Source organism: Sphingobium fuliginis (genome assembly GCF_015074805.1).
Taxonomy (GTDB): domain Bacteria; phylum Pseudomonadota; class Alphaproteobacteria; order Sphingomonadales; family Sphingomonadaceae; genus Sphingobium; species Sphingobium fuliginis.
In genome coordinates, this window is the sequence record NZ_CP060035.1 from 1,866,941 (window position 1) to 1,978,735 (window position 111,795).

A 111,795-nucleotide genomic window follows, 5' to 3' on the forward strand; every position below is an offset into this window, starting at 1 on the left:
CCGGGGTCCTGCTTGCGGGCCGGGGCGACATCGCTATGCCCGACGATGTTGCCGCGGGTGATCCTGTGCCGCTGCACGATCTGGTGGATCAGCGGGATCAGCGATCCCATCTGCGCGTCCGGAAAGGGTCGATAGCCCCATTCATGCCCCGGATTGACGATCTCGATCCCGATGCTGGCCGAATTGATGTCGTCGATGCCGCGCCAATGGGCACGGCCGGCATGCCAGGCGCGCTTTTCCTCATCCACCATGCGGATGACCTGCCCATCCTCCGTCACGACATAATGAGCGGATACCTTGGATTCCGGGCTGGCGAGCCAGTTGATCGCGGTCGCGGCATCGGCCATCCCGGTATAGTGCAGCACCAGCATGGAAATCGGCAGGCTGCGCTCGTCAAAATTGGGCGACGGCGTGTCGATCATCGGGAAGTCGTTCATCGCCAAGGGCCAGTCACTCGCATTCGTCCGTCAGCGCCTTCGGGCGCGCGGACAGACCATGGCCGACAGCGGCAGACCAATCAAGCAGGGCGCGGTATTTTCCCGCCGGGACGATCAGACCGCCCGGCGCATGGCTCCGCCCGATTGCGCCGCGGCGTCGGCGCGGCGTCCATAGCCGCCGCGGAATTCGGCATGGGGGACGAAATCCTCGCTATGGCCGATCACCGTCTCGCCCGCGCCCAGCAGCAGGACAGAGCCCGCATGGCTGTGCCGGGCGAGAAGACGCAGCACGCTCTGGCGGCGTTCGGGCGTGAAGTAGAGAAGCACGTTGCGGCAGAGCAAAAGGTCATATTCGCCCTGGGGCGCATGCGCGTCGAACAGATTGTCGGTGCGGAAATCGATCATCTGGCGCAGGGCCGAATTGGCGCGCCAATCGTCGCCCGAAGGGTCGAACCATTTGAGCAGGTCCCCCACCGGCAGGCCCCGCTGCACATCCATCTGCGTGAAGATGCCCGTCTTCGCCTGCGCTATGGCGGCGGTGGAAATATCGGTCGCCAATATCTCGATCCGCCAGCCGCGCCAGCGCGCCATGTCGTTGCAAAGCTGGATCGCCAGCGAATAGACCTCCTGCCCAGTCGAACAGCCCGCGCTCCAGATGCGCAGCGTCCGGTCCGATCGCTGCGCATGGATGCGTGGCAGGATATGGCGGTGGATCATGTCGAATATCTGGAGATCGCGGAAGAAGCTGCTCTCATTGTTGAGCAGCGCGTTGACCACGTCATTTTCCAGCATAGCATCCTTGTGCCCCATCAGCCGGGAGGCAAGCGCATCCATGTCGCTCAGCCCATGCGCCCGCAGCACAGGCTTCAGCGCCGTCTCCATCCGCCAGGCCCGGCTTTCGGACAGGATCTGACCGGTGCGCGCTTCCAGCAGGCCGGAAAAGATGCGCGCCGCCCCGCGCATGGGATCGCCGGAGGAAACGGAGCCGGACAGGAGGGGGTCGGCCGAAGGGGGCAATGCCATCAGTTTCTGTTCTTTCCTCTTCGCGCCACGAAATCCATGATCGCATGGGGTTCCAGCAGGGCGCAGTTCAATCCTTCTCCGGCGACCGATCCGGGCATGCCCCAGACCACGCTGCTCGCTTCGTCCTGCGCCACGATCCATCCGCCGGCCGCCACTATGTCCCGCGCACCCGCGGTGCCGTCCCGCCCCATGCCCGTCAGCACCACGCCGGCCGCGCCAGCGCCATAGGCCTGGGCCATGCTGGCGAACATCGGGTCGACGCCGGGCAGATTGCCGGTCGGCGTGCGCTGCGGATTGAGCACGACGGACACCCGAGCATAGAGCCCCCGCCGAAGCTGGAGATTGGCGTCGCCCGGCGCGACATAGACGATGTCCGGGGCCAGCAACTCGCCCTGCTCCGCCACCTTGACGCGCAGGGATGTCATCCGCCCCAGTTGCTGGACGAAATAATGGGTGAAGCTGGCGGGCAGATGCTGGGTCAGCAGGATCGGCACGCCCAGCGGCGCGGCCAGACCCGCGAAAAGCTGTCCCAGGGCATGGATGCCGCCGGTCGATGCGCCGATGCCCAGGCAGGCGAGCGGCTGGGCCGCCTGCTCCGGATCGGCCCGCAGCGGCGGCCGGACCGCCACAGGCATGGCTTCGCCGCTGAACAGGCGCGACAGGCGGTCGATCAGGGCCTGGGGGAAGTGCTCACCGAAGCTGCCGCTTCCCGGCTTCGCCAATATGTCGCTCGCGCCCAGCGCCAGCGCTTCGACCGCCGCGGCGCTCCCCTCCTCGCAATTGCCCGACAGGATCACGACCTTGGCGCGCGGATTGGTCCGCAGGATCGCCGGCAGCGCCGTAAGGCCGCTCTGTCCCGGCAATTCTATGTCGAGCAGGATCAGGTCGACCTCATGGTCCCGCAAATAGCCCAGCGCATGTTCGGCGCTGTTGGTCTTGTGCGTGACGGAAAACCGTCGGTCGGCGTTCAATATCCGTTCGATGACCGTCCTGACCACGACCGAATCGTCGACGATCAGGGTACGCAGCGCCCTGTCCTCGTCGCGGCTGCTGGCCATGATCGGCACGTGAACGGTCATCGAGGGAAATCTTTCTGAACAAAATCGGGGAGGTCGGTCGAAGAGCGCTCGATCCGAAGCGCTACGCCTAGATGACGCCGACGATCGTCAGCTTGCTTTCCAGCGTTTCGCGGTCGAACGGCTTCATCACATATTCGTCCGCGCCGGCTTCGACGGCGGCCTTGATATGGCTGATGCCGTTTTCCGTGGTGCAGAAGATGATCTTGGGCCGCGCGGACAGATTGGCGTCCGGCAACGCCTGGAGGAATTCCATGCCGCTCATCACCGGCATGTTCCAGTCCAGCAGGACCACGTCCGGCACGGACGTTTCGCATTGCGTAAGGGCGTCACGCCCGTCGACCGCCTCGCTCACCGAAAGATCGAGCGATTCCAATATATGGCGGGCAACTTTGCGGATGACCTTCGAATCATCCACGACCAGGCAGTTTTTCATAGAGCGTCCCTTGTTTTGCGTCCCATCGTCACAAGCCTTAACGGGCAAAGGCGAGGATTTGGTAAACGCCGGTACGAGATCGTGCGATCTGGCGTCATGCCGCCTGGGCGACGGTGCCGGCCTCGATGAAGCCGCTCAACGACACCAGCAGATAGGGCTGGCCCTCATGCTCCACCAGGCCGCGGGCATAGGGCGCCCAGGCGGCATCGAGCTGGCCGCGCAGCGGCAGTTCGCCCTCCGGCACCTGGCAGATGTCGTGCACGGCATCGACCATCAGCCCATAGCTGTGGCCGCTGATGTCCGCGATGATCGCGAAGACCCGCCGCTCCATGGGTGTCGGCCGCCCCCGGACCAGCGCGGCGACGTCGATGACGGTCAGCACCCGGCTGCGCAGCGCGGACAGCCCGGCGACATGCGCGCCCATGCCCGGCACCGGCGAGATGTCGGTCAGCTTGACCACCGCCTCCACCTCCCGGGTTTCGACGGCGATCCTCGTGCCCGCCAGCGTGGCGAAGAGGTAAAGCTGGTTCATGCGGCTATTTCTCCGTTCCTATCGCCGCGATCCGGCGAGCGCGGCCATCAGCGCGTCCTGATCATAGCGATAGATGCTGCTGTCCTGGGGTCCGGCGGGTCGCGGCGTGGCGCGCAGATGGACGATGCGGCAGCCCAGCAATTCGCTCGCCTGGGAGGCGTCCGATCCGGTGAACAGCACCACATCCTGCGGGTCGACCGCTTCGTCGGCGGGCAGGCCCATCACCACATCATGCCCGGCCTGGCGGAGCAGCGGCGCCAATATCTCGCGCGTCCAGCCATCCTCGCTGTCGGCCAGCAGGCAGCGACCGCCGCTCCGTTCCGCGACCGGCTCCTCCGGCAGGGCGGCGAACAGGGCGAAGGGATTGATCACCTCCAGATGCTCGCCATCGATCACGGCAACCCCGCTCAACAGCCCATGCATCGCGATCATGTCCGGCACGGCGGGCATTTCCACGATGTCGAGCACCGCGGCAACCGGATAGCAGGCCTCCCTCGCGCCGTCGCGCAGGCGGAGCGCGGCGACCTTCTCCTCGGAAAAGGCATGATGGCCGTTGGCGACCGGCACCAGCCGCCCGTCCAGACGCACGAAGCCGCGTCCGCCCGACCGACCGAACAGCCGGGCGTCGATGTCCTCGACCCTCTCGATCAGCGACAGCTTCAGCAAGCGCCGCTCGCCCGAATATTCCTCGAACCGCAAGGCAGGCACCATCTCGACACCGCCCTGCGCCTCCTCATCCTCCCCGGCCCGGCGGGCCGCATGATCGTCGATGATGTTGGGCAGACGCGCCGCATTGGCGAGGCCCGCCGCGTCCAGCAGCAGCATCGGCTTGCCATTGTCGGGCAGGGTCATGCCGGCATAGACGCCCGACGCCATCACCAGCGGCGATGCGGGACGGATCACCAGTTCCTCATGATTCTCCACCGCCGACACGCCCATGGCGAAGGGCACGCCGGTCGCGGAACGCACGACCATGACGGCACGCGGCCCGGACTGCGCGACCCGCTCCATGCCCAGCACGTCTTCCAGATCGATCATCGAATGGCGGATGGAGCGGATCGTCGCGATCTTGGCCCCGCCGACCTGCGCGATGTTCAGCGTCTCATTGTTGTCTTGCAGGATTTCCACGACCGCAGCGCGGGGAATCGCGAAATGCAGGTCGCCGGCCCGCACGATCAATCCCGGAATGATGGTCAGTGTCAGCGGCACCCGCAAGGTGATGGTCAATCCGCAGCAGGGCCGGTTGTCGAGCGCGATGACGCCGCCGATCCGCTCCACATTGGCGCGGACCACATCCATGCCGACGCCGCGCCCGGAAATGGCCGTGACCTGACTGGCGGTCGAAAGGCCAGGATGGAAGATCAGGTCGAGCTTCTCCGCCTCACTCATCCGCGCGGCTGCTTCCGGCGTCAGGCGGCCCGCCGCCATCGCCTTGTCGACCAGCCGGCCGGTATCGATGCCTTGCCCGTCATCGGAAATCTCGATGACGATCTGGTTGCCCGACTGGCGCGCCTCCAGCTTCAGCCGCCCCGCTTCGGGCTTGCCCAGCGCCCGGCGCCTTTCCGGCGTTTCTATGCCATGGTCGATGCTGTTGCGGACGATATGGGTGAGCGGGTCGACCACCATCTCCACCATTTCGCGGTCCATTTCGACATCGCCCCCCTCAAGGCTGAGGTCGATGCGCTTGCCCAGGTCCCGGCCGAGATCGCGCACCATGCGCGGGATGGCCGTGAACAGGCGGTCGACGCGCTGCATCCTGGTCTTGGAAATGGCGTCGCGCATGTCCGCGACGCAGGTCGACAGTCTTTCGAAGGCGCTTTCCAGTTCCGGATCGCCCGACCGCTCGCGCAGCTTGCGCGACAGCTCGTTGCGGGCCAGCACCATGTCGGACACGCCGTTCATCAACTGGTCGATCAGCGACAGGGGCAGGCGGATCGTGCGCGGCGCCGATTGCCCGCCGGAAGCGCGCGCGACGGCGACGGACGCCGCCGGCGCCTCGCCCTCATCCGGTGCGGACGCTTCCTTCTCCGTCAGGGCGGCGATCAGATAATCGTCATTCTCCTGCGGCAGCGCAGCGCCGATGGCGACCGCCTCGGCCAGTTCCGCGATCCTGTCCATGATGCCCAGAACGGCGCTGACGGTGGCAGGATCGGCAAGGCGCTTGTCCGCCCGGATTTCCGACAACACATCCTCAGCCGCATGGCTCAGCCGTTCGAACCGCGGCAGGTTGAGGAAGCCGCAGCTCCCTTTCACCGTATGGAAAAAGCGGAAAATGGCGTCCAGCCGGTCGCGGTCCGTAGGGTCGGCTTCCCAGGCGACGACCTCCCCCGCCAGCGCCTCCAGCGTTTCCTGCGTTTCCGATATGAATTCCTGGAGTAGCTCGTCCATTCCACCGCCTCATGGGATAGGCGGCGGACCATGGCGCGGCTGTGGTTAAATCCCCGTTAAAGAGGGGTGGCGCGGCAACCATGAAAGGAAAAGGGGCGCCACGACCGGCAGTCGCGGCGCCCCTTTCGGCTCGGTAACAGCCTTGAACTTAATGCGCCTCGGTCTTCTCGACCGAGTCAGCCGCCTTCTCACCGGCTTCGCGGGTGGCGTCCGCCTTGTTCTCCAGCGCGTCCGCGGCGTTTTCAGCGGCGCTTTCGGCATTGCCGCTCAGATTATCGGCCATCGCTTCCATATTGTCGGCCTGGTTGTCGATGGCGTCCGCCTGATTCTCATACGCGTTCTCGACCTTGTTCTCCTGCTTGGAATCGCATGCAGCAAGCGCGATCAGGCTGGCAAGGCCAAGGACTGATACGAAGGTTTTCACGGCGTTTTCTCCTGTTGCGCCCCCATGGGCTGACGTCATTCGGCAAGGGGACCGGATGCCCGGAACCCTGACGCCCATCAACTGGTCGCGCGAAGGATGGTTCCCGCCGCACGCTCCTTTCGTCGCGGAAACGACTTATTTTTTCAGGGAATCGCGAATTTCGCGCAGCAGCAGCACGTCCTCCGGCGTCGCGGCCGGCGCGTCCTCGGGCTTGGGCATCAGCTTGTTCACCGCCTTCACCAGCAGGAAGATGATGAAGGCCAGGATCAGGAAATTGACGAACACGGTCAGGAATTCGCCCCAGCCGAACATGGCGACATTGGCCGCCTTCAGGTCGGCATAGCTGTCCGGGTTCCCCTTGAACCCGGCGGGAATCTCGCCCAGCCGGATGAAATAGCCCGAAAAGTCGGCCCCGCCGAAGATATAGCCGACGACCGGCATGATCAGGTCGTCCGTCAACGACTTGGTGATGGTGGCGAAAGCCCCGCCGATGATCACGCCGACGGCCAGGTCCATGACATTGCCGCGATTGATGAACGTCTTGAATTCGGAAATCAGCCCCATGGCGAACCCCTTGTCCCGATTGCGATATTGACAGCATGAGCCGTTGCGAAGGCTTCGACAACCGCCTATTTCCTCACACGAAACAAGCCTGAGGATGTTCCATGACGATCCTGCGCCAGTTCCGCCTGTTCCTTCTGCCGCTGCTGGGCGCCTTTGCGCTCAGCGCCTGCGGCATCAACAGCGTCCCCGCCGCCGAGGAGGTCGCAAAGGCCAAATGGGCCGATGTGCAGGCGCAATATCAGCGCCGCGCGAACCTTGTCGGCAATCTCGTGGCCACGGTGAAAGCCGCCGGCAAGCAGGAGCAGGACACGCTGGTCAAGGTGACGGAGGCCCGCGCCAGGGCCACCTCCGTCCAGGTCAATGCCGAGGATCTGTCCGATCCCGCCAAGGTGCAGCAGTTCCAGCAGGCGCAGGCGCAACTGAGCCAGGGCCTTGGCCGCCTTCTCGCCTCTGTAGAGGCTTATCCGGAGCTCAAGACCAACCAGAATTTCCTCGACCTGCAATCGCAGCTCGAGGGTACGGAGAACCGCATCGCCGTCGCGATTCGCGACTATAACGAAGCGGTGCGCGCCTATAACACCCGCATCCGCACCTTCCCCGACGCGATCGGCGCCAAGATCATCCATGGCGCGAAGCCCATGACTCCGTTCCAGGCCACCACGCCCGGTGCGGAAGAAGCGCCGAAGGTCGATTTCGGCAACTGAGCCGGTGATGCTACGCCGCCTGCTCCTGATCTTCGCGCTGCTGGTTTTCATGCCCGTGGCGGGAGGGACGGGAATCGCGCCTTCCGCTCAGGCCCAGACCTTTCCCAAGCTGACCGGCCGGGTGGTGGATGACGCCGCCCTGCTCTCCCCTCAGCAGAAGCAGGCGTTGACCGACAAGCTGGCGGCGCTGGAGCAGCAGAGCGGGCGACAACTGGTGGTGGCGACCCTGCCCGACCTCCAGGGATATGACATATCCGATTATGGCTATCGGCTGGGCCGCGCCTGGGGAATCGGGTCCAAGGACAAGAATGACGGCGCGCTGCTGATCATCGCCCCCAATGAGCGCAAGGTCCGGATCGAGGTCGGCTACGGCCTGGAAGGCATCATGACCGATGCGCTGTCGTCCCAGATCATCCGCAACGCCATCACGCCCCGGTTCAAGGCCGGGGACATGCCCGGCGGGATCGATGCGGGCGTGGACGCCATCGGCAAGCTGCTGACCCTGCCCCCCGAAGAAGCCAAGGCGCTGGCGGCGCAGGCCGAAGCCAGGGCGCGCGACGCAGCGGACGATGGCGGGGCATTCATGGCGATATTCTGGCTCGTCGTCGTCGCGATCATCGTGATCGCCATGCTTTCCGGGCGGGGCAAGGGACGGCGCTATCGGGGCGGATCGGGACCGATCATCCTGTGGGGGCCGGGCGATTCCGGATGGAGCGGCGGTGGATCAGGCTGGGGCGGTGGCGGCTGGGGCAGCGGCGGCGGCGGCTTTTCGGGCGGCGGCGGCAGCTTCGGCGGCGGCGGCGCGTCGGGGGACTGGTGATGCGCCTGATCATGAACGAAGCCGATCACGACCGCGTGACCGCTGCGGTGGCCGAAGCGGAGAAGGCGACGGATGGCGAGATCGTCACCATCGTCGCGCGCCGGTCGGACGCCTATCATGATGCAGGGCTGCACTGGGCCATCGGCGCGGTGTTCCTGGCCCTGTCGGCGGCGGCGGCCTTTCCCCTGCATTTCCGGCGCTTATGCTCCTGGCTGCTGCAAAGCTGGGAGCATGAGGTGGAGGACTGGAAGCTCTTGACGGTCCTGCTCAGCCTGCTCATCCTCAAATTCCTGATCGTCCGCTATGCACTCGCCTGGATGCCGCTGCGCATGGCGTTGACGCCCAAGGCCACCAAGGCCCGCCGCGTGCGCCGCCGTGCCATCACCCTGTTTCGCGCGGTAGCCCAGGGGCGCACGCGCGGACGGACCGGCGTGCTCATCTACCTCTCGCTGGATGAGCATCGGGCGGAACTCGTCGCGGATGCGGCGATCAACGAAAAGGTCGCTCCGGAAATCTGGGGCGAGGCCATGGCCGCGCTGATCGACGGCGTGCGCGCAGGCCGCGCCGCCGAAGGCATGGCGGAAGCGGTGCGGCAGGTCGGCGGCGTGCTGGCCGAATATTTTCCGGCGACCGGCGACAATCCCAATGAATTGCCCGACAGGTTGATCGAATTATGAGCGAACAGGACGGAGCTTCCCCCGAAGAGATCATGTGGGAAGGCCGCTTCATCACCGCCAAGCGCCGGGGCAGGTGGGAATATGTCGGCCGGGCGCGGGGCATCCATGCCGCCGTCATTCTGGCCGTGGACGAGGCGGCGGACGGGCGGCATGTGTTGCTGGTCGATCAATATCGCGTGCCGCTGGGCCGCCGGTGCATCGAATTGCCCGCCGGCCTTGTGGGCGACCATGACGAGGGCGAGGAAGCCGTGCTGGCCGCCACTCGCGAACTGGAGGAGGAAACCGGCTACCTGTCCGGCCGGATGGAGGCTTTGGGTGAATTCTTCAGTTCGCCCGGCATGGTGTCGGAGAGCTTCACGCTGTTCCGTGCGCATGACCTCATGAAAACCGGCGATGGCGGCGGCGTGGAAGGCGAGGATATCCGCGTGCACCGCGTGCCGCTCGACAGAATTCAAGACCGGATCGCGGCATGGCGGACGGAAGGCTTCGCAATCGACGTGAAGCTGCTGTTGCTGCTGGGTGCGGGCATCGTGGGCTGAGGCCTTTTGCAGGGCGAGGCGCTCCACGCAGTCCCGCCCTGTAAATGCATCACCTCCGCCAACGTGCGGTCACCTCAACCGTCCGCTGTCGAAATGGTCCCCAAGTCGATCCGGGCGATGATCACGCTCAGCAAAAGGTCACAGACTGCCGAAACCAGGGGCTTCGCCACGGGCATTGCCGTCGATGCGGGTCGGCCGTCTCCAGCCGATCCGCGGGCGCTTGCGCAGGCGGAGGGTCGGCCAGTCGCCGCGGTCCGTCCGTTCCGCCAGGCGCATTCCCTGGGCGCGATAGGCAGCCAGCACCGCACCGGCCTGTTCATTGAGCAGCCCCGCAAGGACGATGGTGCCGCCTTCCTCCACCAGCGCGCAGAGCGAGGGAGCAAGTTCGATCAGCGGACCGGCCAGGATATTGGCGATCAGCAGGTCATAGGGCGCGCGCGTCGCAATAGCCGGGTGATCCACGCCGGCAGCCGTGTAGAGCGCGAGCTGCCCCTGTCCCTTGCCCGTCGCAATCCCGTTGGCCGCCGCGTTGGCAGCGCTGATCTCCACCGCGACGGGATCGATGTCCGACGCCGTCGCATAAGCCCGCGGCCAAAGGTGGAGCGCCGCGAAGGCAAGCAGGCCAGTGCCCGTTCCGATGTCCGCGACATTGCCGAAGCGCATGCCGACCCGCCGCATGCGGTCGAGCATGATCAGGCAGCCCGCCGTGGTTTCATGCTGGCCCGTGCCGAAGGCGCGGCTCGCCTCGATCAGGAAATTGACGTGGCCGGGCGCCGCCGGGTCGCTGGCGAGATTGCGGACGTGGAAACGCCCCGCAGTGACGGGTTCCAGCCCCTGCTGGCTCAACGTCACCCAATCCTCGTCGGGCAGTTGCTCGACCAGCGGCTTGACGCCGGCGGCGCTGGGGACGAGCGAACGGAGCAGCCGGATCGCGGCGGGGCTCGGCTGGCCTTCGAAATAGGCGTCGAGCCGCCAGCTTTGTTCATTATCGGCCTCCGCCTCGCTGGTCATCAGCACAGGCGGACGATCCATCAGCGCGAAGGCGGCAATGTCGCCATCCAGCGCTTCGGCCTCCGCACGGGTGCATGGGAAGGTGACTTTCCAGCTTTGCGCCTTCTCTTCGGCCAGCGCGGATGGGGTGGCAAGGTCGTTCATGTCGCGGCCTTTAGACCTTTGGCGGATGGAGGGGAAGCAGGCACATCTGCCGGGGATGCAAGCCTTGGGTGATCGAGGACATCAAACCCCTTCCCTGAAGCAGGGGGGAAGCGCTGGTGTCCGCAATTTCCCAGAACGAAGCATATATAAGAAAAGGGCGAGCTTCGCAGCCCGCCCTTCCTGTTTCCCGCCGTTCGCGCGGCTTAGTAAACGCGCGCCTTGGGCTTGATATATTCCGCCTCGTCCGTGAGCGTGTAATCGTGCACCGGACGGTAGTCGAGCGTCACCTTGCCGCCCTTGCCGCCCCAGCCCTCGAACCAGCTTACGGTGTGCTTCATCCATTCGGCGTCGTCGCGGTTCGGGAAGTCCTCATGCGCATGGGCGCCGCGGCTTTCCTTGCGGTTTTCCGCGCTGACCATGGTGCAGACCGCCTGGGACATCAGATTGTCCAGTTCCAGCGTCTCGATCAGGTCGGTGTTCCAGATCAGCGAGCGGTCCGAAACCGCGACGTCCTGCAAGCGGCCATTGACCTCTGCCATCTTCGCGACGCCCTCCGCCAGCAGCGCGCTGTCGCGGAACACGGCGGCGTGCTTCTGCATGGTGTGCTGCATTTCCAGGCGGATCTTCGCCGTAGGGGAACCGCCCTTTGCATTGCGATAATGATCGAGGCGGCCCAGCGCCAGGTCGGCCGCGTCCTTGGGCAGCGGACGATGCGAGCCGTTGGGCTTGATCGTTTCCTTGAGGTGCAAGCCGGTCGCGCGGCCGAAGACGACGAGATCGATCAACGAGTTGGAACCCAGCCGGTTCGCGCCATGGACCGAAACGCAGGCCGCTTCACCCACGGCATAGAGGCCCGGCACCACGACTTCGGGATCGTCACCGACCTTCGTCACCACCTGCCCATGATAATTGCAGGGAATGCCGCCCATATTATAGTGGACGGTCGGCGTCACCGGCAGCGGCTGGCGGGTCAGGTCGACACCGGCGAAGATCTTGCCGCTTTCGGTGATGCCCGGCAAGCGTTCCGCCAGCACCTTGGGATCGATATGATCGAGGTGCAGGTAGATATGGTCCTTGTTCGGACCCACGCCGCGCCCTTCGCGCATTTCCATCGCCATCGAACGCGACACGACGTCGCGCGACGCCAGATCCTTCGCGGAAGGCGCATAGCGCTCCATGAAGCGCTCGCCCTCGGAATTGGTGAGGTAGCCGCCCTCGCCCCGCGCGCCTTCCGTGATGAGCACGCCCGCGCCGTAGATGCCGGTCGGGTGGAACTGCACGAATTCCAGATCCTGCAAAGGCAGGCCCGCGCGCAGCACCATGCCGCCGCCGTCGCCGGTGCAGCTATGCGCCGAAGTGGCGGAGAAGTAAGCGCGGCCGTAACCGCCCGTCGCCAGCACGACCGCCTTGCTGCGGAAGCGATGGATCGAACCGTCTTCCATGCAGATGGCGATGACGCCCCGGCATTCCTTGCCGTTCGGGCCGTCTTCCATGATCAGGTCGATGGCGAAATATTCGATGTAGAAGTCCGCGTCATACTTCAGGCTCTGCTGATAGAGCGCGTGCAGCATGGCGTGGCCGGTACGGTCGGCGGCGGCGCAGGTGCGCTGCACCGGCGGGCCGGCGCCCATATTCTGCATGTGGCCGCCGAACGGACGCTGGTAGATGGTGCCGTTGTCGTTACGGCTGAACGGAACGCCCGCATGCTCCAGCTCGATCACGGCGGCCGGCGCCTCGCGCACCATATATTCGATCGCGTCCTGGTCGCCCAGCCAGTCCGACCCCTTGACGGTGTCGTACATGTGCCAGGTCCAGTGGTCGGGCGAGTTGTTGCCAAGGCTCGCCGCGATGCCGCCCTGCGCCGCCACCGTATGGCTGCGGGTCGGGAACAGCTTGGTGATGCAGGCGGTCTTCAGGCCCGCTTCCGCACTGCCCATGGTGGCGCGCAGGCCGGAGCCGCCGGCACCCACGACGACCGTGTCATAGGTGTGGTCGATGATCTTATAGGCTTCGCTCATTATTTGACGATCCCCGTGAAGGCGATCTTGGCGATCGCGAAGATGCCCGCGGCCGTGCCGCCAATGGCATAGAAGTTCAGCAGCAGGATGCAGAAGAAGTTGAGGCCCTTGTCGTGGACATAGTCCTCCAGCATGATCTGCATGCCCAGGCGCAGGTGATAGAAGATGCTGACCAGCATCAGCATCAGCGGCACCGCCACCAGGGGCTGCGCGATCCAGTTATGGACGCTCTGATAATCGAGGCCCGGCAGGGCGATCAGGCTGAACAGCAGCCACAGCACCAGCAACAGGTTGCCGACGGCGGTATAGCGCTGCGCCAGCCAGTGATGCGCGCCATGCCTGGCCGATCCAAGACCGCGGACGCGGCCGATTCCGGTTCCGGTTCCCATCAGAATTTCCCCGTGCAGATGGCGGCCCAGAAGGCGATGGTGAGGAGCGTCGAGAAGACGAAGGTCAGCAGCGACCAGATCTTGTTATTCTTGAGCTCATAGCCCGCGCCCAGATCGAGCACGAAGTGGCGAAGACCGGAGCAGAGATGCTGGAAGAAGAACCAGCTAAGGCCGGCCATCACCAGATAGCCGATGGGCGAAGTCGCGCATTTGACGAAGGTTGCATAGGCATCCGGCCCCATGGCGGCGGCCATCAGCCACCAGACCAGTCCCATCGCACCGACCGTCGCAAGACCGTTGCCGGTCACGCGGTGCATGATGGAGACGGCCATGGCTGGCCCCCATTTCCAGATCGTCAAATGCGGCGAGAGCGGCCGGCTCGTGGTTCGCGCCATATCTTCCCTACGTCCCTGATGTTTGTCCCTCGAGTCCCGTCCCCTTAGGAGCGATACGCCAAGAGGGCAAGCCGCCCTGACCACGCGACGGGGCGATCCCCGCCAGGCCGGCGGAACATTTCCGGGATGAGGAACCATGCAGGCCGGTTTTCGGCGGGTCGATGACGGGTAAAGCGCCAAAGGATCGGATCGGGGGCCGAATGTCCGCCGATCCTAAGAAGTGATTAACCAAATGGCGCTATCACCCGACGGGACAATGAGACCAATCTGGGGTTTTGCCGCACATGAATTCCGCCGCCACGCCCAAAAGCACCGTCCTTGCGATGATGAGGGAGGTCGACCCGCATGGCGAGCTGGCGCAGGGGTTGCGCCAGATTCGCGACCTGCTGGGCGAACAGGTGACCCTGGCGGCGCGCACTTTCTACGATGCCTATGTCGAGCAGACGGGGCTGCGGTCGAAGCTCAACCCCTCCACGCTCGCCAAGATCGAGACGGAAGCGCATGAATATGTGCGCCAGAAACTGGGCTATTACGATGCGGGCGAATGGGCGATTTCCTCCATCGCCTGCGTACGCCACGCCCGCAAGCACGGCTCCCCGCTGCGTGCGGTGCTGATGCCGGTGGCCGCGGCCAACGAGAAGCTGATCGACCTTATCTGGCATCGGATGGAGGATGAAACGGGGCGCCGCCGTCTGGTGCATGTCATGATGCAGGTCGGCATGGTCGACGCCGGGCTGATGGCGAACGTCATCGCAGGCGACGAGGCGGAGGCGCAGCGCAACGAGCGCCAACGCTTCGGCACGATGTTCGAACAGCGGATCATGGGAGAGATCGACGGCGCGTCGCAACTGGGCGAATCGCTGCGCGAACAGGCGAAGGACGCATCGGCCGCGACACGCGGCATGCTGGGCAAGGCGTCGGAAGTCGCCGCCGCCGCCGAACAGTCCGCCCTTGCGATGCGCGAAGCCGCCCGCACCTCCGCCGGCCTCATTCGCGCTATCGAGGATGCGCGGACGGAGGTGGAGAGCGCGGCCGACGTCGCCCAGCGGGCGGCCCGCCAGTCGGGCGACGCGGTGGCCATGTCGACCACCCTGTCCGACCATGCGAAATCCATCGAATCGATCCTGGGCCTGATCCGCGACATTGCCGGCCAGACCAACCTGCTTGCGCTCAACGCCACGATCGAGGCGGCCCGCGCGGGCGATGCCGGCCGCGGCTTCGCGGTGGTCGCGCAGGAGGTGAAGAGCCTCGCCAACCAGACCGCCCGCGCCACCGATGAGATCGCGGGCAAGATCGCGGACATCCAGGCATCCACCCGCCAGTCTGTGGAGACCAACGAGCGCATTCGCGACACGGTGGGCGAGGTCCAGGCCAGCGCCGAACGCATCCGCCACGCCATGGATGCCCAGGCGCAGACGGTGACGATGATCACCGCCGCTGTCGACGAAACCGCGCTGGCCGCCGACTCCATGTCGTCGACCATCAGCGCCATCCGCCAGGATACCGAGGTGGTCGCATCCGAAATCGACCAGCTCGAACGCGGCTTCATGAGCGTGGAAGGGAAGCTTTCCAGCCTGCGCGCGGCGTCATCGGACTTCGGACGCCAGGTGGCCTGAGGAAGAGCGGCGGCCGGCGGGGCGGAACTGCCCGCCCCGCCCCCCCTTACCGCCAGTCGAAGGTCAGCGGCGCTTCCCTGAAGGCGAAGCGGTCGAGATGGTCCGCCACCACCTGCTTGAAGCGTTCGACATCGGTCCCCTCCCCCGGTTCGATCGTGACGGTCAGGGCGTCAGCCCCGGCCGCCATCCGGATCGGCCCCATGGGAAAGGCGATGCTTCCCTGCCGCGCGTCGAAATCGGTTTCGAACTTGTGCCCCCAATGCTTGCACAGCTGCTGGAGATAGCGGCTGGCGTTGGCGGTCGGCACATGCGCTGTCAAAGCCATGGTCAAAGCCTTTCGATCCTGCTGGCCGCCTCGTCGATCAGCGCGGCGACGTCGAACATGGTCTGCGCATCCGCCCCCTCCTTTTCAAGCCGCGCCCGGACCGCCATGCCCAGATTGTGCATGGCCCGCCGGATCGGCGCGCCGTCGGTGCGCTCCGCCTTGCGCGCCAGCGAGCCCAGCCGGTCCATGACCAGCGCCACGCCTTGTTCATGGTCGGCCAAATAGGCCGTGCCCGCCTCCGTGATCGCGAACAGCTTGCGGCTGCTTTCGCCCGGCTGCTCCGCGATCAGATCCATGTCCGCAAGCAAGGTCAGCGTCGGATAGACGACGCCCGGACTTGGCACATAAACCTCGCCCGACAGGGTTTCGATCTCGCGGATCAGATCATAGCCATGGCGGGGCGCGTCGGAGATGAGCTTGAGCAGGATGAGCCTGAGCGCGTCATTGCCGAACAGGCGGCGACGGCCGCCGCCCCGCCCACCGCCAAAATGCCCGCCCCGGCCGCCGCCGAACGGACCATCCCCGAAGCGACCGCCAAAGCCGCCGGGTTCGCGGCCGTCCGGTCCGAACATGCGGTCATGGCCAAAACCGTGGTGCCCGCGAGCGCGATGATGAAAATGCATGGATGATTCTCTCAACTGTTTCTTGATAGTTTGAGATATATCTTAAAAAGATCGAACGTCAAGAGTTGCGATATATCTTTATCGCGGATCAGGGCTATGGCGGGAACTCCCCCAAAAATCTGGGCCGGCCTCCCGTCCCACCAGTGCCTGAATCCGGCTCAAGCATGACCCCGCCATCCCGGCGCGGCTCCGCCGGCGGACCGCGCGGGCCCGTGAACGAAAAAGGCCCGCCGGACGGTGGTCCAGCGAGCCCTTGCATGCTTCAGGTGCAACCGATCAGTCCGGTTTCTTCGCCACGCTGACCAGCGCCGGGCGCAGCAACCGGTCCTTGATCGTATAGCCTGCCTGCATCTCCACCAGCACCGTACCCGGCTCGGCGTCGGCGGAGGGTACTTCCATCATCGCCTGATGCTTGTTGGGGTCAAGCGGCTGGCCGACCGACACCAGCTTCTCAATGCCGTTGCGGCCGAACACCGCCTCCAGTTCCCGCCCGGTGGCTTCAAGCCCGGCGACCAGGCCCTTGAACTTCTCATCCTCGCGCAGGTCGGCGGGGATCGCCTGAAGCGCGCGGCCCAGATTGTCCGCCACCGACAGCATGTCGCGGGCAAAGGCCGTCGCGGCATAGGCGCGTGCGTCGGCCAGTTCCTTTTCCAGCCGCCGCCGCACATTCTGCGCTTCGGCATGGGCGTAGAGCACCTCCTGCTTCGCGGTCGCCAGCTCGTTTTCAAGGCTCGCGATCCGTTCCGCCGCCGCGTCGCCGGCGGGCGACGCATCCTCGGGCAGTTCGTCCACGACTTCGGTATTTTCGATATTCTGCTTGTCTTCGCTCATCTCATCAATCTCGACAGCGTCTGTGCGGTGAAGTCCACCATGGGGATCACCCGCGCATAGTTCAAGCGCGTGGGGCCGATTACCCCGACCACGCCCACCACCCGGCCGTCACCGCTGCGGTAAGGCGCGGCTATGACCGAAGAACCCGACAGGGAAAAGAGCTTGTTTTCCGAACCGATGAAGATTTTGGTCGCGCTGCCCGCCAGCGCACTTTCCAGCAGCCGGGAAATCTCCTGCTTGCCTTCAAGCTGTTCCAGCAATTGCCTCACCCGTTCCAGATCGGCGGCGGTGCCGTCATCCAGCAGATGCGCCTGACCGCGCACGATCAGCACCGGGCGGTCGTCGGCATCCTGCGACCACAGGGCGATACCCCTCGCCACCAGTTCCCCCGCCGCGCCCTGAAGCGCGTTCCGGTCCCCCTCTACCTCGCGCCGGAGGGCCTCGCGCGCCTGCGCCAGCGTCATGCCGCCGAAGCGCGCCGACATGAAGTTGGCAGCCTCGTTCAGCATCATCGGCGTCACGCCCACCGGAAGGTCCACGACGCGATTCTCGATGGAACCGTCCTGCCCCACCAGCACAGCCAGCGCCTGCCGTTCATTCAGGGGCACGAAGCCGAACTGCCGCAGCACCGGCTCCCGCTTGGGCACCATCACGATGCCGGCGCAGGCCGAGAGGCCGGACAGCGCAGCGGTCGCGGCCGACAGCGCCTCCTCTATCGGGCCGCCTTCGCTGATCCCGGCCTCGATCGCGCGCCGTTCCTCGACCGAAGGTTCCGCGGCCTGCATCATGCCGTCGACGAACAGCCTGAGGCCGGTTTCCGTCGGCATCCGTCCAGCGGAGGTGTGCGGCGCGGCAAGCAGGCCCAGTTCCTCCAGATCCTGCATCACATTGCGGATGGAGGCGGGCGACAGGCTGAGCGACGCCATCTTGCTGATCGTGCGCGAGCCAACGGGCAGCCCGGTGCCGAGATAGCTCTCGACCACCAGACGGAAAACGTCACGCGCACGCTCGTTAAGTTCGGTGATCGGGGTGACCGCCATGGCCTTTATCTAGGCAAGCATCGGTCCCGGCTCAAGCCCGTCGTCATCGGCCCTTCGCCGTCGTCGGCTTCACCATGGCGGCGACGTCGAGCATGCTGGGGATCGACGCGATGGTGGCGCGCAGCTTGCCATAGCCCGCATCCATGCAGCCCGACTGGAACTCCAGCCGGGTGGGTGGCGCTTCGCCCCGGGTCCATTCTATCACATAGCCGGGCATGTCCGTGGCGAAGCGGACGCAATTTTCCCCCTGGCCGATTCGCCTGACCGTGCCCTGCGCGGGCCGAAACTGCGCCAGCGCGGCGCGGAAGCGGCGATATTGCGCCGGCGTCACCGTGAAACGGGTCGGGCCGGGAATGGCGGTGAAACGCTGCGGCTCGATCAGCCCGGACCCGTCCGGCGTCACGCGCAGGCTGTAGCTGGGGCAGGCGCCGAAACAGGGACCGGCGGAAAATCTGATGGTATCGCCGGCCAGGGTCGGCTTTTCCAGCTCCGCCTGTTCCATGGCACAGCCGCCCAGCAGGACAGTGGCCGCCAAAATCGATAGCGCTTTCGTCACCATAGGCCGCTCTCTAGCATCTTTCGGGTTCATCGCCACTGGCATGATGGGCCGCCCGACGCTAAGCCCGCCCGACACAACGCTTCGGAGTAGAATATTTATGCGTCCTTCCGGCCGTGCGCCCGACCAGATGCGCGACATCACCATGGAACCCGGCTTCACCATCCATGCCGAGGGGAGCTGCCTGGTCAGCTTCGGTGACACGCGGGTCCTCTGCACCGCCTCGATCGAGGAGAAGGTGCCCCCCTTCCTGCGCGGCAAGGGGTCGGGCTGGGTCACGGCGGAATATGGCATGCTGCCCCGCGCCACCCACACCCGCGGCAGCCGCGAGGCCGCCAAGGGCAAGCAGTCGGGCCGCACCCAGGAAATCCAGCGCCTCATCGGCCGGTCGCTGCGCGCCGTGGTCGACCTCCAGAAGCTGGGCGAGCGGCAGATCGTCGTTGACTGCGACGTGATCCAGGCCGATGGCGGCACCCGCACCGCCGCCATTTCGGGAAGCTGGGTGGCGCTGCGCATCGCCATCGACAAGCTGCTGGCATCGGGCGCCCTCACCGAAGACCCCATCGTGCAGAAAGTCGCGGCGATAAGCTGCGGCATCTATAACGGCACCCCGGTGCTGGATCTGGACTATGCCGAGGACAGCAATGCGGAGGCGGACGCCAACCTGATCCTGACGGGCGACGGCAAGTTCGCGGAGGTGCAGGCGACCGCCGAGGGCGCGACCTATGACGAGGAGGAACTGCTGCGCCTGCTGCGCCTTGCCCGCATAGGCTGCGCGCGGATTTTCGCGGCACAGGACAAGGCGACCGGGAGATAATTCTTCCTTCCGTTCGTTTTCGGGGCGCGTGGGATATGGGATGACGGAATGAGCGATGAATTCGGGCAGGAACAGGCGATCCGCAAGCTGGGTCCGGGACGACTGGTGATCGCCAGCCATAATCCCGGCAAAGTGCGGGAAATCGGCGAATTGCTGGCGCCCTATGGCATAGAGACGGTGTCCGCAGCGGCGCTGGACCTGCCCGAGCCGGAGGAGACCGGCACGACCTTCATCGCCAATGCGGAACTGAAGGCGATGCAGGCGGCGGATCTTTCCGGCCTGCCCGCGCTGGCCGACGACAGCGGCCTGTGCGTGGAGGCGCTGAACGGCGATCCGGGCATCTTCTCCGCCCGCTGGGCCGGCCCGACCAAGGATTTCGGCCTCGCCATGCAGCTCGTCTGGGACAATATCCAGGCGAAGGGGCCGGAAGCGGGTCATGACGCGCATTTCGTCTGCGCCCTGGCGCTGGCCTGGCCCGACGGCCATGTGGAGGCGTTCGAAGGCCGCGTCGACGGCACGATCACCTGGCCGCCCCGAGGCGACAGGGGCTTCGGCTATGATCCGATCTTCCAGCCGCATGGTCATGGCATCAGCTTCGGCGAGATGGACCCGGAGAAGAAGCATGGCATGAGCCACCGCGCCGATGCGTTCGCGCAATTGGTGGCGGCGGTTTTTTAAGGAGCGCCTTCCGCCCGATTCGGCGGCCATGCTGCCGCGAAGGCTGCTGGACGAGACGGGCGGCTCTTGAAAGCCCGGGGCCGGGCCTTGTGGATGATCTCATCGCCTTGACCGGGCTCCCGCCATCGCAGGAGCACGGCGGGCATGATGCCGGCGATCGGCCGGTAGCGGCCGATCCCGGCTTGTCCCTCATCCCGCATAAAGGTTCGTCGGCAATCCCCGGACGCCGGGGAAGACTTCGAAAAACGCACCGTCATAGTCGCTTTCCGGCAGACCGGTCGCCGCGGAACTGACGAACATCCGGTCCAGCTCGTCCCCGGCGAAGCAGATGTTCGTCACCTGCCTGGCGGGCAGCGCGATCGAGCGGTCGAGCTTGCCCCCGGGCGTGAAGCGGCTGATCCGCCCGCCGCCCCAATGGGCTACCCAGAGATGCCCGTCCGCATCGACGGTCATGCCGTCGGGATAGCCATCCTCCTCGGCAAGGCGGATGAAGGGCTGGCGATCCGCCAGGCCGCCTTCGGCCGTGCGGGCGAAGCGATATATCTGCCGCCTGGCCGTATCGCTGTGATAAAGCCAGTGCCCGCAGGAGGAAAAGGCCGGGCCGTTGGGCACGCGATAGCCCCCGTCCATCGCCGCCCAGCGTCCATCGGGATCGAGCCGGTAGAGCGCGCCCACATCCTGCTCCTCCGCCATGTCCATCGTGCCGCACCAGATGGCGCCGCTCGCATCGGCCTTGCCATCGTTCATGCGGCTGCCGGGCAGATGCGGTTCGGGATCGCCCATCGGCTCGATGACCAGCGGATCGAGCGAGAACCGGGCGAAGCCGCTCTGGAAGCCGCCGATGAAGCCCCCGCCCGCCCGCTCGGCCACCCAGCCGATCGGCTCGGGCATGGCCCAGCGCTGGATGGCGCCGTCGTCCAGCGACAGGCGGTTGAGCGCGGGCGCGAGTATGTCGGTTCAATAGACCGCATTCTCACGGGCGGACCATAGCGTCCCCTCCCCCAGCGCATCGCTTATGTCGCGGTCGACCTTGCGCCATTCACCCATGCCGGATGTTCCTTCAGCGCTTGACGGACAGGCGGTAGATCATCTGGTGATGATAGGGCTTGCCGGGGTCCACCCGCGCCGACAGGAATTTCGGCTGGTTGGGCGAGTCGGGGAATTTCTGCGGCTCCAGCGCGATGCCGTCGCCCATGCGGTAGAGATGTCCCTGCTTGCCGATCAGCGTCCCGTCCAGGAAATTGCCGGTGTAGAATTGCACGCCGGGCTCCGTCGTCAGCACGTCGAGCACGCGGCCCGACGCCGGGTCCTCCAGGCGCGCGGCCAGTTCGGGGCCCCTGGTCGCACCCTTGTCCAGCGCGAAATTATGGTCGTAGCCGCGCCCGGCGACGATCTGCGCGTCGCGGCCGTCGCGAATGCCATCCGCCACGCGGCGCGGCATGCGGAAATCGAACACCGTGCCTTCCACCGGCTTGAGTTCGCCGGTCGGGATCAGATTGGCGTCCACGGGCGTGAAGGCCCTGGCCGGAATGGTCAGCAGATGCCCCAGCGCGCTGTCGGCCGCTCCCTCGCCCGCCAGGTTGAAGATCGCATGGTTGGTCATGTTGACGATGGTCGGCCTGCTGGTCTTCGCGTCGAAGGCAATGCCCAGATTGCCTGCCTCGTCCAGCGTATAGGTGACGGTGGTGTCGAGCTTGCCGGGATAACCGGCGTCACCGTCCGGGCTGGTGAGGGACAGGACCAGCGTGGCGGTCGGCCCGCTCTTCAGCGAAACGACGTTCCACGCCTGCTTGTCGAAGCCCTTGCCCCCGCCATGCAGCGAATTGACCTTGTCATTGAGCGGCAATTGATAGCTCTTGCCGTCCAGCGTGAATTTGCCGCCCGCGATCCTGTTGGCGTAGCGGCCCACGGTCACGCCGAAATAATTGGGACGGTCGACATAGCCGGCAAGATCGTCATAGCCGAGCAGCACGTCCGCGATCTTGCCGTTGCGGTCCGGCCCCTCCAGCTTCTGCAAGGTCGCGCCATAGGTCAGGATGGTGGCCGACACGCCTTGTGCGTTCTTCAGCGTGATCGCCTCGATCGCCGTGCCGTCGGCCAGCGTGCCGGCGGGGGCGCGACTGGCCTCCGCCGCCAGTGCTACCGTGCTTGTCATCATCAGGACGGCACCGTATGACAACGTTGCCAAAACCGTTCTGTTCATAAAGGCCTTTCGCATGCAGTTCCTCCCGGACGCCATTGACGCGTCGTTGGAGGGGATATACTCCTACAAAATAATCGGGCGCAACCCTGTTCCGGCGGCGCTCCTTTTCGACTCTTCCGGAGAAGGATGAATGGCAGGACCCATTTCCTCAACCGCGGCGCCCGCCGCGGCCCATAATCCGGGCACGCGCTACGGCCCTGCCCTGACATTGCTGGCCAGCCTCTTTTTCATGTGGGGCTTCATCACCGTCATCAACAATACGCTGCTGCCGCATCTGCGCAGCGTGTTCGAGCTGAGCTACACCCAGACGACGCTGATCGAATCGGTTTGGTTCATCGCCTATTTCGTCGCTTCCATCCCCTCGGCCAAGCTGATCGAACGCATCGGCTACCAGAAGTCGCTGGTGACGGGGCTGCTGATCATGGCGGCGGGCGCGCTGGGCATGATGCTGGCGGCGTCCATCCCCTCCTATGGCGTGACGCTGCTCATGCTGTTCGTGATCGCCAGCGGCATCACCCTGCTCCAGGTCGCGGCCAATCCCTATGTCGCGGTGGTCGGCAAGCCGGAAACCGCCTCCTCGCGCCTGAACCTGGTGCAGGCGATGAACTCGGCGGGCACGATGCTGGCGCCGATGTTCGGGGCCTATCTGATCCTCGGCCGGTCGAAGGGCGGCACCGCCCAGGGCGATGTCGTGCTGACGCAGGCGGAACGGCTGGCCGATGCCCAGTCGGTGGTCCTGCCCTATGGCCTGGTGGCCGTGGTGCTGGTGGTGCTGGCCGTCGTGATCGCGCGCTTCCCGCTGCCCGCCATGGGCGCGTCGGCCACCCGCCTCGCCAAGGAGGAGCGGAAGAAGCATTCGCTCTGGGCGCATCGCAACCTGGTGTTCGGCGTTCCGGCGATCTTCATCTACCTGATCGCGGAAATCGGCGTCGCCAACCTGTTCGTGAACTTCGTCAGCCAGCCCCACATCGCCAACCTCACCCATGAACAGGCGGGCCGTTACCTGACCTTCCTCTGGGGCGGCATGATGGTCGGCCGGTTCGCCGGCTCCGCGATCATGCAGCGGTTCGACGCGGGCAAGGTGCTGGCCGCCTTCTCCATCGGCGCCTTCATCGTGATGATGATCACCGTCTTCGCCCATGGGGAGGTGGCGATGTGGTCGCTGATCCTGGTGGGCCTGTTCCACTCGATCATGTTCCCGACCATCTTCACCCTCGGCATCAAGGGGCTGGGGCCGCTGACCGAAGAAGGATCGGGCCTGCTGATCATGGCGATCGCGGGTGGCGCGCTGGTGGTGGTGCAGGGCTATCTGGCCGACCGTTTCGGTTTGCAGACCAGCTTCCTGCTGACCGCGGTCTGCGAACTTTACATCCTGTTCTATGCGCTATGGGGATCAAAGCCGACCCATGCGCTGCCCGATCAGCAGATCGGGTGACGGAGCCGAGGGTCGCAAGCCTCGAAACCGGAAAAGGCCGGAGCGGGACGTCCCGTTCCGGCCTTTTTTTCATCCTCGCCATCGGGATTGGAAGGAAAGCCGGCCAAAGGCTGGCGCAAGCGAAAATGGCACGACCTGCGCGTGCTTCCCGTCCACCGCGCTTCGCGCAGGTGAGGATGCGAATCACCGCGTCATCGCGCTCGCCGTATCCTCCAGCGCCAGATCGACCAGCACGCCCATCGCCTCCGCCGCCGCGGCCGCATCGCCTGCCGCAATGGCGTCGAACACCCGCACATGGTCCGGAATCGGGTTGCGCGGCAAGGCGCGCGCCCGCTGCTTGAACTGGGTGGTCCAGTTGACCGCCGCGCCGATGCTGGCAGACAGCGTCTGCAGCGCATCGTTGCGCGTCGAATTCAGGATCGCATTATGGAAATCGCGATCCGCCGCGCGCCCGGCCTCTGTCGCCAGCGTGTGGCGGCGCATCGCGGCCAGCGCGTCCTTCATCAGCTTGATGTCCTCCCTGGTCCGCCGCTGCGCCGCCAGCCGCGCCGCCGCGGGCTCGACGATAGCGCGCAGTTCGAACAGGTCGCGCACGAACTGAACGTCGGGCTCCCCGGCGAAGGCCCAGGCCAGCACCTCGGGATCGAGCAGGTTCCAGCGATTGCGCGGCAGCACGCGCGTCCCCGCCTTGGGCCGGCTTTCCACCAGCCCCTTAGCGGTCAGCACCTGTATCGCCTCGCGATAGGCGCTGCGCGACACTTCCAGTTCCTCGGCAAAGGCGACTTCGCCGGACAGGACGTCGCCCGGCGCATATTGGCCGGACAAGATCGCCGTTCCCAGCTTGTGCGCGATGGCGCCATGCAGACGCCTTCCGGGACCCCGCGCCTCTTTCGATGCGCCCCCTTCGCCCTCTTCAGCCCCCTTCAAGAGCCGCTTTTCTTCAGCCATTCATGCTCCTCCGGCTCCTTCCTTAGCAGTCCATCAGCCAAGGCGAAACACAATCATTGCCTTCTACGACTAGCTGTAATATGTCGGAGTAATAAGGAGATTCACATGGCGGATAAAGCCCCGACTTTCGAACTTCAGGGCAGCTAGGCCGCCACGCGCCAGTCTCGCGCCGATGAAATGACTGACAATTCGACCTTTAGATGACGTTTACGAGCGCCGGGAAAGGCGCGCGGGAGGAGATCGTTCATGAATTTGCGCCTGTTGCAACACCGTTCGGGCAATGGGGGGCGTTCGGTTATCGCCGCGCAGGACGGCGAGGCGCATTTCCTCCTCGGGGTGGGGAGCATTCGCGCGCTGGCGCTGGACGCCATCGCCAAGGGTCTTTCGCTGGCGCAGATCGTCGCCGCGGCGCCGAAGGGCGATGCCGTCGACATCGCCGTCGAGTTCGAGGCCGGCCGCCTGATCGCGCCGATCGACCATGAGGACGCGGCCCATGTGCAACTGACCGGCACGGGCCTCACCCATCTCGGTTCCGCCGAAGGCCGCGACAAGATGCACCGCGAAGCCGCCGCCGCCGAAAAGCAGACGGACAGCATGCGCATGTTCCTGGAAGGGCTGGAAGGCGGGAAGCCCGCCCCCGGCGCGGTCGGACAGCAGCCTGAATGGTTCTACAAGGGCGACGGGTCCCAACTGGTGGGGCCGACCGATCCGCTGACCATGCCCGCCTTCGCACGGGATGGCGGCGAGGAGCCGGAGATCGCCGGCATCTACATCATCGGCCCCGACGGCCGGCCCTATCGCCTCGGCCTCGCGCTCGCCAACGAGTTCAGCGACCATGTGACCGAGCGGCACAATTATCTCTGGCTCGCCCATAGCAAGCTGCGCCAGGCGTCGCTCGGCCCGGAACTGCTGGTCGGCCCCGCGCCGGAACATATCGAAGGCAGCAGCCGCATCCTGCGGAACGGCGAGGTGCTGTGGGAAAAGCCTTTCCTCTCGGGCGAAGGCAATATGTCGCACAGTCTGGCCAATCTCGAACATCATCATTTCAAATATGACCTGTTCCGTCGCCCCGGCGACGTGCATGTCCACTTTTTCGGCACGGCCACGCTTTCCTTCGCCGACGGCGTGCAGACGCAGGAAGGCGATGTGTTCGAGATCATCGCCGCGCCCTTCACCCTGCCCGTGCGCAACCCGCTGAAGCGCGCGGCACCGGTCGAGGTGACGGTGAAGGTCCTTTAGGCCCATGGACCCCATTCGCATCGCCATCGTCGGCATCGGCAAGATCGCGCGGGACCAGCATGTCCCCGCGATCCGGGGCAATGGCGCCTTCAGCCTGGCCGCGACGGTCAGCCCGCAGGATGCGGGACTTGAGGGCGTGCCGCATCATGCCAGCCTCGACGCCCTGCTGGCGGAGGGGCCGGCGGTCGATGCGATTGCCCTCTGCACCCCGCCGCAGGTCCGCCATGCGCTGGCGTCGCAGGCGATCGGCAGGGGCATCCATCTGTTCCTTGAGAAGCCGCCCGGCGCGACATTGGCCGAAGTCGCCGCGCTCGAAGCGGAGGCGGACAAGGCCGGCGTCAGCCTGTTCGCGGCCTGGCATTCGCGCTTTGCCGCCGGGGTGGCTCCGGCGCGGGCATGGCTGGCCGAGCGGCGGATCGACAAGGTGTCCATCGTCTGGCGCGAAGATGTGCGCGTCTGGCATCCGGGTCAGGCGTGGATCTGGGAACCGGGCGGGCTTGGCGTGTTCGATCCGGGGATCAACGCGCTCTCCATCGTCACCCATATCCTGCCGCGCCCCTTCTTCCTGAAGGACGCCACGCTGGTGCTGCCGGAAAACCGCGCCGCGCCGATTGCCGCCGACATCGCCTTTCGGGACACCGGCGGCGCGGCGATCCACATGGACCTCGACTGGCGCCAGACCGGCCCGCAAAGCTGGGACATCATGGTCGAAACCGACGCGGGCATGCTGAAGCTCAGCCAGGGCGGCGCCGTGCTGCACCTGCCCGGCGGTACGGAGCATGGCGAGGACATCGAATATGCGGGCCTCTACCGCCGCTTCGCCGCGCTGATCCGGGGCGGACGCAGCGATGTGGACACCGCGCCCTTGCGGCTGGTTGCCGACGCCTTCCTGCGCGGCAAGCGCCAGACCACCGCAGCATTTCACGACTGAACACATGCCTGGACATAGGGAGAGAGGAATGATCAAGGCCCTGCGCCGCACCACTGCCGCGCTTCTGCTCTGCGCCACAGCGCTCACCGGCGCGCATGCGCAGACCGGCGGCAGGCCGACCATGGCGACCATCCATGCCGACAAGCCCGGCGCGACCTATGACAAGGCGATCTTCACCCAGTTCGCGGAGCATCTGGGCAATGGCATCTATGGCGGCCTGTGGGTCGGCAACGACAGGTCCATCCCCAACACCAACGGCTTCCGCAACGATGTGGTGGCCGCGCTGCGCAACCTGTCGGTGCCGATCATCCGCTGGCCCGGCGGCTGCTTTGCCGACGAATATCATTGGCGTGAGGGGATCGGGCCGAAGAAGGACCGCCCGGTCAAGGTCAATACCCATTGGGGCGGCGTGACCGAGCCCAATTCGGTCGGCACGCATGAATTTTTCGAACTGCTGCGGCAGGTCGGCGCACAGGCCTATATCGCCGGCAATGTCGGCAATGGCAGCCCGCAGGAAATGGCCGAGTGGGTGGAATATATGACCGCACCCGCCGGCAGCCTGGCCGATCTGCGCGCGAAGAACGGGCATAAGGAGCCATGGTCGGTCCCCTATTTCGGCGTGGGCAACGAACTGTGGGGCTGCGGCGGCAATATGCGGCCGGAATTCGCGGCGGACGAGACGCGCCGCTACGCCACCTTCATCAAGGCGCCGGCGGGCACCCGGATCCTGAAGGTCGCGGCCGGGGCCAATGTCGACGATTACAACTGGACCGAGACGATGATGCGGGTGGCGGCCGATCGTCTGGACGGCCTTTCGCTGCATTATTATGTCCACCCGGCGGGCGGCTGGCCGCCCCGCGCTCCCGCCGTCGACTTCGACGAGACCGGCTGGGCCGACGCGCTGGCCGGCGCGATGCGCATGGACGAGCTGATCACGAAGCACAGCGCGATCATGGACAAATATGATCCGCAGAAGCGGATATTCCTGGCGGTAGACGAATGGGGCGCATGGTACGCGCAGGACCCCGGCACGCATCCCGGTTTCCTGCGGCAACAGAATACGCTGCGCGATGCGCTGATCGCGTCGATCCATCTCGACATCTTCGCCAAACATGCCGACCGGGTGCGCATGAGCGCCATCGCGCAGATGGTGAATGTGTTGCAGGCGATGATCCTGACCGAAGGGAAGAAGATGGTGCTCACCCCCACCTATCATGTCTTCGAAATGTACAAGCCCTGGCAGGACGCGACGGTGCTGCCGATCGACATCGACACGCCCTGGTACAACAAGGACAGGTTCGTCATGCCGGCGGTCAGCGGATCGGCGGTGCGGGCCAGGGACGGCAAGGTCCATGTCGGCCTTTCCAATCTCGATCCCAACCAGACCAATATGGTGACGGTGAAGCTGGACGGGTTGAACGCGGCGAGCGTGTCGGGCCGCATCCTGACAGCCCCCGCGATCAATTCGCACAACAGCTTCGACGCGCCGGAGGTGGTGAAGCCCGCCGCCTTCACCGGCGCGCAGGTGAGCGGCGACACGCTGACGGTGGCGCTGCCGCCCAAGTCGGTGGTCGTGCTCGACCTGCAATGAAGCCCTTGGAGCGGACGGAGGGTGGAATCGCCGTCCGCTCCATCCTCTTTAGCTGTGCCGTGTTCCTGCGCAGAAGCACGTTGCGCCCGGAACCATTATCGGAGAGAGCCTATATGGCGCGGCAGATCATCATGAAACTCATGGGCCTCGCGCTGCTGGCGGCTGCTGGCCAGGCCTGGGCCCAGCAACCCGGCGCCACCCTCAACAGCCGCCTGACCGGCGACCTGACGCCGACCCACGATCCGGTCATCATCCGCGAAGGCGACAGCTATCATGTCTTCAGCACCGGCCACGGCCAGCGCCTGATCGAAACGCGCACGTCGAAGGACCTGGTCCACTGGACCGTCGGCGATCCCGTCTTCACCGCCCTGCCCGGCTGGGCGACGAAGGCGATCCCCGGCAGCAACGGCATGTGGGCGCCCGACATCCGCTTCGTGAACGGCCGCTACCGGCTTTATTATTCCGTCTCCACCTTCGGCTCCAACCGCTCGGCCATCGGGCTGGCGACCAGCCCGACGCTCGATCCCAAGGCGAAGAATTACGGCTGGCGCGACGAAGGGCTGGTGGTGATGTCGACCAGCACGGACGACTTCAACGCCATCGATCCCAATTTCATCGTTGACCGGGAGGGTCGCCACTGGCTGGCGCTGGGCAGCTTCTGGACAGGCATCAAGCTGTTCGCGCTGGACCCGAAAACCGGCAAACCCAAGGACCCCAAGGCGAAACCCCATGCCATCGCCCGCCGCCCCGCGCCCACAGGCGGCCCGGCCCCGGTGGAGGCGCCCTTCATCGTCGACCATGGCGGCTATTACTGGCTGATGGCGTCCTATGATTATTGCTGCAAGGGCGTGAACAGCACCTATTATACGGTGATCGGCCGGTCCAGGGCGATCACCGGCCCCTATCTGGGCAAGGACGGCAGTTCGATGATGCAGGGCGGCGGCACCATCTTCCTGCGCGCCGACCTTCAGGAGCAGCAACGCTGGCGCGGGCCGGGCCATGCGGGCTGGCTGCACGACCGGGACGGTACGGACTATGTCGTCTATCATGCCTATGACAAGCAGGCGAACGGCGCCCCCACCCTGCGGATCGCGCCGGTCCGCTGGGGCGCGGACGGCTGGCCGGTGGCTGAATATTGACCCCGTCGCCCTCCTCCCTCCGGCGCTTCGCGTCTCCCTCCCTCTCCCGCCGGGAGAGAGGGGGTCCGCCCCCAAGGGCGGCGGGAAGGGCAAGGGCGACCCAAGAGGAGAGCTTTTCATGAATCCAATCGATCGCCGCCTGTTCCTTGCCGGGACAGCCGCACTGTCGGCAACGCCTCTGATCGCGCGCACCAAGGCCGAAGTCCCTGCCCCCGCCCCCCTCAACCCGTTGGTCAAGCAACGCGCGGACGCGCAGGTCTTCCGTCATGAGGACGGCCATTATTACCTCACCGGTTCCGTCCCCGAATATGACCGGCTGGTCCTGCGCCGCTCCAAGACGCTCGCGGGCCTCGCCACCGCGGAGGAAGCCGTCCTTTGGCGGCATGAGAAGACAGGCCCGCTTTCCGGCTTCATCTGGGCACCCGAACTGCACCAGATCGACGGGCGCTGGACCATGTATTTCGCCGCAGGCCCCAGCGGCGGCGGCGAGGACGTGTTCCGCATCCGCACCTATGCCATCGTCTGCGACGGTCCCGATCCGATGACCGGCCGATGGAAGCTGCTCGGCCAGTTCCAGGCGCCGTGGGACAGCTTCAACCTCGATTCCACCAGCTTCGTGCACAAGGGCAGGCGCTACTTCGCCTGGGCCCAGCGCGAACCGGGGATCGAGACCAATTCCAACCTCTATATCGCCCCGCTGGCGTCGCCGCTGAAGCTGGCGGCCAGGGCGACGCGCCTCACGATCCCGACGCTCGACTGGGAAACAGGCGGCTACAAGGTGGCGGAGGCGCCCGCCGTCCTTCACCGCAACGGCCGGCTGTTCATGACCTATTCGGCCAGCGCCACCGACGCGCGCTATTGCCTGGGCCTGCTGACCGCGTCGGAGGATGCGGACATCATGGACCCCGATGCCTGGGTGAAATCGCAGCAGCCGGTCTTCACCAGCTGCCGGGAAACCAGCGTGTACGGGCCGGGCCACAACAGCTTCACCGTGGATGAGAAGGGCCGCGACATATTGGTCTATCATGGCCGCGACTATGAAGCGATCAAGGGCGACCCGCTGTTCAATCCGGACCGCCATACGCGCGTCCAGCGCCTCTATTACAAGGCGGACGGCACGCCCGACTTCGGCGTGCCCGTCGGCAACGGCCAGCTGCCAGAGCGTTTCGCCTCCGCCGTCGATCCCAGGGCGCTGCTGGCCCATGACGGCACCCGCCTGATCGCCGGCAATCCTTCGCTGCCCGCGACCCAGTTCCGCCAGACCGCCGGACGCGCCGGGCCGCAGAGCATCATGCTTTCCCCCATTCTGCTGCCAGACCATTATCTTTTGGCCGGCAAGGACGGTTCCGTCACCCTCGCCCGCGATGATCGCAGCGCCGATTTCGCCATGCGCAGCCAGTTCGTCCGATTCTCCGACGACAGGTCGAACACGGTCCGCTTCGTGTCCATCGCGGTCACGGGCAAGGCTCTTGCGGCGGTCGGGAAGGAGATCCGCCTCGCGGGCAGCCGCGACGCTACGGCACGATGGATCGCGGACTGAAACCCAGCCTCCAAGTCCGACAAATAAAAGGATAAAAAGCCGCCTCCCCATTCCGAAGGCGGCTTTTTCTTTTCACCGGAAAGGGCAGAAAAGCACCGGTTTTTCGGCTGAGACATATTTGTCACTAGGGAAAGTTTTTTCGTGAACGGCAGTGCAAATTCCCTCTTGCCTTCTATTACTCCGAGAAATAATTAGTCCGAGTAATTCATGGCGCCCAAGCGCTCGCATCTCCAAGGGGAGGATCAAACATGGCTTTGAAGCCGCTCGCTTTCACGTCTGCATCCCTGCTCGCGCTCATGTTGGCGGGCACGGCCCATGCTCAATCCGCAGCAGCGCCGCAGGATGAAGAAGCCAACGACATCATCGTCACGGGCGTCCGCGCCTCGATCGTGGGCGCGCTGAACGTCCGCAAGGAATCGACCCAGATCGTCGACTCGATCGTCGCGGAGGATGTCGGCAAGCTGCCGGACAACAACGTCGTCGAAGCGCTTCAGCGCGTCACCGGCATCCAGGTGACCAACCGCACCGGCGGCGAAGCGGCGGCGATCTCCATCCGCGGGCTGCCCGATGCGCTGACCACGCTCAACGGACGCAACATCTTCACCGCCGCCGGCCAGGCTTTCGCGTTGCAGGACGTGTCCGCCAACCTCGTCAAGCGCGTCGATGTGTTCAAGACCCGCTCCGCCGACCAGATCGAGACCGGCCTTGCCGGACAGGTCAATGTCGAAACCCGTCGTCCCTTCGATTTCGACGGCTTCGCCATTTCCGGCCTTGCCCGCGGCATCTACAATGAACAGGCCGACAGCTATAACCCGAACGTCGCGCTGCTGGTCAGCGACCGCTGGGAAACGGGCATCGGCGACATCGGCCTGCTGGTGAACGGCAGCTACAGCCGCACCAAATATCGCGACCAGACCGTGACGGCGGGCGCCTTCGTGCCGTTCGCGACGATGGACCCGGCGACGGGCACCGGCCTGACGCCGTTCCAGCGCATCTTCCCCGCCGGGCGCGATCCGATCACCGGCCAGTTCGTCGTCGCCCCCGCCCTCGGTGCGTGGGACCCCGGCCTGGACCGCGGCCTGCCCACGGCGACCGGCTCCACCATGCTCGTCAACGGCGTCGAAACCCCCTATTATCTGTCGCGCGACGCGGTGTTCAGCTCCGACCTTTACGGCAAGCGGGAACGTCCGTCCTTCAATGTCGCGCTGCAATGGGCGCCCAACAGCAGCTCGGTCTATACGGCCGAGGTCTTCTACGCCGGCTTCCGGGGCGAGACCTTCAACAGCCTGCAGTTCAGCTTCGTCGACTTCTGGGACAATCCGCAGGCGCCGACGCTCTATGACGGCACCAACATCGTCAAGTCGCGCGTCGCCAACAATGTCTACGGCTTCAACAGCGGCGACTTCACCAAGACCTCGACCGACAGCTTCGTCTATGCGCTGAACGGCAAGTGGGACCTGGGCGACCGCGGCAAGATCGTCGGCGACATCGCCTATCAGACCAGCAAGGTGAAGACCTCCTTCATCGCGATGCGCACGGACCGCGTCGCCAGCCAGATCACCACGGATTTCAATGCCGGCGGCGGCATACCGTCCTATCATTTCAGTGACGACAGCCTGCTGAACGACACCGGCATCTGGAACGTCGCACAGCTCTACGACAATGCGAACCGGGACAAGGGCAGCGCCATCACCGGCACGCTCGACGGCTATTACACCTGGGACGAAGGCTTCCTGCGCCAGATCAAGGCAGGCATCCGCATCGACCAGCGCAAGGCGTCCACCGCCGTGCGCACGCAGGACGCTGGCGCGCCGCTGGCCGCGACCACGCTGGCGGGGCTGGGCGAAGGCGCAGCCTTCACCAATTCGGACTTCTACCAGGGCCGCGCCGACGTGCCGACGAGCTGGACGCTCGCGAACGGCTACTGGCTTCATGACAATGCGGACACGGTGCGCGGCCTCTACGGCCTCAGGACATCCGACCAGCTCTCGCTCCAGAGGGTGTTCGACATCGACGAAAGCACCATCGCCGCCTATGTGCAGGCCGATGGCGAACTGTCGATCTTCGGCCGCCCGCTGAAGCTGCAGGCCGGTGTCCGCTACGTCACGGTGGATACAGACTATAATTTCTTCGACCGCTACAATGGCGGCGCGCAGACCCGCGTCTCTTCGGGTTCGGATCGCTTCCTGCCCAGCTTCACCGCGCGCTACGAGATTTTGGACAATCTGCGCCTGCGCTTCAACTATGGCGAAACGCTGCGACGCCCGAACTTCAGCGACATCAACCCCAATTATTCGCTGACCGGCGACCTCACCAATGTCGGCTATGGCAGCGGCACGGCGGGGACGGCGACGCTGAAGCCTACCCATTCGAAGAACTTCGACGCCGCGATCGAATGGTATTTCGAACGCAACAGCGCGATCACGCTGACGGGCTTCCGCCGCGAGATCAACGGGCTGGTGGTGCCGCTGACGGTGATGGAATTCATCCCCAACAATGGCATCGTCGCGGGCGCGACCAACAATTTCGCCATCACCCGGCCGGTCAACGCCTCCAACGGCGTGCTCAAGGGCCTGGAACTGGGGCTCACCTACTTCCCGAGCTATCTGCCGGGTCCGCTGGACGGGCTGGGCTTCGTGGGCAGCGTGACGGTGCTGGATTCCAAGCAGAACATTCCGCAGACGGATGCTGCGGGCAATGTCACCGGTCAGGCGACCTCGTCCTTCTTCGGCGTGTCGGACCTCAGCTACAACGCCACGCTCGCCTATGACAACGGCCCGATCGGCGCGCGCCTGTCCTATATCTGGCGCAAGGAGTTCCTGGCGAACAACGAAGCCCGCCTGTTCGCCAACCCGATCGGCGTTTGGCGCAACCCGGAAAAGAGCCTGGACTTCCAGCTCACCTGGAACGTCAACGACCGTCTGGGCGTGACCTTCGACGCGGTGAACCTCACCAAGTCCAAGCAGCAGACCTATTACAAGTTCGAGGATGTCGGCGGTCCCGAGCAATATAATCTTGGCACGACCCTGCTGGCGCGCACCTTCGCGCTCGGCGTCCGCTACACCTTCAAGTGAGTGCCCGATGGGATGCGGTGTCTCCTCACCGCATCCCATTTCCATGGCGGCCGGTCCGGGACCCCTCTCCATTCCCGGGCCGGCCGCCATATCCTTTGCGGTCATGGGAGGGTGAGAGATGCATACTTCGATGAAGGTCCTGCTGGCGGGCGCGGCGCTGTTGGGGGCCGCCGCCGCTTCCCAGCCCCCGTCGCGGCCGGGGATGGACAGGCACCGCATCGCCGTGCAGCGCTTCGGCAACGATGCCCCCTGGTACGAGCAGCGCATTCCCTTCTTCGAGTCCGCCGATCCCCGGATAGACGCCGTCTATCATTATCGCTGGTCCCTCTTCCGCGCGCATCAGCGCGACCTGGGGGAAGAAGGCTTCATCTCCACCGAATTCCTGGACGATGTCGACTGGCAGCGGCATCCCTATGCCAGCCTGAACGACGCCACCGGCTTTCATCTGGCGGAGGGGCGCTGGCTGAACGACCGGCGCTATGCCGACGATTATCTGAACTTCATGTATGCCAGCGGCGGCAATGACCGCCACTTCACCGACTATATGGCCGACAGCGTCTGGGGCCGTTATCTAGGCTCAGGACCTATTACTGGCGGGGTCGAGGTTTGAGGCAAAATGGCTCAGGGCAAGAAGGCGAGGCGCAGGAATATGTCGATATTTCCAGCCTGCCGACGCAGCACTGGGCCATTTTGGTCAAATCCCCGCGGGACGCCGAAATGGCGCCTCGACCCCACCAGTAATGGGTCCTGAGCCTAAAGGGGCTGTAGAGGCGCGACATGCAATGTTGCGGTCGCCCCTGCGAACCGGGCCCACGCCATGGCGTTCAAGAGCGCTGGCCGCGTCGGGCACTGCCGCGCCTGCTCTACAAGGAAGCCGTTACACAAGCATGCGTCTTTCCATCGGCGGCCGATCGGCATAGTGCTTCAAGGCCGTTTCCTTCTTTCCGGCTTCCACAACCAGAATGTGCGCCATTCAGCCGGCCCCGGAAGCAGCACAAGTTGCACGATGACCCCATTTCCAGAAAGGAACGGCATAGTGACCGTCGATCGTCGCACATTCATGCAGACCGCCCTTATCGCCGGAGCCGTCGCCGCCTCCGCCAACGCATTCGCCCAGACCGTCGCAAAGACGAAGGCGCGCAACATCGTGCTGGTGCACGGCCTGTTCGCCGATGGCTCGTCCTGGTCGGAGGTCATCCCCCTGTTGCAGGCCCATGGGCTCAACGTCACCGCAGTCCAGAACCCGCTGACGACATTGCCCGATGCGGTGGCCGCGGCGCGGCGCGTGCTGGATCGTCAGGACGGGCCGACCGTCCTCGCCGGGCACAGCTTTTCCGGGATGATCGTCACCGAAGCGGGCATGCACCCCCATGTCTCGGCCCTCGTCTATGTCGCCGCCCGCGCGCCCGATGCGGGCGAGGATTATGGCGCGCTGGCGAAGACATTTCCGACGCCGCCGGCCAGCGCCGGCATCGTCTTCGACGGGGATGAGGGGCGATTGACCGAAGCGGCCTTCCTCCGCGATTTCGCAGGCGACCTTCCGGAGGCCAGGGCGCGGGCGCTCTTTGCCGTGCAGTGGCCGTTCCACAGGGAACTGCTCGCGGGCCGCACGACGAACGCGGCGTGGCGCAGCAAGCCCAGCTATTATGCGGTCTCGACGGAAGATCGCACGATCGACCCCAACCTCCAGCGCTTCATGGCGAAGCGCATGAACGCAAAGACGATCGAGCTGAAGTCGAGCCATGTGTCGCTGATCTCCCACCCCCGCGCCGTTGCGGATCTGATCCGCGAGGCGGCGGGGCCGGCCTGACCCGGGTGCCGGCGGGCATGGGAAAGCCTAAGGCTCAAGGCAATAGGCGCACAGCTTATTGCCATCGAGGTCGCGGCAGTAGGCGAAGTACCATCCCGGGCCGCGCTCATGGGGTCCGCCCTCGGTTACGCCACCCAATGCGAGGGCGCGCCGATGAAAAGCGTCCACTTCCTCGCGCCGGTCAAAGCAGAAGGCGACCATCGATCCATTCCCCACCGTTGCTGGCTGCCCGTCATAGGGCCCAAGGACCGCGAAGCTGAAGGAACCATCTCGCCCGTACACACGACCTCCAGATGGATGCTCGAACAAAGGCGCAAGCCCGACCACCGCAAGCAGCGCGTCATAGAAAGCCTTTGCACCGGCGAGATCGTTCGAACCAACTGTGCAATATGCTAAGACGCCCATGCCGAAGCCTCCCGTTCGCTGAACCTCCATCCATCCGGGGAAGAGTGATGATGCGCAACCGGTCTTTGGCGGGCCCCTGAATTCGGACGCACCGCTTCAGCCAAGCGCCCTCATAACGGTCATGATGCTCACCCTGTGGCGAACGTGAAGGCAGCATCACGCCGCCGGCTGCAAGCGAATGAGTGGATGACGCCACGACCCGCCGCCCGAAACGGATGAAAGTTCCAATATGAACATGGCAGTACCAGCAGGTAAAGCGTCTTGGGCGCCCTGCCAGTTCGGTCATCGACCCCAGATCGGTCGTTTAGCGCCCCTGTCGGATCTTCATGACCGGCATGTCTATGCCAAGGCGCCCTGACTGGCGGTCACGAGATAGGCGTGGCAAGCTCGGGGCAATTCACAGCGCAGCCGGGCGAAATTCTCTTCGGATGGCTCAGCCTCCATGACGACCCGCACCGAGCCGCCCAGAAGGGCCGCGAGCATGAAGGCGGCAGAAGATCGGTCGGCGAACCGCGCATCCGGGGCATTGGCGAGCAGCGTATCGATCACCTGCGTCATGCGTTGCGCCGCCTGGCTCATCATTTCCGACAGGTCGAACTCGGCGGCGATGCCATAGATGGCGCGGGAGGCGACCATGTCAGCCATCTTCGCGTCCAGCCATGCCGTGGCCACCCCGTGCGCGACCGTCCCAAGGTCCGATCCCGCCAGCCGCGCCGCCGCATCCCGCATCGCCGTATCGATCAGGTCGAACTGCCGCTGAACGAGGGCGAAGAGCAGCGCCTGCTTGTGCGGATAATATTGGTACATCGTCCCCACGGAGACGCCGGCGCGCGCCGCCACACGGGTGGTGGTGAGCCGCCCCACGCCGCCCGCGAGCAAAACCTGAATGGTCGCGACGTGAATCGCCTCGATAGTCACGGCGGAGCGCGCCTGTTGCGGCGCTTTGCGAGGTTTCAGCAAGGCTGGCGGTGGGCGGTTCATATGCGAATACCGAAACTGAAGGATCGTTCATATCTATAATGCTCCAATGATCGCCCGCAAGGAGCTTCACGATGAACACTGTCCTCATCACCGGCTGTTCGACCGGCTTCGGCCGTGACACCGCCCTCCATTTCCTGAACCAGGGCTGGAATGTCGTCGCCACTATGCGCGATCCCGCAGCCAGCACCCTGCCCGCCTCCGACCGGTTGCGCATATTGCCGCTCGACGTCACGGATATGGGCAGCATCGCCGCGGCGGTCGCGGAGGCGGGGCCGATCGACGTGCTGGTGAACAATGCCGGGGTGGGCTGGCTCAATGCCGTAGAGGGCACCCCCCTGGAAACGGTGCGCGCCATCTTCGAGACCAACCTGTTCGGCGCGATCGCGATGATGCAGGCGGTGTTGCCGGGAATGCGGGCGCGGCGCGCGGGCGTGATCGTGAACGTCAGCTCCAGTTCGCTCTACAAGCCTTTGCCGCTGCTCTCGGTCTATCGCGCCAGCAAGGCGGCCATGAATGCGCTCACCGAGTCCGCCGCGCACGAACTTGCGCCGTTCGGCATCAGGGTGCGGATCGTCATGCCCGGCATGGCGCCTTCGACCAGCTTTGGCGACACGGCGCGAGGCCAGGTGATGAAAGATGGCGGCTTCCCCGCGGCCTATGCCGATTATGCACAGCAGACGCTGGCCGCGCTCATGGAGGCCGCCAACGGTCCGGTCACGGTCGGACAGGATGTGGCGGACGCTGTCTATCGCGCGGCGACCGATCCAGAGTGCCCGGCAGTGCTGCCGGCCGGCGCCGACGCCGTCGCCTGGGCAAGAGACGCCTAATCTGTCAGGAACGATCCATCCATGCTGATGCGGATCTCAGCGTCGAACCGCGCGTTCGGGCGTGGCCTTTCCGGCCGCCCGGCGCGGAAAGACCGACAGCCCCGGGGAAACTATTCCGCCGCCGGCAACCGTTCGACGCACACGGGGATACTGCCCATGCGTGGCAGGCCGGTGACGGGATCATAGCCATCCTCGACCGAGATCAGCCGGCCGGTATTGCCGCCGGTGCGGCGTGGATCATCCGATCCCGGATTGGCGCCGAAACCATGCGCCATCGACACCATGCCCGGGCGCAGCGCCGCCTCGGCCGCGACGATGCCCCGGATTTCGCCATGGGGAGAGCGGATCGTGACGCATTCCCCTTCGGCGATCGCCAGGCGGGCAAGATCATCAGGGTGCATATAGGCAGGGTTGACGCCATCGCCGGCGAGCTTGCCGATGCGGCGGCCGAAGCTGTTGAGGATGTTGTTGGTGCGCCGGGGTAGCAGGCGGAACGGATAGTCCGCCTCGACCGCGCGATTATCCTCGGCCAGCACCTGTTCCAGCTCCTCCAGCATCGGCGGGGCGCCAAGCTCCAGCCGGTCGTCATTGTCCGGCGCGCGCGGCAGCACGCGCTGGTCGCTTTCGAAGACATGGCCATCGGGATATTGCTTCACCCGGTCGAGGGGAATGCGCGATCCCTGGCAGGACAGTTCGATCAGCCGGTCGGCGGTGGGCTTGGCCCCGGCGGGATCGAGCGTGAAGGTCATCGGCGGCGCTTCGGCCTGCGGGCCATTGCCATAGCGCATGGTGACGTCGATCATCGTGCCCATGCGCTGGGCCAGGCCCCAGAAGAGTTCCCAGTCCTCGATCACGTCGCTGCCCGGCGGCGGCGGCACCAGCGCAGGCGTGTAGGCCGCATAAGGCTGCGGAAAGCCGCGCGTGGTGCCGTAATATTTGACGCTTTCGGGCATATAGGTCGTCATCGGCGTTTCCAGCGTCAACTTGGGCGCAATGACATAATGGGACAGCTCTGCCGTCGCTGTCATTTCCGTGTCCATCGTGACGAGCAGATCGAGGGTGTTGAGGGCGGCGAAGGCGCGGTTCTGGTCGGGCCAGGCCATCATCGGATTGCCACCGGCCACGATCAGAGCCTTCACCTGACCCGGCCCGTCCAGCAGGATCTCGTCCGCGAGCGCGGCTGCCGAAAGGCCGCTGGCGCAGCCGCCCAGCCCGCGCACGCGCAGGCGTGGTTCGAACCCCCAGCCCTGAAAGGGCGGCCAGGGCTGGGCGCGCGCTTCATAACCGGGCAGCAGGACGTTGGGCTTGGCCAGCTTATCGCCCGCCCGCGCCCAGTGGCCGCACAGGCTGGCGAGGCAGAGCGCGAGATATTCGGTCAGGGTGGAATGGGTGGCGAAGCTGGGGCCCGTGCCGCAGCTGACCCCGGCATTGCGCGCGCCGGCGAAGATGCGCGCGGCCTCCAGCAGGTGATCGGCCGAGACGCCGGCCCGATCGGCGGCATAATCGGGCGTGAAGGGGGCGACCGCCGCACGCAGCGCCTCCACTCCCTGCGTGTTGGCGGCGACGAAATCCTTGTCCTCCAGCCCTTCCGCCAGGATGACATGAATCATCGCGGCGAGGATGGCGATGTCCTCACCGGGGCGCGGCTGCATATGGATATGGGCGCGCCTGGCGGTTTCAGTGACGCGCGGGTCGATGACGATCAGTTTCGCCTGCGCCTTTTCCATGTCCTTGAGCATGCGGCCGGGATTCTGCCCCGGGAAGCCGGGCGACTTGCTGATGACGGGATTGATGCCGACCAGCAGCCAGGCGTCGGCGGTGTCGAACTGCGGCTGGCCCGCCTGCCACATGCCGTGATGGGCGAGCGCGATGAGGATGCCGGGCTTGTCGATCGAGCCTGCGGTGAAGAACATCGGCGATCCGATGCCACGCAGCCAGCCGGCGGCCACGCCGGTCGACGCGACAAAGGGGACGAGGCCCATGCCGACATACATCGCCACCGAGCGGGGACCGTGTTCGGCGATGATCGCGTCCAGCTTCGCAGCGATCTCGTCCATCGCCGTTTCGGACGGAATGGACGCGAAGCCCCCATCCGGCCCGCGCTTGAGGCTGTGGAGCAGCCGCTGGTCGCCATAATGCTGTTCGGGCAAGGCGCGCCCCTTGGGACAGCTATAGCCGCCATAAAGTGGGGCGCGGGGATTGCCGGTCACCTTCGTCGCCCGGCCGTCTTCCACCGTCACCTGGATCGGGCAATAGGCCGTGCACAGACGGCAGATGCTGGGATGGACCTGCGCGCTCATGCGAACATCACCACGGAGCGGGCCGCTGCGCCGCCGCGCAGCGCGGCGAAGGCATTGTCGATCGCGTCCAGTTCGATATGGGCCGCGACCAGATCGTCGAGATTGAGTCGACCGCTCATGTAGAAATCGACATAGCGCGGTATGTCGACGGGAAAATGGTTCGACCCCATGTTGGACCCCTGCAAGCGTCGCTCGGCGAGAAGGGAGAAACCATCGACCTCCACCTTCACCCCTGGCGGCATCATGCCCGCGACCGTTGCGGTCCCGCCCGGGCGCAGCATGGCAAAGGCGCTTTCTACCGTTGCCTTGAGGCCGATCGCCTCGATCGCATGATCCACGCCGCCGCCTGTCATCTCAACGATGCTGTCCGCCACATCGCGGCCTGCCTCCGCGCAGTCGGTCGCGCCGAAGCGGCGGGCCAGGTCCAGCTTGGCGGGCTGGCGATCGATCGCGATGATGCGCCCCGCGCCCGCGATCGCCGCACCGTTGATCGCCGACAGGCCGACGCCGCCGCAGCCGATCACGGCTACGCTCTGCCCCGGCCGGATGCCTGCGCTGTTGATGGCCGCGCCCACGCCGGTGACGACCGCGCAGCCCAGCAGAGCCGCTCGGTCGAACGGCATGTCGGGCGATATGGCGACGCAGGCATTTTCATGCACCAGCATCTCCTGCGCGAAGGCAGAGAGGTTGACGAATTGATGGATGGTTTCGCCGCCGATCGTCAGCCGGGGCGGCGCATCGTCCCTGCGCCGCGTTTCCCCCGTGCCGCATAGCGATAGGCGTCCGGTGACGCAGTCGCCGCAATGGCCGCAAAAGGCGGACAGGCAGGCCACGACATGATCGCCAGGCCGGACCGAACGAACCTCACTGCCGACCGCCAGCACGACGCCTGCCGCCTCATGCCCCAATATGGTGGGCAGCGGATGGGGGACATGGCCTTCCGCGAAATGCAGGTCGGAATGGCACACGCCAACCGCGCGATTGGCGATGCGGACCTCGCGCGGGCCGACGTCTCCCAGCATCACGTCCTCGACCGACAGCGGCGCACCGGCCGCGCGCAGGACGGCGGCCTTCATCGTCCGTCAGTCCACCAGCCGCTCGACATGGCGGTCGCGGTCGAGCGCGGGGGCGAGATAATGTCCAACCTTGTAATCGCTGGTGATGGCGGGGCGGCGGCGCTGCGATTACGGTCCAGCGGTACGCTGCTGGCGGCGGGAAGGCGCAGCCGCCGTTCGAAATCGCCGCCCCATATATCGTCGCGATGGTTCATCAGCGGGGGAAGGCATTGCTGGATCGCATCGCCATGGGCGCCATGCAGCATCACGCCGCCGTCGGGTTCGTCCTGATGCGTTTCGATCGCGGCCATGGCGATGCGATTCTTGAGCGTCAGATTGCCGATCCGGAACGGATCGAACAGGCGCGGACAGGCCATGCTTCCTCTCGCAAACATGCCGGCACGGCGCCGGTCTTTTCGTGACGCGATCGGCGGGGCGGCGGGTCCATTCCGTCCGCTATGCCGTCACGCGCCATTACCTTTCGTCTAGCACCTTCAAATCATCGAATAATCATTCCATCGAGAGACGGATTGTTCGTTGCGAGAAGATAATAGTTGACGCTCGACCGCGCTGGAAATGTTTGTTCCCATCTTCGTTGTCGACAGTTTCGGCCAAGCGGCGGAACAATCGCTCTGTTGCCTACCCATGGTATCGACGCATCTGGCGCTGCCTCAAGCAATCCGTATTCCCTTGATGGCGGTATCCCGCCGGGGCGCTGATCGACTTGCGACAGCGGCGGGGAACGATCAGGCGGCAGCTTCTCCCCCGGCCGTTCTTGCGGACCGATCCGGCTTGGCCTCTACCTGCTGGGGGTAACGGCCCATCAGCAGGTAGAGCAATATGGAAGCGACCAGCCCGCTGATCACAGCGATCAGCGCAACCTGATAGTTGCCGAAACGGTCGTACAGGAAACCGATGCCGACCTGCCCCGCCACCGCCATCAGCGTCATGACGGTAATCGTGCTGCCATAAATGGCGGAATAATGCCGCATGCCGAAATAGCGCGCGGCCATATAGGCGACGATGTCGATCTCCGCGCCCTGCGCCGCGCCAATCAGCACGGCGGCGGTCAAGGCCATGGGGAATGTCAAGGAACCCTGCAACATGAGGATGCAGCCCAATATGGGGCCGAGGCTGAAAAGACATGCGACCGCAGGTGCCCAGATCCGGTCTATCAACGTTCCCGAAATCAGGGTGCCGATCAACACCGAACCCGCAAGCACGCCCGTCAACATGGCCGCGTCGGCCGGCGAGATGTCGAGCGCCGTCAGCAGCGGCTGAAACTGGCTGAGCAAGGTCGACAACGGCGCATAGCCGAAACCCGCACACAAGCAAAGGAGCAGGACGCGGGGCTCGCGCCGCAACAATCCCATATAGCTTTCCCCTTGCGCCGGGCGGGCTTGCGGCTTCCATTCCGTTGAATCCGACCGCTCCGCATCCCGGATGCCGAACCAGCAGACCGGGAGGCCGACCAGCAGCACAATGCCCGCGAGCAGGTAGAAACCCGCCTGCCATCCTTCGCGTGCGACAAGCGCGTGTAGCGTGGCGGGCAGGAAAATGCCCAATATGGATATGCCCACCCGCGTGCATGCCAATGCCAGGCCCCGCGACTTGACGAAGCGCGCGGCGACCACGCGGGTGAAGGCAAGGCCGGTGGTGAAGATGCCGATGACCTGCAGGGCGAGATAAGTCGCGTAGAACTGGACCAGCGATCCGCCAAGCCGTGTCATCGCCAGATAGGCCAGACCGGTCAGCGTCATCGCAGCCAGCAGCGGACGGCGCACACCATGGCGGTCGAGCAGCGTTCCGGCAAAAGGCGAGAGGATCGCGGTCAGGATCATTCCGTTGTGCGCGGCGGCGATTTCCCCGCGCGACCATCCAAAATTATCCTGCCAGGGCTGTATGAAGATGCTGGCGTTGAATTGCAGCATGGAAAAGCCGGTTGCGACGCCGACGGAGGCGGCGGCGAGCGTCGGCCAGTGTTTCTTCCATTCCTGAGCGGCGGTCGTCATGGCACTGTTCCGCAATGGAAGGAGCGCGGCACCCGAAGATGCCGCGCTCCTGATGGATCACTTCAGAAGCTGGCGCCCAGTTCGACGCCGTAGGTTCTGGGCGGCGAAAGGATCGCATTCGCGCCCGGCGCGGTGAATACCGGATAGGCGGTGTCGAAGAGATTCTTCGCGAACAGCGCCAGCCTCCACCTTGCCGGCCCGACCTCGACATTCTGCAACGCCATGCGCGCATTGGCCACGTCGCGGCGGATGTCATAGGCATAGGCGCCGAACGCGACCCGGCCTGTTCCCGACGTATCGCTGGCCATGGCATAGTCGCCATGGAAGGCAAGATCGCCGATCCCGACCGGAACGCTGTAATCGATCGCCACGGTGACCGCATGTTTCGGCAGGCTCTGTATCCGCACGTCGGCCAGGGGGTCTATGGTGAAATAGCTTTCAGGGCGCTTGCCATGCAGATAGGCATAGGTCGCGGAGACCTGAAGCCCAGCGGTGGGAGCGGCAATGATTTCCAACTCCGCCCCGCGAATCCGCGTGACGCCGGGCGCATTCAGCGTATCGGTGATGGCCGGATCGCCCGCGGGGTCGAGCTGGCTGGTGATCTGCCGGTTGTGGATGCGATTTTCAAACAGCGCTGCATTGACGCGCAGACGGCGCTCGATCAGGTCGCTTTTTACCCCGATTTCAAAGGACTTGTTCACTTCGGCGCCAAAGGGCTTGAAGGAAGGGGACCGCACCGACACGCCGCCGGCGCGATAGGCCTGGGCGTAGCGGGCATAGATGTTGATGGCGTCCGTTACGTCATAGGCGATGGTGAACGCCGGATCCCAGCGCTTTTCACGGAACGGCGCGCCGATTGTGGCTGTCGGTGCGCCGTTGAACATGGTGCGCTCGAACTTTTTCTCGTCATTCGTGTAGCGCAGGCCGCCCGTCAGGTGCAGCCGGTTGCCTGCGAACGCCGGCGACCAGGTCGCCTGCGCGAAGCCCGCATAGGATGTGGACTCCGCCTCTTGCGAATTAAGTCCCGCACCCGCGCTCCCCACGGCGAATGGGTTGACGCCCAGCGCCTGCGTGAATGCGCGATCGGTGTAGATGATGCTCAGCAGGGTCTGGCGGGTATCCTGCACCCGCTCATGGAAATAATAGGCGCCAATGACGAATTCGAGATCGGGCAGGCTGCCGACGAGCTGGAATTCCTGACTTTCCTGCTTCTGCTTGACCTTGTTGTAGGAGGTTACACCCGAAACGCCCCAGATCGGGGTCGTGGGATCAATGCCCAGGCTGGTCCCGCTAAGCCGGGGAAAAAGAATGCTGGCGGGTCGGGCGACAGGAAATTTGGTCAGGTTGAACGCGCCGCCAAGTTGGTTAGCCCCTTCCTCGCTTGTTTTCCGGAACGCGGTGATCGACCGCAGCGTCAGGGCGTCGTTCAGTTCCCAACCCGCTTGCAGCGTATGACCCGATGCCTCGGTGCGGAAAGGCGCATTGTAAAGGGATGTCCATGCCGTGTCGGTACGGCGGTCCAGCCTGTCCGTCAGCGGCCGCGCGCCCGTGAGAGTGGCGAGCGGCAACACCGTGCGGCCATTTGCGTCGATCAGCGGGGGCCGGACCAGCACATTGTAATCGCGCGTGTCCTTCGTCACGCTGTGATCATAGGCATAGTCGACGGTGATGGCGGACGTCGGCTTCCACCGCACGCTGGCGCGATAGCCTTCGCCATCGAACGCGCCGAAATCATCTTGCCGCGCGATGCGGGCGACCCGCGGGCCGTTCTTCGTCCATCCATCATGGCTGGAGTTGAGATAATCCAGCTTGATTGAGAAACCGGCAAATTCCGGAAGGTTGAGGTGGGCTTCATAGCGACGCTGATCGAAATTGCCGATCGTCACCTTGCCGTCGCCGCTCAATATGCCGGTCGGCTTCTTGGTCACGATGCGGATGGCTCCGCCTTCGGCATTGCGGCCGAACAGCGTACCTTGCGGGCCGCGCAGCACCTCGATCCGCTCCGGATCGACCAGTTCGGCGCCCATGCCCTGAGCACGGCCCAGATAGACGTCGTCAATATAGACCGCAGTGCCCAGCTCCACCGTGCCCTGTCCGGGATCGCTGTTGGTGACGCCGCGCATGTCGACGATCAGCAGGCTCTGGCTCCCCGCGAAAGGCTGCATGACGACGCCGGGTGGCGGCGACTGAAACAGGGCGGTGAGACCGGTCGCGCCGCGGGCTTCAAGGGCCTCGCTCGAATAGGCGCTGACCGCAATCGGCACGTCCTGAAGATTTTCGGCCCGCTTCTGGGCGGTGACGATGATTTCCGCGACGCCATCTTGTGCCACTGCCGGCACGGCCAGGCCCATCAGCAAGCCAGGTAGCGAAATCCCGGCCAGATAAATTTTCCCTCTCCGCATATCTTCTCCCATTTTCACGGCCATGCCTAAGACATATGACTTAAGATGAGACATGTCTCTTAGAAGGGAGAAGGCCAGAGCGCCAATCCGCACGGAAATGATCGCCTATGCGATCCATGACTCGCAAAGGCGGGGAGGAGACGGTTCCTGTGCTACGGATACCGTCTTAACTTCCCGGTGCTGGTCTGAGGCACATGGCCCGCAGCATTTCGATGCCTTCGGCCAGAAATTCCGCTTCGGGCATGACTTCCAGCCCTTCGGACAAATTCTTGTCCCGTTCGAAAATCATGTCGAAAAAGGTGCAGGAGCCGTGCCGCAGGCGATAGCTCATCAGGTCGCGCGGCACATCGGGCTGCAGGGCGAAATAGAGCTCCATGGCTTCGCCGCTGGCAGGTGTCGAGTAAAGCTGGGCGTTGCGGATCTCGGTGCCTTCCCTCCAGCGGATCGCATGGCGAAAGAAGGATGCGTAGCGATGCACCCCCTGCGCATCGCGCAGTTCGTAGTTGGGCAGGACGAGCGCGCCGAGTACGGAGGCTGGATCACGCTCCCGCCCTTCGGCATGGATGGCGTCCAGCATCTGCCGCCGTCGCGCATCCAGTGTCGGCAGGCGATGGGCCCATATCGCGCGAACCAGCTTTTCGCGGTCATTGAAATGATAACTGACCGCGGAGTTGTTGGCGGCATTGGCTTCCAGGCGGACCTGGCGCAGCGATACATTCTCTATCCCATGCTCTCCGAACAGCCTTTCCGCCGCCTCTATGATGGCCAGCGCCGTGCCCTTGAACGACTGGGCAGGAAGATCATCCATGATGGGAGCCACTCTTTCTCTCTACAGCGATCAGTGGCTCCGCTATCCGCCCAACGCCGTCATAATGCAACGGCGCGCAAATGCGCCGGGGCCGTGCGTAGATCACAGCCATCATATGGATGATGGAATTGGCAGGCCGGGCCTTTCGTTCTGTAGGCCGCTTGCAATAAGACATGTTTCTTATATTGCACGGGAGAGCGGCACGAAGCCCAAGAACAGCGAGAGGAATGCGCCGGTGCTCAATTCATTATTCGGACTGTCGGGCAAGAATGCGCTGGTGGTCGGCGCCGGCAAGGTGCCCCATGCCATTGCGTCCCTGTTCGGATCAGCGGGAGCGGCCGTCACCCATGCGCAGGAACCGGAACTGACGGAGGAGAGCGTCGAGACGTTGTTCGACGGCGTGCCGGAACTCGACATATTGGTGAACGGCGCCATTGTGACCGGCCCCTGGCCGCTCGACGATCTGACGATGGACGAATGGGACCGCGTGCATGCAACCAACGTTCGCGGCGCGTTCCTGCTCATGCGGCAGGCGGTGCGAACGATGCGGAGGCATGGCCGGGGCGGTCGTCTTGTCAACCTGTCGACCATCGGATCGGTTCATCCGGTGCTGCATGGCAATTATGCCTATGGCTCTTCCCGCGCCGGGATGAACGCCCTCACCCGGCAATTCGCGCTGGATTGCGCAGACGACGGGATTGCCTCTAACGCCATTCTGGTGGGTGCGATCCCCTCGGACCCCTTCCCCGAAGGCTGCCCCATGCCTCCCAAGGGGCCGGGCGTGAGGCCGGAGCGGTTTCCCATGGGCTATGGCACGCCTGAAGATGTCGCGCCGGTGGCGCTGCTTCTGGCGTCCGCCGCCGGCCGCTACATCAACGGCCAGACGATCGTCGTCGATGGCGGCTTCCAGATCGCATGACGGCCGATCGGATGGCCACGCTCTTCGACGGCTTCTATCAGATGGGCTTTGTCGCCCGCGATCTGGATCAGGCCACCGACGCGCTGGCGAGGCGGTTCGGCATAAGGCGTTTTCGCCGCAAGGCCTCTTCGCCATTCATGGACGCGGCGCATGCATGGGTGGGGTCCACCATGCTGGAAATCATCCAGATCCGGCAGGGCGCGCCCGACATCTATGAAGCCTATGTGCCCGACGAGCCGTCCGCGGTCCGCCTGCATCATCACGGCTTTCGCGTGGCCGATGCGGCTGCCTGGGAAGAGGTCAACCGACGCATCGACGAAGCAGGCCTGGCGACACCGATGCGCGGCGCCGTCATGGATGGCCAGCTCAACTATATCTACGCCGACACGCGGGCCGACACCGGGGTTTACAGCGAATATGTCTATCTGACCGGGGCGGCGACGTCGATCTATGACGACGTGCCCCATAACTGAAGGGAAATAAGGATGGCCGACAATGACGCGGTCGACATCTATGCGCAGCATCAGGCGCTCTACAACCGGGTGGCCGTGCCAAATCATGTGCCACCCGAACTGGTGGTCGATTTCGATTATCTGCATCCGTCGGGCATTGAGGAAGGGGACGTCTACACTGCCTGGAAAAGGCTGCATGACGGCCCGGACATTGTCTGGACGCCCTGCAACGGAGGACATTGGATCGTCACGCGCGGCGAAGACATCAAGTTCGTGCAGGAGCATTTCGAGATATTCAGCCATGAGGTGTTCACGATACCGCGCGGGTCATCCCCCGTCCGCATGCCGCCGCTGACCGTCGACCCGCCGTTGCATGCCCGCTATCGCGCCATTCTCAACCCCTTCTTCACGCCCAGCCGGGTGAGCCGGATGCGGGAGGATGCCGTGGTCCTGACCCGCAGTCTGATCGAACAGATCAAGCCGAAGGGCCGATGCGAGTTCGTCAATGATTTCGCGCGCGTGATGCCGGTTACGATGTTCCTTGGCATCGTTGACCTGCCGCTGGACCAGCGTGAGCGGTTTGTCGAATGGGGCGTCACCTTCATGACCGCGACGGATTCCCGGATGAAGCTGGGCGCGCAGGAAAAGGTTGTCGCCTATCTCCAGCAAGTTCTGGACGAGCGCGCCGCCAATCCCGGCGACGATCTGCTCAGCAAGATCGCGGGCTGGCGGAACAATGCCCGCTTCCAGGGCGAATATGAAGTCATCGGCATGGCGGTCCTGATCTTCTTCGGCGGCCTCGACACCGTCGCCAACATGTTGTCCTTCATCACCCGTTACCTTGCGCAAAATCCGCAGCAGCGCCGACGCCTGATCGACGAGCCGGAGATCGTCCCCAAGGCAACGGAAGAGTTCCTGCGTCGCTTTGGCCTGTCGAACACCGGCCGCCTGATCCTGCAGGACTTCAACTACAAGGATGCCGTCTTCAGGAAAGACGAGATGGTGATGGTGCCGATCTCGATGTCGAGCATGGACGACCGCTTGTATGATCGGCCGATGGACATCGATTTCGATCGCGATCCTGTGCACAACACCTTCGGCAATGGCCCGCACAAATGTGTCGGGAGCCCCCTGGCCCGCGCCGAAATACAGGTGTTCCTGGAGGAATGGCTGAAGGCCCTTCCCGACTTCCGGCTCGACCCTGAACGGCCGTCCGTCACTCATTCCGGTTCCGTCAACGGCGTCGATTCCCTGAACCTCGTCTGGGATTCCGCGACCACGCGCTGACCCCATCATACTGACAGGAGTTTCTATGTCCGCCCCGGAAGCACTTTCATTTTACGGCCTTGAAGGCAAGACCGCCATCGTCACCGGCGCTGGGTCCGGCATCGGCCGCGCCACCGCAACCCTGTTCACGCAGGTCGGCGCACGGGTGCTGTTCATCGATGTCGTCGAAGACGCCTTGCGCGAGGCAGCGGAAGCGACCGGATCGCCCTGGGCCGTCTGCGACATATCGGACGAGGCGCAGGTGCTCTCGACCTTCAAAAGGGCGGACGCGGAACTGGGCGGCCTCGACGTGCTGGCCAATGTCGCGGCCTATCGGCGCAAGGCGGACACCATGACGATGCCCGCGTCGGAATGGGACATCATGCACGCCGTCACCACGCGCGGTACGTTCCTGATGATGCGCGAGGCTATCAAGATCATGCGCGACCAGGGGCGGGGCGGCTCCATCGTCAACGTTTCGTCCGTGAGCGCCGACCATCCGACGATCTTCAACAACACCCATTATGACTCGGCCAAGGCGGGCGTCGATGCGATGACCCGCGCCGCCGCGGTCGAGTTCGCCGAGCACAAGATCCGTGTCAATTCGATCCAACCGGGCGGAACGGCAAGCGGCGGCGCGAAGGCGATGGGCGAGAGTCTGCCTTTCAAGGGGCCGATGACCCTGCCGGGCCGCATTCCGCTGGGCCGCATATCCCAGCCGATCGAACAGGCCCGCGCCATCCTGTTCCTCGCCAGCGACGCCGCCAGTTATATAACCGGCCATCATCTGACGGTGGACGGCGGCTATCATGTCTCCTGATGAAGACGGGGTTAGTCGCGGCTAACTATCCTGCCCAAATCCCCGCCAGCGACCTAGCCTGGGAAGCCCATGTCCGGCAAAGCGCGAATATCGGCTATCACCCGGTCGGTACGTGCCGAATGGGGGGCGAGAATGCGGTGGTCGACGGGACGCTGAAGCTACGCGGTATCGACGGCCTGCGGGTCGTCGATGCTTCGGTGATGCCGGTGATCGTATCGGGCAACACCAATGCCGCGACCATCATGATCGCAGAGCGAGCCGCCGAATTTATCCTTCGAGATAAGCGTGGATACTGAGGCGACGCCCACAAAAACGGTCATTCGTAACGATAGCTGTGGCGACAATCTCTCCGAGGAAACGCGCAAGGATCTGATCGAGAAGGCGCAGCAGGGCCATGGCCGAGCTGCGCGCCGATCGGCTATCGCAACGTCAGTGACGAGCAGGGGGTAATGTCATCGCCGTTGATCCGGAGGCAGGGCCGATAGTGACGCGCCTGTTCGACTGATACGCAAGGCGCCTCTATTCCCAATACCTCCGCTTTGGCACATCGATGCCGCCGGGGGGAGCGTCCATCCCGTCAGGTCTTAGAGGGTAGCTGGCAGATCGCTGCCCTTCGAGCAAGCGTGGCCCGAGTACCGCCGCCCTGTTGGCGAAACTCACCAGGAAGCTGGCCTGGCCAGCTATCGGAGCGATCAGTGCTGGACCTGAATGACCGCTTTGCCGGCGGCTGCCGACCCGGTTTACCTTGTGTCAGTCCGATGGTGCAATTGGCGAAGCCTCGTTCCACCCGCCACCCAAGGCCTGATAGAGGGCGATCCGCGCCGTGAAGGAATCTGCCTGAGCCTGGACAAGATTCAGCTCGGCGGCAAGCAGGCCGCGTTGGGCGTCCAACTGCTCAAGATAGGGCGAATAGCCTGCTTTGTAGCGATTTGAGGCAAGACGGAAGGTCTCGGCGAGCGCGTCGCGCTGAGCGGCCACGATGCGTAACTGGGTATCTGTCTGAACGATATTCGCGAGCGCGTCCTCCACTTCACGAAAGGCATTGAGAGCGGTTTTGCGATAGGCAAAGGCAGCCAGATCACGCTGCGCACCGGCGCTTTCCGCGCCCGCGCGCAAGCGCCCGCCCTCGAACAGCGGCGCAAGCACGCTGCCGCCCAGCGACCAGATGGTGATCGGATCGTCGAGCAGGGTCGAGAAAACCGCACCACCCTGCCCGGTCAGGCGCAATTGGGGCAGGAAGCGCTTGCGCGCAGCCGCAAGGGCATGATCGGCGGCGGCAAGCTGAAGCTCGGCCTGCGCGACATCCGGACGACGACGCAGCAGTTGGGAAGGGAGGCCGGCTGGCACTGCGGGGTCTGTGAGCGCGGCAAGCGAAGCGCCGCGCTCTATGGGACCGGGCAAGTCGCCGCTGAGCAGCCTGAGCGCGTTTTCCTGCCGCGTGCGCGCCTGCTCAAGCGGCGCGATGATCTGCAACGCGCCCTGATATTCCGCCACTGCCTGAGCAAGCTCGAGCCTGGGTGAATAACCTGCGTCCGAGCGGCGCCTAATGCGTTGCAGCGCCTCCTTGCGTGCCTCGACGGTCTGGCGGGCGACGTCAAGCCGCGCATCGAGCGCGAGGAGAGTCACATAGCCGCTGGCCACGGTCGAGGCGATCGACAGGCGAACCGCGTCGCGGGCGGCCTGGCTTGCCAGCCATGCCGCGTGCGCTGCCGATTCCTGGTCGGACAGCCGGCCGAAGAGATCCACCTCCCAGGCCGTCTGGACCTGCACTTGCCCGGCGGTCTGCACTTCGGGCGTCCCGAACGCGCTGACGCTGCGCGAGCGTTCACCGCCCGCACCGGTCGCCAGGGTCGGCAATAGCGCGGCGCGCGCGCCTCTCTCCTGCGCCTTCGCTTCACGGATGCGCGCGCCGGCCATGGCAATGTCGAGATTGCCCGCAAGCGCGTGCTCGACCAGAGCGGTCAGGGCCGGGTCGCCGAAGGTCCGCCACCAGTCCGCATCAAGGGCACCACTCTGGTCAGGCGACGTGCGCCAGCCCTGCGGCGGCGTCACTGGATCGACCCGCGCGGTCTCGACATGCGGCCCGGCACAGGCAGCGAGCAGGAGAGGCAATGCCGCGATCGTGCAGGCGCGGCGCATCAGTCGTTTGTCTCGACATGCAACTCGACGGACATGCCGGGGCGCAGGCGTTTCGCCATCTCCTGCCCTGGATCGATCTTAACACGGACGGCGATGCGCTGCGCCACTTTCACGAAATTGCCCGTTGCATTGTCTGACTTGAGCACGGCGAACTCCGAGCCGGCGGCAGGCGAGAGATTCTCGACATGCCCCCTGAGCTTGGCGCCGCCCAGTGCGTCGATACGGAAGGTCGCGGGCTGACCGATGCGCATCTTGCGCGTCTGCGCTTCCTTATAGTTGGCGATGACCCAGCGATCGCGCGGGACCAGGAACATGAGCTGGGTTCCCGCCGAAACGAAGGCGCCATTGCGCACGCCGATTTCCGAGAGCTCACCGTCGACCGGAGCACGGATGACCGTATTGTCGAGATCGACCTGGGCGAGATGAAGCGCGGCCTGGGCGGCGGCGACGGAAGCCTCCAGCCCGCCACGCCCCACGATCACCGAACGGACGTCCTGTTGGCCAATCTGCTGCGCAGCACTGGCCTGTCGCACGGCCGCTTGGGCGGCGAGCAGCGCGGCGCGGGTCTGATCGCGCTCACGCTCGGAGATTGAGCCATCGGCGACGAGCGCGGCGGCCCGCTTCATGTCGGCCTGGGCGCGGACCAACTGGGCCTGCGCATTGGCAATGCCTGCCGACTGACCGGTGAGCGCTGCCTCGCGACCGCGCTGGCTTTGTTGCGAATTGGCCAGAGCGGCACGTTGCGCTGCAAGATTGGCCTTCGCCTGTTCGACGCGCGCGCCATAGATGCGCTGGTCGATGGTGACGAGGACATCGCCTTTCTTCACCGTCTGGAAGTCCTGCACGGGTACCCCGGTCACATAACCGCTGACCTGGGGGCTTATGATCGTCACCTTGCCGCGGACATAGGCATTGTCGGTGTCTTCGGCCCATCCGTCAAAAGGCGGCAGTCGCCAAGCGTAGAGGATGGCCACGATTCCTGCGAGCGCGAGAGCGCCGATCGCCACTGCCGCCGTGCGGCTTTTGCGGGGAGGACTCCAGCCCTGCGAAGAAGGCTCGACCTGCGGATCGGGAGGCGGCGCAGCTGCCGCAGCTCGGGATGTCGCCGCCTGATCCGTCATGAAACCCCCCGTTAACCTGCCTTTGCCGCCTGCGCCTGCAGGGCCTGCTGGAGCTGGATGATGGGCGAGGGCTCCTTGCGCCGCAAGATGGAACGGCGAATGAGAAGGCCCCAGATCACGCCCGCAACGGCCAGCACGCCGACCAACAGAAACACATCATTGAAGGCAAGGATATTGGCCTCTCGGGCCACCTGGCGGGCCAGCAATGCTCCGCCCTCCGCACCGCGCAACAGCGGATCGCCAATCAGGCCTCGAACCGACGCCGCGCCGCCTTCGACGCGCTGGGCGACCTGAGGATCCGTCATGACGATATTTTGCACCAGCGCATGCGAATGGAACTTCTCACGGACGACCTGGAAGGTGCCGAGCATCGTCGAACCGGCGAGCCCTCCAAGGCTCTGACTCAGGTTGAACAGCACGACGAAGCTGATGAAATTCTTCGGTCCGGCAAGCAATGTGCGGGCAATGCCGATGACCATGGCCTGGGCAAGAAACAGGAGAGAGGCAAAGCCGATCATCGCCTGACTCAGATAGAAGCTGGAGGGGCGTGTCAGATTGGTCGAGTCCGCATCCATGAAAGCTGCGATGGCGATAAGGGCGACGGCGAGCGTAATCGGCAAGGACAGGTTTGCCGGATTGAGCGTCAATACGGCCGTCAGCAATCCCGCGATCGAGGCGAGCACGATCACGAGATTGAGCATCACCATCTGGTCGTTGATCATGCCGACCACATTGAGCAACCCGACCGAACCGAAGGCCTGCTCGGACAAGAGGATGCGCACTATGGACGCGATGAAAATGAGGCGCATCATCTGTCGCGTGCCAAGCCAGCGGGTATTGATGAGCGGGTTCTCGCGATAATGTTCGAGGATGAGCGAGGTGGCGACAAGCACGATGCTGGCACAAAGCGCCCAGCCGATCCAGGCACGCTCGGTCCACCATTCGATCCGTCCTTCGGAAAGCACCGCGATGAACAGCCAAAGGCCCGGGGCCAGCAATCCGATCGTCAGGAAGTCACGCCATTCGAACGCCTGGCTGCGCTGGCTCGGCGGCAACGGCAAGGCAAGAATGGCGGCCAGCGTGATCAGTGTGAGGCCCAGTTCGAACACATAGAGCATGTGCCAGTCGCCTGCGACGAGCAGCCCCGGCGAGACCATCCGGGCTAGCGGCGTCGCGAGTTGGGGAATGCAGATGCCCATCATGATGCCGGTGAGCCGCTTTGGCGCAGTAAAACCCTGCATGAGATAGAGGATCGCGAGTGTGGTGAGGCCGCCGGACGCAAAGCCGCTCGCCGCGCGTACAGCCACCGACGACCAGAAGCCGTGCACGCCGAGGTGCAGAAGCGTCGTGACTGCGTAAATCGCCAGCATCCAGCGGATGAAGGGTTGCAAGCCGAACTGCTGGCGATATTTGACGAGCAGCAGGTTCGCACAGGTGTAGGTCATATAATAAGCCGCCGTCAGCCATGCCGCCTCGTTGGAATTGAGACCCAGCGTGCCCTGCGCAAACGCGATGTTGACCGTAATGAGCGCATTGCCAAGGCCGCTGGTGAGCCCGATCATGACGCCGATCAGGATGTAAGACAGGCGGCGACCTGACGGATGGTCGGGATTGGCTGGTGACCCGGGCAAGGTCGGCTGCTCGTGCGGCTTGAATCGATAACCGGACTCATCTTCCATGAAGCATCAGCCTTGGCAGTCGTGAAGAAACTCCGCACCGGCAGGATGGCTAGACCACCAGTCCAAAATCGATGTCATGATCGTTCCAGAATCTGGCCGATGCAAGCGGTTAAGTTGGGCAGGGGCCTTGCTTCAACCAGAATTTCAGCGACTGCTCGTACTTGTATCGCCCGATGCCCTGCTTGGCTTGTTCCGCTCTCAAATCGACCTTCCAAGAGGGGATTGGTGCTGCGGCTTAGGTGAATAAAAGACCGGTTCGGGAATCGGAACAGGGCCGCTGAATGTCTGGAATGTCGGATCCAACGGACAGTACAGTCGCTCCCACTCTCCGTCCGGAATAGCACTGTCACGCTCCGGAACCGACAGTCGCGAATGTCCCATCTGCAGTCGATCAGGCCACCTCAATAGTCTCAAAATATTGCGCAGATTTCGTTCGACTTCGCTGACGAATGGAGCGAACGCTGTCGACATGGAATAGTGGCTCGCTAAGGAGCCCCTGCCCCGCAAGGCTGCGCGCCACGGGGCTCTGGGTGGTGGGAGCGACAATAGCGCCGCTCCAAAAAGGAGACCATCCATGAACAGCCTTATTCGCCTTACCGACATCCAACTGGTACTGCTCGCCACCGCTGCACAGCGCGACAATGGCAGCCTGCTGCCGCCGCCCGACGCGGTGGGGGAAGGCCCTGCGCGCATTCGCAAGGTCGTCGAGCAGCTCATCCGGCGCGGGCTTGCCGCCGAGGTCGATCTCCCCTCAGGGGCCGACGCCTGGCGCACGGATGGCCTCCGCTCGATCGGGGTCGTCATCACTGACGCGGGCCGCGCCGCCATCGGCGTAGAGCCCGAGGAGGCAGAAGAACCCGCTACGGATCTACCTGAGCCGGAGGTCACGCCGATCGCCGAAGCCCCGTCACCTGCCGCACACAGCAAAAGCGCGCTGGTCCTGGAGATGCTCCGCCGCGAGAGCGGCGCCACGCTGGATGAACTGATCAGCGCCACCAACTGGCTGCCGCACACCACGCGAGCTGTGCTGACCGGCCTGCGCAAGAAAGGCCATGCGATCGATAGGCGCAAGCGCGGCGAGGTTACCTGCTATCATCTGGGGAACCAGGCCTGATGAAGCTGGACGCGCAGATCGCTGCCCTGGCAGCAATGAAGCCGACCGAGCTCAAGGCGGAGTGGCGGACGGTGCACGGGGCTGAGCCCCCGCGCATCGCCGCCAGCCTGCTCGCCCGCGCCCTGGCGCATGATCTGCAATGCGCCGCCCAGGGCGGCCTCGCTGAGCGGGTGCGGGTGCGCCTTCTTGGTGCGGGAGTGGCGCGCGCTGCGTCCACACCCAAGCTGACCCCAGGAACGCAGCTGGTGCGCGAGTGGGGCGGAACCAGCCATCATGTGTTGATGGAGGAAAAGGGCCGCTGCAGCTATAAGGGCAAGAGCTTCACCTCCTTGTCTGCCGTGGCCCGCCACATCACGGGCGCGCACTGGTCGGGCCCGCGCTTCTTCGGAGTGAAGCCATGACCCAGAAGAAGCGGCTGCGCTGCGCGGCCTATACGCGCAAGTCGACCGAAGAGGGGCTGGATCAGGCCTTCAATAGTTTGGATGCACAGCGCGAGGCCTGCGCCGCCTATGTCCAGAGCCAGAAGAGCGAGGGCTGGACGCTCGTCCCCACGCTCTATGATGATGGCGGCTTCTCGGGCGGCAGCATGGAGCGCCCCGCCCTCGCCCGCCTGATGGCCGATGTTCGCGACGGTAAGGTCGACATCGTCATCGTCTATAAAGTTGACCGGTTGACCCGCAGCCTCAACGACTTTGCCCGTATCGTTGATGTGTTCGATGCGGCCGGCGCCTCCTTCGTATCGGCCACGCAGCAGTTCAACACGACGACAAGCATGGGGCGACTGACGCTCAATGTTCTGCTGAGCTTCGCACAGTTCGAGCGCGAGGTGATCGCCGAGCGCATCCGCGACAAGATCGCCCAGTCCAAAGCCCGGGGCATCTGGATGGGCGGCCCGGTGCCGCTCGGCTATGATGTCGTCGATCGCAAGCTCGTGCCCAATCCACAGGAGGCAAAGACTGTCGAGCATATCTTCCGCCGCTATCTGGCGGTGCCTTCGATCATGGTGCTGATGGAGGAGTTGAAGACGGAGGGCATCGTCACCAAGCGGCAGACCATGCGCGACGGGTCCGTTCGCGGCGGCCAGTCATTCGTGCGTGGGCCGCTCCATCATCTTATCGCCAATCCCATGTACATCGGCAAGATCCGGCATCGCGACCAGGTCTATGACGGCCAGCATCCGCCGATCATCAATCAGGCGCTGTGGGATGCGGTGCAGGCGAAACGCGCAGGAGCGATCGGCACCCGTCGCGCAGGCGGCAATAGCGAACATAGCAGCCTGCTCACGGGCATGATTCGAGACCATGTCGATCGGCCAATGTCGCCCAGCCATGCCGTGAAGCAGAAGCGCCGCTATCGTTATTATGTGTCCAGCATCGCATCCGCCACGAACGAGGCAGCGATCAGGGCCCCTGCCCTGCGATTGCCAGCTACCGAGCTGGAGCAAGCCGCGGTCGATGCAGCCGCTGCACTCCTGGCCGATCCGCAAACCATCATGGTGCTGCCGCAGGTTGACGCCCAAACGACCAGGCGCCGGATCGATGCCGGCCAGGCACTTGGATCAGCGATGCGCGGCAAACGGAAGAGCGAGGTTCGTAGAACGCTGCAAGCTCTCGATCTTGCTATTATGGTCCACACCGACAGGATCGACGCCTCGATCAGCCGCCGCCGTCTTGTTGCGTTGCTGGATGGCACGGCGCCAATCGTGGAAGACGACGGCCACCGCTTGCCGCTCCACATCGAAACCGCGCCGGATCGGCATGGGCGCAATCTCAAGCTGGTGCTGCGATCAGGCGAAGAGCAGAAGCCCAACGTCGATCTGGAGCTGATCGCTCTGATCCGCAAAGCGGAAGTGGCTCGGCAGCAGCTCTTCACGCAAACTTCCGCGACGAACGATCGCACAGCCGAGCGGGTCGCGCGACTGGCTTTCCTCGCGCCGGACATCATCACCGCCATTCTCGAAGGCCGGCAACCGGCGACACTCACGTCCCGGCGACTCATGAAGCATGCTGCCATTCCGCTGGACTGGAAAGCGCAGCGCGAGGCGCTCGGCTTCCAGTGAGCCTTGGCAAAACCGTGTGCCACCCGACGAGGCCCCGTGAGACGCGGGGTCTTTTTTGTGGCTCTGAGGCCCAAAAGCACGTCTCTGCAGCACTCGGTTCTGCGGCACCTCGACAGAATGGCGCGGAACTGCGCCATTTTCGAGGCCCGGCACAGGCACTGCCTAAAAGGCCTCGTAATACGAGAATGCGTGGTGCACCCGGCGGGATTCGAACCCACGGCCCTCAGATTAGGAATCTGATGCTCTATCCTGCTGAGCTACGGGTGCCCGGTGACGGCTCTATTGCGAGAGAGCGGCGCGGTCAATTCTTCGCGTCGGGGGGAATGACCGGAAAAGGCAGCGGCGCAACCTCCACGCCCTCCGCGATCAAGGCCCGGGCCTCGCTCAGGGCCACTTCGCCATGGATGCTGGTGCGATCCTGCTCGCCATAATGCATGGCGCGCGCCTGTTCCGCGAAGTCGCGCCCGACCCAGGTCGAATCCTCCAGCGCCTTCTGCTGCGCCTTCGCCAGCGCAAGCACCAGTTCGCGCATTTTCGCTTCCTCGCCCGCACCCATGGTGATCGAAGCATCGCCCGAAGAAGCGATCTGCGGCATGGTTTCCGGCCGGCTGTTCCCCTTGGCAGCGACGGCGGGAGCCATCACCGCCTTGCCGACATGCCCGTCGCCGCAAAGCGGGCAGGCGAGCAGCCCACGCGCCTTCTGGTCCTCATAATCGGCGCTGGAACCGAACCACGCCTCGAACACATGGCCTTGGGATTCGCATTTGAGGTCGAAAACGATCACGATAGCGTCACATCCATGGGCAGGGATCGCCGGTTGGCGAGCGCGGGCACCCGCCCGCGCACGTCCTCTATGCGCGACAGGTCGATCTCCGCAAGAGCAAGGCCCGCCTGCTCGCCCATGTCGAGCACCATGTCCCCCCATGGGTCGACGATCAGGCTATGCCCATAGGTGTCGCGGCCATCCGCATGATGGCCCGTCTGCGCGGCGGCGATGACGAAGCATCCCGCCTCTATGGCGCGCGCCCGCAGCAATATGTGCCAGTGCGCCTTCCCTGTCGGCACGGTGAAGGCAGCCGGCATCAGCAGCACCGTCGCGCCTGCGTTGGTGAGCGCCCGGTAGAGATCGGGAAAGCGCATGTCGTAACAGACCGACAATCCCATGCGGGCCCAGGGCGTGTCGACCGCCACGACCCGCTCGCCCGGCCCATAGACCGACGATTCGCGCCAGCTTTCGCCCGTCGCCAGATCGACGTCGAACAGATGGATCTTGTCGTAGCGGGCCCGAATCGCGCCGCCATCGTCGATCATGAAGCTGCGATTGGCCCAGCGCCCGTCGCTCCGCTCATCCTTCAGCGGGGTCGAGCCCAGATGCACCCACAGCCCCTGCTTCGCCGCCGCATTGCGCACCGCGGCGAGGACAGGGTCGTCCGCCTCCGAATGCAGGGTCGCCGCCGCCCTTTGCCGGTCGCGGTCCAGATAGCCCGCCATTTCGGGTGTGAAGAGAATATCCGCCCCCTCCCCCTTGGCACGTGCAGCCATGTCCGCGATGGCGGTGGCATTGGCGGCGGGATCGATCCCGCTGGTCATCTGGAAGATGGCGGCGCGCATCCGGCCTATGCCCCCAGCAGGGCGTCGAGCTTGCCCTGCCGCTCAAGCATCGCCATGTCGTCGCTGCCGCCGATATGCCGGCCGTCGATGAAAATCTGGGGCACGGTCGTCCCGCCATTGGCGCGGTCCAGCATTTCCTGCTGCCTGGGCCCGCCCATGGTGATGTCATATTCCTCGAACGCCACGCCCTTTCCGTTCAGCAGCGCCTTCGCCCGGGCGCAATAGCCGCACCAGGCCTTGGTATAGATTTCGACCTTCGCCATGTCTTACTCCTTGATCGTCGAAATTGTGGTTCGGCGGCTGTTTGTCAATCGGCGCCGTCCGGCAGCACCCGCGCCCAGCACAGCAGATGAACGCTTGCCGCGCCGCCGCGTTTCAGCGCCCGGGCGCAGGCGGCCGCCGTTGCGCCGCTGGTCTGCACGTCGTCGATCAGCAGAACGGCGCGCCCCTTGAGCATATGACCCGGGGCCAGGGCGAAGGCGCCGCGCACCGCCTTCGCCCGCGTCTTCGGACTCATGCCGCGCAGGGGCCGGGTCCGGCGGGTGCGGAGCAGCGCATGATTGTCGACCGGCAAGCCGGTCAGCCGCGCCAGATGGCGGGCGATCAGCGCCGACTGGTTGAAGCCCCGCCACCACAAGCGCCAGCGGTGCAGCGGCACCGGCACGATGACGGCATCGCGCACCGCCGGAACCTGCCGCGCCATCTGCCTCGCAATCAGCCGCGCAAGACCGATGCGCCGCCCATATTTCAGCCGCAGCGCCACGGTGCGGGCGACATCGCCATAGGCCAGCACCGCCCGCGCGCTGTCATAGGGCGGCGGATCGGCCAGACAGGCTCCGCATTCCGCGCCATCCCCGCGGTCATAGTCGAAGGGAAGCCCGCAGCGGGCGCAGCAGGGCGCGCCCAGGAACCGCATCCCGCTCCAGCAGGCGAGGCAGAAGGCATCATCCGCAGCCACGATCTCGCCGCAGCCGGGGCAGCGTGGCGGCAGGGCATAATCGACCAGCGGGCCGAGCGTGGTTTTGAGGAGCGGGACGCTCTTGTGAAGCAGGGCAAGGGACATCATCTCCCTTGTTCCCGCTCCTTCGCCCATGCACAAGGCCCCGATGACCAATCCCGACATCTTCGACCGAGCCCTGCGCGCCAAAAGGCGCGACCGGATGATGGCGCGCTTTGCCGAGCATGACTTCCTCTATCGCATGATGCTGGACGAACTGCTGGACCGGCTGGGCGACGTGCAGCGCGAGCTGAAGGAAGTGCTGGTGATCGGCTGCCCCGACGGCAGCGCGAGGGCCGCGCTGGAGGCGATGGGCAAGAGCGTCGTCTGCGCCGACCCCGGCTTTGCGGCGGCGAAGGCGCAGGGCGGCGTGCAGGCCGATGAAGACGCCCTGCCCTTTGCCGATGAAAGTTTCGACCTGGTGATCGCCTGCGGCACGCTGGACAGCGTCAACGACCTGCCCGGCGCGCTGATCCTGATGCGGCGGATATTGCGCCCCGACGGGCTGATGCTGGCTGCTTTCGCGGGCGCAGGCTCGCTGCCGCTACTCCGCGCCGCGCTGATGACGGGCGAAGGGGACCGGGCGGGGCAGCATATCCATCCGCAGGTCGACGTTCGCTCGGCGGGTGATCTGCTGGCGCGGGCAGGCTTTACCATGCCGGTCGCGGACGGCGAGGTGCTGACGGTGCGCTACGGCGATATATTGCGGCTGATGCGCGACTTGCGGGGCATGGGGGCCGGCAATGTGCTGGCTTCGCGGCCGCCCGCGTTGCGGCGGGACGTTCTGATCGGGGCCACGGAGCATTTCGCGGCGGCGGCCGACATCGATGGGCGGACGGCGGAGCAGATGGCCGTCATCTATCTTAGCGGATGGAAGGCCGATCCCAGCCAGGCGCAGCCCGCGCGACGGGGCAGCGCGACCGTTTCCCTGGCGGAGGCGCTGAAGCCGAAGCATTGACGGCGGTGAAAATGCAGCAAGGGGACTGTTCAATATGCCGCACCCATGCCCGCGTCCCTTTCTGAAATCCCGCATAATTCCGCAATTTTACCGATTGGCACACGTCTTGCGATTTTCCCCGGGCAACAACCGGAGACTTGCCCGCCGTGCCGACCCTATCCGACAGCGCCCCCACAAAGGCCAAGCAGCCCGATGAGATCTGGTTCACCCGCTGCCCCGTTCCGACTGCCACCGGCATCGCCTACAAGCTAGGCTGGCTGACCGAGAGCTTCGAGGGCGACGGCATTACGCTGCGCACCTTGCAGGAGTCGGGATCGGAACTCGGCCGCCATCATTATGACCACCGCCTGCCCACGCTGATCCGTGAGGGCGGCAACATGCTGGCCATCGCCGCCCGCGCCCAGGGCGAGCCGACGAAGCTGATCGGCCTCACCTGGATCGAGGAGAGCCAGCTCATCCTGGCGCGGCCGGATTCCGGCATCCGCTCCGCCGCCGATCTCAAGGGCAAGCGGCTGGCCCTGCCCGGCTGGAGCCACAACGACATCCCCAGCCATGTGCGCGGCACCAGCATCGCGCGCGGCATGTCGCTCGCGGGCTATAAGGGCGCCCTGGCGTCGGCGGGGCTGAGCTTCGACGATGTGGAGCTGATCGAGACGCCCGACCGGCTGCGCAATATCGGCGGCAGCGGGCGCGACCTGCAACCACGCGGGTCGGGCCAGCGCAGCGGCGTAGGCCGCCTCTGGCCGATCGAGGCGCTGGTCGAGGGGAAGGTCGACGCCATCTACGTGAAGGGCGCCGCCGCGCTGGATCAGGCGCGGGAGAACGGCCTGGTCGTCGCCATCGATCTCGACGCCCTGCCCGACCCGCGCTTTCGCGTGAACAACGGCACGCCTCGCCCGATCACGGTCCATCAGAGCCTGATCGACGATCATTTCGACCTGCTGGTCCGCTTCCTGGCCGTCACCCTGCGCGCAGCCGATTGGGTCGCGGAGCAGCCCGACCGGCTGCGCGACATCCTCGAATATGAGACGGAGGGCAGCGCGCAGGCCGTCGACCAGGCCTATGCCCGGCTGCACGAAGGGCTGCACCCGACATTGGACGACGAACGGCTCGCCCTGTTCGACCTTCAGAAGAAGTTCCTGTTCACCCACGGCTTCCTCGATGCGGATTTCGCCCTGTCCGACTGGGTCGATCCCCGGCCGCTGGAGGCCGCCCGCGCCCTCAACGCCCAGCGTCCCCAACCTGTCGCCATTCCAGCCTGAAAGGAAATAAGCATGTCTGACACCAACGGACTTTCAAGGGAAACGATCGGCTTCGTGCTGCAGACGGAGAAGGACGCCCGCCGCGCCTTCCGCGTCCTGCGCGAGACCCATACCATCTCGGCCAGCGGCACCCTGTTCTTCGCGGTCCGCATCCCCGGCGAAGACAAGATCATCACGCTGAACTATGCCGGTCTTTGGGAGGACGATCCCGACCAGGCCGTGACCAGCGTCATCGGCTTCGACGGCACCCTCTATTGGGGCAACGCGCCGGGCGGGGCGGCGCGCTACCTCAAGATCTTCAAGAAATATCCGGACTTCCAGGCAATCAGCCACGTCCACACGCCGCATCTGGGCGCCTATTCGCAGGCGCATTCGGAACTGCCGCTGCTGTACGTGCCCAACCGCCGCTTCCGCTTCACCGCGCAGCTTCCGGTCTATATCAACCGCCGCCAGCCTGAGCCGGACTTCATCCTGGAAGCGATCGAGCAGGATCGCGAAGTCCCCGGCATCGTGGAGGCCAATGGCGGCGCGACCATCTGGAGCTGGAAGGGGCTGCGCGACCTTACCAACACCATCGTGCTGCTGGAGGAAGGCGCGCAGTTCCAGATATTGGGACAGGCGCTCGGCGGGTCAAAGCCCTTCGGCCCCGGCGTGCTGGAGCAGCAGTGGAAGATGGGCAAGCTGGTGCCGCCCGACGCCCGCGTCGATGATGACGGCACGATCCATCTGCCTGAAACCGCGCAAGCCGCCGAATGATGTTTGAAGTCCGGCGCCGTTGCTGACGCATTTGCGCGGTTAATCGGACCAGCACCCCTCCCGTTCGCCCTTAGCCTGTCGAAGGGCCCTCCTTCTCCTGAAGAAGTAAGGGGCTTCGGCAAGCGCAGCCCGAACGGAGGTGGGATTGGTTCCGGTCAACCGCGCCATGCTCCAGCAGCGGCGTCGCTTTCCGGAGCGATCCCATGTCCCAGAAGAAGCGCCAGCTTGCGCTTGCCGTTTTCCTGACCCGCCACGGCCATCATCCCGGCGCCTGGCGCCAACCCGGCACCGCCGATACCGGCAAGCCCGATTTCCGCTATTGGGCCGGCCTCGTCCGCACCGCCGAGCGCGGCAAGCTGGACGCCGCCTTCTTCGCGGATTTCGTGGGGCAGAGCGGCGACAGCACCAAGGGGATCGCCCGGCGGCATGCTTTCCTCGATTTCGAACCGCTGACCGCAACCGCCGCGCTGGCCAGCATCACCAGCCATATCGGGCTGGTGGCGACGGTGAACACCAATTTCGAACAGCCCTATGCGCTGGCGCGGCGCTTCGCCTCGCTCGACCATATCAGCGGCGGGCGGATCGGCTGGAACATCGTGTCCTCGCTGGCGGACGGCGCGGCGAAGAGCTTCGGCATCGACCAGCCCGCCAGCCACGCCGAACGCTATGCCCGCGCCCATGACTTTGTGGAACTGGCCAAGGCACTGTGGGACAGTTGGGAAGACGACGCCTTCGAGGGCGCGGACAAGGACAGCGGCATCTATCTCAATGCCGACGCCGTGCACCCGGTCCATTATCGCGGGCCCTATTACGGCATCGACAGCGTGCTCGACATGCCGCGCCCGATCCAGGGCTATCCGGTCTTCGCGCAGGCCGGAAATTCGGAGGTCGGCCGCGATTTCGCCGCCCGCCATGCCGAGATGATCTATGCCGCCGCCCAGTTCATCGAGGATGCGCAGGCCTTCTACAAGGATGTGAGGGCGCGGGTCGCGGGCTATGGGCGCGATCCCGACACGCTGAAAGTGATGCCGGGCCTGTCCTTCACCATCGGCTCCAGTCTTCAGGAGGCGCAGGACAAGTTCGGCGCGCTGGAGGAGAAGGTCGATTTTTCCGGCGACCTCAATCTGATGGGACATGACGTCAGCGCCTATCCGCTCGACGGCCCGCTGCCCGACCTGCCGGAACCGGAGAATGGCAAGGGCCGCTGGCGGCAGCTCACCGCGCTGGCGCGGCGCGAGAATCTCACCATCCGCCAGCTTTTCCTGCGCTTCAACGCGGTGCGCGGACATCGGGTGGTGCTGGGCACGCCGGTCGACATTGCCGACCAGATACAGGACTGGTTCGAGCGCGACGCCGCCGACGGTTTCAACCTGATCCCGCCGCTGTTGCCGAGTTCATTGGAGGATTTCGTGGACCTTGTGGTGCCGGAACTCCAGCGGCGCGGGCTGTTCCGGACGGAATATGAGGGCACGACGCTGCGCGAGCATCTGAACCTGCCGCGTCCGGAGAATCCGAATGAGCGGCACGCTCCCGCCGAAGCCGTTCTGGAGTCCGCCGCCTAGGACTGTCCTGCTCCTGCCCGCGCAGGAGCATATCCTACCAACATCGAAAGGATTGCCGAATGAGCAACACACTCGACACGCTCTGGTACACGCGCTGCCCGGTGCCGACCGGCCTTGGCATCGCCATCCAGCAGGGCTGGCTGGAGGAAGCCTTCCGCGCGCAGGGCACCAGCCTGTCCTCGCTGCTCGAATCCAGCGATTTTTCCAAGCGGGAGTCGCATTTCTCGCACACCGTCCAGAACAGCGTGCGCCATGGCGGCAATATCCCGGCGATCAGCGCGAAGGCGCGGGGCCGCGACACGCGGGTCATCGGCCTGTCCTGGGCGGACGAGACGCAGTTGATCCTGGCCAGCCCGGAGTCCGGCATAGAGACGGTGCGCGACCTGAAGGGCCGCCGCTTCGGCCTGCCCAACTGGAAGAATGTCGAGATCGACTTCACCCGCGCCCAGGCCATTCGCGGCCTTGAAAATGCGCTGCGGCTGGAGGGACTGGAAGTCTCCGACGTCGAGATCGTCGATCAGGACATCGAGACTCATTATAGCGACGGGCAGGCGCAGACGGTCGGCGGCACGCTCGCCTGGAACGGGCGCAGCACCAGCCGGGCGCGGGCCAATAATCTCGAACTGATCGCCCTGCTGCGCGGCGAGGTCGATGCGATCTTCCTGAAGGGCGCGAGCGGCGCCCAGATCGCGCATCAATTCGGGCTCAAGACGGTGATCGACACCGGCATCCATCCCGATCCGCTGGTGCGCTCCAACAACGGCACGCCGCGCACGCTGGCGGTGGACGGGCATCTGATCGACCATCATTTCGACGCCGCCGTCACCATCGTCGAGCAGGTGCTGCGCGCCGAACGTTGGGCGCAGTCGCATCCTTCCGACGTCCGCCGTTATCTCGCCCGCGAAACCAACAGCAGCGAATATTGGGTCAGCATCGCCTATGGCGAGGACGCGCAGACGAAGCTGAAGACCGATCTTGCCGAACAGTCGGTCACGGCAATCCAGGACTTCACCAACTTCCTGCACCGCTGGAACTTCATTCCGCAAAGCTTCGACGTGCGCGACTGGATCGACGCCCGTCCGCTGGAAGCAGCGCAGTCGCTCGCGCTCGCAAGCTGAACGGAACCATGGGGGAGAGAGGATTTCCGCAAGGCAGCCCGTTGCTGCGCTGCCTTGCCATCTATGGCGAGATGCCGGGCCGGTTCGCGCTGACGGCGGTGCTGCTGGCCGCCGTCAACGTCGCGCTGGTCGGCCAGCAGGTGATGGTCGGCCATGCCGTGCAGGAAGCGCAGCATGGCAGGCTGGTCGCTGCCGGTCCGGACGGGGTGCTGCATTATGACCGCGCCTGGTTCTGGGTCGCGCTGCTGATCGGCCTCTCGCTGGCGCGGGCGGCGGTGCAATATGGCGCGGGCCTCCTCTCCCTCTCCATCGGCCAGCGGCTGCTGACCATCCTGCGCGGGCGGATATTGACGCAGATACAGCGCCTCGACCTTGCCTATCACTGGCGCCATGGCGTGGGCGAGATGGTGACGCGCATGACCCGCGACGCGGACAAGGTGCGCGACGCGCTGATCAATTTCTGGCGGCAGATATTCGAAACCGGGCTGATCGTGACCATCTCGCTTGGCCTGCTGGCGCTCTATTCGCCCTGGCTCGCCTTGGGTCCGCTGGTGCTGCTGGCGATCGGCATCGGCCTGCTCTGGTCGGAAGCCGACACGCTGGTGGCGCTCGACCGGCGGATCGGGGATGCCTATGACGCGGTGACGCAGGACCTGTCGGAAGGCGTCAACGGCGTCCGCGTCATCAAGGCCTTCTCCCTGGGCGAGGCGCGGGCCGATCGCTTCCGCCGCCATGTCGACCTGTTCCGGGTGGAGGCGCGGGCGGCGATCCGCCACGCCTGCCGCCGCATTCCCCTGCCCCAGACGATCATCGCCCTGTCCCATGCCTGGGTGCTGGGCCTGGGCGCCTGGATGGTGGCGCATGGCGCGCTTGGCCTGGGCGCGCTGGTGGCGGCGATGCTGGTCGTCAACACGCTGGTCCTGCGGATCGAGAGCATCGGCCGCCTGTTGCAAGTGATCGCGGACGCCCGCGCTTCGGCAGCGCGCATCTGGGAGGTGCTGGACGCGGAGCCGGTCATCAATTCGGGCAGTGCGCCGCTGCCCGAAGGCCCCATCGGTTTCCGCCTGTCGCATGTCGCCGCCTCGCCCTTGGGCGATGGGGCGACCGTGCTGCGCGACCTCAGCCTTGCCGTGCGGCCGGGCGAGGTGGTGGCGCTGGTCGGCGCGACCGGATCGGGCAAGAGCATCCTCACCGCCCTGCTCCCCCGGCTGGTGGAGGTGGACGAGGGCCGCGTCGAACTGGGGTCGGCGGAAACCGGCTGGCGGGACGTGCGGACGAGCGACCTGCATGCGTTGCGCCGCCGCGTCCATGTGCTGCCGCAGGAAAGCTTCCTCTTTTCCGACACGCTGGCCGCCAATCTGCGCCTCTGCGCGCCCGATGCGACCGACGACGAGTTGCGCGCGGCGCTGGACAAGGCGGCGGCGGGCGAATTGCTGGCCCGCCTTGAGGACGGGCTGGAAACGCGGGTGGGCGACCGGGGGGCGACCCTCTCGGGCGGCCAGCGCCAGCGTGTGTGCCTTGCCCGCGCATTGCTGGCGGATGCGGACATATTGATCCTGGACGACGCCACCAGCGCCCTCGACGCGCAGACCGAAAGGCGGGCCATCGACAATATCCGCAAGCTCCGCGCCGAACGCCCGGTCACTCTGCTGATCGTCGCCAGCCGCCTGTCGACCGCGCTCGCCGCCGACCGGGTGGCGGTGCTGAGCGGCGGCCGGATCGTCGCGGAGGGCACACATAAGCAATTGTCGCAGGACAGCGCGGCCTATCGCGACCTGATGGGACTGTAAGACAGATGAACGCATTCAGAGGCGACAGCGCCCTGTCCGACATCGAGCTGGAGGAGAAATTCTCCCAGCGCAGCCTGAACCAGAGCGTGGTCGAACGGCTGATCCCGCTGCTCGCGCCGATCTGGCGGCCCATCGCGGCTGTCATCGGCATAGAGATGGTGCAGGTGCTGGCGATCTTCGCCCGGCCGCTGCTGATCGGCCTCGTCATCGACCAGGGGCTGCGCCATGCCGAGACCAAGGCCGGAGGCGGCGTCGACGCGCCGCTGATCGCCTGGGCCTGCGCCGGGCTGGCGGCAAGCTGGGCCGTGCGTTTCGCGCTGGGCGGCCTGTCGCAATATTGCGCCGGGATCGCGGCGATCCGCCTGCTCAACGACCTGCGCACCCGCGTCTTCGCCCATGTCCAGACGCTCAGCGTCGGCTATTTCGACCGCACCAAGGCGGGCCGCATCATCGCCCGCGCAGACCGCGACGTCGACACGCTGGAACCGCTGCTGATCCAGGGGCCGCCGGAATTCCTCTCCGCCCTGTTGCGGCTGTGCCTGTCCGGCTTCCTGCTGTGGCTGATCGCGCCGGTGCTGCTCGCGGGGCTGGTGGCGGTGGTGCCTGTCCTGATCGCCGCCACCTTCCTCTTCAAGCGCGTGGCGCAGCGCAGTTGGGCCAAGGTGGCCGAAAACCGCAGCCGCTTCACCGCCCATCTGGTCGAGACCGTGGCTGCCGTCCGTCTGATCAAGCAATCGGGCCGCGAGCAGGAAAATCTGGCTAAATATCAAAGGCTGCTGGAGGACTTCAATTCCTCCCTGATCTACGGCTCCGTCCGCTCGGGATGGTTCGCGCCCTTTACCGGCCTGCTCACCACGGCGGGCCTGGCGCTGACGCTGGTCGTTGGCGGACGCGGCATCGCGCTCGGCACGCTCACACTGGGCGAACTGACGCAAAGCCTGTTCTACGTTTTCCTCTTCCTTGCGCCCCTGCAGGAATTCAGCGACCTTTTCGAACGTTTCGCCAACGGCACCGCCTGCGCCCAGCGCGTCTTCCTGCTGCTCGATACGCAACCCGACATCGTGGACCGGACCGATGCCGCCGTCCTCGACGCGGTGGAGGGCCGGATCGAGTTCCGCAATGTCCGTTTCGGCTATCGCCCCGGCCAGCCCGTCATTCGCGACCTCAGCCTGGATATAGAAGCGGGCGAGCTATTGGCGATCGTCGGTCCGACCGGCCATGGCAAAAGCACGCTGGTCCAGTTACTGACCCGTTTCTACGATGTGGACGAAGGGTCGATCTTCCTGGACGGGCAGGATATTCGCGCCGTTTCCGAACGCAGCCTGCGCCGCCATATCGGCGTCGTGCTTCAGGACAATGTCCTTTTCGGCGGAACGGTGCTAGAAAATCTCCGCCTCGCGAGGCCCGAGGCCAGCGACGAAGAACTGATCGCGGCATCGAAGCGCATAGGCGCGGATGAAGTGCTCGATGCTTTGCCCCACGGCTATGCGACCCATGTCGGTCCGCTCGGCAGCCAGCTCAGTCAGGGACAGCGGCAACTGGTTTGCCTTGTACGCGCCTATCTCGCCGATCCATCAGTGCTGATCCTGGATGAGGCGACCTCCGCCATCGACGTCAGCACCGAAAGGCGCATCCAGCGGGCCTTGCGGGTGCTGTGCGAGGGGCGAACCTCCATCGTCATCGCCCATCGCCTGGAAACCATCCGGTCTGCCCACCGCATCGCCGTCATCGAAAATGGCGGGGTGCGGGAAATCGGATCGCACCGCTCGCTGCTGGAAAGCGGCGGACGTTACGCCGCCATCTATCGGGCGCATGAGGAAACAGCGGTCTTGATGGAGCAGCCAATGGCGGCTGCCCTGCCCTGATGCACGATCAGGGCGTGGAATCGCGCCTGTCCTTTTCCGGATAATCCTCCGGCTTCACCTGCCCGACCACCGGACGATCCTCTACCCGTTCCTGATCCTGCCCACCGGTCGTCCGGGGGTCTTCCTCTTCGCGCCCGGGCAGGGCGTCGCCCAGCGGTCCCTTGGGCGTCCGCGCCTTTTCGGGCGCATGATCGCGGTCATTCCGATCCATCGCTCGCTTCCACTTTTTCGGCAGTGCCGGGTTCGGCCATCTTGCGATGCCGCTCCGCCAGTACGCCCGCCGGCGTGACATGCGCGGCGGCGGCCTGCAGCTTGTTCTTCCAGCCGGATACGATATGCGCCTTCCCGTCGATCAGCGCGTCCCAGCCGTCCCTGGCGACCTTGGCCGGATCGTCCTTCTCGTCCGCGCCGACCTTGGTGTCCAGCATCTCGGCGCGGTCGAAGAACTCGGTCTCCGTCGGGCCGGGCATCAGGTTGGTGATGGTGACGCCATCGGCATCCTTGATCTCGTTCCGGACCGCATCGGCGAAACTGTCGATGAAGGCCTTTGTGCCATTATAGACCGCCTGGAAGGAGCCGGGCATGAAGCCGGCGATCGATCCGGTGACCAGCACCTTGCCCGCATTCCGGGCGACCATCGGCCGCAATATCTGCTGGAGCAGGTAAACGGTGCCCGTGATGTTGGTGTCGATCACCCGGCGCCAGTCGGCCACGTCCTGCTCCAGAAAGGCATGGCCCAAACCCCGCCCCGCATTGGCGCAAAGCAGGTCGACCCGCCGCCCGCCGGTACAGGTGATCAGGCGGTCCACCCCTTCCATGGTGGAAAGGTCGGACTCCACCGCCTGCACATCGACGCCGTGACGCCGAAAGTCGTCCGCCGCCGCATGGATCAGCGGTTCGTCCGCCACCACCAGCAGATCATAGCCGTCCTGCGCGGCGAGATGCGCAAGTTCGAAGCCGATGCCGGTCGACGCACCGGTCACGATCGCGAATTTCTGCGAAGCCATATGCTTCTCCTTTCAGGCGTCCCGGGCGGGCTGCATGCCCGGCTTCAGGACGATCTTGGTCACTTCGTTCTGCCTGTCGTGGAACATGCGATAGCCCTCCGCCGCCTGCTCCAGCGGCAGGCGGTGGCTGATCAGGAAGGTCGTATCGATCTTGTCCTCCATGATCGCGTTCAGCAGGCCGGGCATATAATGCTGCACATGGGTCTGGCCGGTCTTCAGCGTCAGCCCCTTCTCCATGAAGGCGCCCAGCGGGAATTTGTCGACGAAGCCGCCATAGACCGCCGGCATGGAAACCCGCCCGCCCTTGCGGCAGGCGAGGATCGCCTGCCGGATCGAATGGGCGCGGTCGGTTCCCATGAAGGTCGCCACCTTGATCTGGTCCCAGACATTGTCCGCGAAGAAGCCATGCGCCTCCAGCCCGACGGCATCGATGCAGGCGTCGGGGCCGATGCCGCCGGTCATCTCCATCAGCGCTTCATAGGTCTTGCTTTCCTCATAATTGATCGTCTCCGCGCCGAAGCGGCGGGCGAGTTCCAGCCGGTGGGGGAAATGGTCGATGGCGATCACCCGCTCCGCCCCCATGAGGAAGGCGGACTGCACCGCGAACAGGCCGACGGGGCCGCAGCCCCAGACGGCGACGGTGTCACCCGGCTCGATCTGCGCATTTTCGGCGGCCATCCAGCCGGTCGGCAGGATGTCGGACAGGAACAGCACCTTGTCGTCGTCCACCCCATCCGGGACGACGATGGGACCGACATCGGAAAAGGGGACGCGAACATATTCCGCCTGTCCCCCCGCATAGCCGCCCGTCATGTGGCTGTATCCGAACAGGCCCGCCATGGGCTGTCCGTAGATCGCCTGGGCGATGTCCTGATTGTCGGCGGGCAGGCCGTTGTCGCAGGCCGAATATTGATGCTTGCCGCAATGGAAGCAGCTTCCACAGGATATGGTGAAGGGCACGACCACCCGCTGCCCCTTCTTCAGCGTCGAACCCGGCCCTGTCTCCACCACTTCGCCCATGAATTCGTGGCCCAATATGTCCCCCGCCTTCATCGTCGGGATATAGCCGTCATAGAGATGCAGGTCCGATCCGCAGATCGCGGTGGAAGTGATGCGGATGATCGCGTCGCGGGGATTGACGATTTCGGGATCGTCCACGGTTTCGACCCGGACGTCATGCTTGCCATGCCATGTGAGCGCGCGCATCAGGTGCCTTCCTCTTCATATTCACGGCGGTTGCGCGCGCTGGTCGCGATCTCGCCGGTTTCCATCAGTTGCTTGAAGCGCCGCAGGTCGCGGCGCGCCTGGATGGCCGGTTCGCGCTGGAACATCTTGGCGATGGCCTTGCCGATGAAGCCGCCGGGCGGATCATAGAGGATCGTCGCCGTCACCCAGCATCCCCGGCCGCCCGGCGCATCGCGAAAATCCACGCGGCCGCTATTGGGCACGTCCGCGCCCTCCTCGGAAGCCCAGGCGATGGTTTCGCCCGGGCGATCCTCCGTAATGGCGGATACCCATTCGACGGTGCTTCCGGCGGGCGCCTTCACCACCCAGCGGGAACGGCGATCGTCCAGAGGTTCGACAGCGACGACATTTTCCAGAAACAGCGGAAGATTGCCGACGTCGCGCCAGAAGGCATATAGCTCCTCCCGCGGCCGGTCGATCGTCACCGTCTTGCCGATCAGATCGTCGCCCTTCGCTTCCACCAGGCTGTCGGCGGCCTGCGCCGCCGCATCATCCTGTTTCGCTGTGGTAAGCGGTGCGTCATCACTCATGCTGACCCTCCTTGAAAGGTCAGACAGCAACCAGTTCATCCGCTCCGCCGTTCCGCCCGACCCAGCCGAAAAGCGGCAAAACGCCGGTTTGCTAACATGGGTAAGTCCTGCCGCAAGCCGGGGAACAGGGGCTGACGGCCCCTCGTTGTCACGGGCAGGAGACCCGGAGGAGAAGATCATGAAGCAGGCGCATTTCAGAAGCGGCGGGACATTGATCGGGGCCGGCATCGGCGCCAGCCTGGCGCTGCTCGGCATGGTCGGACGAAAGCTGGCGGTTCAGGCTCCGACAGCGCTGGCCGGCGATTGGGACCGGGCGCTGGCGGCGGAACATGCCATGACGCTCGTCCTGTTCGACAAGCTGGGCGAGACACAGCCGGGCGGCAAGCGCAGGATGCTGTTGATGCAGCTCAAGCATGCGCTCGGCAAGCATGCGCTGGAGGAGGAGAACGCCGTCTATCCCGCCATGCGCGCGGCGGGCCTTAAGGAAGAGGCCGACGCGCTGAACGGCGACCATGGCTATGTGAAGCAATATCTCTACGACCTGAGCGATCTGGTACAGGATGATGCGGGGTTCCGGAGCAAGCTGGCGGCGTTCCGCGCCGACATCCAGGACCATATGCGCAAGGAGGAGGATGAGCTTTTCCCCCGGCTGAAACAGGCGCTCGATCCGCAAGCCGTGAGCCGCCTGACCCGGCGGATGAACCAGGAGGGGCTGAAACTGGCCTGAGGAAACTGGCCTGAAAAAGGAGAACATCATGGACGAGCCCCGAAAGACGCGTTCCCTGCCCACCGAACATACGCGCGATCCGAACATCTCTACGGAGAACCAGCCCGAAGGCGCAGCCCGCCGCCCCAGCGACACGTTGGACCGGGAGCCGGATCGCGATCCGCTGAGCGGCGGCGCCATACCATCCAATTACGACCCACGCACCATGACGCGGCGGGGCGAGGAAGAGGACAGCCGAGCCGGGCGGGAGGAAGGCAGCGGATCACCGGCCGGCAGACGTTCCGACTGACCCTTTTCGCGATCCGGACGGGCAGATTCCGCTCTTGCGAACGGTTCGCTTGGAACCGACGCATGACTGGCGACTTCCACCGGAAGCAACGCCCACGGAGGAGGAAGACCATGGCCAATCAGCAGTTCACCGACGCGATCGCCCTTCTGAAAGCCGACCACCGCAAGGTGGAGGATCTGTTCGAGCAGTTCGAAAAGGCCGGATCGCCCGCGCGCAAGAAGACGCTGGCGCGGCAGATCTGCCTGGAACTCAAGATCCACACGCTGATCGAGGAGGAAATCTTCTACCCCGCCTTCCGCGGCAAGATAGAGGACGATACGCTGGACGAGGCCTATGTCGAGCATGACGGAGCCAAGCTGCTCGTCAACGACATAGAGGAAGGCGATCCTTCCGACGATTTTTTCGACGCCAAGGTCAAGGTGCTGTCCGAAGAGATCAAGCACCATGTGCATGAGGAGGAAATGCGTGGCGAGGGCATGTTCGCCCAATGCCGGAAGACCGATGTGGACCTGATCCGGCTTCGCGACGCGATGCTGGCGCGCAAGGAAGAATTGTTGAAGGAGGCGGGGAATGGCGGCCTTCCGCCGGCCAAGCCGCGCGTCATCCAACTCGTGCCGGCCTGACGGCTGCGGACCGCCGGCCGAAGCCTCCCCCCTTCGGCCGGCCTGTTTCCGGCAGCGCCTGTCCACGGTGCATGCCAGCTTCGAAACGCCGATTCCGACTAACCTGAGTGATGGGCGGCCCCGCCCGCTCCAGCTATGATCGCCTGGCAACGACAAGGAGAGAGCCCGTGTCCCGCCATGATGATGCGTCCTATTTCGAAGCCCGGGCCAGGGAAGAAATCCGCAAGGCGAGCGAAGCCAAGCAGCGCGGCGACAAGGGCGTGATGATCGCCGTCCATGCCGAACTGGCCGTGCGGTACCAGGCCAAGGCCCTGCAATTGCAACGCCACTGATCCATTTCCCCGATCCTGCTTTCCCCTCATATAGGGGAAGGCAGGGCGGCAGGCCTTGAAAGCTGTCCCCTGTCCCGCCATCTGGCGGTTCGGATTCCACTGGGGAGAGATTTCGATACTGCCATGACCACCACGACCGGCACCGCACCCGAAACCCGTTCCTTCGAGGCCGACGTCGCCCGCCTGCTGCACATGATGGTGCACTCGGTCTATTCGGACAAGGACGTCTTCCTGCGCGAGTTGATCTCGAACGCGGCCGACGCCTGCGAAAAGCTGCGCTACGAACTGCTGAGCGATCCCGCGCTTGCCGGGGACGACGGCCAGCCGCGCATCACCGTCACGCTCGATCCCGAAGCGCGGCAGCTCATCGTCGAGGATAATGGCATCGGCATGAGCGAGGTGGAGCTGGCCGAAGCGCTCGGCACCATCGCCCGATCCGGCACGCGCGCCTTCATGGAGCGCGTCGCGGCGGTCAGGGAAGGCGCCAAGGAAGGGGAAGGCGCGCAACTGATCGGGCAGTTCGGCGTCGGCTTCTATTCCGCCTTCATGGTCGCGGACAGGGTGGATGTCTTTTCCCGCCGCGCCGGGGCCGATGTCGCCGCGCATTGGGCGTCGGACGGCCTTGGCAGCTACACCATCCAGCTTGTCGACATCGCTGACGCGCCCGCTCGCGGCACCCGCATCGTCCTCCATCTGAAGGAAGACGCCGCCAGCTATACCGAGCCATTCACCACCCAGCGCATCGTCACCGCGCAGTCGGGCCATGTCCCCGTCCCCATCTTCCTCAAGGAAAAGCCGGATGCGGAGGAAAAGCAGATCGCGGACGGCGCGGCGCTCTGGACCCGCCCCAGGTCCGACATCACGGCGGAGGAATATACCGACTTCTACCGCAGCACCGCCGGACAGTTCGATGAGCCCGCGCTGACGCTCCATTATCGCGCGGAGGGGCTGCACGAATATTCGGTTCTCGCCTTTCTCCCCTCCATGCGCCCCTTCGACCTGTTCGATCCGGACCGCGCCGGGCGGATGAAGCTCTATGTCCGCCGGGTCTTCATCACCGACGAGGCGCAGATATTGCCGCGCTACCTGCGCTTCGTGCGCGGGCTGGTCGACAGCAACGACCTGCCGCTCAACGTCTCGCGCGAGATGATCCAGGAAAGCCCGGTCCTCGCCGCGGTCCAGAAGGGCGTCGCGAACCGCATCCTTTCCGAACTGGACAAGCTGGCCCAGAAGGATGGTGAAGCCTATCTCAAATTCTGGGACAATTTCGGCGCGGTGCTGAAGGAAGGGCTGTACGAGGATTTCGCCCGGCAGGAGGCGCTGCTCGGCCTCGCCCGTTTCAAAAGCACGGCGTCGGGGGAAGGCTGGCGCTCGCTCAAGGACTATGTCGAGGCGATCAAGGACAATCAGACCGCGATCTACTATGCCACCGGCGCCGATCTCGACCGGCTCGCCTCCTCTCCCCAGCTCGAAGGCTTCCGCGCCCGCGGGATCGAGGTGCTGCTGCTCACCGACCAGGTCGACAGCTTCTGGGTCACGGCCGGCGTCGATTATCAGGGCAAGCCGTTCAAGTCCGTGACGCAGGGCCTGGCCGACCTCAGCCTGATCCCGCTGGCAGAGGGCGAGACGCCCGCCGCAGAGGCATCGGCGGAGGTGGACGGCTTCATCGCCTATGCCAGGGATGTGCTGGGCGAGGCGGTCTCCGACGTCCGCGCATCGGAACGGCTGACGGAAAGCGCCGTCTGCCTGGTCGCGCCGGACAATGCGATGGACCGCCAGCTTGAAAAGCTGCTGGCGGGGGCCGGACGGATCGACAATGCGGCCAGGCCGGTGCTGGAGATCAATCCCCGCCATGACCTCATCGTCAAACTCGGCACGCTGCCCGACGGCAGCGATCTGCGCGCGGACGCCGCATGGCTGCTGCTTGACGAGGCGCGGATCGCGGATGGCGAATTGCCGGCCGATCCGCGCGCCTTTTCCGCCCGCCTCGCCCGCATGATCGGCGGCGCGATCGAATAGGATGACGGGTGGCCGGGACCGCGCCCGGCCACCCCCATATCGGGGCGGCATCGAACGACAATCCGCTTGCCAGCCCCGCGAAAGCGCGCCAAGCACGCGGCAACAGGAAAATGAGGGGATAGCGCGTCGATGAGCTATTATGACGTTCTGATCGTAGGTGCCGGCCATGCCGGGGCGCAGGCGGGCATTTCGCTGCGCCAGCTCGGCTTCGAAGGGTCCATCGCGATGATAGGCGATGAAAAGGACCCGCCCTATGAGCGTCCGCCCCTCTCCAAGGAATATTTTGCCGGCGACAAGAGCTTCGACCGCATCCTGATCCGCCCGGCCAGCTTCTGGGAAGAACGCAAGATCGACATGCTGCTCGGCCTGCGCGTGAAGGCTGTCGATCCGGCGGGCAAGTTCGTGACGGCGGGCGACCGCGAAATCGGCTATGGCAAGCTGATCTGGTGCACCGGCGGCTCCCCGCGCATGCTGACCTGCAACGGGGCCGACGCGCCCAATGTCCATGCCGTGCGCCGCCGCGACGATGTCGACGCGATGATGGCGAAGCTCGACCGGATCGATCATGTGACCGTGATCGGCGGCGGCTATATCGGGCTGGAAGCGGCGGCCGTGCTCAGCAAGTTCGGCAAGAAGGTGGTGCTGCTCGAAGCACTGGACCGCGTGCTGGCGCGCGTGGCGGGAGAGGAATTGTCGCGCTTCTACGAGGCGGAGCATCGCGCCCATGGCGTCGACCTGCGCACCGGGGCGCGGATGGACTGCATCGAAGTCACCGACGCAGAGGATGGTCCTCGGGCGACCGCCGTGCTGATGGAGGATGGCGAGCGGATCGAAACCGACATGGTGATCGTCGGCATCGGCATCGTCCCCGAAACGGGCCCGCTGATCGCGGCGGGCGCGGTCGGGGGGAATGGCGTGGACGTGGATGAATATTGCCGCACCAGCCTGCCCGACATCTATGCGGTGGGCGATTGCGCCGCCCATGCCAACGGCTTTGCACGCGGCGCGCAAATCCGGCTCGAATCGGTTCAGAACGCCAATGATCAGGCGAAGACGGCGGTCAGCCACATCATGGGCAAGGAAGAACCCTATCACGCCGTGCCTTGGTTCTGGTCGAACCAATATGATCTGAAGCTTCAGACCGTGGGCCTGTCGATCGGGCACGACCAGACGATCCTGCGCGGCGATCCGGCGACCCGCAGCTTCTCCGTCCTGTATCTGAAGGGCGGCAAGCTGATAGCGCTCGACTGCGTCAATGCGGTCAAGGATTATGTGCAGGGCCGCGCCCATGTCATTTCGGGCGCGGTGCTGGACCAGGCGCAGCTTGCCGATGCCAACGTGCCGCTCAAGGAAGTCGGCCTCGCCTGACCGGAAGGATGAAGGTCAGCCCCGAAAGCTGGCCTTCATCGCCAATTCCCAGGGTCCGCCGCGATAATGCCAGGCAGCAAGGCCGACGATGGCAAGCGGCCTTGGGTGGAAGCCCCGCCGCAATTCGGTGGCCAGCGCCTTTGCCTCAGCCGGTTCGGCCTTGTTCTGCACGGTGACGTGAAAGCGCGGCCGCCCCCGATCCTGCGACGACAACAATCCTGCGAAGGCTTCCGCTAGTTCCTCCCGCATCGCCATCAGCTCCGGACTTTCCACCCTATAGGCGACCCCCCGCCCCAGCAGCATCACCTCCGCCAGCCTCGCGCCCGGCGGCGGACCCGCGCAGAGCCGCTTCAGCCGCAGCGCCACTTCCGCCAGGGCGGAGAGCGGCAGATGATGGAACAGCGTGATATGCGCCGGCACCAGATTGCGCTCCGCCGGAAAATGCGCGCGGCGCAAACCGTCCGCCCAAGCGAAATCCGCCGCGCCCATCAAAGCCGTCACGACGATCGGCGCCGCCAAGGACTCACCCGCCAAAATCCGGCATCTCCTTTCGCAAAATCCCGTCAGCCGCTATGATCCATCCCGGCGGTCCCGACAGGGAGACCGCCGATATAGGGGGAACCGCCATGACAGCGCCACGATCCTTTCGAGCCATCGGAATCCTGTTGCTGCTCTGGAACCTGACGGGGGTAGCCGCCTTCATCATGCAATATGGCGCGGACCTCGGGCAACTGGCGAAGACCGATCCCTATAGCGCCAGGATCTTCGCCTCCATGCCCGGCTGGGCCTGGACCGCTTATGCAGTTGCGGTCGGCGCGGGCACGCTGGGCGCGCTCCTGCTGCTGCTCCGCAAAGCCGCCGCCGCGCCCTTGTTCCTGCTCTCGATCCTCGCCGTGGTCGTGCAGTTCGGCTACAGCTTCATCCACACCGACCTGCTGGCGGTGAAGGGCCCCACGGCCGCGATCTTTCCGGCCATAATCCTGATCATCGCCCTCTTCCAATGGCGCTATGCCCGCAACCTGATTGCAAAGGCCGTTCTCCGCTAGGGTGTGTGGGGATTCAGCCCATGGCGGGCTGCAAATGGCGGCTTTCTGCGCTTCCGGTGCTCACCTACTTTGAGTAGGCTCCGCGCCGGTTCTCGAAATCCACCATTTTCGCTCCACCCTGAACTGAATCCCCACACACCCCAGAGTAGCGTGCAGAAAAGCCTGTCCTGAGCCTACGGAAACTTGGAGAGCGGGGCCCGCGCCCGATGTAACGCAGCGCGCTCTCGCATGTGGAGCGTTCAGCCTGCTCGCGGTATCGGTCCGCCCTCTCCGGGCTCCATTCGCGCGAAGAGCGCCTTAAGCCGCCGACAACACCGGCGCCTGCCCGACAGCATTCAGATCGAAGGGCACGGTCTGGTACATTTCGTCGATCCAGTTGCCGAACAGCAGATGCGCGTGGCTGCGCCAGTGATTTTGCGGCGCCTGCGCAGGATCGTCGTCAGGGAAATAATGGGCGGGCAACTGCCTTGCCCCATCGCGCGCATATTCCTCCGCCAGCGTCATCGTGTCATATTCGAGATGGTTGAACATGTGCAGGAAGCCGCGCCCCGGATCGCCGATCAAGCAAAGCCCCGATTCGTCGCTCTCCGCCAATATCTGCAATCCCCGCCCTTCCGGAATATCCTCCCGCCGCACCTCCGACCAGCGCGACACGGGAACGCGGAAATCGTCCGAAAAACCCCGCATCCAGGGCGATGACGGCACATGAACATGATGGCGGAACACACCGAACGCCTTCCGCTCCAGCCCATGTTTCTCCACGCCATGGAAGTGATGCAGCGCCGCCTGCGCCGCCCAGCAGATGCTGAGCGAGCGATGCACATGGGTCTGCGTCCAGTCGAATATGGCGCGCAATTCGTCCCAATAGCTCACCGCTTCGAAAGGGAGCTGCTCCACAGGCGCTCCGGTGATGATGAAGCCGTCGAACCGCTCGTCCCGGACGTCGCTCCATGGGCGGTAGAAGGATGCCATATGGTCGGCGGAGGTGTTGCGCGACACATGGTCGCTGATCCGCACCAGCGTCAGTTCGACCTGCAACGGCGTCGCGCCGAGCAGCCGGGCAAGCTGCGTCTCCGTGCTGATCTTGTCGGGCATGAGGTTGAGCAGCGCGATGCGAAGCGGGCGAATGTCCTGCCGGACGGCATCGGCTTCACGCATGACGACCACGCCCTCGGCCTCCAATGTGCGGCGGGCGGGCAGGTCGTCGGCTATCTTGATCGGCACTTCACGTCATTCCTTGTTCCGGAGCGACGCTTCACGATGTGGCTTGGGTCCGCTTGGTTGCCGGATCGGCCACATCCTCCTTCACGGAGTGCCACCTTGCCCGGATCGGCAGGTTGGCGTTGGGCGTCGTCCCAACTCTTGATGCTGTGCGCTCAATAGGCGGACGACAGGCGTTTGGCAATCGCTGCTTTCGGGAAGAAAAGGAAAACTTTGAGGCGTGCCCTTCAATTTCGGCGTGAAATCCTTCCCAACGCGCCATGACGGCCAACCAGCCTTCACGCCGCTTCTAGGCCGCCAACCTCAAGAAAGGCACCGGCTCTGTCGAGCGCAGGACGATGGGCTTGCCTTCCGACGCCTCGAACAGTTCGCCGTCCAGAATGACGCTGCTATGGTCGCCCTCGATGCGGATGACATCGCCCTGTTCCAGATGGATGCCCTGCATCTGCGATTTGCCGACCCGTCTGGTGATGCTCGCCCAGAACAGGCGCAGCAGGGCGGACAGGCTCTGGTCCACCGCCATCAGCTTCATATTGCCGCGCCGGCTGTCCCCCGGCTGCACGCCAAGCAGCAATCGTTCCAATGTCGTCACGATCAGCACGGCGAAACGCCCCGCCAATTGCCCGTCGCGGATCAGGGAAATCCGCACCGGGCGGCTGGATTGCGGCAGGAATCGGGCGCGGATGCCGAAGATCAGCGACACCAGCACCGCGATCACGGTCAGGAAATGGCTGAGGCCGTTGGACAGGCCCAGCGGATAGATCTGGTTGCGGCAATAGAGCATGTAGTCGGCCAGCCCCGCTCCGCCCAGGAACATGCCCAGCACCGGCCGGCTTTCCGCCTGCCCGTCCGACAGGGCGATCAGCTCGCGCGCCACGACATGGTCGTCGACGCCCGCCTTGGCGATCTGGACGATCCGTTCCAGCGCCTTGATCGGATCGCCATGGATGCCGAGGTCCAGCGCGATCAGATTGGTCTTGCCGTTGGGCAGCACCGCGATGGGCGGCACGCGGCCCTTGAAATGCTCGCCCTGATACAGTTCCGTCAACGCCGCCTGCACCGTGCCGTCCCCGCCGTTGATGACGATGACGACGGGATCGACGCGGGCGATGGTCTGGAGCGCCCGGCCGATCTGGTCGACATGCTCCACCTCATAATGGAAGATGTCTGGATTGCTGGCGCAATAGCTGCGCACGCGCGGAAGCGTCTGCCGGTTGCCCGTGGATTTGGGGTTGGACAAAAGGGCGACGCGGACCATGGTCGGGGATCACATATATTTGAGGTTGATGGTGATCTTCGTCACGCCCGGCCCTGCATAGAAGGCGGCCTTTTCGACCCCCGGCTTGCCCAGGTTGAAGATGCTGATCGACGGATTGTTCGAAAATCCGCCGCCGTCGCGCGAAATGTCCGTCTTGCCGTTGCCGTCGCGGTCGTGGCGCACGGCGATGCCATATTTGCCGGGTTGCGGCACAGGCATGCAGAAACGCATTGCGCCGTTGCTGGCCTTCACCGGAACGTCGATACGGCCCAGCCATTCGCCCTTGGCGAGCCAGGCCGCCTTCGTCGCGGGATAGGATTGCACGCGCACCTTGCCGGTCGAGGCAGCGAAGCCGCGCACGTCGACCAGAACCGCCGGGCCCTTGGCGTCCGTGGAGCAGCGTTCCAGGTCGTTGCCGATCTCCATACCATGGGCGATAGCCGGGGCGGCGGCGAACAATGCCCCTACCGACATCAGACCCACTGCAACTTTGAACATGACCATCCAACTCCGTGAAGCTATAGCCGCCCAGTGACACCGGACGGCGAGCCCCTGTTCGCCCCGCAACTTACCTGACTCGCATATGGGGGGGGTTTGCGGCCAAATCATGGTGATGGGACGACCACATAGAGAAATGCTGACCGCCACCGACAGATACCTCGCCCGCCTGATCGCCCTGCCCATGCTGGGGACGCTGGTGATCTCGGCCATGCTGCTGGTGCTCGACAAGATGCTGAGCCTGTTCGACTTCGTCGCGGCGGAGGGCGGGCCGGTCAGCGTCGTGTGGCGGATGCTGGCGAACATGATGCCCGAATATCTGTCGCTGGGCATTCCCATCGGCCTGATGCTGGGCATCCTGCTCGCCTTCCGGAAGCTGGCCCTGTCGTCGGAACTGGACGTGATGCGGGCCGTCGGCCTGTCCTACGGCCGGCTGCTGCGCGTGCCCTATATGTTTGCGATCGCACTGGCGCTGCTGAATTTCGGCATTGTCGGCTTCGTCCAGCCGCTGTCCCGCCATGCCTATGAGGCGCTGCGCTTCGAATTGCGGTCGGGCGCGCTGGGGGCGTCGATCAAGGTGGGCGAATTCACCAATCTGGGCAAGCGCATGACCCTGCGGATCGAACGCAGCTTGGACGAGGGCCGCAATCTGCAAGGGATTTTCGTGCGCGCCGTCGGCAAGGACGGCCAGACCGTGGCGGTGACGGCGGCGCAGGGCAGTTTCCTCGCCACCGACGATCCCGACACCATCATCTTCCGCCTGCGCGATGGCGTGCTGGTGAACGACGCGCCCAAATACAAGTCGCCGCGAATCCTGTCCTTCTCCAGCCACGACCTGCCCATCGACCTGCCGCAGATCGAGAAGTTCCGCGGCCGCGACGTCGACCGGGAAAAGACCATCCCCGAACTGGTGGTGATCGGCCATGATCCGGGGACGCCCGACAAGCTGCGCAACGAGATCCGCGCCAATTTCCATTTCCGCATGGTGGAGGTGGCGATGATGCTGCTGTTGCCGCTGGCCGCGCTCGCCTTCGCGATTCCGCCGAAACGGTCCACATCGGCGCTCGGCGTGTTCCTCTCCATCGTGTTCATCGTGACCTATCACAAGGTCAACGAATATGGGCAGGGCGTGGGATCGCTGGGCAGGATCGATCCGATCATCGCGCTATGGGGGCCGTTCCTGCTGTTCGCGGGGCTGATCCTGTGGATGTACCATGTGATCGCGCATCGGCCCGGCGGCCAGCCGATCGCCGCGCTGGAATATGCCTTCGCCAAGATCGCCAAGCAGTTCCTGCGGCTGATCGGCCTCGTCCGGCGGCGGCCAAGGGCGGAAACCCCGGCGGAAGGAGCCGCCTGACCCATGCATCAGCTCAACTTCTTTCCGTCGCGCCAGCTTAGCTGGTACATGGCGCGGCTGTTCCTGACCCGGACCTTCGCGGTGCTGGCGATGTTGGTCGCGGTGCTCCAGACGCTCGACCTGCTGGGCGAATCGGGCGACATCCTTGCCTATGCCGGCAATGGCGATGCGCAATTATGGCATTATGTGGCGCTGCGGGCGCCGCAGATCGTCGCCCGCTTCCTGCCCTTTTCGGTGCTGCTCGGCACGCTGATCATGCTCGCCAGCCTCAACCAGAACAGCGAGATCATCTCGATGAAGGCGGCGGGGCTGTCTGCGCACCAGATATTGGCGCCGCTGCTGGCCGCGGCGCTGGGCGTGGCGCTCATCAGCTATGCCTTCAACGAACGGATCGTGGCGCGGTCCACCGCCCGCCTTTCCGCTTGGCAGGCCGTCGACTACGGCCCCCTGCCCCCCGACAGCGGGGTCAAGACCAGCCCATGGGTGCGCGACGGCAATAATCTGGTCACGGCCGCCATCGTCGCCGGACGGGGCACGGCGGTCCAGCTCCGCAAGGTGGAGATATTCAACCGGATCAACAACACGCTGACCACCATCGTCCAGGCGCCCAGGGGCCATTATGACGCTTCGGCCAGAAGCTGGGTGCTGGAGGACGCGCGGCAGTTCGACGTCGCGCGTGGGACGGAGCGGCAGATCGGCACGGTGCGCTTTGGCCACGACATACGGCCCGATCAGTTCACCTTGGCGAAGGTCGACCCGGATGCGCTGACCTTCGGCCAGTTGCAGGCGGCGATCAGCGACCTGCATGATGCGGGGCGGCCGACGGCGGAGCTGGAGGGCAGCCTCTGGCACAAGCTGTCGGGACCTTTGTCGGCGCTGCTGATGCCGATTCTGGGTTCGGTGGCCGCTTTCGGGCTGGCTCGATCGGGACAGTTGTTCGTGCGCGCGGTGATGGGGATGGCGCTCGGCTTCGCCTATTTCGTGGCGGACAATTTCTCGCTCGCCATGGGGAACCTCGGGGCCTATCCGCCCTTTCTGGCGGCCTGGGCGCCGTTTCTGCTGTTCCTGCTGGTGGGCGAGACGGTGCTGTTCCGGACGGAGGAATAATCCTCCCCCTCCCGGGATGACATGCTCCTGCCCTCTCGGGAGCACCAGCGGGGGCGGTGGAGTTAACGCTTCGCCATCGTCGAGCGCGCGATCTTCCCCACCAGCGGCCACATGCCGGGATAGTTGCCCTTGTGATAGGGCGACTCGCTCGCCAGCGTCGCCACCAACCGCTTATGGGCCTCCCCCAGCGCGTGATAGGGCACGCTCGGCAGCAGATGATGCAGCGCATGGTAGCGCAGCCCCACCGGCGCCCAGATCGCGGCGAAGGGCGACGGCGGCGGCACATTCACCGAGTCCAGATATTGCGCGGTGACGGTCATCGCCTCGCCCTCATTTTCCCACAGATGCGCGACCAGCGTGCGGAGCTGGTTGATGACGGTCATGCCGGAATGCACCGCCATATAGGTGAGCAGCGGCTTCCATCCGAAGGCGAAGACGCTGCCGACCAGCGCCAGCGCGAAGAGGCACGCGCCCGCCTCCTGCCACGTCCACTGGCGGGCAAAGTCTCCCTCCGGCGCGCGGCGGCGATAGGCGGGGTTGATCGAGAGCGCGGAAAATTCCGCCACCACCTTTCGCCGCAGCGGCGGAACCATCAGGCTGAGCGGCGTCAGCACGGCGAAACGCAGGATGAGGCCCAACGGCGCCAGCGCCGCCACCAGGATGAACAGCGGCAGCGACCAGGGCTTCATCAGCGCGAGCGGCAGATATTCCGGATCATTCGCCGTGCCGTAGCGGGTGCGGGCATGATGCTGCGTATGCACCTCTTCATACATGAATGACGGGATCATCAGGGGGATGCCGACGATCAGGTTCCAGCCAAGGCGGAAACCCGGCAACGCGCCCTTGCGGATGTGGGTCAGCTCATGGATGAAACTGGCCGCGCGATAAAGCGCCAGCATCGCCGCCAGGCCGAACGCCAGCATGAGAGCGGCATCGCCGGTCAGGATCGCCCCGGCCAGCGCGGCATAGCCGACAAAAGCCGATGCCAGCATGTCGGGCCAATAGATGGCGGGCCGGGCCGTCGACAGTTCGCGGGTCAGGTCGGCCGCCGCGCGCAGCATCGCCGCATCGTCGGGGATCGCGCTTTTCGTCCGCGACGCGGCTGCAATAAGGGGATCGTGCACAGTCATGCCGTGGTTCCTAAAGGGTAAATGCGCTGCAATTGGGGCAGCAACATGACGATTTGGTCATGATGATCCCATCCGCTCATGTCCCGATTGACATTCCCGGAACAAGCGCCGAACTGCTCTGCCCAAACCTCTCCAGCGAAAGCGTCCTGCGCCGTGGCCAATCAAGAACTGGTGATTACCCCCGTAACTTCCAAGGCCGACCGCAAGGCTTTCGTCGATCTGCCCTGGCGGCTCTATGCCGGCGATCCCAACTGGGTGCCGCCGCTGAAGGATGAGGTCTACAGCCTGATCACGCCGGGCAAGAACCCCTTTTTCGGCCATGCCGAGGCGCAATATTTCCTGGCCCGCCGCGGCGACAGGGTCGTCGGACGGGTGTCGGCGCATCTCGATCATCTGGCGCTGGCCCAGCCCGCCGAGCAGGGCATGGGGCCGGGCACCGGCAATTTCGGTCTGTTCGAGGCGGAGGATGCCGAAACCGGCGCAGCCCTGATCGCGACGGCGGAGGGGTGGCTGCGGGCCAAGGGCATGACCCGCGTGCTGGGGCCGATCTCACTGTCGATCTGGGAGGAGCCGGGGCTGCTGATCGAAGGCTTCGACCACAGGCCGACGGTGATGATGGGCCATGCGAAGCCGGAATATCGCGCCATGGTGGAGGACGCGGGCTATCGGCCGGTCAAGCAGCTCAAAACTTATGAACTGGACATCACCCGGCCATTCCCGCCGCTGATCCAGCGCATCGTCCAGTCGGGCGAGAAGAACGAACGCATCCGCATCCGCAAGGTCGACAAGTCGAAATTCGACAGCGAAGCGGCGATCATCCTCAGCATCCTGAACGACGCCTGGGGCAATAATTGGGGCTTTGTGCCGATCACCGACGAGGAGGTCGCCCATTTCGGCAAGCAGTTGAAGCCCATTGTGTTCAACGACCTCATCATGATCGCGGAGCTGGAGGGTGAGCCTGTCGCCTTCATGATGACGCTGCCCGATCTCAACGAAGCGATAGCGCCGCTCAACGGCTCGCTCTTTCCTTTCGGCTGGGCGAAACTGCTCTGGTGGCTGAGGAAGCCGAAGGTGCGGACCATGCGCGTGCCGCTGATGGGCGTGGTGCAGCGGTTGCAATCTTCCCGCATGGCGAGCCAGCTGGCCTTCATGATGATCGAATATATCCGCCGCAGCGCGACCGCGCATTATGGCGCGACGCGCGGCGAGATCGGCTGGGTGCTGGACGACAATCAGGGCATGAACGCCATTGCCGACGCCATTGAGAGCAAGGTGAACAAGGTCTATCAGGTATATGAAAAGCCCCTTTAGGCGCTGTCTGCATCCCATAGGCTTCCCGTTGGAGGGGATGAAGGGACGCGAGCAGAAGCACGCTTCTGCTTTGGCGCCCATGCTGAATTCAGCCTGAAAGCCCGCCCAAGGAGAATGGTTAAGGCACCGCCACATCCACCGCGCCGGCCGCGATCTTCACCATGGCCGGCGTCTTCGCCAGCACTTCGCCGTCGATGGAAATGCTCTGCGGCGGCGCCGTTTCGATCCGGAACGCCTTGCCGCGAAACTCCTCCGTCTGCGCGTCCCGGTCGCGCAGCTTGAAGAATTTGGCGTACCAGTCCCAGGCCAGCCGGGCGTGGCTGCGCCCCACCACCGCCTGGATCACGATCTCCCCGGTGTCCACATCGGCCTGATCGGACAGTTCCACCCCGCCATGATAGGGGCCGTTGAGGATGCGTACTTCCGTCGCCCACATGCTACGCTGCCTGATCCCATCGTCCAGCATCAACCGGAAGGCGCGAAAGCCTATGGAGCATTTGACCGCCCAGAGCAGATAGCCGATCCGTCCCAGATAACGCTTCAACTTGTGCGGCACCGTCTCCCCGATCCGGGGGGACAATCCCAGCGAGGCCGCATTCACGAAATAGTCCCGGTCGATCATGCCCAGGTCGATTCGCCGCCGCCGGCCGCCGGATATGACCGCCACCGCCCCTTCCAGATCCAGCGGAATGCCCAGCGTCCGCGCAAAACTGTTCGCGGTGCCCAGCGGCAGCACGCCGAAGACGCAGTCCTTGCCCACCAGCTCATCCACAGTGCCGGACAGCGATCCATCGCCGCCGCCGACGATCACCATCGGCGCGCCGTCCGCGATGGCCCTGCGCACCGTTTCCTGCAATCGCTCCGGCTCCTTCACCGCATGGGCTGCGATCAGGCGCAGGCCCGCTTCCTCCAGCCTGGCCTTGGCATCCTTGAACAGGGCTTCTCCCCGGCGGGAATGCACATTGACGATCAGCGCCGCCTCATGCGGCAGGTTTCTGACGGGCGGGGATGTCGTTTCCATGCCTCGACAACACGCAACTGCGCTCCAAGGTCCGAAACCATAAAAGGCCTTGCCCGTTCATGGTTCATGGCCCGCATCGCTCATCTGTCGGATATTCATTTCGGCGCCCATGATCCCCGCATCGTCACCGCCACAGAGGCCTGGCTGCAACAGCATCAGCCGGACCTGGTGGTCATCAGCGGCGATTTCACCCAGCGCGCGAGGCGCGAACAGTTCCGGCAGGCCTCCGCCTGGCTCAACCGGCTGAGATCGGCGGGCATGAAGCTGCTGGTGGTTCCAGGCAATCATGACATTCCGCTCTACGATCTGGCGCGCCGCTTCGGGGCGCCGCTGCACCGCTACAAACATTATATCAGCAATGATCTGTGCCCTTTTTACGAGGATGATGCGGTCGCGATACTGGGGCTCAACACCGCGCGATCGCTGACGATCAAGGATGGGCGGATCAACCATGACCAGATGGACATGCTTCGCGAAAGATTCGCGCGGGTCGCGCCGGAGAAGACGCGCATCCTCGTCACCCATCACCCGCTCTTCGCCATGCCGATCGGCAAGGGCGGCGAGTTGAGCGAAGCTGTCGGAAGGCATGAGGATGCCGTACGCGCGGCGGCGGAAGCAGGCATCCATATCGCGCTGGCCGGCCATTTCCATCGCACCTATGCGGAGGCGGCGGAGAAGATGGTGGCGCATTCGGGCGGCGCGCTGGTGATCCAGGCGGGAACGGCGACCTCCACCCGCCTGCGCAATGCCGAGCCGCAAAGCTTCAACTGGCTGCACGTTCACCGCCATGACGAGATAGAAGTGCAGGTGGTGGTATGGGACGGCGCCAGTTTCCAGCGGGGCCACCATATCAGCTATTTCAAACAGGGCGGCGCGTGGATCGGGCAGGACATGGCCGATCCGGCGGCCCTGCCGGGAATTCAGGTAGCGGAAAAGGCGAGAAGCTGAAGCTGGCAGGCTGTGTGGGGATGTGGGGAACCGATGTCTGTTGAAAAGGATGCGACAACGCAAAGTTAGAACCCACGCCCAGCGTCCGATTTAACGCGGCGCGCTCTGGTCGAATGCTCCCTGGGCAAGGGCCGCGCCATGATCCCGGATGGCGCGGGGCCAGTCGGCAGCAGCAAGGTCGAACCCCGCCTTGTCCCTTGCATAAAGCGCGCGGATGGCGTCCTCATAGCCGGGCCGGTCGCCCGCCATCACCGTCAGGAAATGATAAGCCGCGTCCATCGCCGCGCGAGGCGATGGCTTTGTGTCCGCGTCCTTGCGCGCCGCATCGACCAAGCGCCGCAGCGTCACGGACGCGCCGCCGGGCTGCGCCGCCAGCCAGTCCCAATGCCGGGGGAGCAGAGTCACTTCACGCGCCTGAACGCCCAGCCGGGGCCGCCCCCGGCCGCGGGAAATCTCCTGCACTGGACCGCGCAGATCGATATCCACCTGCCGCCCGGTGCTGTCGTCGAACAGCAGCAGAGACTGCGCCTCCGTCCCCATGGCATGAAGCGTTGCGCGCAGCTCTTCCTCATCACCCGTCGCAATCCAGAGGTCGCCCGCAAAGGCGGTCAAAGTGCGCGTCATGCCGAAATCTCCTTCGGCACAACATTTATTATCCGGGTAAAATAGAGTCAATAACGTCCGGGTAAAATTATTCGGTCAGTTCCGCCCAGACAGGGGCATGATCGCTGGCCTTTTCCCGCCCACGAAAATCCCTGTCGACCTGCGCGTCGATCAGGCGGTCGGCGGCGGCGGGACTGAGCAGCAGATGATCGATCCGGAACCCCGCGTCGCGTGGCCAAGCGTTCATCTGATAATCCCAATAGGTCCATATCCCGCCCGCCGGGTGCCGGGAAGCGATGGCATCCGTCCAGCCGTCGCCCAGCAGGCGACGATAGGCGGCGCGGCTTTCCGGCTGCATCAGCGCGTCGTCGGCCATCGACTTGACCGAATAGACGTCCCTGTCACGCGGAATGACATTATAATCGCCCGCCAGGATCGCCGGCACTTCCTCCGCCCAGATTTCCGCAGCGCGAAGGCGCAGACGCTTCATCCAGCGCAGCTTGTAATCGAATTTCGGTCCCGGCTGCGGATTACCGTTGGGCAGGTAGATGCTGGCGACGCGCAGCCCCTTTACATCGGCTTCCAGATAGCGGCTATGCTCGTCCTCCGGCTCCCCTTCCAGGCCGCGGCGAATCTCCACCGGTGTCTCGCCGCGCGCAAGGATGGCGACCCCGTTGAACCCCTTCTGCCCGTGCCATATCGCGCCATAGCCGACATCTTCGATGTCCTTGACCGGGAAAGTGTCGTCGGAGGTCTTGATTTCCTGAAGGCAGGCGATGTCGGGGCGGGTCTCGTCCAGCCACTCCAGCAAGCGCGGCAGGCGCGCCTTGATTCCGTTGATGTTGAAGGTGGCGATGCGCATAAGGGCCTGTCTTTCTTTCGGTCGGCCTGAATCGCATCAAACCGGCGCGTGCCCTTTTAAGGAAATGAAGGGCTTCGACAAGCTCAGCCCGAACGGGGAGAGAGCGCTATCAGACCGAGAAGCTGGTGCCGCAACCGCAGCCGGCGGTGGCGTTGGGGTTCGTCACCTTGAAGGCCTTGCCCCCCAGATCGGACACGAAATCGACCGCCGAACCGCGCACCAGATCGATGCTGACGTCATCCACCACCAGCGTCACGCCGTCGCGCTCGACCATGATGTCGTCGGGCTCCACCGCCTCGGCCAGACCGAAGCGATATTGGAAGCCGGAACAGCCCCCGCCCTCCACTGCCAGACGCAAAATGGCGGGCTTGCCCTGCTTGGCGGCAATGGCGGCCACGCGGGCAGCGGCAGAGGGCGTAAGATCGATGTCGGTCATGACGTTTAAATAGGATCAAGCAAAAGGCCCGACAAGCTTTCGCGTGCCGGGCCTTGGGAAAGAGAAAAAAGTTCGGCTCAGTCCGCCGCCTTTTCCTGGGCCTTGGTCGGGCCGCCCATGGCGATCGGCGGCTTGGTGTTCATCGCCACCAGATAATCGGGTCCGGCCACGAAGGGGATCGGGTTGATCGCCTGGCCGTCGACGCGCACCTCATAATGCAGATGGCTGCCGGTGGAACGGCCGGTCGAACCCATCAGGCCGATCAACTGGCCGCGATGGACATAGCTGTTGGCGGCGACCAGCAGCTTCGACATGTGGCCGTAGCGCGTTTCCATGCCGCCGCCGTGAGAAATCTGGACCAGATTGCCGTAACCGCTGGCCCAGCCGGCGCGGCTGACGATGCCGTCGGCGGTCGCGTAGATCTTGGTGCCGGTCGGGCCGGGGATGTCGATGCCCTTGTGCATGCGGGCGCCGCCATTGAACGGGTCGGAGCGGACACCGAAATTGGAGGTCAGGGAGAGTTTCTCGACCGGACGCCCGGAGGGGATGTAGTTGCTCGACTTGGCCTGCCCGTCGAGCCGCTGAAGGCTGGAGAAGAGATTGGAGAAGCCGACATCGGCTGGGCCGAGCGTGCTGGTGTTGATTTCCGACGCATCGCCATAGGGATCGTCTTCATCTGCCTTGGCCTGAGCCGGGACTGCGGCGCAGAGCGCTCCCGCCATACCCATCGCTCCAGCGATTTTAAGTGCAGAACGGAACCATCGCGCAGCGCGCGCATTATCAGAATGAAGAACCAACATGCCGACCCCGACTCTCGACCGGAGGCTTTGCGCCTCTCGGCCTAATCCCCACGTTTCCAAAATGCGGCTGATGCCGCCACCCGCTGGAACAAAGAGGACATGTCCCGCCTTATTGTGCAAGCGGCGTGTAAAATTCCCGCGTTAAACCGGCTTGTCGGCGCGCCGAGTCGTTGAACGGAGGTTTCAACGCACCCCGAAAGTGGCGTTTCACAAGGATTTGGTAATGTTTTGCGGGGTTCACGCCCAGTCGTTTCGTCGCATGGCCGAACCATGTCGTCCCAGCGGAGACGTGGCGAATCTCATCTGTCATGATCCTCTGCAACATGCGCGCCGACATTTCATCGCCCGCTCCCCGGAAGCGGACGATGGTGGCCGGGGTGATGTCCAGCGCGCGCGCTTCCAGCACCATCGGCACGATGGCAAGGCGGGCGAGCGCATCATGCGCCGTCTCGCTCGCGGCCTGCCATAGCCCGTCATGCGCCGGCAAAGCGCCGTAAAAGCTGCCGAACTGCCGCAGACGCCGGTCGAGCAGCGCGAAATGCATGGCTTCGTCGGCGCCCACCCGCATCCATTCACCGGTGAATTCCGGCGGGAATTCCGCCCCGAACCGCCCGATCAGGTCGAAGGCGAGATCGATGGCCACGAATTCGATATGGGCAAGCGCATGGAGCATCGCGATCCGCGCCCGTTCCGAACCGATCCTGCCGCGCTTGGGCATCTGGTTGGGCGGCAAAAGTTCGGGCTTGTCCGGGCGCGCCGGGCGATCCGGCATGGCGGCGTCGAAGCGATGCGCCAGCCGCCCAAGCCGCCAGTTCCTTGCGACCGCCCGGGCCGCCATCAGCTTGGCCAACGGATCGGGGGTCAGCAGCACATGGGCGCAAGCCGCGCCGACGCTGTCGATGGAAACAGGAAGCGTCAAAGGCCTTGTCCGGCCTCCAGCACCTCGGCGGCATGGCCCTTGACCTTCACCTTGGGCCAGACGCGAAGGATTCTCCCGTCAGCCCCCACCAAAAAGGTCGCCCGCTCGATCCCCATATATTTGCGGCCGTAAAGCGACTTCTCGACCCAGGTGCCGAAAGCCTCGCACATCTCGCCCGGCTCGTCGGAGGCGAGCGTGACGGTCAGCCCGTATTTTTCGGCGAATTTCTTGAGCTTGGCGGGCTTGTCCTTGGATATGCCGACCACCGGCACGCCCAATGCCGCGAAATCGGCAGCAAGCGCGGTGAAATCCTTGGCTTCGCTGGTGCAGCCGGGCGTGTCCGCCTTGGGATAGAAATAGACGACCAGGGGCTTGCCCCTGTAGCGCGCCAGGGTGAAATCCACCCCATCCGCATCCTTCAGCGTCACTTCAGGCACGGCGTCGCCCACATCCAGCATCGTCATTCCTCCTTGAAGGGCGCGGCCAGCGCCGCCCATGCGTCACCGACCCTTTGCCGGGCCTTACCGTAGCTTTCAAGCAGCGCGTCCCAGCTTTCGACGCCGCAGGCCCGCGCGACGAGAGGCCGGGTGGCTTGCGGAGGTTCGGTCGATTTCGGCGAAACGAGGCGGGAAACGACGAGAAAGCGGGTGATGAGATCATGGGCCGGGATCAATTCGCCCGGCAGGTGGCCGGCCGCCGTAAGCTGCTCCAGCGCGGCGCGCAGATCGGGGTCGAACGCCATATTGTGGCGGAACTGGGTGACGTGGATCAGGAATTCCAGGTCTACCAGCCCGCCCGGCACCAGCTTCACGTCCAGATCGCTCGCGGGCGGTTTGTGCCTCGCGATGTCGCCCCGCATCTTCACCGCGTGGCGCGCCAGTTCGTCGAAATCGCGCTGCCGCTCAAGCGTTTCCGTCAGGATCGCGCCCAGCGCCGCGCGCGCGGCATCGGAGCCGAAGACCGGGCGGGCGCGCGTGAGCGCGAGATGCTCCCAGGTCCACGCCTCCTCCCGCTGATAGCGGGCGAAGCTGTCCAGGCTGACCGCCAGCAGCCCTTGCGCGCCGGAGGGGCGAAGGCGCGTGTCCACCTCATATAACGGGCCTGCCGCGGTGTGCACCGACAGGGCATTGGTGATGCGCTGGCCAAGGCGGTTGAAATATTGCGTCGCGCCCAGCGGCTTCGCGCCGTCGGATTCGGTTTCGAAGCTGCCGGTGAAGAGATAGACGAGGTCGAGGTCGGACGCATGGGTCAGCACTCCGCCGCCCAGCCGGCCCAGCGCCAGGATCACCATCTCGCCGCCGGGCACTTTTCCATGGGCGCGCTCGAACTCCGCGACGGTGGCGGCGCCCAACGCCTCGATGGCGGCTTCGGCCACGCGGGAATAGCCCCGGCCCGCCTCCAGCGGATCGCCGCCGCGAATGATCTGCGCGCCCAGGGCGAAGCGGCGGTCGTTCACCCGTTGGCGCACCCGGTCGAGCAGCGCCTGATAATCCTCCCCCTCCTCCAGCCGGGCGAACTGGTCGGCCAGTATCTCCACAGGAGGCGGCGGATCGAAGGCGGAGGTGTCGATCAGCCCGTCGAGCAGTTCCGCCCGGCGCCCCAGCGCGTCGGCCAGCGTCGGCGCATGGCTCAGCAGTTCGGCCAGCAGTTCCACAAGGCCAGGTCGCGCCGCCAGCAGCTTGAAGAAGTTGATCGCGCTCGGCAGGCGGCCGACCAGATCGTCCAGCCGGTTGAGCGCTCGCGCCGGATCGGGCGCCGCTGCCAGCGTCCGCATCAGGCCCGGCAGCAATTGCTCCAGCGCCTCCCGCGACGCGCCGCTGCGCAATGCGCGGACCGTGCCCGATCGCCAGCGCGCGATCCGCGCCAGCGGCGTTTCCGGATCGGCAAAACCCAGTTCGGCAAGCTGCGCCTTCAGCCTCTCCTCGTCCAGCGATAGGGATTCATCGGGCGTCGCTGGGGTCAGCCGGTCGTAATTGCCGCCCACCCACTGCACATGCGGGCGCAGCAGGTCGAGCAGCGCTCCGCCATCCTCCAGCCCGTGCAGGCGCGCGACATTATCCAGCGCCTCGGCCGACTTGGGCAATTCATGGGTCTGGCGATCCTCCACCATCTGCAACCGGTGCTCGACGGTGCGGAAGAGGACATAGGCCTCGTCCAGCCTGGCGGCGACCTCCGCTTCGAACACGCCGGCGGCCGCCAAGGCACGCAAGGCTTCCCGCGTATTGCCCGACCGCAGGGAAGGATCGCGCCCGCCATGGATGAGCTGGTGCACCTGCGCGAAGAATTCGACTTCCCTTATGCCGCCGCGCCCGCGCTTGAGGTCATAGCCCGGCCCGAACGCCTGACCCTGCGAATAATGGTCGCGGATTCGGCGGGAGATGTCCGTGATCGCATCGATGGCCCCGAAATCCAGACTGCGGCGCCAGACGAAGGGGCGGATCGCCTGCATGAAATAATCGCCCAGCGGCAGGTCGCCCGCCGCCGGTCGGGCCCGGATGAACGCCGCCTGCTCCCAGCCGAGCGCGGTCGATTCATAATAGCCGATCGCCGCCTCCACCGGCAGGGCGATGGGCGTCGCCTCCGGAGAGGGGCGCAGGCGAAGGTCGACGCGGAACACATAGCCGTCGCCGTCCCGGGCATTCAGCAGTTCGCTGACCCGCCGGCCGATGCGCACGGCCGCGTCCGCCGGGTCTTCCCGCTCGCCATGGGGCAGCGTCTTCGGGTCGTAGAGCAGGATCGGATCGATGTCCGACGAATAGTTCAGTTCCCGGCTGCCATGCTTGCCGAGCGCCAGCACCACGAAGCCCCGCTTCTCCGCGTCCGGATAGCGCTCCGCCATGGCGGCGGCCAGCGCCTCCTCCAGCGCCTGGTCGGCAAAGTCCGACAGGGTGCGCGTGACCCGGTCCAGTCCCCAGACGCCCGCCAGATCGGCGGCTGCGGTCACCAGGGCCACCGCGCCACGCCTGCGCCTCAGCGACCGGGCAATGCCGTCATCGGGCGCCGCCACCTGCTGCGCGGCGGCCCAGGCCCCCTCGAAATCTCCGCTCTCCACCAGATCGGCAACATCCGGAAAGCGATCCAATTGCCGGGCCAGGAAAGGCGAATGCGCCCTGATCCTTGCCGCGACCGCCAAACGGTCCGTCACCATGAATCTCCCATAATGGAGCCGATATTGCGTGCCATTGCGACGAACACCAGAAACTTTTGCGCCGCTTGGCAGTTATCTTACCATGGAAATGCAACGAAAACCCCTCAGCCGGTCGGCCCGGATTCAGGATGGCGCGATCCGCCGCGTCCTGAATATCGGCGTTCCGCAGCCCTATGAGGGCATCGGCAATGCGTTGCGTTCGACCTTCCGTGCGGGTAGCGGCGCTGTTCCGGACGACATGCTCGACCTGCTGGAGAAACTCGACCGGCATTAGTTTCCGTCGGATCGGCCCAGACCCACCGCGCTCCTGCGGAGGAGCGGGGCGTCGAGGGGACCGCCGCAGTCTAGGCTAGCCACCTTCACAAGGGGCGACAGCATTTTATTTACGATCCGCGCCTATGATGACGCGATCATGAATGGACGCGCCCCATGATCTACAAGGCCTTTGCCGCCGTGACCCTGATCGCGGCTCCGATCATCGTATTGACGGTGGAAAGCTTCGTGCCCCAATCCAGTCAGGCCGTGCCGTCCGCTGCGATTGTTCCGGCTTCAGCGCCCGTGGTGATGCCCGCCCAGGCCGCGCCGTCCCCAACGCCGCCCCAAGATAGCGGCGCCCAAGATCCGGGCGCTGCGGACTTGGGCCAGCCCATGCCCGAAGCCGGCAGACCCTTCCTCGCCCCGGGCGCAGGGCTGCCCGCTGCGCCCGTATCGAACCCGACGCCGGTCGAAGGCGTGCAGCCGTCCGACGAGGTGCCCGAATAAGGCCGGACCTCATATTTCCTTGAAGGTGTCGCATTGCGCGGGATCGCCGCTGTCGAGTCCCTTGCGCAGCCAGGTCATACGCTGTTCGCTGGTGCCGTGGGTGAAGCTTTCCGGCACGGGACGGCGGCCGGCCGCCTTTTGCAGCGTATCGTCGCCTATGGCTTGCGCCGCCTTCATCCCCTCCTCCAGATCGCCCGATTCCATGAGGCCGGTGCGCTTGGCCCAGACGCCCGCATAACAGTCCGCCTGCAATTCGACCCGCACCTGCAGCGCATTGCCCTGTTCCTCGCTGACGGCGCGCTGCCGCTGGTTCACCTCGCCCAAAGTTCCCTCCAGATCCTGCACATGATGGCCGACTTCATGCGCGATCACATAGGCTTGGGCGAAATCGCCAGGGGCGCCGAAGCGCTGGCGCAGTTCGGTGAAGAAGTCGGTGTCGAGATACACTTTGCGGTCATTGGGGCAATAAAAGGGGCCCATGGCGCTTTGCGCCGCGCCGCAGCCCGACACGCCGCTCTGGGAATAGAAGTAAAGGACCGTCGGCTGATATTGCCGGCCGGCCTGCTGGAAGAGCGGCCCCCAGACGCGCTCGGTCGATCCCAGCACCTTCAGGGACCAATGCTGTATATCGCTGAGTTTGGACGTGTCGCGGCTGACCTCGCTCCCCTGCGGCATCTGGCCGCCACCCCCCATCAGGCTCAGGGGATTGACGCCCATGACCGCCAGAATGATCAGCACCACGACGATCCCGCCGCAGCCGAAACGGCTGCCGATCAGCGGCAGCAGCAGGCCCAGACCGCCGCCCATTCCGCCGCCGAAGCCGCCGCGACCCTCCTGGATCTCGAAATTGGTGCTTTCCCGTTCGTCGTCGAGCCGCATCTCGTCCCTCTCTTTCCTTGCCCTGCCTATTCCATTCCGTCGTCGGTGGAAACGTCCCCGATGCAATGCGGGTTGCGGCGAGCGCACCGTCCCATGAAGAGAATGTAACGAGACATTCAGTTGGAATGCCGGAAGACTATTCTATATTGCGCTGCGACATGGCCGACACCGAATCCCAGCCGCGCAGGCGCGCCAATATGCCGCTTCCCCTCCCCCGCGAAGTCGCCCTGTTGCTGCAGGGCGGCGGAGCGCTCGGCTCCTTCCAGGCGGGCGTTTATCAGCGGCTGGACGAGTTGGGAATCGACGTCAGTTGGGTCGCGGGCATTTCGATCGGCGCGGTCAACGCCGCCATCATCGCCGGCAATCCGCCGCACAAGCGCCTCAGCCGGCTCAAGAAATTCTGGCTGACCGTCTCCGGCGGCATGCCCAATGTCGTCCTGCCGGAAATCGACCATATCCGGGAGGCCGCCCATCTGATGGCGGCGGGCACGGTCGCGACCTTCGGCGTGCCGGGCATGTTCCGCCCGCGCCTCTGGCCCGCGCCGCTGATGCCGGAAGGGACGGCCGGCGCGATCAGCTTCTACGACAGTGCGCCGCTGAAGGACACGCTGGACGCCTGCATCGACTGGGACCTGCTGAATGACGGGCCGGTGCGGCTGTCGGTGGGCGCGGTGGATGTGGAAAGCGGCAATTTCGCTTATTGGGATACGCGCGGCCGGGGCGGCAACACCCGGATCGACGCGCGCCACATCATGGCGTCGGGCGCTCTGCCACCGGGCCTGCCGCCCATCGAGATCGACGGGCGCTGGTATTGGGACGGCGGCATCGTGTCCAACACCCCGCTCGCCCATGTGCTGGACCATCAGAGCGAGGATATGCTGGTGTTCCAGGTCGACCTGTTCCCCGCCGAAGGGCCGATGCCCCGGCAGATGACCGATGTCTATTCCCGGACCAAGGACATTCAATATTCCAGCCGTACCCGCCAGGTGACGGACCAGTATCTGCGGCTGCGCAAGGAGCATAAGGCGATCCGCGCCCTGCTCGACAAACTGCCGCCCGAATTGCAGGAGGACGCGGACGCACAGCGGCTGCGCCAGTTGCTGGACGTGGGTTCGGTCAACATCGTCCACCTCATCTACCGCAGCCGCGCTTGGGAAAGCGGAGCGCGCGACTTCGAATTTTCCCGCTCCACCATGCTCGACCACTGGGCGCAGGGCCGCGACGCGGTGGAGGAAGTGATGCACAAGGGCGACCTCATCGCCCGCAACATCGTCAACGGGAAAAGCTCCACCTTCGACCTCGACGCCCCCGACCATCTCAAGGAGAAGCAGGCATGAGCAGCCAATTCCTGTCCGGCAAGACCGCCCTCATCACCGGATCGACCTCCGGCATCGGCCTTGCCTATGCCAAGGCGCTGGCCGGGGAAGGCGCGAATGTCGTCATCAACGGCTTCGGAGATGCGGACGCGATCGAGAAGGAACGCGCCGGGCTGGAGGCGTTGAGCGGGGCGAAGGCGCTCTATAGCGGCCATGACCTCACCAGGACCGAGCAGATCGAGGCGATGATGAAGGAGGCGGCCGACGCATTCGGCGGCGTCGACATCCTCATCAACAATGCAGGGGTGCAGCATGTGGCGCCGGTCGAGGATTTCCCGGTCGACAAATGGAACCTCATCATCGCGCTCAACCTCAACAGCGCCTTCCACACGTCCCGTCTCGCCATTCCCTTCATGAAGGAGAAGAAATGGGGACGGATCATCCAGACGGCTTCGGCGCATTCGCTGACGGCCTCTCCCTATAAGAGCGCCTATGTGACGGCCAAGCATGGCCTGGCCGGTTTCACCAAGACGCTGGCGCTGGAGCTGGCGACCTTCGGCATCACGGCGAACTGCATTTCGCCCGGCTATGTGTGGACGCCGCTGGTGGAGAACCAGATTCCCGACACGATGAAGGCGCGCGGCATGACGCGGGAGCAGGTGATGAACGACGTGCTGCTGGCTGGGCAGCCGACCAAACAGTTCGTCACGGTCGATCAGGTGGCGTCCATGGCGCTTTATCTGTGCAGCGATGCCGCCGCGAACATCACCGGCGCCAATATGAGCATCGACGGCGGCTGGACCGCGCAATAGCCATATCCATCCCAGTCGTCTGCGCGCAATTCCTTAACATGGATTGTGTCATATTGGGGACAGCGGGAAGGATTTGTTTTCATTGAGGAAACCTGATGCGACCAGCGCAGGTTATCCCCCGACACGCCATGCGGCGAAATTGGAAAAGGGACTCCTCATGAAGAAATATCTCGTTGCGGCCGCACTTGTTGCGGCGCTGCCTTCCGTCGCGTCGGCGCAGGAGGAAACGGCGCCCGACGGCACCCAGGCCTTCGGCGTCGAACCCTATGTCGGTATATTGGGCGGCTATCACACCTTCGACCGTGGCACCGAATTCGGCAGCGTGCCCGGCGAGACGATCATGAACGGCGCGATCATCAGCGGCGTCGCGGGCGTCAACGTGCCGCTCGGTCCCGTCTTCGTGGGCGTCGAGGGCAATGCGACCAAGGGTTTCAGCGACATTGACTGGGAATATGGGGTGAAGGGCCGTTTCGGCGCGCGGGCTGGTGAAAGCGGCATGATCTTCGCGTCGGCCGGCTATCAGTGGGTCAACGGCAAGGGCGGCTGGCCGGACCGCAAGGACTGGATGTACGGCCTGGGCGTCGAGGTCGGCCCGAAGGACATCGGTCTGGGCGGCGTCACGGGCAATAGCGGCATCCGTCTGCGCTTCCAGACCGAAACCTATGATTTCGACAGCTTCCGGCCCACGGCTGGCGTGATCTTCCACTTCTGATCCCTCCCATGGCATCGGCAGGAGCGCCCGTCGGCAACGGCGGGCGCTTTTGCTTTGGGGAAACAGGCTGGACAGCCGAAGCCCCTTAAAAGGCGCGGCAAATCCGCTTATGGTTGCTTCTTCCATCAGGGAGACCCATCGATGCGTCATGCGTTGACGGCCGTCATGGCCGCCGCCAGCCTTATCTCCATTGCCCATGCCCAGTCCCCTGGCGCGCCTGTGAATGGGGCGACGCCCGCGACGCCGCCCAATGCCATCGCAGCGACCATCGCGAAGGACATGGATGGGCTGATGACCCTCTATCGCGACCTGCATGCCAATCCCGAACTGTCCGAACAGGAAAGCGCCACCGCCGCCAAGCTCGCCCGGCGGTTGAAGGCGATGAAATTCACCGTCACCGAAAAGGTCGGTGGAACGGGCGTGGTCGCGGTACTGAAGAACGGCTCCGGCCCGGTGCTGCTGATCCGCGCGGACATGGACGGACTGCCCGTGACCGAGCAGACGGGGCTGGAATTCGCCTCCAGGGTGAAGGCCAAGACCGCCGACGGCTCTGAAACCGGCGTGATGCACGCCTGCGGCCATGACACGCACATGACCGCCTTCATCGAAACCGCGCGGCTCCTCTCCACGATGAAGGAGGAATGGAAGGGCACGCTGGTGATGATCCTTCAGCCGGCCGAGGAAGTGGGCCGTGGCGCGCGGCTGATGCTGGAGGATGGGCTCTACACCCGCTTCCCGCGCCCGACCCATGCCATCGCCTTCCACGACGCCGCCAATCTGGAGGCGGGGAAGATCGGCTATACGCCGGGCTTCGCACTCGCCAATGTGGACAGCGTCGACCTTTTGGTGCGGGGCGTGGGCGGCCATGGCGCCTATCCGCAGACGACACGCGACCCGATCGTGATCGGCGCGCGGATCGTGAACTCGCTGCAAACGCTGGTCAGCCGGGAACAGGACCCGTTCGATCCGGCCGTCGTCACCGTCGGCAGCTTCATGGGCGGCGCCAAGCATAATGTCATTCCCGACGACGCGAAGATGCTGCTCACCGTGCGCAGCTATTCCGATGAAACGCGGGAAAAGCTGATCCGGGGCATAGAACGCGTCGCCCGCGGGGAAGCCATTGCGGCGGGCGTGCCGGACGACAGGATGCCGGTGATCTCCGTAAAGGACGAATTCACGCCCTCCACCTACAATCCGCCCGCCTTCGCCAACCGGATGGCGGACGTGCTGAAGGCCCATTTCCCCGAGGGCACCGTCAGCGAAACCAGACCCTCCATGGCGGGAGAGGATTTCGGCCGCTATTACCGCGCCGACAAGAGCATCGAAAGCTTCATCTTCTGGGTCGGCGGCGTGCCGGCCGACCAGATGGCGAAGGCGAAGGCCGGTGAGGTCAGCCTGCCGTCGCTGCACAGTCCCTTCTGGGCGCCCCAGGCCGACCAGGTGATCGCCACCGCCAGCGAAGCCATGACGGTGCTGGCGATGCACATATTGAAACGGGAATGAGGCTGAAGCCCCTCATTCCCCCTCCCGCAGGCGGGAGGGGGAATGTCTTGGCCTGGCCAAAAGCCACCCCGCCCCGCAATCCATGAAAAAGGGCGCCACCTCCCGGCAGCGCCCTTTCTCAATCCATAAACCCGGTCAGGCGCCCGCAGGCGACGGATCACCGAACGGCCCCTTGCGCCGGCGCGTCTTCGGGATCGAAGACCCAGCCGCCGGGATCGCGGACGGCTTGATCGTCGTGCCGTCGTCACGGGTGATCTCGCCCTTGTCGAGCAGCGTCTTGATCTCCTCGCCGCTCAGCGTCTCATATTCGAGCATCGCATTGGCGAGCAGGTGAAGCTGGTCCTCATGACCCTTCAGGATTTCCTGCGCCCGCGCATAGCCCTGCTCGACCAGCCCGCGGATTTCCTTGTCGATCAGCTTGGCCGTCTCGTCCGACATATGGACGCGCTGGCTTTGCGAATAACCGAGGAATGTCTCGCCCTGCTGCTCTTCATATTGCAGGGGGCCGAGCTTGTCGGACATGCCCCATTGCGTAACCATGTCGCGCGCGAGCTTGGTGGCATATTGAATGTCGCCCGAAGCGCCCGACGACACCTTGTCATAGCCGAAGATGATCTCCTCAGCCACGCGGCCGCCCATGGCGACGGCCATGTTCGCGTGCATCTTGTCGCGGTGATAGCTGTAGCTGTCCCGCTCCGGCAGGCGCATCACCATACCCAACGCGCGGCCGCGCGGAATGATCGTCGCCTTGTGAATGGGGTCCGAGGCCGGTTCATGGACAGCGACGATGGCATGGCCCGCCTCATGATAGGCGGTCATCTTCTTCTCATCGTCGGTCATCACCATGGAGCGGCGCTCGCTGCCCATCATGACCTTGTCCTTGGCCGCCTCGAACTCGTCCATGGCGACCAGACGCTTGCCGCGGCGGGCAGCCATCAAGGCGGCTTCGTTGACGAGGTTCGCCAGATCGGCGCCGGAGAAGCCCGGCGTGCCCCGCGCGATCGTGCGCGGATTGACGTCCGGCGCCAGCGGCACCTTCTTCATGTGCACGGCCAGAATCTTCTCGCGCCCCTCGATGTCGGGACGCGGCACCACGACCTGCCGGTCGAAACGGCCCGGACGCAGCAGCGCGGGGTCCAGCACGTCGGGACGGTTGGTCGCCGCGACGATGATGATGCCCTCATTCGCCTCGAAGCCGTCCATCTCCACCAGAAGCTGGTTCAGCGTCTGCTCGCGCTCGTCATTGCCGTTGCCGAGGCCCGCGCCGCGATGGCGGCCGACCGCATCGATTTCGTCGATGAAGACGATGCAGGGCGCATTCTTCTTCGCCTGCTCGAACATGTCGCGGACGCGACTCGCGCCCACGCCGACGAACATCTCGACGAAATCCGAACCCGAAATGGTGAAGAAAGGCACGCCCGCCTCACCCGCGATCGCGCGGGCCAGCAGCGTCTTGCCTGTACCCGGCGAGCCGACCAGCAAGGCGCCCTTGGGAATCTTGCCGCCCAGCCGCGCGAACTTGCTCGGGTCCTTCAGGAACTCGACGATTTCCTGCAATTCCTCACGCGCTTCGTCGATGCCGGCGACGTCATCGAACGTCACCTTGCCATGCTTTTCGGTCAGCAGCTTGGCCTTCGACTTGCCGAAGCCCATGGCCCCGCCCGCGCCGCCGCCCTTCTGCATCTGGCGCAGCACGAAGAAGGCGATGCCCAGGATCAGCAGGAACGGCAACGACTGGTAGATCAGGATCATCCAGAAGCTCGGCTGTTCCTCCGCCTGGCCGGAATATTTGACATTATAGTCGTCCAGCAGGCCGGTCAGGCCAGGGTCGTTCACCGGGACAGTGCTGAATTTCTGACCACTGCTCAGCGTGCCGGAAATCCGGTCGGTGGCGATGGCGACATCCTTGACCTGGCCTTCCTGCACCTTGGCGCGGAATTCGGAATAGGCGATGCCGGTCCCGGCGGTCGACGCCGTGCGGCTGTCGAACATGGAGACGAACAGCAACAGGGCGACAATCACCCCCGCCCATATCATCGCGCTCTTGATCCAGGGATTACCCTGCGGGTCCTTCTCGTCGTTCATTCACCACTCTCTTTCACCCGGCAAGATAGGATGCCGCAGCAAAATCGCAAGCGCGCGCCTGCTAAGGTCAGCCGCCGATAAATTGCGACAGGGCGATATAGGCCAGGATTACCGCGACCCCCGCCGACAGACCGCAAAGCATATAGCCGGTATAGAGCAGCATCGGCGGATGGGGTCGCTCCATCCGGTGATTACGCTGCGCCGCCGAAAGAATGACGCTGGCCAGCAGGCCATAGGTCACCGCCGCAAATTCAAACATGAATCGAAAATTCCCACGCTCAACTGGCTTCATTAACCAACATAGGCGTTAAGGAAAGGTCATTGCGCCCGATCAAATCGACGGATTGTTCGACGGATGCGCCAAGCCGTGGAACCTTTCCGTAACGATCATTGCCAGCGTCGCTGGGGCGCCAGCGTCAGAGTCCAGCAGGCCCCGCCCTTCAGGATGAGGCGACCGATGCTCATCTTCTCGCCCCGGCGCGCCGCCGCGACCAGCCTGTCCACCGCTTCCCCGCGTGGCGGGGCGGCATCCGGCTGCAATCGCGCGATCATGCGGAGGATCAGGCGGCGCAACAATTCGCGGGGCAGGTCGGTCCGGTCCAGCGTCAGCCCGCCTCCACCCGCGTGCACATGGCGCGCTTCCAGATCGTCGACCGTCCAGTCCAGCGCCTCCTCCGCCTCGGCCAGAGCCGCCGCGCTGCGTCCCGCCGCCGCGGCGTCGATCCAGTCGACACCGGCCAGCGCCATGCGCAGGGCAGCCCGGTCGAAGCGCGCATCGCTGTTCGACGGATCGTCGACATGGGGCAGGCCGCGTTCCAGCGCATAGGCGAGCAAGTCGGCCTTGCGCACGCCCAGCAGCGGGCGCAGCACCACGCCCTGCCGCGCCCGCACGCCGGCCAGCCCGCCCACGCCCGCGCCCCGGTTGAGCCGCATCAGCAGCGTTTCCAACTGATCGTCCGCATGATGCGCCGTCAGCAGCCAATCCAGCCCCCGCGCTGCCCGCCAGCCTTCCAGCAGCCTGTACCGTTGCGCTCTCGCCCAGCTCTGAACATTGCCGCGAACCGCGCCGGTGGGATGCAGGGTGGCATGCGCGATCCCGGCGCCTGCGCACCAGTCCGCCACCATCGCCGCCTCCGCTGCCGAAGCCTCGCGCAAGCCATGATCGACCGTGGCCGCCTCGACACGCGCCGGAAAGGCGCGCGCGGCGAGGTCGAGCAGCGCCATGCTGTCAGGCCCGCCGGAAACCGCCACGCCGAAACGAGCGCCGGCGGCATCCCCGACCAGCGCCATCATCGCCCGGCTCAGTTCCGCGACGGGATCGCCCTCGGCCATGGGGACTTCAGGCGGTGCACTTGGCCCTGGTCCGGCCCTTGTCCATCATGCCGCGCAGGCCGTTCGACAGGCTGGCGCCGTAGACCTGCTCCAGTTCCGCATAGACCTTGCAGGCGTCGGCGGGCTTCTTGAGCTGGATCAGCGCCTCGCCCAGATAGGCCAGGCTGTCGGCCGCACGGTCGCCCTTGGGCCGCTTCTGGTAATTTTCATAGAAGGCGACTGACGCCAGCGCCGGCTTGCCGTCGTCCAGATAGGCGCGGCCCAGCAGGTTCGCCGCCTTGCTGGCGACGGGACTGGCGCCATATTTATCCACGGTCGCCTTCAGCTGCGCCTGCGCCTCCGGATAGAATTTCGCGTCCCACAGGCGGAAGCCATAGGTGTAGGCGTCGTCGGCCTCATTACCCGTCGAGGGCCGCTCGATCGCGGCGACGGCGGTCTTTCGTTCCTCGCTCGCACCATTGGCGGCCGGGCGCGGCGCACCTGGCCGCGCCGATGCGGCGGTGGAGGCCGGAGCGGCCGAGGCGGAGGGGCCGACCGCCGGCGGCACGACCGCGGGCGCGGCACGGCTTTCCTGTTCCGCCTTGTAGCGGTTGAACGCCTCTTCCAACTGCTTCAGCTTGAAGCTGTTTTCCTCCACCTGCCCGGTGATCGAGGCCAGTTGCGATTCCAGCGCATTCACCCGCGCCGTCAGATCCGCCACCGGCGTGGAGGCAGGCGATCCCGGCACCACGGCCGGCGCGGCGGGACGCGTGATCTCCGCCTCCAGCGGCGCGCCGGCCGGGAACACCTTGCGCTGGACCGCGCGCATTTCCTTTTCCAGACGGTCGACCCGAACATCGACGCTGACATTCTGGGCCGCGAGCGGCGGCGCGAGCGCAATGAGCGCCAGTGCAGCCGTCGCGAAAAAAGCGTTACGCATGGATGATCCCCGACTTATATCCGGTGTTAACCATAGGGCGATAATCCGCCCGGTAAAGCGCGACTTTGCGCCAAATTCCGCTGAATCGCCCCTGAACGGATCAGTCGGCCGCAGCGGGCGCAGGTGCGGCGGGCACCGGGGCGGCCGGACCCGTGGGAACCGGGGCCGTGGAGGCCGGAGCCGCCTGACCCTGGCCCTGACCCTGCGCCGCGGCAGGCGCCGCCCGCGCCAGCAGCGCCTCCGCATTGACCGGCACATCGGCGATGGTCCGGTCCGGCGGCCCCAGCGGCGCAATCGGCTTGCCGCCAACCGTCACGGTCAGCGCCTGCGGCCGGCCTGTCAGGATCATCGGATTGCGGGCATTGGCGGGAAGGGTGAAGCTTTCCCCCTTCTTCATCAGCCCGTCCTTCAGCCTCTCTCCCGCCTCGTCATAAATGCGCAGCCAGACATCGTCATTGGCGGTGAACAGCACGGTCTGCACCACCGGCGGCGCCGGGCGAGCGCCTGCTGCCGGCTTCGCGGTCGCGGGCGCGGGGGCACTTTGCTGCGCGGCGATCTCCTCGCCTGTCGGCGGCGTCATCACCTGCGTGCGCCAGACGGCGAAACCGGCGACCAGGATCACGACGATGGCCGCCGCCGTCCAGGCCAGGGCCCGCGATGGAACCCGCGCCGGATCGGCCGGTTCGAACGCCTCATAGCGATTGCTGCCAAGGTCGGAATTATGCACCGCGTTGCGCACGTCGGCGGCGATCGCCACCTCGTCCACATCGATGGCGCGGGCATAGGCGCGGGCAAAGCCCACCGCATAGGGAATGCCGGGCAGGGCGGCATAATCGTCGCGCTCTATCGCCTCCAACTGCCGCTGGGCGATGCGCGTCCGCGTGGCGACATCCTGTATCGACAGTCCTTGCGCCTCCCGCGCGGCGCGCAGGCGCGCCCCCGGAGTATTGGGCTGCCGTTCCGGCGCCGCGACGCCGGGTTCCAGTTCAGGTTCTTCTGCCATGCTGCTCCGCGACTTTTGAAGGCTGGCCTTGTCTCATTGCGGGACGGGGATTGTCAACGCCGCGCCGCCCCGGAAAGGCGGGATGCATCGCCGCGATCCCCATTAATTCAATTCAATAGCATGTTCGCCGGCCCAGTCGACCAGCGCCGAACGAATATCCGTCACGCCCTTGTCCAGCAGATCGCGCATGAACCGGCGCAGTTCCGCAGCATCGATGGTCCGGATCATCGCCTTCACCGGACCGACCGATGCCGGGGTGATCGACAGGCGCCGCACGCCAAGGCCGATCAGCGCCATCGCCTCCAGCGTGCGCCCGCCCATTTCGCCGCAGACGCCGACCGGCACCTCATAGGTTTCACAGGCGCGCACCACGCGGTCCAGGAATCGCAATATCGCGATGCTCAGCCAGTCGTAGCGCTCCGCCAGGCGCGGATGCGCACGGTCGGCGGCGAACAGGAACTGCGTCAGGTCGTTGGTGCCGATGGAGAGGAAATCGAGCCTGGGCAGCAGGAGGTCCAGCACCTCCGCCAGCGCGGGCACCTCCAGCATCGCGCCATAGCGCACCGCGACCGGCAGCTTCTTCTTCTGCGCCACCAGCCATTCGCGCTGATGTTCGACGAGCGCCTTCGCCTGCTCATATTCCCAGGGCTCCGACACCATCGGGAACATGACGTGCAGCACCTTGCCCGCCGCCGCCTCCAGCAGCGCGCGGGCCTGCGCCTTCATCAGGCCGTCGCGGTCCAGCGCCAGCCGCAAGGCGCGCCAGCCCATGGCCGGATTGTCCTCCAACTCCTCCTCATCGTCGCGGGACATGTAGGGCAACGCCTTGTCGCCGCCGATGTCGACAGTGCGGAAGATCACCGGCCGGTCGCCCGCAGCATCGAGGACGTCTCGATAAAGCCGCTGCTGCTTTTCCCGCTGCGGCAAAGTGGCGGAGACGAGGAACTGGAATTCGGTGCGGAAGAGCCCGATGCCGTCCGCCCCCACGATGTCCAGCGCCTGCGCATCCTCACGCAGCCCGGCATTGACCATCAGTTCGATCCGCTGGCCGTCGACGGTGACGGAGGGCAGGTCGCGCATCGCCGCGAATTCGGCCCGGCGCTTCTGCGTTACATGCAGCTTGTTCTCGAACGCCTCGTCCATGTCGGGCGTCGGGCGGATCAGCAGGGCGTTGGCGCCCACATCCATCAGGATCAGGTCGCCCTCGTTCACCTGATGGCGGATGTCGCGCACGCGGCCCAGCACCGGCACGCCCATGGCCCGGGCCACGATGGTGACATGGGCGGTCAGCGACCCTTCCTCCAGGATCACGCCCTTCAGGCGCCGCCGGTCATATTCCAGCAGCTCCGCCGGTCCCAGGTTGCGCGCGATCAATATGGCGTCCTGCCGCAATCCCAGTTGCGCCGCCGTTCCCAACTGCCCCGACACGATGCGCAGCAGCCGGTTCGCCATATCCTCCAGATCGTGCATCCGGTCCTGAAGCAGCGGGTCGTCGATCTGGCGCATGCGCATCCGGGTGCGCTGCTGCACGCGCTCGATGGCGGCCTCCGCGGTCAGGCCACTGTCGATCGCCTCGTTGATCCGCCTGATCCAACCCTCGTCATAGGCGAACATCTTGTAGGTTTCGAGCACCTCCTGATGCTCGCCCTCCGTGCCGAACTCGGCCGTGCCGGTCATCCGGTCGATCTGCTCGCGCATCTTGGTGAAGGCGGAAATCACGCGCTGCCGCTCGGCCTCCGTATCCTCGGCGACGGTATGTTCGATATGCACGCGCGGCTGGTGGAACACCGCATGGCCGCGCGCCATGCCCATGACAAGCTGCAACCCGTGCAGGACCGACGTGCCCGTATCCTGCACGCGCGAGTCCGTCGGGCCATCGTCGGCCAGTTCGGCATTGGCGATCAGTTCGGACAACACCATCGCCACGGTCTGGAGCGCCTCGATCTCCACCTCCTCATAACGGCGCGGCTCGACATGCTGGACGCAGAGCACGCCGATGGCGCGCTCCCGCCGCACGATCGGCACGCCGGCGAAGCTGTGGAACAGTTCCTCCCCCGTTTCCGGGCGATAGCTGTAATCGGGGTGCGAGGCCGCCTCGTCCAGGTTGAGCGTCTCGACATTGGTGGCGATCATGCCGACCAGACCCTCGCCCATCGCCATGCGGGTGACGTGCACGGCCTCCTGCTTCAAGCCCCGCGTCGCGAACAGTTCCAGCAGCCCTTCGCGCACCAGATAGATGGAGCAGACCTCGCTCGACAGCGATTCCCCGATGATCTCCACCACCTTGTTCAGCTTCGCCTGCGCGCTGGTGCGCGCGGCCATGACTTCCTGCAGGCGGATGAGGATCTGGCGGGCGGCGGCGGCGGGCGTGCTGGGCATGTGCCAAGCGCTAACAGATCGCGCGTCCGCTTTCCAAGGCGAATATGCGCGGTTCCAGCGGATTTTCCGTCTATGGATATGGCGGAAATGGACGAGGCTTTCGTTTACAGCCTTAAAATCTCGAAAGTCAGCGAGTCAGGGAGACGAGCATATGGCAGAAATCGATACGAAAGCCTTCGAACAGGATCTGATCGACCGCGGCTATTCCCGCCGCCAGATGGGCAAGGTCGCGGCCTTGCTGGGCGCGGGCGCGGCCGCCCTGCGCGTCACCGGCGCCATGGCGCAGCAGGCGGCGAAGCCGGTGGAAGGCGCGGTGCGCATCGGCGCCAATGAATGCTGGACCGGCCCCTTCCCCGTCGCCGCCGAAGCCGCGTTCAAGCTGGTGCAGGAAGGCAATCGCTACGAACCGAATGACGAACATGCGAAGCTGTTCGCCGCCGTCGCCGCCGTGGAGGGCATCCCGGCCGACCGCATCACCGCCTGGCCGGGCTCCAGCGATCCGCTGAGCCGCGTCGCCGTCGCCTATGCATCGCCGACGCGCGGCATCGTCACCGGCAACCCTGCCTATGAGGCGATCTGGCGCACCGGCGACTGGCTGGGCGCGAAGGTGACGAAGGTGCCGCTCACCAAGGATTATGCCCATGACGTGAAGGCGATGCTGGCGGCCGATCCCAATGCGGGTGTCTATTATATCTGCTCGCCCAACAATCCGACCGGCACGATGACCCCGCTGGCCGACATCCAGTGGCTGGCCGACAACAAGCCGAAGGACGCGATCCTGGTCGTCGACGAAGCCTATATCCACTGGTTCGATGGTCCGAACGCCGCGAAGATGGCGGCCAGCCGCGACGACGTGCTGATCCTGCGCACCTTCTCCAAGCTGTTCGGCATGGCGGGCATGCGGCTGGGTCTCACCTTCGCCAGCCCCGCGATCATGGAAAAGATGATGCGCTATGACGGCGGGCAGGTGACCGCGATGCTGCCGATGACCGCCGTCGCCTGCGGGACCGTGTCGGTGGCGCAGGCCGACCTCATCAAGGCCCGCCGCGCGGAAATGGTCGCCAATCGCGAAATGGCCATCGCGCACCTCAGGAAGAAGGGGATCAAGGTCATCCCCGGCAGCCAGGCCAATATGTTCATGGTCGACTGGGGAAAGCCGGCCAAGGCCATGCAGGCTGCCATCCTTGCGGAAAAGGTGCAGATCGGGCGCAACTGGCCGATCTGGCCCAACGTGTCGCGCGTCTCCGTCGGCTCGGCCGATGAGATGAAGGCCTTCTGCGATGCCATCGACAAGGTTTGGAAAGCCTGATCCAGGTTAACGGCTCATAAAATTTCAGGAATCCGGAGGCGGCGCATTGTGGAAATGCGCCGCCTCCTTCGTTTCCCCCGGTGGAATATGCGCAGTTGATGGAACAACTAGGGGAACAGACGACATGACCATGATGTTGGAAAAGGACGCCCGCGAAGACCTGCTCGACCGGGGCTATTCCCGCCGCACGATCGGCAAGATTTCCGCTCTGATGGCGGCCGGGGCGGCTGCCGGCAACCTGTTGATCCAGCCCGCCCTCGCGCAGCAGCAGGCGGCGCGCGGGGTGAAGGGCGCGGTGCGCATCGGCGCCAACGAATGCTGGACGGGCCCGTTCGAACCGGGCGTTCAGGCCGCGGCCAGGGCCGCCGCCGTCGGCAACTGGTACGATCCCGACAATTACAAGGGCGACCTGATCGCCACCATCGCCAAGGTGGAGGGGATTCCGGAATCGCACATCATGCTGTGGCCGGGTTCGGGCGGGCCGCTGGTCAGCACGGTCGCGGCCTTCTGCTCGCCCACCAAGGGCCTCGTCACCGCCGATCCGACCTTCGAATCCGCCTGGCGCACCGCCGATTATCTGAAGGCCCCCATCGCCAAGGCTCCCCAGGCCATAAGCAAGGGGCACGATGTCAAGGCGATGCTGGCCGCCAATCCCAATGCCGGGCTCTATTATATCTGCACGCCCAACAATCCGACCGGCACCATCACGCCGCTGGCCGACATCGAAT

Annotated in this window: 109 protein-coding genes, 1 tRNA gene, 1 pseudogene and 1 riboswitch (2 of these 112 only partly in view); of the genes and pseudogenes, 51 read left to right on the forward strand and 60 right to left on the reverse strand. The window is 65.0% G+C overall.

The genetic code is table 11. From position 1 onward, the window contains the following. From H5V43_RS08965 to mscL, 8 genes are all read right to left on the reverse strand, one after another. Positions 1 to 437 carry the 5' portion of an N-acetylmuramoyl-L-alanine amidase gene (locus H5V43_RS08965; RefSeq protein WP_025547608.1) on the reverse strand. It extends 262 nt beyond the left edge of the window, so the window shows 437 of its 699 coding nt (coding positions 1–437); its start codon is at positions 435 to 437; its stop codon lies off the left edge, out of view. A 114-nt stretch (positions 438 to 551) separates the two neighbouring features. Next, entirely contained in the window at positions 552 to 1,460 is a 909-nt protein-coding gene (locus tag H5V43_RS08970; protein WP_025547609.1) for a CheR family methyltransferase, read from the reverse strand. Next, positions 1,460 to 2,539, reverse strand: coding sequence for a chemotaxis protein CheB (locus H5V43_RS08975; protein WP_025547611.1), 1,080 nt, complete (start codon positions 2,537 to 2,539; stop codon positions 1,460 to 1,462). The genes H5V43_RS08970 and H5V43_RS08975 overlap by 1 nt, the downstream gene beginning before the upstream one ends. Positions 2,540 to 2,606: 67 nt before the next feature. Next, positions 2,607 to 2,972 (reverse strand): response regulator, encoded by a 366-nt coding sequence (locus tag H5V43_RS08980; protein WP_025547613.1) that lies wholly within the window; start codon positions 2,970 to 2,972, stop codon positions 2,607 to 2,609. Between the two features lie 94 nt (positions 2,973 to 3,066). Beyond that, entirely contained in the window at positions 3,067 to 3,504 is a 438-nt protein-coding gene (locus tag H5V43_RS08985; RefSeq protein ID WP_044662721.1) for a chemotaxis protein CheW, read from the reverse strand. An 18-nt stretch (positions 3,505 to 3,522) separates the two neighbouring features. Continuing rightward, positions 3,523 to 5,892 carry a chemotaxis protein CheA gene (locus H5V43_RS08990; RefSeq protein ID WP_025547615.1) on the reverse strand — a complete coding sequence of 790 codons (2,370 nt, stop codon included), beginning with the start codon at positions 5,890 to 5,892 and terminating at the stop codon, positions 3,523 to 3,525. A gap of 148 nt (positions 5,893 to 6,040) precedes the next feature. Continuing rightward, positions 6,041 to 6,316, reverse strand: coding sequence for a hypothetical protein (locus H5V43_RS08995; protein WP_025547617.1), 276 nt, complete (start codon positions 6,314 to 6,316; stop codon positions 6,041 to 6,043). Between the two features lie 135 nt (positions 6,317 to 6,451). Then, positions 6,452 to 6,880, reverse strand: a complete 429-nt coding sequence (gene mscL, locus H5V43_RS09000) for a large conductance mechanosensitive channel protein MscL (RefSeq protein ID WP_025547619.1) — start codon at positions 6,878 to 6,880, stop codon at positions 6,452 to 6,454. Between the two features lie 101 nt (positions 6,881 to 6,981). Here mscL and H5V43_RS09005 point away from each other — a divergent pair, with 101 nt between their 5' ends. From H5V43_RS09005 to H5V43_RS09020, 4 genes are read left to right on the forward strand one after another with little or no spacing between them, the layout of a single operon-like run. Continuing rightward, positions 6,982 to 7,584, forward strand: coding sequence for a LemA family protein (locus tag H5V43_RS09005; RefSeq protein ID WP_025547620.1), 603 nt, complete (start codon positions 6,982 to 6,984; stop codon positions 7,582 to 7,584). 7 nt (positions 7,585 to 7,591) lie between these two features. Further along, complete coding sequence (locus H5V43_RS09010; protein WP_025547622.1) at positions 7,592 to 8,404, forward strand: TPM domain-containing protein; 813 nt, start codon at positions 7,592 to 7,594, stop codon at positions 8,402 to 8,404. Then, positions 8,404 to 9,081, forward strand: a complete 678-nt coding sequence (locus H5V43_RS09015) for a TPM domain-containing protein (protein ID WP_025547624.1) — start codon at positions 8,404 to 8,406, stop codon at positions 9,079 to 9,081. Before H5V43_RS09010 ends, H5V43_RS09015 begins: the two co-directional genes overlap by 1 nt. Then, a complete protein-coding gene (locus H5V43_RS09020; RefSeq protein WP_025547626.1) occupies positions 9,078 to 9,620 on the forward strand; it encodes an NUDIX hydrolase in 543 nt (180 codons plus the stop codon). Before H5V43_RS09015 ends, H5V43_RS09020 begins: the two co-directional genes overlap by 4 nt. Positions 9,621 to 9,758: 138 nt before the next feature. Here H5V43_RS09020 and H5V43_RS09025 read toward each other — a convergent pair whose 3' ends face one another. From H5V43_RS09025 to sdhC, 4 genes are all read right to left on the reverse strand, one after another. Beyond that, entirely contained in the window at positions 9,759 to 10,775 is a 1,017-nt protein-coding gene (locus tag H5V43_RS09025; protein WP_025547627.1) for a 50S ribosomal protein L11 methyltransferase, read from the reverse strand. A gap of 203 nt (positions 10,776 to 10,978) precedes the next feature. Beyond that, positions 10,979 to 12,793: a succinate dehydrogenase flavoprotein subunit gene (gene sdhA, locus H5V43_RS09030; protein WP_025547629.1), complete on the reverse strand. Its 1,815-nt coding sequence runs from the start codon at positions 12,791 to 12,793 to the stop codon at positions 10,979 to 10,981. After that, positions 12,793 to 13,182 (reverse strand): succinate dehydrogenase, hydrophobic membrane anchor protein, encoded by a 390-nt coding sequence (sdhD, locus tag H5V43_RS09035; RefSeq protein WP_025547631.1) that lies wholly within the window; start codon positions 13,180 to 13,182, stop codon positions 12,793 to 12,795. Before sdhD ends, sdhA begins: the two co-directional genes overlap by 1 nt. Next, positions 13,182 to 13,577, reverse strand: coding sequence for a succinate dehydrogenase, cytochrome b556 subunit (sdhC, locus tag H5V43_RS09040; RefSeq protein ID WP_025547633.1), 396 nt, complete (start codon positions 13,575 to 13,577; stop codon positions 13,182 to 13,184). Before sdhC ends, sdhD begins: the two co-directional genes overlap by 1 nt. A gap of 284 nt (positions 13,578 to 13,861) precedes the next feature. Here sdhC and H5V43_RS09045 point away from each other — a divergent pair, with 284 nt between their 5' ends. Continuing rightward, a complete protein-coding gene (locus H5V43_RS09045) occupies positions 13,862 to 15,193 on the forward strand; it encodes a methyl-accepting chemotaxis protein (RefSeq protein WP_025547635.1) in 1,332 nt (443 codons plus the stop codon). Between the two features lie 46 nt (positions 15,194 to 15,239). Here H5V43_RS09045 and H5V43_RS09050 read toward each other — a convergent pair whose 3' ends face one another. The 5 genes from H5V43_RS09050 to H5V43_RS09070 all read right to left on the reverse strand — a co-directional run bounded on the left by H5V43_RS09050 (position 15,240) and on the right by H5V43_RS09070 (position 18,571). Next, positions 15,240 to 15,518, reverse strand: coding sequence for a DUF2218 domain-containing protein (locus H5V43_RS09050; protein ID WP_025547636.1), 279 nt, complete (start codon positions 15,516 to 15,518; stop codon positions 15,240 to 15,242). A gap of 2 nt (positions 15,519 to 15,520) precedes the next feature. After that, positions 15,521 to 16,141, reverse strand: coding sequence for a PadR family transcriptional regulator (locus H5V43_RS09055; RefSeq protein WP_025547637.1), 621 nt, complete (start codon positions 16,139 to 16,141; stop codon positions 15,521 to 15,523). Positions 16,142 to 16,417: 276 nt separating this feature from the next. After that, entirely contained in the window at positions 16,418 to 16,972 is a 555-nt protein-coding gene (gene grpE, locus H5V43_RS09060; RefSeq protein WP_025547639.1) for a nucleotide exchange factor GrpE, read from the reverse strand. After that, complete coding sequence (hrcA, locus tag H5V43_RS09065; RefSeq protein WP_044662731.1) at positions 16,969 to 18,012, reverse strand: heat-inducible transcriptional repressor HrcA; 1,044 nt, start codon at positions 18,010 to 18,012, stop codon at positions 16,969 to 16,971. Before hrcA ends, grpE begins: the two co-directional genes overlap by 4 nt. A gap of 43 nt (positions 18,013 to 18,055) precedes the next feature. Next, positions 18,056 to 18,571, reverse strand: a complete 516-nt coding sequence (locus tag H5V43_RS09070) for a DUF6438 domain-containing protein (RefSeq protein ID WP_044662732.1) — start codon at positions 18,569 to 18,571, stop codon at positions 18,056 to 18,058. Positions 18,572 to 18,668: 97 nt separating this feature from the next. Between H5V43_RS09070 and rph the strand changes: the two genes are divergently transcribed. Both rph and rdgB read left to right on the forward strand, forming a co-directional pair. After that, on the forward strand, positions 18,669 to 19,385 hold the full coding sequence (rph, locus tag H5V43_RS09075; protein WP_025550035.1) for a ribonuclease PH: 717 nt from the start codon (positions 18,669 to 18,671) through the stop codon (positions 19,383 to 19,385). 48 nt (positions 19,386 to 19,433) lie between these two features. Continuing rightward, positions 19,434 to 20,063, forward strand: coding sequence for an RdgB/HAM1 family non-canonical purine NTP pyrophosphatase (gene rdgB, locus H5V43_RS09080; RefSeq protein WP_025550034.1), 630 nt, complete (start codon positions 19,434 to 19,436; stop codon positions 20,061 to 20,063). A gap of 189 nt (positions 20,064 to 20,252) precedes the next feature. On the opposite strand, the pseudogene H5V43_RS09085 reads toward rdgB, so the two are convergent. Both H5V43_RS09085 and H5V43_RS09090 read right to left on the reverse strand, forming a co-directional pair. Further along, positions 20,253 to 21,110, reverse strand: a pseudogene (locus H5V43_RS09085) (SMP-30/gluconolactonase/LRE family protein). A 13-nt stretch (positions 21,111 to 21,123) separates the two neighbouring features. After that, positions 21,124 to 22,218, reverse strand: a complete 1,095-nt coding sequence (locus H5V43_RS09090; RefSeq protein ID WP_444544589.1) for an aldose epimerase family protein — start codon at positions 22,216 to 22,218, stop codon at positions 21,124 to 21,126. 178 nt (positions 22,219 to 22,396) lie between these two features. Between H5V43_RS09090 and H5V43_RS09095 the strand changes: the two genes are divergently transcribed. Next, on the forward strand, positions 22,397 to 23,701 hold the full coding sequence (locus H5V43_RS09095; protein WP_025550031.1) for a sugar MFS transporter: 1,305 nt from the start codon (positions 22,397 to 22,399) through the stop codon (positions 23,699 to 23,701). A 183-nt stretch (positions 23,702 to 23,884) separates the two neighbouring features. Here the strand turns inward: H5V43_RS09095 and H5V43_RS09100 are convergent, their stop codons facing one another. After that, positions 23,885 to 24,649 (reverse strand): FadR/GntR family transcriptional regulator, encoded by a 765-nt coding sequence (locus H5V43_RS09100; RefSeq protein ID WP_025550030.1) that lies wholly within the window; start codon positions 24,647 to 24,649, stop codon positions 23,885 to 23,887. Between the two features lie 246 nt (positions 24,650 to 24,895). Here H5V43_RS09100 and araD1 point away from each other — a divergent pair, with 246 nt between their 5' ends. From araD1 to H5V43_RS09140, 8 genes are all read left to right on the forward strand, one after another. Then, positions 24,896 to 25,888: an AraD1 family protein gene (gene araD1, locus H5V43_RS09105; RefSeq protein ID WP_025550029.1), complete on the forward strand. Its 993-nt coding sequence runs from the start codon at positions 24,896 to 24,898 to the stop codon at positions 25,886 to 25,888. A 4-nt stretch (positions 25,889 to 25,892) separates the two neighbouring features. Continuing rightward, on the forward strand, positions 25,893 to 26,819 hold the full coding sequence (locus H5V43_RS09110; protein ID WP_025550028.1) for a Gfo/Idh/MocA family protein: 927 nt from the start codon (positions 25,893 to 25,895) through the stop codon (positions 26,817 to 26,819). Between the two features lie 28 nt (positions 26,820 to 26,847). Then, entirely contained in the window at positions 26,848 to 28,410 is a 1,563-nt protein-coding gene (locus H5V43_RS09115; RefSeq protein ID WP_025550027.1) for an alpha-N-arabinofuranosidase, read from the forward strand. A 113-nt stretch (positions 28,411 to 28,523) separates the two neighbouring features. After that, positions 28,524 to 29,549, forward strand: a complete 1,026-nt coding sequence (locus tag H5V43_RS09120) for an arabinan endo-1,5-alpha-L-arabinosidase (RefSeq protein WP_099186011.1) — start codon at positions 28,524 to 28,526, stop codon at positions 29,547 to 29,549. Positions 29,550 to 29,667: 118 nt separating this feature from the next. Then, the gene (locus H5V43_RS09125) at positions 29,668 to 31,089 is read left to right on the forward strand and encodes a glycoside hydrolase family 43 protein (RefSeq protein ID WP_025550026.1); all 1,422 of its coding nucleotides are present in this window, start codon (positions 29,668 to 29,670) and stop codon (positions 31,087 to 31,089) included. 248 nt (positions 31,090 to 31,337) lie between these two features. Then, complete coding sequence (locus tag H5V43_RS09130; RefSeq protein WP_025550025.1) at positions 31,338 to 34,163, forward strand: TonB-dependent receptor; 2,826 nt, start codon at positions 31,338 to 31,340, stop codon at positions 34,161 to 34,163. A 118-nt stretch (positions 34,164 to 34,281) separates the two neighbouring features. After that, entirely contained in the window at positions 34,282 to 34,773 is a 492-nt protein-coding gene (locus tag H5V43_RS09135) for a hypothetical protein (protein WP_025550024.1), read from the forward strand. Positions 34,774 to 35,199: 426 nt separating this feature from the next. Next, complete coding sequence (locus H5V43_RS09140; RefSeq protein WP_025550023.1) at positions 35,200 to 35,973, forward strand: alpha/beta fold hydrolase; 774 nt, start codon at positions 35,200 to 35,202, stop codon at positions 35,971 to 35,973. Positions 35,974 to 36,000: 27 nt separating this feature from the next. On the opposite strand, the gene H5V43_RS09145 is transcribed toward H5V43_RS09140, so the two are convergent. Continuing rightward, positions 36,001 to 36,378 carry a VOC family protein gene (locus H5V43_RS09145; protein WP_025550022.1) on the reverse strand — a complete coding sequence of 126 codons (378 nt, stop codon included), beginning with the start codon at positions 36,376 to 36,378 and terminating at the stop codon, positions 36,001 to 36,003. Positions 36,379 to 36,717: 339 nt separating this feature from the next. Beyond that, entirely contained in the window at positions 36,718 to 37,296 is a 579-nt protein-coding gene (locus tag H5V43_RS09150; RefSeq protein ID WP_052816731.1) for a TetR/AcrR family transcriptional regulator, read from the reverse strand. 134 nt (positions 37,297 to 37,430) lie between these two features. Here H5V43_RS09150 and H5V43_RS09155 point away from each other — a divergent pair, with 134 nt between their 5' ends. After that, a complete protein-coding gene (locus H5V43_RS09155) occupies positions 37,431 to 38,186 on the forward strand; it encodes an SDR family oxidoreductase (RefSeq protein ID WP_025550020.1) in 756 nt (251 codons plus the stop codon). Between the two features lie 110 nt (positions 38,187 to 38,296). Here the strand turns inward: H5V43_RS09155 and H5V43_RS09160 are convergent, their stop codons facing one another. The 6 genes from H5V43_RS09160 to H5V43_RS09185 form a co-directional block, all read right to left on the reverse strand. Next, the gene (locus H5V43_RS09160; RefSeq protein WP_193666643.1) at positions 38,297 to 40,486 is read right to left on the reverse strand and encodes a molybdopterin-containing oxidoreductase family protein; all 2,190 of its coding nucleotides are present in this window, start codon (positions 40,484 to 40,486) and stop codon (positions 38,297 to 38,299) included. Continuing rightward, positions 40,483 to 41,562, reverse strand: a complete 1,080-nt coding sequence (locus H5V43_RS09165) for a Zn-dependent alcohol dehydrogenase (RefSeq protein WP_025550019.1) — start codon at positions 41,560 to 41,562, stop codon at positions 40,483 to 40,485. The genes H5V43_RS09160 and H5V43_RS09165 overlap by 4 nt, the downstream gene beginning before the upstream one ends. Then, a complete protein-coding gene (locus H5V43_RS23595; protein ID WP_040261746.1) occupies positions 41,559 to 41,918 on the reverse strand; it encodes a hypothetical protein in 360 nt (119 codons plus the stop codon). The genes H5V43_RS09165 and H5V43_RS23595 overlap by 4 nt, the downstream gene beginning before the upstream one ends. 369 nt (positions 41,919 to 42,287) lie before the next feature. Continuing rightward, entirely contained in the window at positions 42,288 to 43,553 is a 1,266-nt protein-coding gene (locus H5V43_RS09175) for an MFS transporter (protein WP_099186013.1), read from the reverse strand. Between the two features lie 62 nt (positions 43,554 to 43,615). Further along, positions 43,616 to 45,955, reverse strand: coding sequence for a TonB-dependent receptor (locus H5V43_RS09180; protein ID WP_193666644.1), 2,340 nt, complete (start codon positions 45,953 to 45,955; stop codon positions 43,616 to 43,618). Between the two features lie 166 nt (positions 45,956 to 46,121). Then, the gene (locus tag H5V43_RS09185) at positions 46,122 to 46,763 is read right to left on the reverse strand and encodes a helix-turn-helix domain-containing protein (RefSeq protein WP_025547717.1); all 642 of its coding nucleotides are present in this window, start codon (positions 46,761 to 46,763) and stop codon (positions 46,122 to 46,124) included. Between the two features lie 235 nt (positions 46,764 to 46,998). Between H5V43_RS09185 and H5V43_RS09190 the strand changes: the two genes are divergently transcribed. The 5 genes from H5V43_RS09190 to H5V43_RS09210 are packed head-to-tail and all read left to right on the forward strand — an operon-like array spanning position 46,999 to position 50,516. Next, positions 46,999 to 47,682 carry an SDR family NAD(P)-dependent oxidoreductase gene (locus tag H5V43_RS09190; RefSeq protein WP_025547718.1) on the forward strand — a complete coding sequence of 228 codons (684 nt, stop codon included), beginning with the start codon at positions 46,999 to 47,001 and terminating at the stop codon, positions 47,680 to 47,682. Beyond that, positions 47,679 to 48,155 (forward strand): VOC family protein, encoded by a 477-nt coding sequence (locus tag H5V43_RS09195; RefSeq protein ID WP_025547720.1) that lies wholly within the window; start codon positions 47,679 to 47,681, stop codon positions 48,153 to 48,155. Before H5V43_RS09190 ends, H5V43_RS09195 begins: the two co-directional genes overlap by 4 nt. Before the next feature lie 12 nt (positions 48,156 to 48,167). Continuing rightward, entirely contained in the window at positions 48,168 to 49,421 is a 1,254-nt protein-coding gene (locus H5V43_RS09200) for a cytochrome P450 (protein ID WP_025547722.1), read from the forward strand. Between the two features lie 25 nt (positions 49,422 to 49,446). Continuing rightward, positions 49,447 to 50,220, forward strand: coding sequence for an SDR family NAD(P)-dependent oxidoreductase (locus H5V43_RS09205; RefSeq protein ID WP_103000543.1), 774 nt, complete (start codon positions 49,447 to 49,449; stop codon positions 50,218 to 50,220). Next, positions 50,220 to 50,516, forward strand: coding sequence for a GMC oxidoreductase (locus H5V43_RS09210; protein ID WP_040261198.1), 297 nt, complete (start codon positions 50,220 to 50,222; stop codon positions 50,514 to 50,516). The genes H5V43_RS09205 and H5V43_RS09210 overlap by 1 nt, the downstream gene beginning before the upstream one ends. Positions 50,517 to 50,970: 454 nt before the next feature. Here the strand turns inward: H5V43_RS09210 and H5V43_RS09215 are convergent, their stop codons facing one another. From H5V43_RS09215 to H5V43_RS09225, 3 genes are read right to left on the reverse strand one after another with little or no spacing between them, the layout of a single operon-like run. Next, complete coding sequence (locus tag H5V43_RS09215) at positions 50,971 to 52,359, reverse strand: efflux transporter outer membrane subunit (protein WP_025547723.1); 1,389 nt, start codon at positions 52,357 to 52,359, stop codon at positions 50,971 to 50,973. Further along, positions 52,359 to 53,480, reverse strand: coding sequence for an HlyD family secretion protein (locus H5V43_RS09220; RefSeq protein ID WP_025547725.1), 1,122 nt, complete (start codon positions 53,478 to 53,480; stop codon positions 52,359 to 52,361). Before H5V43_RS09220 ends, H5V43_RS09215 begins: the two co-directional genes overlap by 1 nt. Before the next feature lie 11 nt (positions 53,481 to 53,491). Continuing rightward, the gene (locus H5V43_RS09225; protein ID WP_244968608.1) at positions 53,492 to 55,111 is read right to left on the reverse strand and encodes an MFS transporter; all 1,620 of its coding nucleotides are present in this window, start codon (positions 55,109 to 55,111) and stop codon (positions 53,492 to 53,494) included. Between the two features lie 622 nt (positions 55,112 to 55,733). Here H5V43_RS09225 and H5V43_RS09230 point away from each other — a divergent pair. From H5V43_RS09230 to H5V43_RS09240, 3 genes are read left to right on the forward strand one after another with little or no spacing between them, the layout of a single operon-like run. Continuing rightward, positions 55,734 to 56,273, forward strand: a complete 540-nt coding sequence (locus tag H5V43_RS09230; protein ID WP_025547729.1) for a DUF3489 domain-containing protein — start codon at positions 55,734 to 55,736, stop codon at positions 56,271 to 56,273. Further along, positions 56,273 to 56,674: a DUF2924 domain-containing protein gene (locus H5V43_RS09235; RefSeq protein WP_025547730.1), complete on the forward strand. Its 402-nt coding sequence runs from the start codon at positions 56,273 to 56,275 to the stop codon at positions 56,672 to 56,674. Before H5V43_RS09230 ends, H5V43_RS09235 begins: the two co-directional genes overlap by 1 nt. Continuing rightward, complete coding sequence (locus tag H5V43_RS09240; RefSeq protein ID WP_025547731.1) at positions 56,671 to 58,332, forward strand: recombinase family protein; 1,662 nt, start codon at positions 56,671 to 56,673, stop codon at positions 58,330 to 58,332. The genes H5V43_RS09235 and H5V43_RS09240 overlap by 4 nt, the downstream gene beginning before the upstream one ends. 190 nt (positions 58,333 to 58,522) lie before the next feature. Here H5V43_RS09240 and H5V43_RS09245 read toward each other — a convergent pair. The 5 genes from H5V43_RS09245 to H5V43_RS09265 form a co-directional block, all read right to left on the reverse strand. Continuing rightward, positions 58,523 to 58,599: transfer RNA gene (locus tag H5V43_RS09245), tRNA-Arg, on the reverse strand. Between the two features lie 34 nt (positions 58,600 to 58,633). Continuing rightward, positions 58,634 to 59,116 carry a DUF1178 family protein gene (locus H5V43_RS09250; protein ID WP_025547733.1) on the reverse strand — a complete coding sequence of 161 codons (483 nt, stop codon included), beginning with the start codon at positions 59,114 to 59,116 and terminating at the stop codon, positions 58,634 to 58,636. After that, positions 59,113 to 59,943, reverse strand: a complete 831-nt coding sequence (locus H5V43_RS09255; protein WP_025547735.1) for a carbon-nitrogen hydrolase family protein — start codon at positions 59,941 to 59,943, stop codon at positions 59,113 to 59,115. The genes H5V43_RS09250 and H5V43_RS09255 overlap by 4 nt, the downstream gene beginning before the upstream one ends. 5 nt (positions 59,944 to 59,948) lie before the next feature. Then, a complete protein-coding gene (gene grxC, locus H5V43_RS09260; RefSeq protein ID WP_025547737.1) occupies positions 59,949 to 60,206 on the reverse strand; it encodes a glutaredoxin 3 in 258 nt (85 codons plus the stop codon). 44 nt (positions 60,207 to 60,250) lie between these two features. Then, on the reverse strand, positions 60,251 to 61,009 hold the full coding sequence (locus H5V43_RS09265) for a ComF family protein (RefSeq protein WP_025547738.1): 759 nt from the start codon (positions 61,007 to 61,009) through the stop codon (positions 60,251 to 60,253). Positions 61,010 to 61,049: 40 nt separating this feature from the next. Between H5V43_RS09265 and H5V43_RS09270 the strand changes: the two genes are divergently transcribed. The 7 genes from H5V43_RS09270 to H5V43_RS09300 all read left to right on the forward strand — a co-directional run bounded on the left by H5V43_RS09270 (position 61,050) and on the right by H5V43_RS09300 (position 70,251). Further along, positions 61,050 to 61,898, forward strand: coding sequence for a class I SAM-dependent methyltransferase (locus H5V43_RS09270; RefSeq protein WP_025547740.1), 849 nt, complete (start codon positions 61,050 to 61,052; stop codon positions 61,896 to 61,898). Between the two features lie 146 nt (positions 61,899 to 62,044). Next, positions 62,045 to 63,160, forward strand: coding sequence for an ABC transporter substrate-binding protein (locus tag H5V43_RS09275; protein WP_037481733.1), 1,116 nt, complete (start codon positions 62,045 to 62,047; stop codon positions 63,158 to 63,160). 12 nt (positions 63,161 to 63,172) lie between these two features. Then, complete coding sequence (locus H5V43_RS09280) at positions 63,173 to 63,916, forward strand: class II aldolase/adducin family protein (RefSeq protein ID WP_037481715.1); 744 nt, start codon at positions 63,173 to 63,175, stop codon at positions 63,914 to 63,916. 203 nt (positions 63,917 to 64,119) lie between these two features. Next, entirely contained in the window at positions 64,120 to 65,478 is a 1,359-nt protein-coding gene (locus H5V43_RS09285) for an LLM class flavin-dependent oxidoreductase (protein WP_025547745.1), read from the forward strand. Between the two features lie 59 nt (positions 65,479 to 65,537). Continuing rightward, positions 65,538 to 66,596 carry an ABC transporter substrate-binding protein gene (locus H5V43_RS09290; RefSeq protein ID WP_025547746.1) on the forward strand — a complete coding sequence of 353 codons (1,059 nt, stop codon included), beginning with the start codon at positions 65,538 to 65,540 and terminating at the stop codon, positions 66,594 to 66,596. Positions 66,597 to 66,604: 8 nt separating this feature from the next. Next, complete coding sequence (locus H5V43_RS09295; protein ID WP_037481718.1) at positions 66,605 to 68,386, forward strand: ABC transporter ATP-binding protein; 1,782 nt, start codon at positions 66,605 to 66,607, stop codon at positions 68,384 to 68,386. A gap of 5 nt (positions 68,387 to 68,391) precedes the next feature. Next, the gene (locus H5V43_RS09300) at positions 68,392 to 70,251 is read left to right on the forward strand and encodes an ABC transporter ATP-binding protein (RefSeq protein WP_025547748.1); all 1,860 of its coding nucleotides are present in this window, start codon (positions 68,392 to 68,394) and stop codon (positions 70,249 to 70,251) included. A gap of 7 nt (positions 70,252 to 70,258) precedes the next feature. Here H5V43_RS09300 and H5V43_RS09305 read toward each other — a convergent pair whose 3' ends face one another. From H5V43_RS09305 to H5V43_RS09320, 4 genes are read right to left on the reverse strand one after another with little or no spacing between them, the layout of a single operon-like run. After that, positions 70,259 to 70,462: a hypothetical protein gene (locus H5V43_RS09305; RefSeq protein WP_025547750.1), complete on the reverse strand. Its 204-nt coding sequence runs from the start codon at positions 70,460 to 70,462 to the stop codon at positions 70,259 to 70,261. Beyond that, a complete protein-coding gene (locus H5V43_RS09310; protein ID WP_025547752.1) occupies positions 70,449 to 71,258 on the reverse strand; it encodes an SDR family NAD(P)-dependent oxidoreductase in 810 nt (269 codons plus the stop codon). Before H5V43_RS09310 ends, H5V43_RS09305 begins: the two co-directional genes overlap by 14 nt. A 12-nt stretch (positions 71,259 to 71,270) precedes the next feature. After that, positions 71,271 to 72,464 (reverse strand): zinc-dependent alcohol dehydrogenase, encoded by a 1,194-nt coding sequence (locus tag H5V43_RS09315; RefSeq protein WP_025547753.1) that lies wholly within the window; start codon positions 72,462 to 72,464, stop codon positions 71,271 to 71,273. Continuing rightward, complete coding sequence (locus H5V43_RS09320; RefSeq protein WP_025547755.1) at positions 72,464 to 73,033, reverse strand: SRPBCC family protein; 570 nt, start codon at positions 73,031 to 73,033, stop codon at positions 72,464 to 72,466. The genes H5V43_RS09315 and H5V43_RS09320 overlap by 1 nt, the downstream gene beginning before the upstream one ends. Before the next feature lie 178 nt (positions 73,034 to 73,211). Between H5V43_RS09320 and H5V43_RS09325 the strand changes: the two genes are divergently transcribed. The 6 genes from H5V43_RS09325 (at position 73,212) to H5V43_RS09350 (ending at position 78,391) form a co-directional block, all read left to right on the forward strand. Next, positions 73,212 to 73,760 (forward strand): hemerythrin domain-containing protein, encoded by a 549-nt coding sequence (locus tag H5V43_RS09325; RefSeq protein WP_025547756.1) that lies wholly within the window; start codon positions 73,212 to 73,214, stop codon positions 73,758 to 73,760. A 28-nt stretch (positions 73,761 to 73,788) separates the two neighbouring features. Further along, positions 73,789 to 74,049, forward strand: coding sequence for a hypothetical protein (locus H5V43_RS09330; protein ID WP_025547758.1), 261 nt, complete (start codon positions 73,789 to 73,791; stop codon positions 74,047 to 74,049). A 110-nt stretch (positions 74,050 to 74,159) separates the two neighbouring features. Further along, positions 74,160 to 74,672: a hemerythrin domain-containing protein gene (locus tag H5V43_RS09335; protein ID WP_025547760.1), complete on the forward strand. Its 513-nt coding sequence runs from the start codon at positions 74,160 to 74,162 to the stop codon at positions 74,670 to 74,672. A 167-nt stretch (positions 74,673 to 74,839) separates the two neighbouring features. Next, positions 74,840 to 75,004, forward strand: a complete 165-nt coding sequence (locus H5V43_RS09340; protein ID WP_165363302.1) for a hypothetical protein — start codon at positions 74,840 to 74,842, stop codon at positions 75,002 to 75,004. A 123-nt stretch (positions 75,005 to 75,127) separates the two neighbouring features. Next, entirely contained in the window at positions 75,128 to 77,023 is a 1,896-nt protein-coding gene (gene htpG / locus H5V43_RS09345) for a molecular chaperone HtpG (RefSeq protein WP_099186024.1), read from the forward strand. Between the two features lie 129 nt (positions 77,024 to 77,152). After that, entirely contained in the window at positions 77,153 to 78,391 is a 1,239-nt protein-coding gene (locus tag H5V43_RS09350) for an NAD(P)/FAD-dependent oxidoreductase (RefSeq protein WP_025547761.1), read from the forward strand. A 15-nt stretch (positions 78,392 to 78,406) separates the two neighbouring features. Here the strand turns inward: H5V43_RS09350 and H5V43_RS09355 are convergent, their stop codons facing one another. Further along, complete coding sequence (locus H5V43_RS09355; protein ID WP_025547763.1) at positions 78,407 to 78,910, reverse strand: 2'-5' RNA ligase family protein; 504 nt, start codon at positions 78,908 to 78,910, stop codon at positions 78,407 to 78,409. Between the two features lie 107 nt (positions 78,911 to 79,017). On the opposite strand from H5V43_RS09355, the gene H5V43_RS09360 reads away from it, so the two are divergent. Further along, positions 79,018 to 79,437, forward strand: a complete 420-nt coding sequence (locus H5V43_RS09360; RefSeq protein WP_025547765.1) for a hypothetical protein — start codon at positions 79,018 to 79,020, stop codon at positions 79,435 to 79,437. A gap of 297 nt (positions 79,438 to 79,734) precedes the next feature. On the opposite strand, the gene H5V43_RS09365 is transcribed toward H5V43_RS09360, so the two are convergent. The 3 genes from H5V43_RS09365 to H5V43_RS09375 form a co-directional block, all read right to left on the reverse strand. Continuing rightward, positions 79,735 to 80,661, reverse strand: a complete 927-nt coding sequence (locus H5V43_RS09365; RefSeq protein ID WP_025549745.1) for a homoserine O-succinyltransferase — start codon at positions 80,659 to 80,661, stop codon at positions 79,735 to 79,737. Positions 80,662 to 80,704: 43 nt separating this feature from the next. Continuing rightward, a riboswitch (SAM-I-IV-variant riboswitch) is annotated at positions 80,705 to 80,811 on the reverse strand. Between the two features lie 136 nt (positions 80,812 to 80,947). Continuing rightward, entirely contained in the window at positions 80,948 to 81,916 is a 969-nt protein-coding gene (locus tag H5V43_RS09370; RefSeq protein WP_025549744.1) for a diacylglycerol/lipid kinase family protein, read from the reverse strand. A 9-nt stretch (positions 81,917 to 81,925) separates the two neighbouring features. Continuing rightward, complete coding sequence (locus H5V43_RS09375) at positions 81,926 to 82,420, reverse strand: DUF2141 domain-containing protein (RefSeq protein WP_025549743.1); 495 nt, start codon at positions 82,418 to 82,420, stop codon at positions 81,926 to 81,928. Between the two features lie 130 nt (positions 82,421 to 82,550). Here H5V43_RS09375 and lptF point away from each other — a divergent pair, with 130 nt between their 5' ends. Together lptF and lptG are read left to right on the forward strand one after the other, a co-directional pair. After that, a complete protein-coding gene (gene lptF / locus H5V43_RS09380; RefSeq protein WP_025549742.1) occupies positions 82,551 to 83,771 on the forward strand; it encodes an LPS export ABC transporter permease LptF in 1,221 nt (406 codons plus the stop codon). A 3-nt stretch (positions 83,772 to 83,774) separates the two neighbouring features. Next, positions 83,775 to 84,878, forward strand: coding sequence for an LPS export ABC transporter permease LptG (gene lptG / locus H5V43_RS09385; RefSeq protein WP_025549741.1), 1,104 nt, complete (start codon positions 83,775 to 83,777; stop codon positions 84,876 to 84,878). A gap of 62 nt (positions 84,879 to 84,940) precedes the next feature. Here the strand turns inward: lptG and H5V43_RS09390 are convergent, their stop codons facing one another. Further along, entirely contained in the window at positions 84,941 to 86,008 is a 1,068-nt protein-coding gene (locus H5V43_RS09390) for a fatty acid desaturase family protein (RefSeq protein WP_025549740.1), read from the reverse strand. 153 nt (positions 86,009 to 86,161) lie between these two features. Here H5V43_RS09390 and H5V43_RS09395 point away from each other — a divergent pair, with 153 nt between their 5' ends. After that, a complete protein-coding gene (locus tag H5V43_RS09395; protein WP_044660032.1) occupies positions 86,162 to 87,319 on the forward strand; it encodes a hypothetical protein in 1,158 nt (385 codons plus the stop codon). 118 nt (positions 87,320 to 87,437) lie between these two features. Here H5V43_RS09395 and H5V43_RS09400 read toward each other — a convergent pair whose 3' ends face one another. Further along, positions 87,438 to 88,340: a diacylglycerol/lipid kinase family protein gene (locus H5V43_RS09400; RefSeq protein WP_025549739.1), complete on the reverse strand. Its 903-nt coding sequence runs from the start codon at positions 88,338 to 88,340 to the stop codon at positions 87,438 to 87,440. Positions 88,341 to 88,406: 66 nt separating this feature from the next. Between H5V43_RS09400 and H5V43_RS09405 the strand changes: the two genes are divergently transcribed. Continuing rightward, on the forward strand, positions 88,407 to 89,288 hold the full coding sequence (locus H5V43_RS09405; protein WP_025549738.1) for a metallophosphoesterase family protein: 882 nt from the start codon (positions 88,407 to 88,409) through the stop codon (positions 89,286 to 89,288). A 90-nt stretch (positions 89,289 to 89,378) separates the two neighbouring features. Here the strand turns inward: H5V43_RS09405 and H5V43_RS09410 are convergent, their stop codons facing one another. From H5V43_RS09410 to H5V43_RS09440, 7 genes are all read right to left on the reverse strand, one after another. Beyond that, positions 89,379 to 89,912 (reverse strand): DUF2239 family protein, encoded by a 534-nt coding sequence (locus H5V43_RS09410; protein ID WP_099186026.1) that lies wholly within the window; start codon positions 89,910 to 89,912, stop codon positions 89,379 to 89,381. Positions 89,913 to 89,979: 67 nt separating this feature from the next. Then, on the reverse strand, positions 89,980 to 90,753 hold the full coding sequence (gene xth / locus H5V43_RS09415) for an exodeoxyribonuclease III (protein ID WP_025549737.1): 774 nt from the start codon (positions 90,751 to 90,753) through the stop codon (positions 89,980 to 89,982). A 109-nt stretch (positions 90,754 to 90,862) separates the two neighbouring features. Continuing rightward, positions 90,863 to 91,189: an iron-sulfur cluster insertion protein ErpA gene (erpA, locus tag H5V43_RS09420; protein ID WP_025549736.1), complete on the reverse strand. Its 327-nt coding sequence runs from the start codon at positions 91,187 to 91,189 to the stop codon at positions 90,863 to 90,865. A gap of 77 nt (positions 91,190 to 91,266) precedes the next feature. Continuing rightward, complete coding sequence (locus tag H5V43_RS09425; RefSeq protein ID WP_025549735.1) at positions 91,267 to 91,989, reverse strand: peptidoglycan DD-metalloendopeptidase family protein; 723 nt, start codon at positions 91,987 to 91,989, stop codon at positions 91,267 to 91,269. A 109-nt stretch (positions 91,990 to 92,098) separates the two neighbouring features. After that, the gene (locus H5V43_RS09430; protein ID WP_048577353.1) at positions 92,099 to 92,908 is read right to left on the reverse strand and encodes a ferritin-like domain-containing protein; all 810 of its coding nucleotides are present in this window, start codon (positions 92,906 to 92,908) and stop codon (positions 92,099 to 92,101) included. Beyond that, positions 92,905 to 93,366, reverse strand: coding sequence for a thioredoxin-dependent thiol peroxidase (bcp, locus tag H5V43_RS09435; protein ID WP_025549734.1), 462 nt, complete (start codon positions 93,364 to 93,366; stop codon positions 92,905 to 92,907). The genes H5V43_RS09430 and bcp overlap by 4 nt, the downstream gene beginning before the upstream one ends. Positions 93,367 to 93,368: 2 nt before the next feature. Then, positions 93,369 to 96,056, reverse strand: a complete 2,688-nt coding sequence (locus H5V43_RS09440; protein ID WP_025549733.1) for a bifunctional [glutamine synthetase] adenylyltransferase/[glutamine synthetase]-adenylyl-L-tyrosine phosphorylase — start codon at positions 96,054 to 96,056, stop codon at positions 93,369 to 93,371. Positions 96,057 to 96,138: 82 nt separating this feature from the next. On the opposite strand from H5V43_RS09440, the gene H5V43_RS09445 reads away from it, so the two are divergent. Together H5V43_RS09445 and H5V43_RS09450 are read left to right on the forward strand one after the other, a co-directional pair. After that, positions 96,139 to 96,330 (forward strand): hypothetical protein, encoded by a 192-nt coding sequence (locus tag H5V43_RS09445; RefSeq protein WP_025549732.1) that lies wholly within the window; start codon positions 96,139 to 96,141, stop codon positions 96,328 to 96,330. 155 nt (positions 96,331 to 96,485) lie between these two features. Beyond that, on the forward strand, positions 96,486 to 96,818 hold the full coding sequence (locus tag H5V43_RS09450) for a hypothetical protein (protein WP_025549731.1): 333 nt from the start codon (positions 96,486 to 96,488) through the stop codon (positions 96,816 to 96,818). Between the two features lie 9 nt (positions 96,819 to 96,827). On the opposite strand, the gene ypfJ is transcribed toward H5V43_RS09450, so the two are convergent. After that, the gene (gene ypfJ, locus H5V43_RS09455; protein ID WP_025549730.1) at positions 96,828 to 97,697 is read right to left on the reverse strand and encodes a KPN_02809 family neutral zinc metallopeptidase; all 870 of its coding nucleotides are present in this window, start codon (positions 97,695 to 97,697) and stop codon (positions 96,828 to 96,830) included. A gap of 158 nt (positions 97,698 to 97,855) precedes the next feature. Between ypfJ and H5V43_RS09460 the strand changes: the two genes are divergently transcribed. From H5V43_RS09460 to H5V43_RS09475, 4 genes are all read left to right on the forward strand, one after another. Further along, complete coding sequence (locus tag H5V43_RS09460; RefSeq protein WP_044662741.1) at positions 97,856 to 99,034, forward strand: patatin-like phospholipase family protein; 1,179 nt, start codon at positions 97,856 to 97,858, stop codon at positions 99,032 to 99,034. Then, entirely contained in the window at positions 99,031 to 99,825 is a 795-nt protein-coding gene (locus H5V43_RS09465; RefSeq protein WP_025549729.1) for a 3-hydroxybutyrate dehydrogenase, read from the forward strand. The genes H5V43_RS09460 and H5V43_RS09465 overlap by 4 nt, the downstream gene beginning before the upstream one ends. Positions 99,826 to 99,982: 157 nt before the next feature. After that, a complete protein-coding gene (locus H5V43_RS09470) occupies positions 99,983 to 100,537 on the forward strand; it encodes a hypothetical protein (protein WP_025549728.1) in 555 nt (184 codons plus the stop codon). 141 nt (positions 100,538 to 100,678) lie between these two features. Then, a complete protein-coding gene (locus H5V43_RS09475) occupies positions 100,679 to 102,040 on the forward strand; it encodes an amidohydrolase (RefSeq protein WP_025549727.1) in 1,362 nt (453 codons plus the stop codon). A 135-nt stretch (positions 102,041 to 102,175) separates the two neighbouring features. On the opposite strand, the gene ftsH is transcribed toward H5V43_RS09475, so the two are convergent. From ftsH to ptsP, 6 genes are all read right to left on the reverse strand, one after another. Then, positions 102,176 to 104,125 carry an ATP-dependent zinc metalloprotease FtsH gene (gene ftsH / locus H5V43_RS09480; RefSeq protein ID WP_025549726.1) on the reverse strand — a complete coding sequence of 650 codons (1,950 nt, stop codon included), beginning with the start codon at positions 104,123 to 104,125 and terminating at the stop codon, positions 102,176 to 102,178. Positions 104,126 to 104,192: 67 nt separating this feature from the next. Further along, positions 104,193 to 104,384: a hypothetical protein gene (locus H5V43_RS09485; RefSeq protein WP_025549725.1), complete on the reverse strand. Its 192-nt coding sequence runs from the start codon at positions 104,382 to 104,384 to the stop codon at positions 104,193 to 104,195. Between the two features lie 128 nt (positions 104,385 to 104,512). Continuing rightward, complete coding sequence (tilS, locus tag H5V43_RS09490) at positions 104,513 to 105,457, reverse strand: tRNA lysidine(34) synthetase TilS (protein ID WP_099186027.1); 945 nt, start codon at positions 105,455 to 105,457, stop codon at positions 104,513 to 104,515. A gap of 7 nt (positions 105,458 to 105,464) precedes the next feature. After that, positions 105,465 to 106,376: a tol-pal system YbgF family protein gene (locus H5V43_RS09495; RefSeq protein ID WP_099186028.1), complete on the reverse strand. Its 912-nt coding sequence runs from the start codon at positions 106,374 to 106,376 to the stop codon at positions 105,465 to 105,467. 100 nt (positions 106,377 to 106,476) lie between these two features. After that, positions 106,477 to 107,379 (reverse strand): helix-turn-helix domain-containing protein, encoded by a 903-nt coding sequence (locus H5V43_RS09500; protein ID WP_025549723.1) that lies wholly within the window; start codon positions 107,377 to 107,379, stop codon positions 106,477 to 106,479. 102 nt (positions 107,380 to 107,481) lie between these two features. Beyond that, complete coding sequence (gene ptsP, locus H5V43_RS09505) at positions 107,482 to 109,758, reverse strand: phosphoenolpyruvate--protein phosphotransferase (RefSeq protein WP_025549722.1); 2,277 nt, start codon at positions 109,756 to 109,758, stop codon at positions 107,482 to 107,484. Positions 109,759 to 109,909: 151 nt separating this feature from the next. On the opposite strand from ptsP, the gene H5V43_RS09510 reads away from it, so the two are divergent. After that, a complete protein-coding gene (locus H5V43_RS09510) occupies positions 109,910 to 111,067 on the forward strand; it encodes a pyridoxal phosphate-dependent aminotransferase (protein WP_025549721.1) in 1,158 nt (385 codons plus the stop codon). Between the two features lie 124 nt (positions 111,068 to 111,191). Further along, positions 111,192 to 111,795: the 5' portion of a pyridoxal phosphate-dependent aminotransferase gene (locus H5V43_RS09515; protein WP_025549720.1), read on the forward strand. Its footprint extends 566 nt past the window's final position; 604 of the gene's 1,170 nt are visible here — the first part of the coding sequence; it begins with the start codon at positions 111,192 to 111,194; its stop codon lies beyond the right edge, outside the window.

What these genes read in the sequence shown, in the direction of transcription:
- H5V43_RS08970 (WP_025547609.1), bottom strand. Translation starts at nt 1,460, where the DNA reads ATGGCATTGCCCCCTTCGGCCGACCCCCTCCTGTCCGGCTCCGTTTCC.
- H5V43_RS08975 (WP_025547611.1), bottom strand. Translation starts at nt 2,539, where the DNA reads ATGACCGTTCACGTGCCGATCATGGCCAGCAGCCGCGACGAGGACAGG.
- H5V43_RS08980 (WP_025547613.1), bottom strand. Translation starts at nt 2,972, where the DNA reads ATGAAAAACTGCCTGGTCGTGGATGATTCGAAGGTCATCCGCAAAGTT.
- H5V43_RS08985 (WP_044662721.1), bottom strand. Translation starts at nt 3,504, where the DNA reads ATGAACCAGCTTTACCTCTTCGCCACGCTGGCGGGCACGAGGATCGCC.
- H5V43_RS08990 (WP_025547615.1), bottom strand. Translation starts at nt 5,892, where the DNA reads ATGGACGAGCTACTCCAGGAATTCATATCGGAAACGCAGGAAACGCTG.
- mscL (WP_025547619.1), bottom strand. Translation starts at nt 6,880, where the DNA reads ATGGGGCTGATTTCCGAATTCAAGACGTTCATCAATCGCGGCAATGTC.
- H5V43_RS09005 (WP_025547620.1), top strand. Translation starts at nt 6,982, where the DNA reads ATGACGATCCTGCGCCAGTTCCGCCTGTTCCTTCTGCCGCTGCTGGGC.
- H5V43_RS09010 (WP_025547622.1), top strand. Translation starts at nt 7,592, where the DNA reads ATGCTACGCCGCCTGCTCCTGATCTTCGCGCTGCTGGTTTTCATGCCC.
- H5V43_RS09015 (WP_025547624.1), top strand. Translation starts at nt 8,404, where the DNA reads ATGCGCCTGATCATGAACGAAGCCGATCACGACCGCGTGACCGCTGCG.
- H5V43_RS09020 (WP_025547626.1), top strand. Translation starts at nt 9,078, where the DNA reads ATGAGCGAACAGGACGGAGCTTCCCCCGAAGAGATCATGTGGGAAGGC.
- H5V43_RS09025 (WP_025547627.1), bottom strand. Translation starts at nt 10,775, where the DNA reads ATGAACGACCTTGCCACCCCATCCGCGCTGGCCGAAGAGAAGGCGCAA.
- sdhA (WP_025547629.1), bottom strand. Translation starts at nt 12,793, where the DNA reads ATGAGCGAAGCCTATAAGATCATCGACCACACCTATGACACGGTCGTC.
- sdhD (WP_025547631.1), bottom strand. Translation starts at nt 13,182, where the DNA reads ATGGGAACCGGAACCGGAATCGGCCGCGTCCGCGGTCTTGGATCGGCC.
- sdhC (WP_025547633.1), bottom strand. Translation starts at nt 13,577, where the DNA reads ATGGCGCGAACCACGAGCCGGCCGCTCTCGCCGCATTTGACGATCTGG.
- H5V43_RS09045 (WP_025547635.1), top strand. Translation starts at nt 13,862, where the DNA reads ATGAATTCCGCCGCCACGCCCAAAAGCACCGTCCTTGCGATGATGAGG.
- H5V43_RS09050 (WP_025547636.1), bottom strand. Translation starts at nt 15,518, where the DNA reads ATGGCTTTGACAGCGCATGTGCCGACCGCCAACGCCAGCCGCTATCTC.
- H5V43_RS09055 (WP_025547637.1), bottom strand. Translation starts at nt 16,141, where the DNA reads ATGCATTTTCATCATCGCGCTCGCGGGCACCACGGTTTTGGCCATGAC.
- grpE (WP_025547639.1), bottom strand. Translation starts at nt 16,972, where the DNA reads ATGAGCGAAGACAAGCAGAATATCGAAAATACCGAAGTCGTGGACGAA.
- hrcA (WP_044662731.1), bottom strand. Translation starts at nt 18,012, where the DNA reads ATGGCGGTCACCCCGATCACCGAACTTAACGAGCGTGCGCGTGACGTT.
- H5V43_RS09070 (WP_044662732.1), bottom strand. Translation starts at nt 18,571, where the DNA reads ATGGTGACGAAAGCGCTATCGATTTTGGCGGCCACTGTCCTGCTGGGC.
- rph (WP_025550035.1), top strand. Translation starts at nt 18,669, where the DNA reads ATGCGTCCTTCCGGCCGTGCGCCCGACCAGATGCGCGACATCACCATG.
- rdgB (WP_025550034.1), top strand. Translation starts at nt 19,434, where the DNA reads ATGAGCGATGAATTCGGGCAGGAACAGGCGATCCGCAAGCTGGGTCCG.
- H5V43_RS09090 (WP_444544589.1), bottom strand. Translation starts at nt 22,218, where the DNA reads ATGACAAGCACGGTAGCACTGGCGGCGGAGGCCAGTCGCGCCCCCGCC.
- H5V43_RS09095 (WP_025550031.1), top strand. Translation starts at nt 22,397, where the DNA reads ATGGCAGGACCCATTTCCTCAACCGCGGCGCCCGCCGCGGCCCATAAT.
- H5V43_RS09100 (WP_025550030.1), bottom strand. Translation starts at nt 24,649, where the DNA reads ATGGCTGAAGAAAAGCGGCTCTTGAAGGGGGCTGAAGAGGGCGAAGGG.
- araD1 (WP_025550029.1), top strand. Translation starts at nt 24,896, where the DNA reads ATGAATTTGCGCCTGTTGCAACACCGTTCGGGCAATGGGGGGCGTTCG.
- H5V43_RS09110 (WP_025550028.1), top strand. Translation starts at nt 25,893, where the DNA reads ATGGACCCCATTCGCATCGCCATCGTCGGCATCGGCAAGATCGCGCGG.
- H5V43_RS09115 (WP_025550027.1), top strand. Translation starts at nt 26,848, where the DNA reads ATGATCAAGGCCCTGCGCCGCACCACTGCCGCGCTTCTGCTCTGCGCC.
- H5V43_RS09120 (WP_099186011.1), top strand. Translation starts at nt 28,524, where the DNA reads ATGGCGCGGCAGATCATCATGAAACTCATGGGCCTCGCGCTGCTGGCG.
- H5V43_RS09125 (WP_025550026.1), top strand. Translation starts at nt 29,668, where the DNA reads ATGAATCCAATCGATCGCCGCCTGTTCCTTGCCGGGACAGCCGCACTG.
- H5V43_RS09130 (WP_025550025.1), top strand. Translation starts at nt 31,338, where the DNA reads ATGGCTTTGAAGCCGCTCGCTTTCACGTCTGCATCCCTGCTCGCGCTC.
- H5V43_RS09135 (WP_025550024.1), top strand. Translation starts at nt 34,282, where the DNA reads ATGCATACTTCGATGAAGGTCCTGCTGGCGGGCGCGGCGCTGTTGGGG.
- H5V43_RS09145 (WP_025550022.1), bottom strand. Translation starts at nt 36,378, where the DNA reads ATGGGCGTCTTAGCATATTGCACAGTTGGTTCGAACGATCTCGCCGGT.
- H5V43_RS09155 (WP_025550020.1), top strand. Translation starts at nt 37,431, where the DNA reads ATGAACACTGTCCTCATCACCGGCTGTTCGACCGGCTTCGGCCGTGAC.
- H5V43_RS09160 (WP_193666643.1), bottom strand. Translation starts at nt 40,486, where the DNA reads ATGAGCGCGCAGGTCCATCCCAGCATCTGCCGTCTGTGCACGGCCTAT.
- H5V43_RS09165 (WP_025550019.1), bottom strand. Translation starts at nt 41,562, where the DNA reads ATGAAGGCCGCCGTCCTGCGCGCGGCCGGTGCGCCGCTGTCGGTCGAG.
- H5V43_RS23595 (WP_040261746.1), bottom strand. Translation starts at nt 41,918, where the DNA reads ATGGCCTGTCCGCGCCTGTTCGATCCGTTCCGGATCGGCAATCTGACG.
- H5V43_RS09175 (WP_099186013.1), bottom strand. Translation starts at nt 43,553, where the DNA reads ATGACGACCGCCGCTCAGGAATGGAAGAAACACTGGCCGACGCTCGCC.
- H5V43_RS09180 (WP_193666644.1), bottom strand. Translation starts at nt 45,955, where the DNA reads ATGCGGAGAGGGAAAATTTATCTGGCCGGGATTTCGCTACCTGGCTTG.
- H5V43_RS09185 (WP_025547717.1), bottom strand. Translation starts at nt 46,763, where the DNA reads ATGGATGATCTTCCTGCCCAGTCGTTCAAGGGCACGGCGCTGGCCATC.
- H5V43_RS09195 (WP_025547720.1), top strand. Translation starts at nt 47,679, where the DNA reads ATGACGGCCGATCGGATGGCCACGCTCTTCGACGGCTTCTATCAGATG.
- H5V43_RS09200 (WP_025547722.1), top strand. Translation starts at nt 48,168, where the DNA reads ATGGCCGACAATGACGCGGTCGACATCTATGCGCAGCATCAGGCGCTC.
- H5V43_RS09205 (WP_103000543.1), top strand. Translation starts at nt 49,447, where the DNA reads ATGTCCGCCCCGGAAGCACTTTCATTTTACGGCCTTGAAGGCAAGACC.
- H5V43_RS09210 (WP_040261198.1), top strand. Translation starts at nt 50,220, where the DNA reads ATGAAGACGGGGTTAGTCGCGGCTAACTATCCTGCCCAAATCCCCGCC.
- H5V43_RS09215 (WP_025547723.1), bottom strand. Translation starts at nt 52,359, where the DNA reads ATGCGCCGCGCCTGCACGATCGCGGCATTGCCTCTCCTGCTCGCTGCC.
- H5V43_RS09220 (WP_025547725.1), bottom strand. Translation starts at nt 53,480, where the DNA reads ATGACGGATCAGGCGGCGACATCCCGAGCTGCGGCAGCTGCGCCGCCT.
- H5V43_RS09230 (WP_025547729.1), top strand. Translation starts at nt 55,734, where the DNA reads ATGAACAGCCTTATTCGCCTTACCGACATCCAACTGGTACTGCTCGCC.
- H5V43_RS09235 (WP_025547730.1), top strand. Translation starts at nt 56,273, where the DNA reads ATGAAGCTGGACGCGCAGATCGCTGCCCTGGCAGCAATGAAGCCGACC.
- H5V43_RS09240 (WP_025547731.1), top strand. Translation starts at nt 56,671, where the DNA reads ATGACCCAGAAGAAGCGGCTGCGCTGCGCGGCCTATACGCGCAAGTCG.
- H5V43_RS09255 (WP_025547735.1), bottom strand. Translation starts at nt 59,943, where the DNA reads ATGCGCGCCGCCATCTTCCAGATGACCAGCGGGATCGATCCCGCCGCC.
- grxC (WP_025547737.1), bottom strand. Translation starts at nt 60,206, where the DNA reads ATGGCGAAGGTCGAAATCTATACCAAGGCCTGGTGCGGCTATTGCGCC.
- H5V43_RS09265 (WP_025547738.1), bottom strand. Translation starts at nt 61,009, where the DNA reads ATGATGTCCCTTGCCCTGCTTCACAAGAGCGTCCCGCTCCTCAAAACC.
- H5V43_RS09270 (WP_025547740.1), top strand. Translation starts at nt 61,050, where the DNA reads ATGACCAATCCCGACATCTTCGACCGAGCCCTGCGCGCCAAAAGGCGC.
- H5V43_RS09280 (WP_037481715.1), top strand. Translation starts at nt 63,173, where the DNA reads ATGTCTGACACCAACGGACTTTCAAGGGAAACGATCGGCTTCGTGCTG.
- H5V43_RS09285 (WP_025547745.1), top strand. Translation starts at nt 64,120, where the DNA reads ATGTCCCAGAAGAAGCGCCAGCTTGCGCTTGCCGTTTTCCTGACCCGC.
- H5V43_RS09290 (WP_025547746.1), top strand. Translation starts at nt 65,538, where the DNA reads ATGAGCAACACACTCGACACGCTCTGGTACACGCGCTGCCCGGTGCCG.
- H5V43_RS09295 (WP_037481718.1), top strand. Translation starts at nt 66,605, where the DNA reads ATGGGGGAGAGAGGATTTCCGCAAGGCAGCCCGTTGCTGCGCTGCCTT.
- H5V43_RS09300 (WP_025547748.1), top strand. Translation starts at nt 68,392, where the DNA reads ATGAACGCATTCAGAGGCGACAGCGCCCTGTCCGACATCGAGCTGGAG.
- H5V43_RS09305 (WP_025547750.1), bottom strand. Translation starts at nt 70,462, where the DNA reads ATGGATCGGAATGACCGCGATCATGCGCCCGAAAAGGCGCGGACGCCC.
- H5V43_RS09310 (WP_025547752.1), bottom strand. Translation starts at nt 71,258, where the DNA reads ATGGCTTCGCAGAAATTCGCGATCGTGACCGGTGCGTCGACCGGCATC.
- H5V43_RS09315 (WP_025547753.1), bottom strand. Translation starts at nt 72,464, where the DNA reads ATGCGCGCGCTCACATGGCATGGCAAGCATGACGTCCGGGTCGAAACC.
- H5V43_RS09320 (WP_025547755.1), bottom strand. Translation starts at nt 73,033, where the DNA reads ATGAGTGATGACGCACCGCTTACCACAGCGAAACAGGATGATGCGGCG.
- H5V43_RS09325 (WP_025547756.1), top strand. Translation starts at nt 73,212, where the DNA reads ATGAAGCAGGCGCATTTCAGAAGCGGCGGGACATTGATCGGGGCCGGC.
- H5V43_RS09330 (WP_025547758.1), top strand. Translation starts at nt 73,789, where the DNA reads ATGGACGAGCCCCGAAAGACGCGTTCCCTGCCCACCGAACATACGCGC.
- H5V43_RS09335 (WP_025547760.1), top strand. Translation starts at nt 74,160, where the DNA reads ATGGCCAATCAGCAGTTCACCGACGCGATCGCCCTTCTGAAAGCCGAC.
- htpG (WP_099186024.1), top strand. Translation starts at nt 75,128, where the DNA reads ATGACCACCACGACCGGCACCGCACCCGAAACCCGTTCCTTCGAGGCC.
- H5V43_RS09350 (WP_025547761.1), top strand. Translation starts at nt 77,153, where the DNA reads ATGAGCTATTATGACGTTCTGATCGTAGGTGCCGGCCATGCCGGGGCG.
- H5V43_RS09360 (WP_025547765.1), top strand. Translation starts at nt 79,018, where the DNA reads ATGACAGCGCCACGATCCTTTCGAGCCATCGGAATCCTGTTGCTGCTC.
- H5V43_RS09370 (WP_025549744.1), bottom strand. Translation starts at nt 81,916, where the DNA reads ATGGTCCGCGTCGCCCTTTTGTCCAACCCCAAATCCACGGGCAACCGG.
- H5V43_RS09375 (WP_025549743.1), bottom strand. Translation starts at nt 82,420, where the DNA reads ATGGTCATGTTCAAAGTTGCAGTGGGTCTGATGTCGGTAGGGGCATTG.
- lptF (WP_025549742.1), top strand. Translation starts at nt 82,551, where the DNA reads ATGCTGACCGCCACCGACAGATACCTCGCCCGCCTGATCGCCCTGCCC.
- lptG (WP_025549741.1), top strand. Translation starts at nt 83,775, where the DNA reads ATGCATCAGCTCAACTTCTTTCCGTCGCGCCAGCTTAGCTGGTACATG.
- H5V43_RS09390 (WP_025549740.1), bottom strand. Translation starts at nt 86,008, where the DNA reads ATGACTGTGCACGATCCCCTTATTGCAGCCGCGTCGCGGACGAAAAGC.
- H5V43_RS09400 (WP_025549739.1), bottom strand. Translation starts at nt 88,340, where the DNA reads ATGGAAACGACATCCCCGCCCGTCAGAAACCTGCCGCATGAGGCGGCG.
- H5V43_RS09405 (WP_025549738.1), top strand. Translation starts at nt 88,407, where the DNA reads ATGGCCCGCATCGCTCATCTGTCGGATATTCATTTCGGCGCCCATGAT.
- H5V43_RS09410 (WP_099186026.1), bottom strand. Translation starts at nt 89,912, where the DNA reads ATGACGCGCACTTTGACCGCCTTTGCGGGCGACCTCTGGATTGCGACG.
- xth (WP_025549737.1), bottom strand. Translation starts at nt 90,753, where the DNA reads ATGCGCATCGCCACCTTCAACATCAACGGAATCAAGGCGCGCCTGCCG.
- erpA (WP_025549736.1), bottom strand. Translation starts at nt 91,189, where the DNA reads ATGACCGACATCGATCTTACGCCCTCTGCCGCTGCCCGCGTGGCCGCC.
- H5V43_RS09425 (WP_025549735.1), bottom strand. Translation starts at nt 91,989, where the DNA reads ATGTTGGTTCTTCATTCTGATAATGCGCGCGCTGCGCGATGGTTCCGT.
- bcp (WP_025549734.1), bottom strand. Translation starts at nt 93,366, where the DNA reads ATGCTGGATGTGGGCGACGCCGTGCCTGAAGTGACGCTGAAGGATGCG.
- H5V43_RS09440 (WP_025549733.1), bottom strand. Translation starts at nt 96,056, where the DNA reads ATGGTGACGGACCGTTTGGCGGTCGCGGCAAGGATCAGGGCGCATTCG.
- H5V43_RS09445 (WP_025549732.1), top strand. Translation starts at nt 96,139, where the DNA reads ATGGAAATGCAACGAAAACCCCTCAGCCGGTCGGCCCGGATTCAGGAT.
- H5V43_RS09450 (WP_025549731.1), top strand. Translation starts at nt 96,486, where the DNA reads ATGATCTACAAGGCCTTTGCCGCCGTGACCCTGATCGCGGCTCCGATC.
- ypfJ (WP_025549730.1), bottom strand. Translation starts at nt 97,697, where the DNA reads ATGCGGCTCGACGACGAACGGGAAAGCACCAATTTCGAGATCCAGGAG.
- H5V43_RS09460 (WP_044662741.1), top strand. Translation starts at nt 97,856, where the DNA reads ATGGCCGACACCGAATCCCAGCCGCGCAGGCGCGCCAATATGCCGCTT.
- H5V43_RS09465 (WP_025549729.1), top strand. Translation starts at nt 99,031, where the DNA reads ATGAGCAGCCAATTCCTGTCCGGCAAGACCGCCCTCATCACCGGATCG.
- H5V43_RS09470 (WP_025549728.1), top strand. Translation starts at nt 99,983, where the DNA reads ATGAAGAAATATCTCGTTGCGGCCGCACTTGTTGCGGCGCTGCCTTCC.
- H5V43_RS09475 (WP_025549727.1), top strand. Translation starts at nt 100,679, where the DNA reads ATGCGTCATGCGTTGACGGCCGTCATGGCCGCCGCCAGCCTTATCTCC.
- ftsH (WP_025549726.1), bottom strand. Translation starts at nt 104,125, where the DNA reads ATGAACGACGAGAAGGACCCGCAGGGTAATCCCTGGATCAAGAGCGCG.
- H5V43_RS09485 (WP_025549725.1), bottom strand. Translation starts at nt 104,384, where the DNA reads ATGTTTGAATTTGCGGCGGTGACCTATGGCCTGCTGGCCAGCGTCATT.
- tilS (WP_099186027.1), bottom strand. Translation starts at nt 105,457, where the DNA reads ATGGCCGAGGGCGATCCCGTCGCGGAACTGAGCCGGGCGATGATGGCG.
- H5V43_RS09495 (WP_099186028.1), bottom strand. Translation starts at nt 106,376, where the DNA reads ATGCGTAACGCTTTTTTCGCGACGGCTGCACTGGCGCTCATTGCGCTC.
- H5V43_RS09500 (WP_025549723.1), bottom strand. Translation starts at nt 107,379, where the DNA reads ATGGCAGAAGAACCTGAACTGGAACCCGGCGTCGCGGCGCCGGAACGG.
- ptsP (WP_025549722.1), bottom strand. Translation starts at nt 109,758, where the DNA reads ATGCCCAGCACGCCCGCCGCCGCCGCCCGCCAGATCCTCATCCGCCTG.
- H5V43_RS09510 (WP_025549721.1), top strand. Translation starts at nt 109,910, where the DNA reads ATGGCAGAAATCGATACGAAAGCCTTCGAACAGGATCTGATCGACCGC.